This window comes from Avibacterium gallinarum (assembly GCF_002921135.1).
Taxonomy (GTDB): domain Bacteria; phylum Pseudomonadota; class Gammaproteobacteria; order Enterobacterales; family Pasteurellaceae; genus Avibacterium; species Avibacterium gallinarum.
This window is the reverse complement of record NZ_PQVJ01000011.1, coordinates 230,687-346,029: the sequence shown is the minus strand read 5'-3', so window position 1 is coordinate 346,029 and position 115,343 is coordinate 230,687. Positions and strand designations below refer to the sequence as shown.

Genomic DNA, 115,343 nt, shown 5'->3' with positions numbered 1-115,343 from the left:
AAAGTGCGGTAGTTTTTTATCGCATTTTCTTTTTCTAGCACAGAAACCACCACTGGTGCGGAAGTCATATATTTCACCAAATCATCAAAAAATGGCTTTCCTTGATGTTCCGCATAGAACCCTTCTGCTTGTGTTTGCGTTAAATGCACCATTTTCATTGCGATGATGTGAAACCCTTCACTTTCTAAGCGGCTGAGAATTTTGCCAATTAAATTACGCTCTACCGCATCAGGTTTAATAATGGATAATGTCCGTTCCACGCGTTCCTCCTATGAATTTGCTTGGTTGAGTAAAAGATGCGCCAAGGTCTGCACGCCAATGCCTGTTGCGCCTGTTGCCCATAAATCACTGGCTGATTTGCGATAAGTTGCAGAGCAATCAATGTGCAGCCAATGGCGTTGGTAATTTTTCACAAAGTAAGATAAAAATGCTGTTGCGGTACTTGCGCCCGCGCCCACTGGCACGGTGCCGATATTGGCGATTTGGGCAAATTGAGAGCTGATCTGTGCGCGGTGAAATTCTTCAAAAGGCAAACGCCAGAAAGGCTCGTTAGCCATTTGTGCAGCGTTAAATAGGCTTGCAACGAGTTCGTTATCCATTGAAAGCACGCTGTGATAATCATTGCCCACCGCCATTTTTGCTGCGCCCGTTAAGGTTGCACAATCAATAATAAATGTTGGATTTTGCTTATCCGCTTCAATTAAGCCATCAGCCAGCACTAAACGCCCTTCTGCATCGGTATTCAACACTTCCGCGGTTACGCCATTACGATAAGTGATAATATCGCCCAACTTCATTGCTTCGGCGCTTACCATATTTTCCGCGCAGCAAAGATAAAGCTTCACTCGCTGGTTTAAACCGCCTGCAATGGCCATACCTAATGCACCGGTAACTAAGGCTGCGCCCCCCATATCAGTGCGCATTGTGGACATTGAATCACTTGGCTTTAAGCTATAACCACCACTGTCAAAGGTGATCCCTTTACCTACTAAACAAGCTAAAACAGGGGCGTTTGGATCTTGGCTTGGATTGAAGTCTAATTGCAACATTGCTGGCTTATGGTTGGAGGCTTTGCCCACATTCCAAATGCCTTGATAATTTTTCTCTAATAAGGCTTCGCCAGAAATAATCTCAAAATTCACCGCACTTTCATTGGCGTATTCTGCCGCAAGCTCCGCAATAAATTGCGCCGCGCGTTCAGCTAATTTTTGTGGTGTGATAACATCGGAAGGTAAATTAATGATTTCTCTAACAAAATCACCGCACTGAATACGGGCAAATAGCTCTGCTTGCGGTTCGTCATCTAAATGAGGAAACTCAATGGCATAATCCTGTTTTGCAGAATAAAAACCTTGATAAAACGCCCAACAGTTTTCTAAATCCCAATTTTCGCCCACTAATTCCACCTCTTTAATGCCTTGATTACGCAATTTACGCGCGGCTTTTTGAATTAAAGTGCGGTCGGAATTTGTGGAATTTTGTTTAAGGTGAACCGTGCCTTCGTCATTTGCAAAACTCAATAATGCATTTTCGCCCCAAACTGGGCTGGCAGGTTGTGTTGAAAGGTGAATTAACATAATGCTCTTCCTTATTTAGATTAGGTTTAGTTATCCTAATACAAGAGTGAGAAAAATCAAAATGTTAAATCTCCCCTAGCCCATTTTTTCAGCTAGGGGAAAGATCAATGAAACTTAACCAATTGGCTTCGTTTTATAGAATGAGATCATTGCAATTGGTGCAATCACGGTGAACCAAATTGACCATTGCAACGGCATACCTAAATACACGCAGAGTACGCCAAGGAAAGTCGCTGCAATAGCAAGCACAAAACCGATCACGCTGTAATTGGTGTCTTTGTCTAAGTACCAACGCAAGAATGCTAAGGCAATGAGGTAAACCGCCGAGCAAATGCTTAACACGGTCATTGCAAATAAAGGCGAAACAGAATGTGCATTTGAACTTACGTGTTCCACCACTTCCGCCATTGTGCCAAATTCTTTCACGGAGTCCGCTAATAATTCTAAGCCTGAACCTAACGCAGTGAGCGCGATGAAAATCAATAAATGCCCGTAACCATAGACTAAGGCATTATTTAACGTGCGATCGCTGTGTAAAAATTCGCCCCACGGCATTTTGAAATAAAGCCACCAAAGAGAGAACATTAATGCTGAAATCCCTAAGCCTAATGGGAATGCTTCGGTGAGCATTGCTTCATTGCTGTGGAATAATGGGGTGATGGCGTTAGTTGCACCCAAAATGCCTTCGCCCAAAACGATAATCACTAATAAGCCGTAACGCTCAGAAATGTGATGTGGGTGCCAAGGGGTTTTGTTGGCGCTTTCCGCCCAGGCCGGCACAGAAAGCTCAAGCAAGGCTAAGAATGGGAATAAGGTGTTGAATAAATAAGGGAATTTTAATGCCACAATAGTCCAACAAATTTGTGCGAAAATAATTCCGAAGGCATAACGTAAGCAGGTGGTGCGGCGCTCTGGATCACCTTTTGCAGCACGAAACCATTGATATGCCATTGCCACACGCATTACGATGTAGCCGATCAAAATCATCACATAATCGTTGTGCTCAAATACATTATTAATGCCGATAGCTAAAATAATCGCGCCGAACATTTGCACCATTGTTACGATACGATAAGTAAAATCATCATTATCGTAAGCAGAGGCAAACCAAGTAAAGTTCATCCACGCCCACCACACGCAGAAAAATGAAGTGGCAAAATGGATTAAGCCTTCACTGAAATGATGCGCCGCAAGGGCGTGATGCAAACCGCTTGCAGTCGCTGCAATGGCGATCACGAAAACTAAATCAAAATAAAGCTCTAATGTGGTGGCAACACGATGGACTTCGTGGTGATCACGAGCTTTCATTAATTTATGAATCATTCAATACTCCGAATTAAAAAGAAGAATTAGGCTGGTTTAAAAATTCGATTTCTTCCGCGGTTGATGTGCGATTTAAAATTGCATTACGATGCGGATAACGATTAAATTTATCAATAATCGCTTTATGGCGCAGTTCAAAATCTAAGGTGTAATCATCATTGAGCGCGGTAAATAATTCCACCGCTTGCTGATGAATCAAGGCAGATTCACTGTGCATATAAGGCATAATCATAAATTTACGCCATACGGTCGGTAAGTTAGCAAAATTTGGCTGTTTAATGGCTTCCTGAGCCAGCACTAACGCCATTGAATCCTGTGCAAAAGCAGCTGGGGTGTTGCGATATAAATTGCGCGAGAATTGATCTAACACGATGATTTCCGCCAAGCGTCCTTCAATAGTTTCACGCCAGTTGGCGCATTCACCTTGCGCAGCGGCTTTTAAAGTGCGGTCAAATTTTTCGCGAATTTTGTCATCAAATTCATCGCTTTTCACAAACCAGAACGGCTGATTTTCTTCGCTAAACCAAAAATCTAGCACCGCTTGTGGGGTGGCAATATTCATAAATGTGTCCTTAATTGAAGATAAAAAATGAAGTGAATTTTACGGCGGCGGATTTTACCACAATTTATCAAAACTTGTGCATTAGACTAAATTTCTAGAAAAAACTTGGTGAATGCGATTGATAAGAGTATAATTCGCCCGTTTTTTGACTTATTTATTAACTAATATTAGAGGAATTAATGGCTAAAGAAGATTGCATTGAAATGCAAGGCACGATTTTAGAAACCTTGCCAAACACGATGTTCCGTGTGGAATTGGAAAATGGACACGTTGTAACCGCACATATTTCAGGGAAAATGCGTAAAAACTATATTCGTATTTTAACTGGCGATAAAGTAACCGTGGAAATGACTCCTTACGATTTAAGTAAAGGACGCATTATTTTCCGTAGCCGTTAATTATCGCATCATTTTTCTTCTTACCTATTCAAATTTTGCCCTAGCGTTGTCTAGGGCAAATTTTTATCTCTTTTTTTATGCGTTGTTGTTATCATAACGCCATTGTCTATTTGGCTAAATCAAGGTTGTAAAATGAGAAATATCAAACACTTCGCACAACGTTATGTGGATTGGGTGATTCGTCTTGGACGAGTTAAATTTTCCTTACTCGGCGTTTTAGTGCTTGCAATACTCGCCCTTTGTACCCAAATGCTGTTGAGCTTTATAGTGGTGGGAACGGTTTATTGGACGGACGTGGTGCGTTCCGTGGTGTTTGGCTTGATTTCCGCCCCCTTTGTAATCTATTTCTTCACTCTTTTGGTGGAAAAACTGGAAAAATCTCGCCTTGAATTAGCCAAATTAGTGGAAAATTTACGCCGTGAAGTATCGGAAAGAATGGTGGCAGAAAAAAAACTTTCTGTGGCATTAAATGATTTAGAGCAAAACAGCCGTAACAAAACCGCCTTGATGACCACCATTAGCCACGAATTACGCACGCCACTGAACGGCATTATTGGCTTAAGCCGTATTTTACTTGATGGCAAATTAAACCAAGAACAACGCAATTATCTGAAAACCATTAATATGAGCGCGGTGTCTTTAGGGCATATTTTTAGCGATATTATTGATTTGGAAAAAATTGATGCGCACAAAATTGAGTTAAACCGCAAAGAAACGGATTTTTATGCCTTTCTTAATGATATTGCCAATTTTGCCACCTTAATGGCGGAGCAAAATCAGCTAAAATTTGAACTGGAATACGAACCCGATTTACCGCAATGGCTGATGCTAGATAGTGCCAGATTAAGCCAAATTTTATGGAACTTAATTAATAATGCGGTGAAATTCACCCCAAAAGGCGTGATCAAGCTGAAAGTTAGCCGAACTGGCGAACAGCAATTTGCTTTCGCCATTTCCGATACGGGTATTGGCATTGCAGAAAGCGAGCTGGCGAATATTTTCGCAATGTATTACCGCGTGCAATCCAATCAATATCAGCACGCCGGCAGTGGCATTGGCTTGGCGGTTTCCAAGACTATTGCCAATTTAATGGGCGGTGATCTCTGTGTGGAAAGTGCGGTGGGAAAGGGCTCCGTTTTTACCTTAACTATTCAAGCCGAGTCTGTGAGCAAGCCGTTAGCCTATCATCAACATCTGCCAAGCCAACTGCGTATTTTGCTGATTGAAGATATTGAAGTAAATGTGATCGTGGCGAAATCCGTGCTGGAAAAATTAGGTTATGAAGTAGATGTAGCAATGACGGGACAACAAGCCATTGAAAAATTTGAACAAAATAGCTATGACTTGCTGCTCATTGACATTCAGCTGCCCGATATGTCGGGCTTTCAAATCGCCCAGTATTTACGCAAAAAATACGAAAATGATGAATATGATTATCTGCCACCACTCATTGCGCTCACTGCCAATGTAATGCACGATAAGCAAGCGTATTTACAGCAAGGAATGGACGATATTCTGCGTAAACCCCTTTCTTTAGAGGCACTGACGCAATGTCTTTATCAATATTTTACTGATGAGATTGCGCTACCACCAACGGAGCGTTCTTCCAAAGAAATGACAGAAGAAACAATAGCGCAAGATGACGCACTAGATTTCGCTACACTCAATGAATTTGTCGCTTTATTGGGAGTAAAAACAGTAAAAAATAACACCGCACTTTTCCAACAGCTAATGCCTGATTATATGGCGGAATTAATGGCGGCTTATCAAATTTATCAAACTCAACCCGCGCACAGAACTGAAGTCGGCAACATTGCCCATAAAATCAAAGGTGCGGCAGGTTCGGTGGGGTTAAAACGTATCCAACAAATCGCCGAACAAGCCCAGCATAGTGAAAACCCAAATTGGGAAAGTGAAATCCCCCATTATTTGGAACAGCTATCGCAAAATTGGCAGAAAGATTTGGATAAATTAATACACTGGCTAAATTCAGTTGATCATTAGCAAAGTTTTTGCACATTACACTAGCCACGCTTAAAGGTTTTAGCTAGAATCTGTGCAATTTTAATTCAACATCAACAAGAGGAGAAAACCGATGAATTTTCCAAATGTTGCCAAGCAGGTGATTGATAAACTGGGCGGCAAAGACAACATCAGCGCGCTTGCACATTGCGCAACTCGCTTACGCATTGTGGTGAAAGACGAAGGCAAAATTGACAAAGAGGCTATCGAAAATATTGATGGCGTAAAAGGTCAATTTGCAGTTTCTGGCCAGTATCAAATTATTTTTGGTTCAGGTACCGTAAATAAAGTACACGATGAAATGGCAAAACAGCTGAACATCGGCGATATGACCAAAAATGAAGTGGCAAAACAAGCTTCAGAAAATAACCAAGGGCTAATTATGCGCTTGGTGAAAGGCTTGGCGGATATTTTCGTGCCAATTATCCCTGCTATCGTGGCGGGCGGTTTGTTAATGGGTATCCACAGTATGCTTACCGCACAAGGTTTCTTCTGGGACGTACCACAAGCCTTGCGCGATTCTGGTCAGCCAATTACAGGTTATTCCGTAGTCGATCGTTTTAGCAATCTTTCCGATCTTGTTGATTTTATTAATACTATTGCCAACGCGCCATTCGTGTTCTTGCCGGTGTTGCTTGGTTTTTCTGCTACCCGTAAATTCGGCGGAAATCCGTTCTTAGGGGCTGCACTGGGAATGTTGTTGGTTCACCCTGCATTAGCAGACGGTTGGAACTATGCCCTTACCGCTGCGCAAGGCAAAATCACACACTGGAATGTGTTCGGTTTAGAAATCGAAAAAGTGGGCTACCAAGGCACAGTAGTTCCAACGTTAATTTCTGCTTGGGTACTAGCTACATTAGAAAAAACGTTCCGTAAATTTGTTCCATCTTACCTCGACAACTTGATCACCCCAATGTTCTCGCTCTTTATCGCGGGTTTACTTGCGTTCACCGTGATTGGGCCAATCGGACGTGAAGCAGGGGATTTGATCACTATCGGTTTAACTTGGTTATATGACAAACTCGGCTTTATCGGTGGCGGTATTTTCGGGACATTCTATGCACCAATCGTTATCACCGGTATGCACCAAACCTTTATCGCCGTAGAAACACAGCTGCTTTCTAATATGTCATTATCGGGCGGTACGTTCATCTTCCCAATCGCGGCAATGTCAAATATCGCACAGGGTGCGGCTTGTTTAGGCGTGGCATTTGCATTGAAAGATCCAAAAGTACGCGGTTTAGCCGTTCCTTCAGGTATTTCTGCTTTATTAGGGATCACTGAGCCTGCAATGTTCGGGGTGAACTTACGCTATCGCCAAGCTTTCTTAGCAGCAATGATCGGTTCAGGTTTATCCAGTGCCTTTATCGCATTCTTCAATGTGAAAGCGCAAGCACTTGGCGCAGCAGGGTTCTTAGGTATTCCGTCTATTAAACCAGACAGCCTTGCAATGTACAGCGTGGGTATGGTGATTTCTTTCGCCGTTGCGTTTACTCTTTCTGTTATTTTAGTAAAACGCGCGCAAGCTAAAGCGTAATTTTTATAAAATTTGCAAAAAAAGCACCGCACTTTGATCTGCACCTTAAACAGGAATACAATATTCTGCGTTTAAGGTGCAGATTTTTATTTTCAGCGAGGCAAAAAAATGAAAACGCAAATCGACAAGCTAGCTTGGCTATACATTAAAGATAAACAAGTATTAATGGCGCGCTCTAAAGGCAAAGAGAAATTTTATCTCCCTGGCGGAAAAAGAGAGCAAGGCGAAAATGATCAACAAGCCCTAACGCGCGAAATTAAAGAAGAATTGGGTATCGACTTAATTGAAAATAGCCTTCAACGAATCGGTGCATTTTCCGCTCAAGCAGACGGAAAAAATATGGATTGCGTTGTAACGCTCACCTGCTACAAAGGGGATTTCATCGGCGATTATCGCCCTGAAAGTGAAATTGCTGAATTGGCTTGGATTGGTTATCAAGACAAAGAAAAATGTTCCCACGCCACACAAAAAGTCTTGGAATATTTAAAACAGCAAGGGGAGCTGGAATAAAAGAACTAGAATAAACACAAAAAAACCGCACTTTTAAAGTGCGGTTTTATTTTTACCGTTTTTTATGATTAATTAGCGTTTGAACATATTGCCAAGACTACCTAGGCCGCTCATTCCCCCCATCATTCCTTTCATTCCGCGCATCATTTTTGCCATACCGCCTTTGCGCATTTTTTTCATCATACGTTGCATTTCGTCAAATTGCTTGAGCAATTTATTCACGTCTTGCACCTGTGTGCCTGAGCCAAGCGCAATGCGGCGGCGGCGTGAACCTTTGATAATCTCAGGTTTGGCGCGCTCTTTTAGGGTCATTGAATTGATGATAGCTTCCATTTTGATGAACATTTTGTCATCAACTTGGTTTTTAATATGCTCAGGCAGATTTTTTGCGCCCGGTAATTTTTCAAGCATTGTCATCATTCCGCCCATTTTTTTCATTTCAACGAGCTGATAACGGAAATCTTCCAAGGTGAAGTCATCGCCTTTTTGGAATTTTTTCGCCATTTTTTCCGCTTTTTCTTGATCCACAGAACGTTGTAGATCTTCGATGAGCGAAAGCACATCCCCCATTCCTAAAATGCGTGAAGCCACACGATCAGGGTGGAAAGGCTCAAGGGCGTCTGTTTTTTCCCCAACCCCTAGGAATTTAATCGGCTTGCCGGTGATTTGGCGAATAGAAAGTGCCGCACCGCCGCGCGCATCACCGTCCACTTTGGTCAGAATCACCCCAGTAAGCGGTAGCGCTTCATTAAAGGCTTTTGCAGTGTTGGCGGCGTCTTGACCCGTCATTGCGTCCACGGTAAAAAGAGTTTCCACAGGATTAAGTGCGGTGTGAATTTTTTGGATTTCTTCCATCATTTCGCCATCAACGTGCAAGCGACCAGCGGTATCCACAATCAATACATCATAGAATTTGAGCTTAGCTTCTGCTAGGGCAGCTTGCACAATCTCTACTGGATTTTGCTGACTGTTAGACGGGAAAAAATCCGCCCCAACGGCTTGCGCAAGGGTTTCAAGCTGTTTGATCGCTGCAGGGCGATACACGTCCGCCGACACCACCATCACTTTTTTCTTCTGACGTTCACGCAAGAATTTAGCTAATTTTCCCACACTGGTGGTTTTACCCGCCCCTTGCAAACCCGCCATTAGGATCACCGCAGGCGGCTGAGTGGCAAGATTTAGGCTTTCATTTGCTTCACCCATCGCTTTTTCAAGCTCGGATTGCACTATTTTGAGAAATTCTTGCCCCGGTGTTAAGCTGCGATTTACTTCTTCGCCGATAGCACGTTCTTTCACTTTATTGATAAATTCACGCACCACAGGCAGCGCAACGTCTGCTTCAAGCAATGCCATACGCACTTCGCGCAGGGTATCTTTAATATTATCTTCGGTTAAACGCCCTTTCCCTGTTATGTTACGCAGGGTTTTCGAGAGCCGATCAGAAAGGTTTTCAAACATCGTTTTTCCTAAATTTGAGTGGAATGAAATGAAATAAATTGTGCCAATTATACTGAAATCCCACAGATTTTCATCATTTGAAAGAAATTTATAGCGATTTTAGTGCGGCAAGGCTAGAATAAGAATAGTTCTTAATTTGGCATTAAAGCGAATAAAAAGGTGAATAAAAATGTGGTTTGCCGTTGTTTCAATTTTTTTATATTTAATTAGCATTCTTCTCATTACCCCGATGTTGTTGAAAGCCCATTCGGGCGAACAAACCAAAAAACCGAATAAAACATTGTTTTTTTGCACCGCACTTTTGGCGATTATTACCCACGGCATTAGCCTTGCGCCGTTGTTTTCCCATTGGGCGAATGAGCAAACTTTCACCTTAATGGACATCAGTTCTTTGCTAAGTGTGATCGTGGCAGCTTTAGCAACTTTTGCCATTGGTTTTCGGGTGAATACGCTATGGTTTTTGTTGCCGATCGTCTATTGCCTCGCCATTATCAATTTGATTTTACAAACATTTTTACCTTTTTCTATCGTGCAGCATTTGATCCACAATGTGGGTTTATTCTTGCATATTGGCTTGGCGCTGTTGGCTTATGCTGTCTGTTTTATTGCCACTTTATATGCTGTGCAGTTGTGGTGGATTGACCGCAATCTTAAAAGCAAAAAACTGGCTTTATCGCCAATTATTCCGCCATTAATGACCGTGGAACGCCATTTTTTCCGCTTAATGTTAAGTGGCGAAGTGTTGCTGACCTTAACGCTAATTTCTGGTGCGATTTATTTGCCTGATTTCTTCGGCGTACAAAATGTACAAAAAGCCATCTTTTCTTTCCTTGCGTGGCTGGTGCTAGGTGTCGCGTTAATCGGGCATTGGAAATGGCATTGGCGTGGAAAAAAGGTGATTATTTATAGCATTTCAGGTATGATTTTGCTTTCGATTGCCTATTTTGGCAGCCGAGTTGCATTTGGGCTAGGGCTTTAATTTTACCGCCCAAGAACGATGGCTTTATAAAAGGACTTGATTTTGGATAGTATTCCCCTTAGTACGTTATTTATCACTTTAATTATTTTACTTATTTTATCCGCCTATTTTTCCAGTTCAGAAACAGGCTTGCTTTCCGCCAACCGCTATCGTATGCGCTTTTTAGCCGAAAAAGGGCATAAAGGGGCGAAAAAAGCAGAAAAACTTTTGAAAAAAACAGATATTTTACTTAGTCTGATTCTTATCTGTAATAACCTTGTGAATATTTCTGCCTCTGCTATTGCTACTATTATTGGTATGCGTTTATATGGCGATATGGGCGTGGCGATTGCCACAGGAGCATTAACCTTCGCAATGTTGATCTTTGCGGAAATTTTCCCGAAAACCATTGCCGCACTTTATCCTGAAAAGGTAGCGTTTTTATCAAGCCATATTCTCACCCCATTGCTGAAAATTTTTAGCCCCATTGTGTTCTTAATGAACCTGATTATTCGTGGCTTGATGAAATTATTCCGAGTGAAAAACGAGCAAAAAACCAGTTCCTTAAGCACAGAAGAATTACGCGCCATTGTGAATCAATCGGGGCATTTCATTCCTTCTGCTCACCAAGAAATGTTGCTTTCTATTTTGGATTTAGAAAAAGTTACTGTGGACGACATTATGGTGCCGCGCAACGATATTGGCGGAATCGACATTGACGATGATTGGAAAGCCATTATGCGTCAGCTCAACCATTCGGCGCACAGTAAAGTGGTGCTGTACAAAGAGAGTATGGACGAAAATGTGCTAGGCATTTTGCGTGTGCGCGAAGCCTATCGCTTAATGCTAGATAAAAATGAATTCAGCAAAGAAACTTTGATCCGTGCGGTGGACGAAGCCTATTTTATCCCTGAAGGCACGCCACTTAATGCGCAATTATTGAATTTCCGCAGCAAAAAAGAGCGTATTGGCTTGGTGGTGGACGAATATGGCGATATCAAAGGCTTGGTCACCTTGGAAGATATTTTGGAAGAAATCGTGGGCGAATTTACCACCTCAACCGCCCCGTCCATTGATGAAGAAGTTACCCAGCAATCTGACGGCTCAATGATTATTGAAGGCTCTGCCAATATTCGTGATCTGAACAAATTGTTTGACTGGCATTTAGACACAGACGAAGCGCGCACTTTCAACGGATTGATTTTAGAGCATTTGGAAGAAATCCCCGAAGAAGGCACGGAATGTGAAATCAACGGTTTAAAAATCACCATTTTAGAAGTGGCGGATAATATGGTGAAACAAGCAAAAGTAGAAAAAATTTCACCAACAAAACAGCCAGAATAAAAGGTTTTTCCTATCCTAAAATCACAAAGACGAAAGGTGGCTTGCCTTTCGTCTTTTTCTTTTGTCTTTCATTTACTTTTCGTCTTTAAACATTATCTAATTTATTTCACGAAGTGCGGTGCTTTTTTACAAAATTTTTCTTAATTTTTAACGATCTTCTTCCTGTTTCAGAAATTTTTATTTTTTGAATTTTAAGTTATTGACTATAAATGCAAAAGCAAACAATAATAATTCTCAACAATTTGACAATATGAAATAAAGGAAGTTCATTATGAAAAAAGCAAAATTTGTTCTTTTACCTCTCGCTACGCTTGTTGCTACGGCGGTACAAGCGGAAAGCCTCGGCGTGATTGATGTCATCACAGAAAATACGGGTGCGAAGAGCAAAACTAATGTTGTTACCCTAAAACAAATGGAACGCAGCACCGAAACGGATTTGCGTGGTTTATTATTTGATGAGCCAGCCATCAATTTCGGTGGCGGAAATGGTGGGACATCACAATGGGTAACTATTCGTGGTATGGGACAAGATCAAATTGATTTCAAAGTGGATAATACGTATTCAGATACACAATCTTTCCATCACGAAGGGCGGTTTTTACTCGATCCCGCTTTGATTAAGCGTATTGATGTGCAAAAAGGGGCGGGATCAGCCAGTGCTGGGATTGGGGCGACCAGTGGTTCGATCATCGCCACCACTGTTGATGCGCAGGATCTCTTAAGAGAAGGGCAAAACTTTGGCTTTAAACTGACCGCAGGGGTTCGTAGCAATAAAGGTAACACCCAAGGTATGAGCGTTTATGGCAAAGTAGGCGCATTTGATGCTTTGCTTTCTGGTAACTGGAATCACAAAGAAAATTACAAAGGCGGTAAAGGCTATCAAAACCTTAACGGCTCAGACATTGTACAAAACAGTGCCTTAGGTGAGCGCGGTTTATTAGCCAAACTCGGTTGGGATATTACTGAAAATCAACGTGTGGTATTAAGCCATCGCCAAGAGCGCTATTACGGCGTAAGAGCATTGCGTGAAGAATTTGATTTTACCAATTCTTATATTTCTACATCACGCTTATCACCAGAGCAACGCAATAAGGGTTACAGCTTAAGTTCCGTTTATGCTGGGAAAGACAGACGCGGCAATGATTCTTACTATGTCCTTGATCAAAACGGTAACTATGTTGTGAATGAAGATAACAACAATCCACGTTACCGCACGACCACGCAAGATACCACCAATTTAGAGTGGACGGGTAAAAATATGGGCTTTATTACCGAAGCCAACGCCAATGTTTATCACACTAAACGTGTGCGTAAAGAACCTACAGGGCAAACCCGTATTCTTACCACTGGGGCAAACTTAAATTTAGACAGCGCTATTGGTGAAAATCACCTTGTGAAATACGGTGTAAACTATCGTAAACAAGTGGGAAAACCTAACCAACTGGCAGTGGGGGCTCATAATCAGCGTAAAGACGATTTAGGCTTTTATGTAGAGGGTATTTGGGGAATTGGTTCCGTTACACTCACTACGGGAGCCCGTTACGATTACTTTGAATTTAAAGCCTCCGATGGTAAAAAAGCCAGCCACGGGCATTTCAACCCAAGTGCGGGCTTAATTTGGCAAGTTTCTGATGATTTAAGCCTGAATACCAGCTTGAACTATGCAAGCCGCAGCCCTCGTTTATATGAAGTGGTTATTGCAGGTTCTGGCACGATTAGCGTGGATAGCAATATCCGTGCAGAACAAGCACGCAATGCAGAAATTGGCTTTAACTACGATCTGAACGACAGCTTCTCATTAAACGGTAGTTACTTCTGGCAAAAAGTGAAAGATGCGATGTCGTTAAAAAATAAGGTCATTTACAACGGCGCATTATTGCGTAATCAAGGTTATGAATTGGGGGCAACCTATAAACAAGCGGGCTGGAAGCTCCACCTTGGCGTTGCGGAAAGTAAGCCAGAAGTTTATGGCAATGTGGCGGATAATACCGTATTTGCCGTTGCTACTGGGCGAACTTGGACGACTGAGGTTTCCTATAAATTTGAGCAACCTAATCTTGAAATCGGTTGGAAAGGACGTTTTGTTGAAGGTGAAACGGGAACACCAAGCCGTGGTTCTGGTTCAGGCGACAGCGTGAAACAACCGGGTTACGGCGTCAATGATCTTTACGCAAGTTGGGAAGCAAACGAAAATCTCACCATTAATGTTGCGGTGGATAACGTGTTCAACAAGAACTACAAAAGCCACAGCCAACGTGCAGGGGTAAACAGCCTAACTGGCGCAGGGCGTGATTTCCGAATGAATGTGAGTTACACATTCTAAATGTGAAAAAACAAAGTGAGGTGATTTTTCACCGCATTTTTTGTTTGTGCTTTGACCGCAAATTTTTAATTTGCTACAATTTGCAACCTAATTGAAATTCATTCTCAATAACAATTAAGGGCAATTTGCCTCGTTTTATTTGAAGTCAGCGTTAAGGATTTCTCAATGCCGCAATTATTCGCATTTTTACAACATTATGTTGATTACATTATTTTAGGTTTACTCGGTTTAATGAGCTTTATTATGGTATGGTTCGTGATTGAACGCTTTATCTTTTTAAGCCGTGTGAATGTTTCGCACTACACCAATATCCACGAGTTAGACATTGATCTCAACCGTAACCTAACTATTATTTCCACCATTGGCTCAAATGCCCCTTATGTGGGTTTATTGGGTACAGTTATCGGGATTTTATTAACTTTCTATGAATTAGGAAATTCAGGTGGGGACATTGATGCCGCTGCCATTATGCTTAACCTTTCCCTCGCCTTAAAAGCCACGGCGGTGGGGATTTTAGTTGCCATTCCATCAATGGTGTTTTACAACGGCTTGCAACGCAAAGTGGAAGTCAATCGCCTAAAATGGAAAGCCTTAAACGGACAAAAAATCTAGGGGCATAATGTGAAAAAGTTTGATGAAATCAATATTATCCCTTTCATTGACATTATGTTAGTGTTGCTGGCGATTGTCTTAATCACCGCGTCTTTTATTTCGCAAGGCAAAATTCAAGTGAACGTGCCAAAAGCCAGCAGCACCGTAGCGTTTAAATCGGACGATTTAGCCAAATTATTAACCGTTACGGAAACAGGCGAAATCTTTTTTAACGATAAGCCGACAGATTTAGCGCAAATGGAAAAAGAAGTGGCAAGCTGGGCAAAAGATCAAAAAGTGACCCTGAAAGTGGACGCCAAAGCCACATTCCAAGATTTTGTTAGCCTGACAGATTTAATGGCGAAAAATAACATCAAAAATGTTGCCATTGTTACAATGAAAGAAAAAGGCAAATAAATGGCAAATAAACATCGTTCTTGGTTCGGCTTCTTCTTTTCTCTCCTATTTCACGCCACCGTGATCGGGGCGATTGTCTATGCTGTAAAAGCCGATAGCAGCGCCAATGGGTATCAAGCAGACGTGATCGACAACAGTATTTCAATGGAAATGCTAATGGGAATGACCGTTGAAGAACCTGAACCCGCGCCAGAACCTGTTGCAGAACCTGAGCCAGAGCCAGTGGCAAAAGAAACGGTGCCCGATCCCATTGTAAAACCTGAACCGCCAAAACCGGAAAAGCCAAAAGAAATTAAGAAAGAAAAACCGAAAGAGAAAAAGAAAGAAAAACCGAAAAAAGAGAAACCTCAACTCAAAGAGAAACCTTTGGCGAATAAGGCGCTTGAAAAAGGGGATCGCAATGTGAATTCTGAAGCGAAAATCACAGCGACAGCAACCAGCTTAGGCAAGGCAACGGTGAATAATCCAAACCTTGTTAGTAAAAGTGCTGGCTCTGATGTAAAGAATGCCTATATGGGCGCATTGCGCCGAGAAATAGAACGCCATAGACGCTACCCACAACGGGCTAAAATGATGCGTAAACAAGGGATAGCGACAGTGAGTTTTAATATTGCCGCTGATGGTTCGTTGAGTAATATTCAACTCGCAAAATCCTCTGGTAATAATGATTTAGATAAAGCCGCCTTAGAGGCTGTAAGCCGAACAAAATCTATCGGCGCAAGACCAGCAGGACTTTCACCTTCAATGACCGTGCCAATTCGGTTTAGTATTCAATAAAGTATAAAATATGAAGTGCGGTGGAAAAATATTGAGTTTTTCCACCGCACTTTTCTTTCCCCTAATTTTCCATCGGTTGGATTAATTTCCAGCTTTTATCTGGCTGAATTTGCAAATGCAATCTGTGATGCTTAAGTAAGGTGGAGCGATGTCCTACGCTGATTATGGTGGTATTTGGCAATTCGCTTTTTAATAACTGATACATTGCGTCTTCCAATCCTTCGTCCATACTTGCTGTTGCTTCGTCAAGAAATGCCACCTGTGGCTTGTGTAATAATAAGCGGGCAAAGGCAAGGCGTTGTTGTTCGCCGAGAGAAAGCACGCGCGTCCAATCTTGTTCTTGCTCGAGTTTATCGGTTAAATGTCCTAAATTAACTTGTTGCATAATTTGTTGGATTGCAGCGAGATCGCAATCTTCACTTGCCATTGCAGGATAATAAAGGGCATCAATTAAGCGACCTTGCGGCAAATAAGGTTTTTGCGAAAGAAATAGGGCGCTGTGTTGCGGGCAGATTACGGTGCCTTCGGAATATTGCCAAAGCCCTGCTGCGGTGCGTAATAGCGTGGTTTTTCCAACCCCAGATTGCCCTTGAATTAGTACCCTTGTGCCTAGGGGAAAGGTGAGGTTTAAGTTTTCAATCAGGCTTTTTCCATCAGGGCGTTTTATAGTGAGATTTTGGAATGCCACTTCGCCTTGGCTATCTTGAAGCTGGGTTTTAGACGGTTGATTAACTGCGTTGATCGCACTATGAAAACCTGTTAAACGATCAAGCACGGCACGGTAAGCAGCGAAATCATCATAAGAATTACGATAAAAAGAAAGGGCATCTTGCACTTTGCCAAAGGCTTGGGCGGTTTGCATTAAATCACCGAGTTTGATTTGTTCACTGAAGTAACGTCCCGCTTGAATGAGAAATGGGAAGATAACGGAGATCTGTGAAACAGTTAAGTTAAAGCCAGATAATTTCAGGGTGCGGTAAACCAGTTGCCAAATGTTGCCAATAATTTTATTGAATTGTTTGAACAACAAGCTTTGTTCCATTTTTTCACCACGGTAGAAGGCAATGCTTTCCGCATATTCTTTTAGGCGAATTAGGGAATAACGATAATTTGCGTTGAGCCTTTCATTAGCGAAATTGAGTTTAATTAATGGTCGTCCAATTCTAAAGGCAATCACACTGGTAATAAGCACATAAATAAACACTAAAAATACCATCATATGTGGGATTTTATAGCCCGCGATTTCCATTGGCCCTGATAAGTTCCACAAAATCGCGGTGAATGCGATGAGTGAAACTGTGGAGGAAATCACGCCTGTAGCAAAACTGAGCGAGCTGTTGATGTAAGATTCAATATCTTGCTGGATACGTTGATCGGGATTGTCTAGCTGATTGAGGCTATATAGGGTTTTATAATAGGCTTGGTTGGCTGTCCATTTTTCTACATAATGCCCATTGAGCCAAGTTCGCCATTGAATTTTGAAGCGTTGCGAAATGTAGTAGGTAAACAGCACATTCAACACGTGAACAGTGGCAAGCAAGGAAAATACGACCATTTGTTGCCAGAATACACTGACATTCATTTCCTGTAATGCGCTGTACATTGCGTTATACCAATTAGAAAATAGAATATCTAACCGCACAGCAACTAGATTAAAGAAGATGATCACCCAAAAATAGCAGAGTGGTTTGAGGCTCTGTTTGGGGGAAAGGTAATTTTTAGCTAAAAGCCAAAATTGATGCGCCCAGCGAGTTGTTTTGACTAAAAGCGCTAAGATAAGGGAGAAGACAATGCTCGTAATCACGAGGCTTTGGATTATCCATAAAAATGAACTTAGTAATTCGTCTGACCAATTCATAATATTTCCGAGTAATGAGTTGATAGAAAAGAAAATAGTTAATCGTGTTGTTTAGATAGCAGAATGAGAAATTTGTTCAAAGATTGTTAAAGAAATTAATGCGGTAAGCAAGAAAAATGTGATGTAGATTAAATTTTTGGACTTTAATTTATTCTTTCTATCTGGAGATTGCTATAATTTTTTTAGTTAAATTAAATTTTTGAGGTTGTTATGAGTGATATTGCAGTTACGATTAGCATTTTAGCCCTCGTTGCGGTGGTCGGATTATGGATCGGTCATTTTAAAATTCGTGGCGTAGGGCTCGGTATTGGGGGGGTATTGTTTGGGGGGATCATTGTTGCCCATTTTACCAACCAATATGGCGTGCATTTAGATGCACATACGCTACATTTTATTCAAGAATTTGGCTTGATCTTATTTGTTTATACGATTGGTATTCAAGTAGGGCCGGGTTTTTTTGCCTCATTACGAGAATCAGGCTTAAAACTCAATGGGTTAGCGGTACTCATCGTATTACTTGGGGCAGCCAGTGTGGTTGTGTTATATAAAGCCGCTGATGTGCCACTTGATATTATTCTTGGGGTTTATTCTGGGGCGGTAACTAATACTCCATCTTTAGGGGCAGGGCAACAAATTCTTGCTGAATTGGGAATGAGCCATACCACCAGTAATATGGGTATGGCTTATGCCGTAGCTTACCCTTTTGGGATTTGTGGGATTTTACTCACAATGTGGTTAGTGCGGTTGTTTTTTAAAATAAAAGTGGAAGAAGAGGACGCCAATTTCCAACGCGAAAGCGGTCAGGATAAGGAAAGTTTGCGTTCAATGAATGTGCGCGTAACCAACCCAAATCTTAACGGCTTGCCGCTAATTGAAATCCCGGGGTTTGAAAGCAAAGAGGTGGTTTGCTCTCGCTTAAAACGTGGTGATAACGTAAGCGTGCCGAATGCAGACACCGAAATTTTTCTTGATGATTTGCTCCATTTAGTAGGGGAAGCGCATACATTAAGAAAAATGAAACTCGTGATTGGTGAAGAAGTGGATGTGCCACGTTCAACGCTCACTGGTGATCTTCGTTCTGAGCGCATTGTGGTAACCAATGAAAAAGTCTTGGGAAAACGCATTAAATCTTTGGGTATTCATCAAAAATATGGTGTGGTGATTTCTCGGTTAAACCGTGCTGGGGTGGAACTTGTACCAAGTGCAAATACGAGCTTGCAATTTGGTGATGTGCTACACATTGTCGGACGCGCTGATATGATTGATAACGCCATTGCCTTAATTGGTAACGCACAGCAAAAATTGCAACAAGTGCAAATGCTCCCTGTTTTTATTGGGATTGGCTTAGGGGTGTTAGTCGGCTCAATTCCTTTTTATATTCCGGGCCTTTCTGTGGCGCTAAAACTGGGTTTAGCTGGTGGGCCGCTTGTTGTTGCGCTGATTTTGGCAAGAATAGGGAGCATTGGAAAACTTTACTGGTTTATGCCACCAAGTGCTAACTTAGCGTTACGCGAAATTGGCATTGTTTTATTCCTTGCGGTTGTAGGGCTAAAATCAGGCGGTAACTTTGTGGATACCCTAGTAAATGGTTCTGGGCTTGAATGGATGGGCTATGGCATTATCATCACCTTCTTCCCATTAATGGCGGTGGGGCTGTTTGCGCGTTTATACCTAAAACTTAACTACCTGTCTTTATGTGGTTTACTTGCAGGCTCAATGACAGATCCCCCTGCGCTTGCCTTTGCCAATGCGATTAAAGAAGACAGCGGAATTGCCGCACTTTCTTACGCCACCGTTTATCCATTGGTGATGTTCTTGCGGATACTCTCATCACAGTTATTAGCCATTTTATTGTGGTCTTTTTTCTAACTTTTCTCACATTTAGTAATTTATCAATGCCCGGCTTAGCTGGGCATTTTTTTATTCTTATTTTTGATATAACAGCTAAGTTTGCGATGAACTGGCTGCTTATTATCCCTTTGTTTTCTTTTTATATTTTTCAACTGGTCTGAACTCTGATTAGTTAGGCTAAATTTGTTTGCACTAGTGTAGTGCTTTCTTTATAATCCAGCAGCTTTTCTAATCAATTTTTATCAATTTAATCGAAAAAAGGTTACAAATGACTAAAACAACAATTTTTTCAAGAACATTACTTTCTTCTGCATTATTAGCTGTTGCAGGAGGTGCACAGGCAGCAGCATTCCAATTAGCAGAAGTTTCAAGCTCAGGTTTAGGCCGTGCCTATGCTGGTGAAGCAGCCATTGCTGATAACGCCTCTGTGGTGGCAACCAACCCAGCTTTAATGACTTTATTTAAAACCAACCAATTTAGCGTGGGTGGGGTTTATGTGGATTCTAAAATTCGTGTTGATGGTACGGTAACCGCGACAGCTGCTCTAAATACTACTTCTGCACAGGTTGCGCAAGGAAGCTTAGCTAATAACAATGTGGTTCCGGGGGCATTTGTACCAAATATGTATTTTGTTGCGCCAATAAACGATAAATTTGCGATTGGAGCCGGAATGAACGTTAATTTTGGTTTAAAAAGCGAATATAGCTCAGATTATAATGGCGGCATTTTTGGTGGAAAAACAGATCTAACGACCATTAATTTAAATTTAAGTGGTGCATATCGTGTAACACAAGGGTTAAGTTTCGGTGCAGGGCTAAATGCGGTTTATGCAAAAGCCAAACTTGAACGTAATGCTGGGGTTCTTGATGATGCCTTAGAAAAATATTCACAGATCTTAACTGCGGCACGTTCATCATTTGCTGCGGTGGTTACCGCACAAAGTAACGCGATGGCGAAAACCACATCAGTTGTTCGTTTACAAGATAAAAATGCCTGGGGGCTTGGTTGGAATGCGGGCTTAGTTTACGAATTTAACGAAGCTCATCGTCTTGGTTTTGCTTATCATTCTAAGGTTGATATTGATTTTAAAGATAGAGCCGCTATTGGTAATAGTCAAACGGGAGTGGGTGGACTGACTTTACATTTGCCTAGCTACTGGGAGTTCTCTGGCTTTCACCAATTCACGGATGATTTTGCATTGCATTATAGCTACAAACGCACTAAATGGAGCCGTTTACAAAGCTTACATGCAACATTTGATAATGGAAGCGAAGCGTTCCATAAGGATCTTAATTACCGCAATGCTTCACGCTTTGCATTAGGTGGTACTTATAAAGTGAATGAACAACTGCTCTTGCGTGCGGGTGTTGCTTATGACAAAGCAGCGGGCGAAGCAACGGCAGCTATTCCTGATACAAACAGAACTTGGTATAGCTTAGGAGCAACTTATGCATTTACACCAAATCTCTCGGTTGATTTTGGTTTTGCTCACTTACGCGGTAAAAAAGTTCACTTTACTGAAGATTATGTGAAAGGCACGATCAAAATTGAAGCGGATTATATCTCCAAATCCAGTGCCAACCTCTACGGTTTAAATCTAAATTACAGTTTCTAATTTGACTGACTAGGAATTTACCCTAATTTCACTATAATAAGCCTATCCTCTGTGATAGGCTTTTTTGTTCATGCCGATAATGGTGGAAATCATTTCATCTATTTAGATAAAGTGCGGTCGGTTTTTCATTAATTTTTTATGAGGGATATCAATGAGCGAGATCTATTATTGCTACTACTCATCACCAATCGGGCGGTTATTGATGATTAGCCAAGATAACAAATTAACCAATTTGGATTTAGAAGCGGAGCAAATTGCGCCAAATCCAAAATGGATTTTACAGGAAAATCACCCGCTCTTTGCGCAAGTTTCGGCGGCATTAACCCGTTATTTTAATGGTGAAAAAGAAGATTTTGCAGGGATTCCGCTGAATCCACAAGGCACGCCTTTTCAGCAAAGCATTTGGCAGCAGCTTTGCCAAATTGCTTATGGTGAAACCACAAGTTATGGCGAGTTAGCCAATCGCATTAACAAACCGAAAGCGGTGCGCGCCGTGGGTGGTGCGGTGGGGAGTAATCCAATTAGCATCATTATTCCTTGCCATCGCGTGTTAGGAAAAACACGTCAGCTAACGGGATTTGGCGGTGGATTGCCTGCCAAACGCCATTTGTTACAGTTAGAAAATATTGCTTATGTGGATAAAGGCGTGGAATACGTCAAACAGAAATTATTGAAAAAGTATCAACGCTAACAAAAACTTGATAAAAAAGCACCGCACTTTATGAATAGCCCAAATTCCGAACAAGCTCTACTCTCCCTTGCGCGATCGCTGGCGGGACTCACTTTTGGTGAAGTCGCCAAGGAGTTGAATATGTCTGTGCCGCCCAATTTGAAACGGGATAAAGGCTGGGTGGGAATGTTGCTGGAAACTGCCTTGGGTGCAACTGCTGGGAGCAAAGCGGAACAAGATTTTGCCCATCTTGGCATTGAGCTCAAAACCATTCCCATTAATCGTCAAGGAAAGCCCCTTGAAACCACCTTCGTCAGCCTTGCGCCGCTGATTCAAAATAGCGGAATCACTTGGCAATCTTCTCACGTTCGCCATAAATTATCCAAAGTGCTGTGGATTCCCATTGAGGGTGAACGCACCATTCCCCTTGCCGAACGTCATATTGGGCAGCCTATTTTATGGCAGCCCTCGCCCGAACAAGAGCAACGTTTGCAGCAAGATTGGGAAGAATTAATGGAATATATCGTATTTGGTCGGCTTGATGAAATTACCGCACGCCTTGGTGAAGTGCTACAACTTCGCCCTAAAGGCGCAAATAGTAAATCGCTAACCAAAGGCATTGGGCGAAATGGCGAGGTGATTGACACCTTACCGCTCGGCTTTTATTTATGCAAAAATTTCACCCACGAAATCCTGCAACAATTTCAGCAAAATGGCTGATTTTCCTTTCCATTAAAGCCAGAAATCTATATCATTGTTCGCTTTAGATTTAATCTATAAGGAACTTATTATGTTTGACTGGATCGCCAGCCCCGAAGCCTGGGTGGCTTTATTTACCCTAACCGCATTAGAAATTGTGTTGGGCATTGATAACATCATTTTTATCAGTATTTTAGTCGGGCGTTTGCCAGCCCAACAACGTCAATCAGGGCGAATTATCGGCTTAGGCTTGGCAATGGCTACGCGTATTTTATTGTTGCTTTCCCTTTCTTGGTTAATGAAACTCACTGAGCCGTTATTTGAGGTTTTCTCGCAACAAATTTCAGGACGTGATCTTATTTTAATCGTGGGCGGATTATTTTTGGTGGCGAAAAGCACCCACGAAATTCATCACGCAATGACGCCAGAAGAAGAGGGCGAAGACCAAAGTGCGGCAAAAAAAGTGAATTTTTTCAGCGTACTCATTCAAATTGCCATTTTAGATATTGTATTCTCGCTGGATTCCGTGATCACCGCTGTGGGAATGGCAAGCGAAATTGGCGTGATGATTTTGGCGATTGTGATTGCCGTCGGCGTAATGATGCTAGCAGCCAAACCGATTGGCGATTTTGTGGAATCGCACCCAACGCTGAAAGTACTTGCTCTTTCGTTCTTGATTTTAGTGGGCGTGGCATTAATTGGTGAAGGCTTAGATTTCCACATTCCAAAAGGCTACATTTACTTCGCAATGGGCTTCTCCGTGGTGGTAGAAATGATCAATATCAAAATGCGTAAGCGTTTGATTAAACGCCCATAATGCTAGAATAAAGAAGTGCGGTGCAAAAATTCTGAAAATTTGCACCACACTTTGTTTTTCTTCTTTTGACTTTTTCCAGCCCTAATTTTTTTATTTTACTTTTATTGCCTTACCATTTTCGATACATATTGGCGCACATCACTTGCCCTAACACATAAAGGGTGGAATTTTTTTGCAATTTTACCGTGTGTCGTTGTTGTTTGCGTAAGGCGGCGCGGATACCATCGCCCCAAAATTCACTGTAGTAATCCGTTCTAACTTGGGTAAGACGATAAGTATTACAGTTAAGAATTTTGTATTGACGCACGGAGCGCGCGTAAAGTTCTGGGCGCTCTTTATACACGAATAAGCCTTTATCCGAATTAATTACCACATCAAAATGAATTAAGTGCTTGTCTTCGTTATCCACCCAAACCGATTGGGTATCTACATAATATTCTGCATTCGGCGCTAATTTGAAATAGCCTGCTTTGGTTAAGGTTGGCAGAACGAGTTTGACTTCTGGGGGCGGTGAAGTAGGCGTAGTAGAACAAGCGGCAAGTAGCATTACGCTAAGCAATAAACCTAATTTTTTCATTTTGACCTCCTTACATTCTGAGGAAGAACGCTCGTTGATTAGGTTAGAATCATTCTGGCATATTTGAATGGGGATTTCTAACAAAAAAAGACGATTTTGTGAGCTGTTCCACAAAATCAGCTTTACATAAAGAGTGAAAATAAAGCGACGCGATAAAATTTATCGCAAACGATTGCGTAGGCGTGCTACAATACGCGCGATTTTCAGTAACTCAAGTCATATAGGAAAAAATCGTGAGCAAACAATCATTAAGTTACAAAGATGCGGGTGTGGATATTAACGCAGGCAACGCGTTAGTGGAAAAAATTGAAGCCGATGTTAAACGCACCACGCGTCCTGAAGTTATTGGTGGATTGGGCGGATTTGGCGCACTTTGTGCGTTGCCGAGCAAGTATAAAGAGCCAATTTTGGTATCTGGCACAGATGGTGTTGGCACAAAATTACGCCTTGCCATTGATTTAAATAAACACGATACCATCGGCATTGACTTGGTGGCGATGTGCGTTAATGATTTAGTGGTGCAAGGAGCAGAACCGCTATTTTTCCTAGATTATTATGCTACAGGCAAATTAGACGTAGATGTGGCAGCCAGCGTGATTAAAGGCATTGCCAACGGTTGTGAACAATCAGGTTGCGCCTTAGTGGGCGGTGAAACCGCAGAAATGCCGGGAATGTATCATCAAGGTGATTATGATTTAGCGGGTTTTTGCGTGGGCGTGGTCGAAAAATCAGAAATTATTGACGGCAGCCAAGTGAAAGTGGGTGATGCCTTGATCGCATTAGGCTCAAGTGGCGCACATTCCAATGGTTATTCCTTAATTCGCAAAGTGATCGAGCGTTCAGGTATCGATCCTGCTAGCGCAGAATTAGACGGCAAGCCTTTCGCCGATCAAGTGTTAGCGCCAACCAAAATTTATGTTAAATCCATTTTACAATTAATCAAACACGTGCCAGTTCACGCCATTTCTCACTTAACGGGCGGTGGCTTCTGGGAAAATATCCCGCGCGTGTTACCGCATAATGTGAAAGCGGTGATCGATGAATCAAGCTGGCAGTGGCCTGCTATTTTTAACTGGCTACAAGAACAGGGCAATATCGATCGCTATGAAATGTATCGCACCTTCAATTGCGGGGTGGGTATGATCATCGCCTTGCCACAGGATCAAGTGGAAACCGCGTTGGCATTATTGCAACAAGCAGGAGAAAAAGCGTGGCAGATTGGTCGCATTGAAAGTGCGAGCGAAGGCGAAGAGCAGGTTGTTATTCGTTAATGAAAAAGATCGTTGTACTGATTTCTGGTGAAGGGCAAACCTTGCAAAGCATTATTGATGCTTGCAAGGCGGGGGATATTCCTGCGCAAATTTGTGCTGTTATCGCCAATAAAGCAAACGCTTATGGCTTACAGCGCGCAAAAATGGCTGAAATTCCCACCGCACTTTTTGAGCGTAAAGATTACGCCGATAATCTAGCAATGGATCAGGCTATCGGTGATTATATTGCTGAGCTTGGTGCGGATTTAATTGTGCTAGCTGGCTATATGAAAATCCTAACTGCCGAATTTACCCAACGTTTTGCAGGCAAAATTCTCAACATTCACCCCTCATTGTTGCCGAAATATCCGGGCTTACACACTTATCAACGTGCGTTGGAAGCGGGCGATCAAGAACACGGTACAACGGTGCATTTTGTCAATGAAGAAGTGGACGGTGGCGCGATCGTGCTACAAGCCAAAGTGCCAATTTTTCCTGATGATGAAGTCAGTGATATTGAACAGCGCGTGAAATATCAAGAGCAGCAAATTTATCCTTTAGTGATTAAATGGTTTGTTACCGATCGTTTAACGCTTCAAAATGGCAGCGCCTATTTAGATGGCAAATGCCTGCCAAATGCAGGTTATGCAATGGATTAAGGATACAAAGCACAAACTTCAGTTTGTGCTTTTTCTTTATTCTGGCGGAGAAAGAATTTTATTAAGTGCGGTCATTTTTTTGTGAATTTTTGGTATAGTAGCGAAAACTCATCATAACTTAGTTACTCTTTAGGATTTATAAATGGCAGAAAAAATTCTGATTGATGAAGATCGATTTATGCGAACTATTTCTCGAATTTCGCACGAAATCATCGAAAAACATCAAAATCTCAATGACCTCATTATTGTCGGAATTAAGCGCCGTGGGGCGGAAATTGCAGAGTTAATCAAGCGTAAAATTAATGATTTAACAGGTAAAGAACTGCCTTCCCTTGATTTGGATATTACCTTTTATCGCGATGATTTGGAATATGTTGAGCCGCAAAGTCAATCGCCAGTATATAGCGGTGCATCAAATTATGTGAGTATTCAAAATAAAATTGTAATTTTGGTTGATGATGTGTTGTTCACAGGGCGCACCATTCGAGCGGCGTTAGATGCGTTAATTGATTTTGGGCGAGCAGCAAAAGTGGAATTAGTGATTTTTGTGGATCGCGGACACCGTGAATTGCCAATTCGTGCCGATTATGTCGGCAAAAATGTGCCAACCAGTCGTGCGGAAAAAGTGCAAGTTCGCACAATGAAGTTTGATCAATGTTATGAAGTGGCGCTGGTATCAAAATAAAAGTCGTGTAAAAAATGTTTTATCAAACTAAATCGATGAACCTTTTGGCAAATTGACACTCTAACGTAAAATAATTTGAACTTATAAATGGAAAATATGAAAGGATTTAATTTTAAAGCGATTTTAGTAGGTTTGGTGGGATTATTTGCGCTTTCGGCGAATGTCTTTGCTGTAGAACGCGTGGTTGCCACTGTGAATGGAAACCCTATTTTAGAAAGCCAAGTGCGTACTGCTTTAGGTAAAAAAGCTAATACAGAAGCAAATCGCGAGGTGGCATTAAATACGGTGATTGATGATATTTTAGTTAATCAAGCCATTAAAGATTCTGGCGTGAGTGTGAGTAGCGCACAAGTTGATCGCGTAATGGAAGATATTGCGGCACGCAATGGCTTGACATACGGACAGCTCCTTGATGTATTGGATTATCAAGGCATTAATTATCATCAATATCGCCAACAGATCGCAAATCAATTATTAATGTCGGAAGTGCGCAATCAGGCGATTGGTAAAAGTGTTGATGTAACCCGAGAAGAAGTGCAAGAACTTGGGCAAAAATTGCTTGATCAAGCGAAAGCACAGGGTAAAGAGAAAAAAGTAACTGGAACAGAATACCAAGTTCGCCATATTCTATTGAAATTAAACCCATTATTAAATGATGCGCAAGCGAAAGCGCAATTAACTCAAATTCGTGCGGATATTTTGGCGCATAAAACTACCTTTGCTGATGCCGCATTAAAATATTCTAAAGATTATTTATCTGGTGCGAATGGCGGCAGTTTAGGCTTTGCTTTCCCAGAAACCTATGTACCACCCTTTGCTAAAATGGTACAAACCACGAAGAAAGGCACCATTTCTGCCCCATTTAAAACAGAATTTGGCTGGCATATTTTAGAAGTTACTGACACTCGCCAAGGGGATCGTACTCGTGATGCTTATATGCAAAAAGCCTATGAGCAGTTAGTCAATCAACAACTGCGCGAAGCCTCACAAGATTGGGTGAAAGCCTTGCGTAAAACTGCAAATATTAAATATTTCAAGTAATTTGAAGCAATCACGAAATCCCAGCCCCAATGCTGGGATTTTTGTTTTATAATAGCGTGTCTTTTTTAACAGTGATAAATCATTATGAGTTCAAGAAAACATCTAGGTCATACCGCCCGTAAACGTTTTGGGCAGAACTTTTTATCAGACGATAATATTATTCAAAGCATTGTGGCAGCCATTTACCCACAGCCAGATCAATTCTTAGTAGAAATCGGCCCTGGTTTGGGGGCGTTAACAGAACCTGTGGCGGAGCGCGTTGAGCGTTTAACCGTTGTGGAGTTAGACCGAGATTTGGCTGAACGTTTGCGTCATCACCCATTTTTACATCAAAAGTTGAATGTGATTGAAACAGATGCGATGCAGTTTGATTTTGGGCAACTTTACCGTGATGAGCATTTAGCGGAAAAAAATCAGAAATTACGCATTTTCGGCAATCTTCCTTATAACATTTCAACGCCATTAATGTTCCATTTGTTCAACTATTGCGAGCAAATTCAGGATATGCACTTTATGCTACAAAAAGAGGTGGTAAAACGCCTTTGTGCTGCACCGAATAGCAAGGCTTACGGACGTTTAACCATTATGGCGCAATATTTTTGTCAAGTAATGCCGGTATTGGAAGTGCCGCCGACTGCATTCAAGCCTGCACCAAAAGTGGATTCCGCGGTAGTGCGTTTAATTCCACACAGCACGCTTCCGCACCCTGTGAAGGATTTATATTGGCTCAATCGTGTGTGTACGCAAGCCTTTAATCAACGCCGTAAAACCTTGCGTAATGCGCTTTCTACACTATTTTCTGCGGAAAATCTCACCGCACTTGGGATTGATTTAAATGCGCGGGCAGAAAATCTTTCCATTGCCGATTATGCAAGATTAGCAAACTGGCTATGTGATAACCCTGTGGTGGAAAACACACAGAGCGAAACGGAATAAAACAATGGCAACCTATTTAGTCGGCGATCTGCAAGGCTGTTATGACGAATTACACGCTTTGTTGGAAAAAGTAAACTTCGATCCGAGCCAAGATGTGCTTTATTTAGTGGGTGATCTGGTGGCGCGTGGGGATAAATCCCTTGAATGTTTACGTTTAGTCAAATCCCTTGGTAACGCGGCGCACACCGTGCTGGGCAATCACGATTTGCACTTAATTTCCACCGCACTTGGCATTAAAAAAATCAAACCCAAAGATCGCGTGGACACCATTTTCAACGCCCCTGATTTTCACGAGTTGATTGATTGGCTACGTCAGCAGCCCTTGCTTATTCATAACCAACAGGCAGGATTTTTACTCACTCACGCGGGGATCTCGCCTGATTGGGATCTTGCCACGGCAAAAGCCTGCGCAGCCGAAGTGGAGCAAGTGCTACGCCACGGTGATTATTATGCAATGATCGAACAGATGTATGATAACCAGCCTGATTGCTGGTCGCCTGATTTACAAGGCATTGATCGCCTGCGTTATATTATCAACGTGTTCACACGAATGCGTTTTTGCTATTACGATCACCGCCTTGATTTCGCTTGCAAAGCCCCTGTGGATCAAGCCCCCTCTGAGCTAACCCCTTGGTTTAACTTGGATAATCCTTTATTCAAAACGGAAAATATCGTCTTTGGCCATTGGGCCAGTTTAGTGGATACGCCTACGCCAGCTAATATTTACGCTCTTGATACCGGCTGCGTGTGGGGTAACCGAATGACAATGTTACGCTGGGAAGATAAACAGTATTTTACTCAACCTGCAATGAAACAATACACTTAACCTATGAAAGAAAAACTGATTACTTCTGCCAGTTGCGAGCTGTTCAATCTTCCTTTTTTCCAGTTCGCCCAGATGAAAAAATTCTGCCCAGAGCAAATCCCACAAATTAAAGCGGATTACAAACGGGAATGGAACAACTGGAAAACAGCGATATTACAAGTGGCTCAGCGTCTTGGTACACCTTTTGCCGAGCCTCATATTGAAAAATGGTGTAACGGTTGGCAAGTGCGGTCGCATTTTTTCGCCTTTTTTAAATATGAGTTTAATCAAAATTCAGCGGCGATTTTATCTGTGATCTTAAACCGCCGCCGTTTACAAGTGAGCCTTGATTGGCACTGCTATCGCGCTGATCGCTCGCAAATCAATGTGCAACAATATAACCAATGGTTTGAACAACTGGATCAAACTCAGTATGCCGATTTTGATTTTTGGCGTGGTGATGAAAGTGAATACGCCGATTTCCGCAAAGTGCGGTCGCTTTCTGCGCAAGATTTTTGCCTCAACAATGATGAAGATTTTTTCTGCATAGGGAAAAATATTGAAAAAGCCGAGTTAGATCACATTGATGCGGTGGAATTTATCGCGCAAACCATTCGAGAGTTAGTGCCGTTGTATGAAAAGTGTCATTTATGAAAACCTGCCATAATTAAATTATAGCAGGTACAATTTTTATCTAGGTACGCCCCAAATAAATCCATCAGCTTCCATACAACTATTAATCAATGTAATTTTTTCTGATGGTTCAACTTTATTCATTCCTACATCATAAGTGCATTTTGCATACTTGGCTTTGACTACCGAAGGCGAAGCTCCATCTTTATACCATCTTGGTGATGGTGGTCTGTCAATGGCACAACTCGCAAGACTAAGCACTGTGAGAATGATGAGTAATTTTTTCATTTTTAATTTCCTTAAATTGTGATTTATGCATTTTGGGTGAAATACTCTTTAGATGAGTATTTTTTAAAATATACAACATCAAAACAATCAACTCAAGCGTAAAAATATAAAAAAATATCATTCAAAGCGTAAATCGTTGAGGGCGAAAAGAGAATGAGCAAATTTATTGCCGCAGAAGTTGATATGGCGATTGGGAAAAAAATTCAACAACGGCGGAAAGAATTGGGTTTTACGGCTGAGAATCTTGCTGAGCAAATTGGGGTTTCTCAGCAACAATTTTCTCGTTATGAACGAGGAGTAACGAAAATCAATGTTTCGCACCTTGTCAATATTGCCGTTATTTTGAATACGCCGATTAGCTGGTTCTTTGCCGATGTCAAATCAGAAAATCTCACTTTTTCTTTACAAGATGAATACGTCCCTATTCGTAATGACGCCCTAAAAATGCGCTTAGATTATCATTGGGATCATTTGAGCAATGATCAAAAACGCAATTTAATCAATTTTCTGGATTCAATCCATAAAACCTAAGTGGTCGGGCTATTTAAAGTTCTATCAATTTTCCCCATTTTACGCTATCCTATACCACATTTTCTTATTCATCTATACCGACTAAAATCGCCGTAATAAATGGGCAAAGTGCGGTCAATTTTTTGATAATTTTTAAAGGTAATTTTATGCAAGAACATTATCGTCCCGATTTGATTGAGCCTGAAGTGCAGAAATATTGGGCTGAAAATAAAACGTTTAAAGCGGTGAAAGATCCCGCTAAAGAGAAATATTATTGTCTTTCAATGTTCCCTTACCCATCAGGTCGCCTGCATATGGGACATGTTCGTAATTACACCATTGGCGATGTGGTTTCGCGTTATCAACGAATGAACGGCAAAAATGTGTTACAGCCGATGGGTTGGGACGCATTTGGCTTGCCTGCGGAAGGTGCGGCGGTGAAAAATAAAACCGCGCCTGCAAAATGGACATACGAAAATATTGATTATATGAAAAATCAGCTCAAAATTTTGGGCTTTGGTTTTGACTGGGATCGTGAAATTGCCACTTGCAAACCTGAATATTACAAGTGGGAACAATGGTTCTTCACAGAGCTTTATCGCAAAGGTTTAGTGTATAAAAAAACCTCTAGCGTAAACTGGTGTCCGAATGATGAAACCGTGCTTGCCAATGAGCAAGTTCACGAAGGGTGTTGCTGGCGTTGTGATACGCCTGTGGAACAAAAAGAGATCCCACAATGGTTTATTAAAATCACCGAATATGCCGAGCAATTATTGGGCGGTTTAGATCATCTGCCAGAATGGCCAGATATGGTGAAAACAATGCAACGTAACTGGATTGGCCGTTCGGAAGGGGTGGAAATAACCTTCAATATTGAAAATTCTGATGAAACCGTAACAGTTTATACCACACGTCCTGATACTTTCTATGGCGTGTCTTATCTTGCTGTGGCAGCTGCGCACCCATTAGCAGAAAAAGCAGCGAAAAATAACCCCGCACTTTCGCAATTTATCCAAGAATGCAAAAGTACCAAAGTGGCAGAAGCCGAGCTTGCCACAATGGAGAAAAAAGGAATGGCAACGGGCATTCACGCTATTCACCCGATTACAGGAAAATTAGTGCCAGTTTGGGTGGCGAATTTCGTGTTAATGCACTATGGAACAGGTGCGGTGATGGCAGTGCCAGCCCACGATGAGCGTGATTATGAGTTCGCTAAAAAATATGATTTACCGCTTTATCCAGTAATTACACCCGCAGACGGCAGCCCATTAGACTTATCACAGCAGGCCTACACCGAACACGGTATTTTGATCAATTCAGCAGAATTTGACGGCTTAGATTTTGACGCAGCATTCAAAGGCATTGCGGATAAATTGGAACAAATGGGCGTGGGCAAACGCCAAGTGAATTATCGTTTACGCGATTGGGGCGTATCTCGCCAACGTTATTGGGGCGCGCCAATTCCAATGCTAACACTGGAAAACGGTGAAGTTGTAGCTGCACCATTGGCTGATTTACCGATCGTGTTACCTGAAGATGTGGTAATGGACGGTGTGCGTAGCCCGATCAAAGCGGATCCAAATTGGGCAAAAACCACTTATAATGGACAGCCTGCCTTAAAAGAAACAGATACCTTTGATACCTTTATGGAATCTTCTTGGTATTACGCGCGTTACACTTGCCCTGATTTCCACCAAGCAATGCTGAACCCAGAAGAAGCCAATTACTGGTTGCCAGTTGATCAATATATTGGCGGGATCGAACACGCCACAATGCACTTGCTTTACTTCCGCTTCTTCCACAAATTATTGCGTGATGCGGGGCTAGTCAGCTCTGATGAGCCAGCGAATAAATTGTTGTGTCAAGGAATGGTGTTGGCAGATGCCTTCTATTACACCAGCGACACCAAGGAGCGTATTTGGGTTTCACCAACCAAAGTAACCCTCGAACGCGATGAAAAAGGGCGAATTGTGCGTGCCTTTGACGATGAGGGGCGTGAGCTGGTGCATAGCGGAATGACAAAAATGTCAAAATCGAAAAACAATGGTATTGACCCGCAAGAAATGGTGGAAAAATACGGTGCGGATACCGTGCGTTTGTTTATGATGTTTGCCTCCCCTGCGGAAATGACCTTGGAATGGCAAGAATCAGGCGTAGAAGGGGCAAATCGTTTCCTACGCCGTTTATGGAATTTAGTGTTTGAATACAGCAAAAATCCAGCAAAAACTGCGCTAAATCCAACCGCACTTTCAAGCAGCCAAAAAGCGCTTCGCCGTGATGTGCATAAAACCATTGCGAAAGTGAGCGATGATATTGGTCGCCGCCAAACCTTTAACACGGCGATTGCTGCGGTAATGGAATTAATGAACAAATTAACCAAAGCGCCATTGGACGATGAGCAAGATCGCGCAGTAATGGCAGAAGCCTTAAATGCAGTGGTAAGAATGCTTTACCCAATCACCCCACATATTTGTTTCCAATTATGGAAAGAGCTTGGCAACCAAGACGCCATTGACTTCGCCCCTTGGGTGAAAGCCGATGCGCAAGCAATGGTTGATGACGAAAAACTGGTGGTGGTGCAAGTAAACGGTAAGGTACGCGCAAAAATCACTGTGCCTGCGGATATGACAGAAGACGCCATTAAAGAAATCGCCCTTGCCGATCCAAATGTACAAAAATTCCTAGACGGTTTAACCATTGTGAAAACCATCTATGTACCCGGTAAGTTATTTAGCTTTGTCGCGAAATAATCCAACCGCTCCACTCAATGAGTGGAGCGAATTATTAAGAGAAAACACTATGTTGAATTTACTTAAAAAATTATGTCTTGTCGGTGCGTTGGCAACGCTCACGGCTTGTGGTTTCCATTTTGAAAATGGTGAATTAATTCCGCAAGAGATGAAAACATTGCGTTTGGAAAGTAGTGATCCTTATGATGCGATGACGATTGCTATGCGCAAGCAGTTGCGAGCCAATAACATTCAGCTTGTTGAACAAGGTGATGTGGTGGTGTTGCGCTTAAATAATGCTCGTGAGAATAGCGAAGTGGCGTCTATTTTCAAACAAGGGCGTGAGGCGGAAAAAGTGCTGGTGTTGCAAGTGGAAGCCAGCGTTCAGCTTAAAAATAAACAACGTTATCCAATTAACACCCAAGTTACACGCACCTTCTTTGATAACTCGCGCGCTGCCTTAGCGAAATCTGCCGAGAAAGACGTGATTTGGAACGATATGCGTGAACAAGCAGCGCGTCAGCTTATCACCAAAATGGTGGCGCTAAAACAGCAGGTGAAAAGCCAATAATGCAACGTCTGTTTGCTGATCAGCTGAGTGCCTTGCTAGAGAAAAAATTGGCATCAATTTATTGTTTGGTGGGGCAAGATCCCTTGCTTTTGCAAGAAAGCAAGGATCTCATCTGCGCTGTGGCAAAACAGCAAGGTTTCGATGAAAAAAATGAAATCACGCTGGATAACAGCACCGATTGGATCGCCTTAAACGAACAAGTGCAATCAATGGGCTTGTTTTTCAGCCGTCAAATTTTATTGCTAAATTCTCCTGAAAATCTCACCGCACCTTTACAAAAGCGTTTAGCCGAATTAATTGGCTTATTAAATCAAGACGTGTTGCTTATTCTACAAACAGCAAAGCTCACCAAACCAATGGAAAAACAAGATTGGTTTGTGCAAGCTAATCAGTTTGATGCGCAATTTTCTATCGTCAATTGTCAAACACCAAATATTGAACAGCTCCCCCGTTGGATTGTAGGGCGCAGCAAAGCCTTAGAGATTTTTGTTGAGCCAGAAGCAATCCAGCTTTTGTGTTACAGCTACGAAAATAATCTTCTTGCCTTAAAGCAAACCTTACAACTGCTCGCCTTGCTTTATCCCAAGGATAAAATCACCTTATCGCGTCTGCAAACCGTGGTGGAGCAATCTTCCGTGTTTACCGTGTTCCAATGGGTCGATGCTTTGCTTGAGGGCAAAAGCCAGCGTGCCAGACGGATTCTAGCAGGCTTGCGCGGTGAAGAAATCCAGCCTGTGATTTTATTGCGTACCTTACAACGCGAGCTAATCACCCTGCTGACACTGACTCAACCACAACAAGGAATGAGTAATATTGATCAACCGCTTTCTACCGCAAAATTGCGTGAGCAGTTTGATCAACTCAAAATTTGGCAATCACGCCGCCCGCTTTTTCTGCAAGCAATCCAACGCTTAACTTATCGTAAATTGTATAAAATCATTCAACAGCTCGCTGAATTAGAACGCTTGGTAAAACTTGAATTTAGTGATGATGTGTGGGAAAAACTGGTTGATTTATCTGTGCAGATTTGTCATTAAATTTTTGGCTTTAGTCAGTGTTTTTAAGAATGTGTTGCTATCTTAAAATCTGATGAATTTTTACTTAATTAGCTGATTTTTCTAGTTTATTCCTATATTGGTTAGAATTTGTTGTAGGCGCTCAACAAAACCTTGCGGATTTTCTTGATGGGCATTATGCCCAGCATTTGGGATTAAATGTAAGTTCAGCTGGTTTTCTACGGCCATTTGGCGGAATTTGCTATCGTTTTCGCCGCACAGATAAAAAATTGGCAAGGAATTTGACCGCACTTGTGGGCGAAAATTAGGTTGTTTGGCAAGGGAGGTGGCTTTGAGCATTTGAGCGATATTGTCACCACAATTAGCTTGGCGAAGTTGAATTAAGGCTTGCCGTTGCTCGGCAGTTAAGTGAGCAAACACGCGTTGTTGATACCAATCTTCTAACACTTGATGCGCAGGCTGAGTGGCAAAGCGTTCCGCCCAATCACAATCATTTTGCCAGCGCTGTTGGCGTTCTTGCTCACAGGTTAGCCCTAAATTCGTACCTTCTAAAATCAGCCCTTGCAAATCGCCTTTTTTCACTTCTGCTTGCAAGGCATAGTAAAGGGCAAGTCGTCCGCCGAGGGAATAACCGATTAAAAAATAAGGCTGATTTTGCACCGCACTTTGAATTTGCGCACTTAAGATTTCAGCACTTTGAGCAAAATCTTTAGCGGCAAGCTGTTTATTTTCGCCGTGAAAAGGAAGATCAAGGGCAACGCAAGGAAAGTGCGGTAGTTTTTCGATGATTTTTTGCCAATCGGCTTTTGTGCCAAGTAATCCGTGCAGAAAAACCAGATGCGGACGTTGCATTGCCATTTTGTTATTGAGAAGTTATGCGCCAATCACCGCGTGGCTAATTTGTTCAATCAGGCGTTTATAAATATTGCTGCCATCACTGTTGTTTACCTTAATTTCAATCAAGGTGGCTTCACGGCGGAAATAAGCCTGTTTCAGCACCGAGCTTAAATCAGCCCAAGTGTAAGGGCGCGCATATTTGAGATCAAACATTGATGCTGCGTGAGAAAATTCTAAATTATGTGGCATACGATAGAATTTATCTTTCATTTCTGCATCCACAGGCAGCATATCGAAAATTGCACCGCCGTTATTGTTGATAACAAAAATAATGGTTGGCTGGTTTACTTTTTTAAGCAATGCTAAGGAATTGAGATCGTATAGGGCAGAAGTATCCCCTAACATCGCAACCACAGGCTGATTTGAGCCTAAACTTAACCCTGCAGTGGTGGCGAGCAAGCCGTCAATGCCACTTGCGCCACGGTTGGTGTAAACAGGGTAGCCTTCAGGCAGCTTGGTGAGCGCATCAACCAAGCGCACAAATAGGCTGTTGCCTAAAAAGAGCAGTCCATTGTTTGGCAATAAACGCTCTAAATGATGGGCTAAAGAGGCTTCATTCAAATTGCCCCCCACTTGCTGTTCTACAAAGCTTGCGCAGAACTTGGCAAGGGCGATTGGCTCGAGTAGCCAAGGTTTTTGGCGCAACGGTGGGTGAGCGCGTAACCAATGGTGAATTTTGCCATTAAAACGGGTGTGCGCGTGATGGTTTGGATCAACTGAATTATCTGACGGCTCAACGATCCAATACTCCCCTTTAAACGCCGCCATAAATTGATTAATGCGCTTGCTGATAAAATGCGAACCAAATTGCAACACAATATCTGCTTCCAGCAATTTTTGCTTAACAGTTTGATTTGCCAGCCAAATATCGGCATAAGGTAGGGTTGGCTCAACGCCTGATTGAATATCGGTGAGCATAATCCAACCTTGGGTTTCAGCCCAAGTGCGAATGCCCATCGATTGCTCTGGTGGCAGTTTGCCGACCAAGATGATCCCACGTTTTGTGCGCCAATGATCCCAATGTTCGTGCATTACCACTTCTCGTTGTGGCGCCTGATGATTATGCCACGGCTTATTTTGGCTTAACCAACGCTGAATCGGCGCAAGCCAAGAATGTTGATCAATCTGATCTGCATTGGCTTCATACAATGGCTCCGCAAATGGCACATTAATATGCACCACGCCAGCGTGCTGACTTTGGCGATAACAAGCCTGTTCCACAATTGAAATCAACCAATTTGGCGTGTAATCTTGGCTAGGGCGCGGTAAGTCCACCGTTGCCACAGGATAATCGGCAAAAATATTGTGCTGTAAAATCGCTTGATTTGCACCGCACTCTAATAATTCTGGTGGGCGATCAGCGCTTAATACAATGAGATTAACCCCACTTTGGCGCGCTTCAATCACCGCAGGATAAAGATTTGCCACCGCGGTGCCAGAAGTAACAATAATCGCCACGGGGTTTTTATGCGCTTTGGCTAAGCCAAGGGCGAGAAAGCCCAAACCACGCTCATCAAAATGAGTATGGCATTTGGCTTTGCCACCTTGTTCAAGGCGTGCCACTTCTAACGTGAGTGGAGTAGAACGAGAACCGGGGGCAATGCAAAAATGGCTGACACCTTGGCGCACAAGGGTTTCCAAGATCACTTTTGACCAACAACGATTAAATACACTCACTGACATAGGGTTCTCCGTTTATTTTGTCCGTTCTTTTTTATTCTTGTAATAAAGAAATTAATCCTAAGGCTTTACGCTCAATTTCTTGCCATTCTAACAAGGGAATAGAGCCTTCAACAATCCCTGCACCGGCAAAAACGCGAATTTGTTCTTGCTCAATGAATGCAGAGCGAATGGCAACGCAAAATTCAGCCCATTCTTTTTGCATTACGCCTAATGTCCCTGCGTACCAACGGCGGTCAAAGGTTTCCGTTTGGCGTAAAAAGGCAAGCGCCTCGTTGCGTCCTAAGCCTGCCACAGCCGCGGTGGGGTGAATGGCGTTCAAGAAAATATCATCACCATATTCAGGGGAAATTTGCGCTGAAATTTGGCGTCTTAAATGCTGTACCTGACGTAAGGTTTTCAAGCCCAAAGGGGACACCGTAATGTGCTGGCTATAAGGAGCAAGATGTTGTTTAATATCATCAACAACTAATTGATTTTCATAAATATTCTTTTCATCTTGCAACAACCATTGCGCTTGTTGTTCAGTTTCTTGCGCATTTTCACCCACTAACGCCGTGCCAGCTAAGGCCTCAGTTTGCAGCTGTGAACCTTGCCGTTGATACAGGCGTTCAGGGCTGGAGCCAATAAAAATACATTCTTCCGCTTCGGCAAAAAGAAAATGATAGCAACCGAAATTATAGCGTTCACTTTCGCCCAAAAAATCATAGGCGTTCAGTTTGCCTTCTGATTGGAAAAGGGTTTCATTGGCCAACACAATCTTATTTAGCACGCCTTGTTTAATGTGCTGTAAACCTTTTTCCACCCATTCGCACCATTCGCGTTGTTCTGCCCGTTTTTTTTCAAAATGAATGGATTGTTGAATTGGGCAAAGTGCGGTGCTTTTTTCAAAGGTTTTTAATGCGTTTAAACAGGCTTGGTGTTCTTGCTCAATATCTTTTGTTTGATCGATAAATAACTGAATGTTTAACTTATTTTCTTGCTGTTGCAAATACAGACGCGGCAAGACAAATTGGCTTTCGCCATAAAATTGCACGCCACCTACCAAAGGATAGCCACTTTGCTGCATAAAGGCTTGCGCCTGATTTAATTGCGAAAAGTCGCGCACTTGTCCGATAGCCGCCACAACTTGGGTGCTATCGCGCAAATTCAAGTAAAACTGCGGATAGGTTTTTTGCCCTTTTAACCAGCTTAACAAATTGAGATCGGTTTCAATTTCTGCCTGCACGCAAGCGATCCCTTGTTGCGTAGGCAGCGTAGGGGAAATTCTCTCGATCAGCTGTTGTTTAATTGATTGCAAATTATCCATTTAAAAAGCGTTGTTTTTGGCAAAAAAATCAGTTAAAAATAAGGGCTAATTCTACCGCACTTTGGCAGAATTTTTTATAAAATCTTTTCATCTTTGCAAAATAAGCGTAAAGTGCGGTGAGAAATACGCCGATTTTTATCGGCAATTTTTTACCCCAATGATAACAGCACGCAACATTATTTTTGGTAACCAAAAGGATAATAACAATGACAAAATTTCCTAAATCAAGCAAGTTAGAACACGTTTGTTACGATATTCGTGGGCCAGTGCATAAAGAAGCACTGCGTTTGGAAGAAGACGGGCATAAAATCTTAAAATTAAATATCGGCAATCCCGCGCCTTTTGGTTTTGAAGCACCAGATGAAATTTTGGTGGATATTTTGCGTAATCTCCCTGCGGCACAGGGGTATTGCGATTCCAAAGGGTTATATTCTGCGCGCAAAGCCATTGTGCAGTATTACCAGTCAAAAGGCATTCACGGCGCCAATGTGAATGATGTGTATATCGGCAATGGTGTGTCTGAGCTGATAATGATGTCAATGCAAGCCTTGCTGAATAATGATGATGAAGTATTGATCCCAATGCCAGATTATCCATTATGGACGGCCGCAGCCACCCTTGCTGGCGGAAAAGCAGTGCATTATTTATGTGATGAACAGGCAGATTGGTTTCCTGATTTAGAGGATATTAAAAGCAAAATCACTTCGCGCACCAAAGCTATTGTGATTATCAACCCGAATAACCCAACAGGCGCAGTGTATAGCAAAGATTTATTGCAAGGCATTGTGGGTATTGCTCGTGAGCATAATTTAATTATTTTTGCCGATGAAATTTACGACAAAATTTTGTATGACAATGCGGTTCATCATCATATTGCTGCCCTTGCACCGGATTTATTAACTATTACCTTTAATGGTTTGTCAAAATCTTATCGCGTGGCAGGTTTCCGTCAAGGCTGGATGATTTTAAACGGCCCGAAACATCAGGCAAAAGGCTATATTGAAGGCTTGGATATGCTGGCTTCAATGCGTTTATGCGCCAACCACCCAATGCAACACGCCATTCAAACCGCATTAGGTGGCTATCAAAGCATTAATGAATTTATTCTGCCGGGTGGACGCTTATTAGAACAGCGCAACAAAGCCTATGAACTGATTAATCAAATCCCTGGGGTAAGTTGTGTTAAGCCAATGGGCGCGCTTTATATGTTCCCGAAAATTGATGTGAAAAAATTCAATATTTATGATGATGAAAAAATGGTGCTGGATTTATTACGTCAAGAGAAAGTGTTATTAGTACACGGACGCGGTTTTAACTGGCATTCCCCTGATCACTTCCGCATTGTAACCTTGCCTTATGTGAATCAAATTGAAGATGCACTTTCTAAGTTAGGGCGTTTTTTAGCTAATTATCGTCAGTAATATATGAACTTTAACGCCAGTGAGTACTGGCGTTTTTTATGTTTTTGCTGTTTAAATTTTCCTTCCAATATTTTTAAATTTCTCTACAAAAGCAGCAATCCTTTTAAAGACAGCTTGTTTTTTCGTTCTATATTGAGGATTTAAAGGACTAAGTTTTGGCAATGCTTCATTTAATGCTGTACCATTTTCACTTGCATAGCCACGTTTTAAAGAGGTTGAAATATAGCGTTTTGCAGCTTCTTCATTAAGTTTTTCATTCTTAATGAGTTCATTCGCTTCTTTTTCTTGCTCTAATTGGGCAAATTTATAAAAGGACTCTATAACTTCAACTCTATCAGGAATGCTATTAAGATCAGTTTGCTGAATAAAGTCAATAATTAAACTTTCTTTGGCTCGATGTCCTACACTGGAACGAATAATTCTGCGTGCTTCTTTAATTAAATCAGGTTTATTATCGGTTTTCTTATTTTCATTAAAAATTAATTCTAAAATATAATCTAAATTAATTTCTTGTGATTTTAATAGATCAACCTCGAAAACTACATCACTCCAATCAATATCTAATCTTTCTTGACCATTCCCATCAGTTTGTTGGCGCTGCCAATCACGAATATCATTATAAGTAGAAAGATAGTCTTGGCGGATTTTCTCAGGCAGAACAATAGGATATGTTACATATTCACCATTTTCCTCATTAATTTGATTTCCAGAATTACTGCTATCTGTGATTGCATTATATTCATCATAATTTCTTAGAATATTATCAATACGCAAATACTCACCAAATAATTTTGCAAAGGCTTTCTTATCTGATTCTTTTTCTATAGCAGTTGGATCAGGAAATCTCGTTTGCAACTCTTTAACAATTTCTTTATATCCTCGAACTCGCTCACCCGCATCATTCACATAACCATTCATATAATCCTGATAACTACGTTCTAGCACCACATTTGCGGTATTAGTATTAGCATTGCCAAAAAGAGTAATGGCATCAATAGTGGCTTGTTCTAAATCACGGAAAGTCCCAATATTGCCAAAGGTTTTAGTGCGGTTAAAAATGCGGTTGGTGCGTGAATAGGCTTGAATCAGCCCGTGATAACGCAGGTTTTTATCTACAAATAGGGTATTTAAGGTTGGCGCATCAAAACCCGTTAAAAACATGCTCACTACAATCAGCAGATCAATTTCTTGATTTTTGACCCGTTTGGCAAGGTCACGGTAATAGTTTTGAAATTCCTTGCTGTCTACACCGTAATTGGTTTGGAACATAGCGTTATAGTCGCCAATGGCTGCCTGCAAAAATTCTTTAGCAGAGCTGTTCATCGCCGTGGGTTCAAAGTTTTCATCTTCAATATCGCCAATGGCATCTTGCGCTTCATTGGGCGCGAAAGAAAAAATGGTAGCAATTTTTAGCGGATTTTCTACCGCACTTTGTAATTGTTTAAAAATCTCATAATAATGCTTAGCGGCTTCCACACTGCTTACGACAAACATCGCATTAAAGCCCTTGCCTGAGGCATTGAGGCGGTGGGTTTTTTGTTTGAAGTGTTTCAAGACATAACTGGCAATTTCGTTTAAGCGCTCAGGGTGCAGAAGGGCTTGTTTGTTTTCAAGAGCGGAGAGTTCTTTAAGATCTTGCTCTTGCTCCACAGCTCTAAATTTAGGGCGGACATCGTTATAATCCACTTTAAATTTCAGCACTTTCTCATCACGAATGGCATCGGTGATGACATAAGAATGCAATTTACTACCAAAAACGCTTTGCGTGCTTTCTGCACCTAAGGCATTTCCTTTTTTTACTAATACACCGTTGTCATATTCATCAGGAAAAATCGGCGTACCGGTGAAACCAAACTGGCAGAATTTTTTAAATTTCTTTTTAAGATTTTTCTGTGCTTCACCAAACTGCGAGCGGTGGCATTCATCAAAAATAAACACCACAGGCTGCCCGTAAATCGGCAAGTTGTCTTCTGATTTCATCAGATTGTTGAGTTTTTGAATGGTGGTGACGATAATTTTATTATCATCTTTTTCAATATTGCGTTTTAAGCCAACGGTGCTGTCGGAACCATTGACGCTATCGGGCGAAAAACGCTGATATTCCTTCATGGTTTGATAGTCCAAATCTTTTCTATCCACCACAAAGAAAACTTTGCTAATAAAATCCAATTCCGTGGCACGGCGTGCCGCTTTAAAACTGGTGAGGGTTTTGCCTGAACCTGTAGTGTGCCAAATAAAACCGCCACTTTCAGGCTTGCTCCAATTGTTATTGAGATGGGTGCTGCGGATTTTCCAAAGAATGCGTTCGGTGGCAGCAATCTGATAAGGTCGCATAATCAGCAGCGTGTTGCTGACATCAAAAACGGAATAATGCAGCAACACATTAAGCAGGGTATTTTTTTGGAAAAAAGTAGCGGTAAAATCTTTGAGATCTTTGATTGGCATGTTGTCCGATCTTGCCCAATTCATGGTGAAATCAAAGCTGTTTTTATCGCGCTTGGTGGTGTTGGCAAAATAGCGTGTATCCGTGCCGTTGGAAATGACGAAAATCTGCAAATATTTAAACAGGGAGTTTTCTGCATTAAAGCTCTCTTTTGTGTAACGATGCACTTGGTTGAACGCCTCACGAATCGCCACCCCGCGTTTTTTTAGCTCAATTTGCACCAGTGGCAAGCCATTCACCAGCACCGTTACATCATAGCGGTTGGCGTGCGTGCCTGTTTGCTCAAACTGCGAAATCACCTGCAAGCGATTGCGCTGAATGTTCTTTTTATCGACAAGATAAATGTTCTGGATTCGCCCATCATCAAACACGAAATCATAAATATAATCGTGGTGAATTTTTCGGGTTTTATCAATAAGGGTTTCCGCAGGCGGATCGAGATACTCCGCCACAAAACGCGCCCACTCTCCATCACTAAAACGCACTTCATTTAGCCGCTCCAGCTGTTCACGCACATTCGCCAAAAGTTTGTCATTGGTGGTGAGATCTTGGCGAAACTCATAGCCTTGCTGGACTAAGTCGGCGATGAATTCGCGTTCTAAATCCTCCTCACTTTGGTAGTGGCTGGGCTGTTCGATTTTTTCGTATTCATCCAGAATGATGAATTGCGGGGTTTCGGCGATGGGGTGGTTTCTGTTTGCATAATTTAATGTTTCCAGTATTGTTCAAAATGTTTTAAGGAATGATTTTTCTTAAAACATTCTTTCATTAATATTAAGATATCTTCTTTTGTTTTTCCATTTAACTCTGCTTCAAGATCGTCTATAGCATGTGAGTTCACATCAAATAGTTTTTTTGCTCCAGAGATATCTGAATAGAATTCAGTCAAGCTAAATCCGTTAAATTTAGTATAAGTCTCAATAATTCTTCTGATTGGGTTTAATATCATGGTTTCTTTAATATCATCGTTTAGAAATAACACTTCCAACTCCAACCAAAGAGATTCATAATTAGTTTTAAAATCATCTTGCTTACTTTCTATATGCTTAATTTGTACTTTTCTATCTAATTTTTCTAGCCTAATAAAGTTATTTTTAGAGTAACTTTCCCTTTTATTATCAAATCCATATTTTACATTTAAGTAAAAATGAGCGTTATGTGTTAGTATAATTAATTTATTTTCTCCATTGAGTTTTTGGGCTAACCTTTGTAAGGTCTCAATAATTACATACTGAAATGTATCGTCATTAGAGTTCATTGGGTCGTCAAAAATAATACATTTTTTGTTATCAGCTTCTGCTAATTTCTCAATAAAGTAAAGAAAAGCAAGGATATTTTTCTCTCCAGTAGAAAGTTCATCAACATTGCGTTCTTGATTAGTCAGTAGACATTTGATCTTATATTCATTGCCATCTTCTTGATAAACAAGTTCAAAAGAAGCATGTGAAGCCAGTTTTTTATTAACTTTCCTAACTAAAATTTTTTCATTGCGAGTGCTAGCTTGAAGAGCAGCAATTTTTTTCTTAAATACTTCAATATTTTCTTGTAGCTTTCTTATTTTATCCTTTTCTTTTTCAAAATCTTGTTTTACTTTATCAAAGTTTTTTTGTCTATTTTCAAACTCATTACATTCAACTTCATAATGAAAATCATCAAGATGCTCTTTTACTGCATGATAACGTAGTTTTTTTCTAGCTTCCTCTTGTTCCTCTTGTAGGTTATTGTTATTATTTTTATTGACCAATTCATTATATTCTTGAATGCAATGATTAATATCATTAGGAATCGCTAAGGATAATTCATTGCTTGGAGAGAATAAACTATCCTTCTTTTTAGTCAATTCTAATATTAAGCTATCTATAAATCTCAGAGTATCTGTTTTGAGTTTATTAATTTTATTAGATACTATCTCTACCTTATTTGAGTGCAAGGAATAGAATTCATTTGTATTTATTTTGATATTATCATATGCTGATTTTACTTGTTCTAAGTATTTTATTTTTCTTTGAATAGTATCTTGAATCTCTTTGAATTTGTTTACAGAAAAGTATGTATCAAGCTCTTGCCATATATCTTCTTGAACTATCCCATTACAAAAAGCACAGTGATCACCTGCTTTATGTATTTTTAATCCTTGCTCTGCAAAAAATTTTTTTGAATCAGTGTCCAGTCTATGTATGATTTTTGCTTCTTTTATTTTGCTTGACAAAATACTATTAACGTCTGACAAAATTTTTTCTAAATCACAACATGGTGCTTCAATTTTTTTGCTTTTTTAAGTTCTGACCTAAGTAGTGCGTTAAGTTCTTGGATTTCATCGGTGGACAAGGACTTAGCATTTTGAATATCTAATTTAAAGCTATTAATATCGTAAGTTGTTGGAGCAATTCTTCTAATATCATCTTTAATCGTTTTGGCTGAGTTTCTGCAAAAATTATCAATTTTCCCCCGCTGTTCTTTTACTTTATTTTCTTTCTCATTGTATTGAGAGCATAGGTTTTCAGGCTGCTTTTCTGATTTAGTAATATTTTCATTAATCTCTTCAATCTGTTCTTCTATCTTTTTAATTTCAAGCTCATTTTCTTTAATTTCTTTATCAATATTGGCATTTTCTTCACCGAGAATAACGGTTTCTAGTCTCTTATTTTCACTAACAACCCCTTCAAATCCATCAAATATTCTTACATCGTACCCTGAGTCATGTTGTTCTTTGATTAGTGAAGCAATGGTTGATTTACCACATCCATTTTTCCCAAAGACAAAATTAATTTTTTTATCAAATTGGATCTCTTCATCTTCAAAAAATGCTTTTGAAGTTAAGTTTATTTTCATAATGACACCTGTATAATATTAATTATCAAATCCAAGCAACAAATCCCGATAATAGGCATACTGCTTCTGCCGTAGGGCGATTTCTTTGGGCAAACCCTCCGAAAGCGAATGCGCCAGCGTATGGAATTTATCTAAAATGCCCGCAATACGCTTTTGTTCCTCTATCGGGGGGATGGGAATTAAATTAATTGCTTTTAAACTTAATGTTTTTTGATTTCCTCCTCCGACATTTTTTTCAATAAATTCTTGGGCAGACTTAGAGGTCAAAAAATAATACATAAATTTAGAATTGATATGTGAGTGTATTACAACGGTATTTTGCCCCATACATACTGCATCATCGAGTGGAACAATACTAACATTACCATAAGACCCAACTCTTGACATAACTAAATCATATTTTTTAGGCGTGTATCTTTTAGTAAATTCCGCAAATACTTCTTCACTTACCTTAAAAGTCTCCTCAAGGTTTAAGAATCCTCCCTTAATATCTGTTACACGGCACATGCTTAAACCTTTATCGGCATAAACAGGCGTTTTATGTAAAGAATCTATTACGTCCGCCACCTCCCCCAGAACTATAAACAGCGTTATCAAAGTCTTCTATTGCCACTGCGGAAAATCCAATTTCATCAATTATCTCTGACGACGGAGTTATAAAAACATCTCCTGCTTTTATATCACAATCTTTAATTTTTTGCTCACTCGCTGTTACAACCATTGTAGGGGTTTCATTGGAAATATATTGATTATTGAAAACATCAACAAAGTTAAGAAGCCTTACTTCTCTCTCATTTTCTTTTTTCTTTTTATCTACGCCCACATTGGCTATTTCACACATCTCCCCGAGGGTTTTCCATTCTACGGGGGCGCCTTGTAGTAGTTTTTCTAAGTAGTTCATAGCTGTTTCTTCTTCGTCTTTTGGGTTAATGTGTTAATGGCTTTCAGGTAGTCTTCTTCTACGGAGCTAAGGGTTTTTGCCTTGTATTTACGCAGTTCGGCTTTGGCTTTTTCTTGCGCTTGGGCAGAAGAGATTTTGCCAGCATTTTCCAGCACTTTTCTGCCGGTGGAGGACAAAATTGTATCCAGTTCGCGCAAGAAATCTTCCATACGCATTTCGTGCTCTTCTAGGGTGTTGAGTTCGGCTAGGTCAAAGTAGGCGGCAACGAGGTTGTTGAGGATTCTGAGTTCTTTTTCTTCCAAGAAGTTTTTGGCGATCATGGCTTCTGCCTGTGTGGGCTGCGCACCTTTAAAGTGGGTTAGGCCGGCAAAAGGTTTGTCGCTGTCTACACGGTAGTAGATGACTTCGCTGGCGGTATGTCCATGAGCAGCGTAGTGCAGTTTGTTTTGTACTGTTTGGAAAAACTGCTTGCTGATGTCGCTTTGCGGGTCGTAATCGGTGGCAGTGGCATAGAGATCCAGCACTTGGCGATACATCACTTTTTCGCTAGAGCGGATGTCTTTGATGCGTGCTAAAAGTTCTTTCCAATAGCTACCACCACCGAGGTTTTTCAGCCGTTCATCGTCCATAGTAAAGCCTTTGATGAGATATTCTTTAAGCCGCGTGGTAGCCCATTGGCGGAAGCGAGTTCCCTGCAAGGATTTCACCCGATAGCCTACGGAGATGATGACATCAAGGTTGTAGTAATTCACTTCATAATTTTTGCCATCGGCGGCAGTTGTTCGGAATTTCCGAACAACTGAATCTTTTTCTAACTCATTCTCTGCAAAAATATTTTTAATATGTTCGCTAATGGTAGATTTAGCTTTGCCAAAAAGCTGTGCCATTTGGTCTAGGGTCAGCCAGACGGTTTCATCTTCTAGGGTTACTTTGATTTGTATACCGCCATCGGCCGCGGTGTATAAAATCATCTCGCTCATGCTTCTATCTCTTTGATGATTTGAGTAATCTCTCCACGTAGCTGGCTGATTTTGGCAACGGTGTCATCAATCTCAGCATTGAGCTGGTTGATGTCAATCACCTCGCGCGTGTCTTTCGCTTCCACATAGGTGCTAACGGAAAGGTTGTAATCATTTTGCGCGATGGTGCTGTTGTCTACCATGGCAGAGAGATGCGGTACATCTTCTTTTTTGTCAAAAAGTTCGATGATGTGGGCGATATGATCATCGGTCAGCGCATTGTTGTTGGTTTCTTTTTTGAAAAATTCCTCACCGCTGGCGTTGATAAACTGGGTTTTAGTATCAGGTTTGTGCTTGGAAAGTACCAAAATATTCACCGCGATGGAAGTGCCAAAAAATAGGTTGGGCGGCAGCGCAATAATGGTTTCTACAAAGTTATTGTCTACCAAATATTGGCGGATTTTTTGCTCAGCACCGCCGCGGTAAAAAATCCCTGGGAAGCAAACAATGGCGGCACGGCCTCTAGCTGAAAGATAGTGCAAGGCGTGCAGCACAAAGGCAAAGTCAGCTTTGGATTTTGGCGTAAGCACGCCAGAGGGAGCAAAACGCTCGTCGTTAATCAAGGTGGGATCATCTGAACTAATCCAATTCACTGAATAGGGCGGATTGGAAACAATGGCATCAAAGGGTTTTTCATCGCCATATTTCGGGGCAAGAAGGGTATCACCCAACGAAATGTCAAATTTGTCGTAATTGATATTGTGCAGGAACATATTCATACGCGCCAAGTTGTAGGTGGTATGGTTGATTTCCTGCCCAAAAAATCCCTCTTGAATCAGGTGCTCGTCAAATTGCTTTTTAGCCTGTAAGAGCAAAGAACCCGAACCACAAGCAGGGTCATAAATTTTATTCACTTCTGTCTGTCCGTGCATCGCCAGCTGTGCAATGAGTTTAGAAACATTCTGCGGGGTGAAAAACTCACCGCCCGATTTGCCTGCATTGGCGGCGTAGTTGGAAATCAAAAATTCATAAGCATCGCCAAAGAGGTCAATATGATTATCCTCAAAATGGCCAAAATCCAAATCTGCCACGCCTTTAATCACGGCAGCAAGGCGTTTATTTTTATCTTCTACCGTGTTGCCCAGTCGGGAGCTGGTGACATCAAAATCAGCAAAAAGTCCTTTAATATCCCGCTCGGAATCGTACCCGTTAGCAGAGCTTTCAATGGCGTCAAAGATTTTTTTCAAATCCATATTTAGTTCAGAGTTGATGTGAGCATTTTTAGCGATATTGGTAAAAAGCTGTGAGGGATAGATGAAATAGCCTTTGGTTTTAATTGCATCATCTTTAATTTCTGGGGTGATGGCATCATCAGGAAAGCTGGCGTAATTTACATCAGGATCGCCACCTTCAATATAATGAGTAAAATTTTCGCTGATGAAACGGTAAAACAGTGTGCCTAAAACAAATTGTTTAAAATCCCAGCCATCTACGGCGCCACGGACTTCATTGGCGATTTGCCAGATTCTACGTTGTAATTCTGCACGTTGCTGAGTACTTGTCATTTGTGTTCTCCCAAGATTTGATGATATTTCTTCTAATTATGTTTTACTTACTGATTGTTTGTTAATAAATCTGTTACTCCCCAAAATCCGCCGGTAAATGATGCAACATCGCTTTCCAAATGCTACTGCTGCGTTCGCGGTTTTCTGCTAGGCATTGAATGGCAAGTTCAACATTGCCTTGTTCGCAGCTTTGGCGTAGGGTTTGGTAAAATTGCATAGTGAATTGGCGTGATTTGGCTTCAGAAAAGAACAATGATGCCACTTGGTGATAGAGATCTTTAAAGCTGTTTAGAATTAAGCCATAGACGGGTTTGTTCGCCACAAAGGTAAAAGAGCGGTATAAATTATAGTCAAATTCTGCGTAGGCTTGTGGGGTGTCGGCCAAGTGCGGTAGGTTTTCAAATAATTTTAATGAAGCGGTAGGATCAGTTTGAATGGCTTCTGGGATATAATGTTCACCCATTCGAGTACGCAAAGACACCACATTGGTGATGATCACAGGAATGGTGGATTTATCAAGCTGAATCAGCGTGCTGATAATGTTCGGCCCGGCGGTTTCCCATACATTATTCACGCGGGTTGGCTTGCCGTGTTGAATGCTTAACCAGCCATCACGGGCAAGGCGTTGCAACACTTCTCGCAATGTCGTTCTGGTTACCCCGATTTTTTCTGCTAATTCCCGTTCTGCTGGTAGATCAGACCCCGGCGGAAAATGGTTATTCCAAATGCTTTTTACAATATATTCCTCAGCTAATCCCGCTGGGCTTTGGGCTTTAAGAAGCGACTGATGATTATTCATACTTTTGCGCAATTATTTGTTGAAAAATTTGTGATATAGATAACAAAATAGAGATTTGTTATTATCCTTGAAAGGTGGATATATTACAATTAGCACAGTTATATTTTTTCGTTTTAAAGTAAAGGTCGTAATATGAACTATTCTCAAGCATTTCTGAAAAATTTTCTTGGTTCAAGTCCTGATTGGTACAAACTGGCAATAGTCGGATTTTTAGTTTTAAATCCGATTTTGTTTTTTTGTGTTAGCCCTTTTGTTGCGGGTTGGGTGTTAGTTGCGGAGTTTATTTTAACTCTTGCAATGGCGTTGAAATGTTATCCATTACAACCCGGCGGGCTGCTAGCCATTGAAGCTGTGATGATTGGAATGACTCACCCCGAACACGTTAAAGAAGAAATTATGGCAAATTTTGAAGTGATTTTGCTGTTAATGTTTATGGTGGCGGGCATTTATTTTATGAAACAGCTGCTCCTTTTCATTTTTACTAAGCTGTTACTCAACATTCGTTCCAAATTGGTGTTATCCCTTTCATTTAGCTTAAGTGCGGCATTTCTTTCCGCATTTTTAGATGCCTTAACCGTGGTGGCGGTGATTATTAGCGTGGGAATGGGATTTTACGGCGTGTATCATAAAGTGGCATCGGGCAAACAATTCGATGATTCTGATGATATTAATGATGACAAACACATTGGCAATAGCCGTGAAACCTTGGAAGAATTTCGTGCCTTTTTGCGTAGCTTAATGATGCACGCAGCCGTGGGGACGGCATTAGGTGGCGTGATGACAATGGTCGGTGAGCCGCAAAATCTGATCATTGCAGAACAAGCAAAATGGGGCTTTGGCGAATTCTTTTTCCGTATGACACCAGTTACCGTGCCAATTTTAATTTGTGGCGCATTAACTTGCCTTGTGGTGGAAAAATTCCGTTTATTTGGTTATGGTGCGAAACTTCCGCGTAAAGTGTGGGGCGTATTGGCTAAATTTGACCGTAATCGCCAGCTCAAAATGAACAATCAAGAACGTGTAAAATTAGTGATCCAAGCCTTAGTGGGCGTATGGTTAGTGGTTGGCTTAGCTTTCCATTTGGCCGCAGTCGGGCTAATTGGGCTAAGTGTCATTATTTTATGTACATCGGCTTGCGGTATCACCAGCGAACACGCGCTCGGTAAAGCCTTTGAAGAATCTTTGCCATTCACCGCATTGTTGGTGGTGTTCTTCTCAGTGGTGGCGGTGATTGTGGATCAGCACCTGTTTGCGCCTATCATTGATCTTGTGCTTTCTGCTTCAGAAGATGTGCAATTAATGCTGTTCTATGTTTTCAATGGGGTGTTATCCGCAATTTCTGATAATGTATTTGTGGCAACGGTTTATATTAACGAAGCAAAAGCTGCATTAGAACAACAGATTATTTCGCCACATCAATTTGAATTAATTGCTGTCGCGATCAACACAGGGACAAACTTACCATCGGTGGCAACGCCAAATGGGCAAGCGGCATTTTTATTCTTGCTGACTTCTTCACTTGCGCCGTTAATTCGTTTGTCTTACGGAAGAATGGTTTATATGGCGCTACCTTATACAATTGTGTTATCTTTAGTGGGGTTATTTGCGGTAGAATTTTTATTGCCAGCAATGACACAATTTTTAGCACAAATTGGATTAATTACGCCAGTATAAGAAGGATTCCCAATGCTGAAATATTTCAAACAGTTATCACTCAATCGTGGTGGTTGGTTGCTTTTATTGATTTCAACAATTGCGTTAGAAAGCACCGCACTTTATTTTCAACACGGAATGGGGTTGGCCCCTTGCGTAATGTGTATTTACGAACGAGTCGCCTTGTTTGGCATTACATTTTCAGCATTAATTGGCTTGCTTTATCCGCGCGCATTAATTTTGCGTTTATTGGCATTATTGCTGGGCTTGGGCAGCGCGGTGAAAGGCTTATTGCTAGCCATTAAACACGTTGATTATCAGCTCAATCCTGCACCTTGGAATCAATGTTCTTATATGGCTGAATTTCCACAAACCTTGCCATTAGATCGCTGGTTGCCTTATGTATTTAATCCAACGGGATCTTGCTCGGAGATTAGCTGGTCTTTCCTAGGCTTTTCAATGGCACAATGGATTGTGGTGATTTTCGCCTTTTATAGTTTACTGTTGGCGGTTTTATTAATTAGCCAATTTAAACGGGTAGAGCAAAATCGTAATATTTTTAGGTAATTGGATTATAACTGATGATCTTATATAAACATTGAATGATTGTAGTAAATAAGGGCCTGTACTAGATAACTAGAGCAAACTTTCCTTAACGAATTGCTTTAAAGTTGAAATTTGAGATTTTATGTTACTATTGAAAACGCCATTCGTATTCCCTAAAATACAGTTCAAAATGCTCTTTGGAATGCAATTAAACTTGTATAAATGACGTTTTGCTTGGTTCCAAAAATTCTCAATTCTGTTTATATGGTTATGATTTTCAGCAAAATGTGTGCTGTGATTGAGGCGAGGACAGCTAACTTGACTTACATCAAGTACATCATAGCTAAGGTAGGTATCCGTGTAAATAATGCTATCTCGCGGATTGGTAATAATGTTGCTGGTTGAGTATTTTAGGTACAATAACGGTATAAACCTTGCCATTTCTCTTGAGAAGTCCAAAAAATACCGAGACTCTTTCTGTAGCACGACCTTGTTTGCTTTTGCGAGCACCGCCGAAATAGCTTTTATCGACTTTGATCTGCCCCTCAAACATTTCCAAATGTAGATTGGTTTGATCGATGAGTAAGCGTGACCGGTGAAAGTAATAATCGGCTACATTTTTGTTTACATTGACTAACTCACTTGCTGTTCTCGTTGTAACACTCGCAACAAACAGTTCAATGAGTTTGTTTATGCTGACTGGGCGACTTTTTCTCATTGACCTATTCTAACATAAATGGAATTTTAGTTGTTATCTAGTACAGTCCCTTATATTTTTTAGTTATGTCAGAAACTTATTCTTCATTACGTTTACTTAATATACAAATCCTTCGCTGGTTACGCCATTATTTGCAACTTGCGGAGCAATATTTTCAACGTACTTTCCCAATGCCGACAGTGAGTTATCAACTGCGTGGGGTGAAAGCAGGCGTGGCATATTTGCAGAAAAATGAAATCCGTTTTAACCGCACTTTATTGTTGGAAAATCCTGACTATTTTTTGCAACAAATTGTTCCACACGAATTAGCTCATTTAATTGTTTATCAAATGTTTGGGCGAGTTGCGCCGCACGGCAAAGAATGGAAAGCGGTGATGGAAAACATTTTCCAGCAACCTGCGGAAATTTACCACAATTTAGATGTTAAAAGTGTGCAGGGGAAAACCTTTACTTACCGCTGCGGTTGCCGCACTCACGATCTTAGCGTACGCCGCCACAACAAAGTACAAAAGAAAAGTGCGGTGTATTTTTGTAAAGAATGTGAACAAGCGTTGAACTATTTACCGTTAGTTAAAAACTATGCTAGAATTAATCAATTTTTATAACCTTTATTGGAGAATACTATGAAGAAATTATTAGCAGTCGTAATTGGTGCTTTAGCTGTTTCAGCAACAGCCAATGCAAATTGGTATGTACAAGGGGATTTAGGTTACTCAAAAACTAAATTTACTGGAGGTTTCAATGATCTTAATATGGGCAAAGTAGCTCCAAGTGTGGCTGTTGGATATAAAGTCAATGAACTACGTTTTGCATTAGATTACACTTATTATGGTAAGAAAAACTATTCTTATCATATTCAAGAAAATGCTACAGATTATGAAAAAGGCAATGGTTCAATTAAAGCTCAAGGTTTTGGTTTTTCTGCCCTTTATGATTTTAATTTAGATATTCCACTTAAGCCTTACATTGGTGCTCGTTTATCCTTAAATAAGGTAAAGCTTAATGACACTTCGGTAGAAGTTAACTCTAATGGGCATTTTACGGGTTCTGATAATGAGTCACACACTAAATTCGGTTATGGTGTATTAGCAGGAGCTTCTTATCAACTTACGGATAATTTAGCTTTAGATGCAGGTGTCCAATTGCAACGTTTAGCTTCTTTTGAAAATACCAAAGTAAACCAATATGGTGTAAAAGTAGGTCTTCGTTACGAATTCTAATCATCAACTTTTATAGATTTTCATTGTCAGTGCGGTGGTTTTCCACCGCATTTTTTATGCTGAAATATTTTGCTTTATTTGATGAACCTTTGCTAAATGTTTACAATACAACAATTTCCTTAAGCTATGATTACATTATGAAACGGCATCAACTTCTGTTACAAGAAATGGGGCTTTCCCAATGGCAACTAGTGCGCCCTGAAAGTTTGCAAGGCGTGGTAAATATTCCTATTGATGAGCAGGTGCGGCTGGTGATCATTAGCGAAACCGAAAATCCCCCTATGCCGTTATTACAAGATATTTTGCGCAGCTTATATCTAAAGCAAAATGAATATTTAGCGATCCATTTTGATTTTATCCCCCATTTGCACGTCAGCCACGAAGTGCATTATTGGCTATTAAGTGAAAATCCCGAAAAAATCCACCGCACTTTACCTTATTGTCAAAAAGCGTTGAGCCAATGGCACTCGCCAGACTGGCAAACCTTTATGGCAAGCCCACAAGAAAAACGTAAATTATGGCAACAAATTCAAGGAATTAACCCATAATGATAAAAATCTCCCCCATTCAATCTCAAGATTTTGATCGATTATTTGAGCTCGAACAGCAAGCACATCTTGTACCTTGGTCATTAGGCACATTGAAAAATAACCAAGGCGAGCGCTATTTCAATTTAAAATTGGAGAAAGATCAACGTATTATCGGCTTTGCTATTTGCCAAAAAGTGCTTGATGAAGCGACCCTGTTCAACCTCGCCATTGATCCTGCTTATCAAGGGCAAGGCTTAGGAAAGCAATTATTGCATTCGTTAATCGATGAATTGCGTGGGCAGGGCATTTTGACCTTATGGTTAGAAGTGCGTCAATCCAATGAAGTTGCGCAAAAACTTTATCTGCAATGCGGTTTTAATGAAGTAGATATTCGCAAAAATTATTATCCAACCTTAGACGGTGGACGAGAAAACGCCGTGGTTATGGCGTGCTATTTATAAGGAACAACAATGTTAGAACGTTATCGTGGGGAAATTATCCTTTTATTTGTTACCATTTCGGCTGCCATTGGCTGGTTCTTTTCAAAATATGCCATTGATGCTTTGCCCTCGGTAGGATTTATCGGCTTGCGATTTTTTCTTGCCGCATTGGTTTTTCTGCCCTTTGCTTACGTTCACTTACGTCGTTTAAGCCGCCAGCAAGTGATAAGTGCGGTGCTAATTGGTGGTGTTTTTGCGGTTTTTCTTGGCGTTTGGATTTTAGCCATCACCAATAATACCAATTTCGGTGAAGGCGCGTTTCTTACTAGTTTATCAATGTTGATCGCACCGTTGCTCGCTTGGATCGTGTTTAAACAAAAGCCGCAATCGAGCTTTTGGCTCTGTTTACCCATTGCGGTTTTAGGCTTGTACTTTCTTGCCTTAGGCAACAATGGTTTTGATCTTTCTTCCGATAACAGCCTGTATTTGCTCACTTCATTATTGGCGGCTAGCTATTTTGTGCTTAATCATCATTATGCGCGCCACATTCCCGTGTTGCCACTTACCACCATTCAGCTTGCTATGGTTGGGATTTTATGTGGTTTGTATTCAATGTTTATGGAAACTTGGCCTGTAAATGTTCCTAATGAAACTTGGGGTTGGTTGGCTGCTAGCGTGTTGATCGCCACCAATTTCCGCTTTTTGCTGCAAACGCTCGGGCAGAAATATTCCAGTGTCGGTAATGCTGCATTAATTATGCTGCTTGAGCCAGTATGGACGCTGTTTTTGAGTATGCTAATTTTCCACGAGCCGCTCACTCCCCATAAGGCACTAGGCTGCGGCTTAATTTTTATTGCCTTAATTTTCTACCGTTTGCCGAAAGAAAAAGTGAAACAGTTTTTGCGTAGAAAAAATGCTAAAAAATGACCGCACTTTCTGTACGGAGAGTTATATCCAGCGTCTAACTTGCTGGCAATATTGTTGATAGGCTTTGCCGAAAAGCCGTAATAGAACTTGTTCTTCTTGCTTAATTTGAAACTGGTTCATAATGAGAACAAAGAAAATCAGCCCCAAAATTGTCAGCCCATTGCCCAGCCATAAAAACCAGCTGAGTAAAATCAACCATAAACTAAGATACATTGGATTGCGGCTAAACCCATAAATGCCTGTTGTGATAAGCTGTGAGGTTTTTTCTACCGCTAGCGGACTGATCGTGGTTTTAGCTTGATGAAATTGCCATAGACTACAAATAGCGATAAGGCTTGCCAGTAACAATATCGGTAAAATAAGAAGCGTAGAAAGGTGAAATAATCCAAAGGGCGGAAGCAAATACATTCCGCCCGCACAAGCAAGGAAAACGAGGGGAGGGGGAAGGATAATCTTCTCCATTAATAACTCACCTTATGCCCATAGCTTTCAAGGATTTGCTTGATATGCTCAAGGGATTCTTTTGTTGGTGGTTTAACATCTTCCAGCTCATATTTTTCCCCCATCGCTTCCCATTTATGCGCGCCAAGGCGGTGGTAGGGGAGTAGTTCAACTTTTTCAATATTGTGCATATCTTGAATGAACTGCCCAAGCAAATGCACGTCTTCATCGCTGTCCGTCCAGCCTGGCACAACCACATAGCGAATCCATACAGGCTGGTTGCGTTTTTGTAAATATCGAGCAAATTCTAAGGTGCGTTTATTGGGCACACCGATCAAATTTTGGTGAACGCGATCATTGAGCTCTTTCAGATCGAGCAACACTAAATCGGTAACATCAAGCAGTTCATCAATAATATGATCATAATGACGAACAAATCCGTTGGTGTCTAAGCAAGTGTGAATACCTTCCTTTTTACAAGCACGAAACCAATCGCGCACAAACTCTGCTTGTAACACGGCTTCACCGCCAGAGGCAGTAACGCCACCGCCAGAAGCATTCATAAAATGGCGATAAGTAACCACTTCTTTCATTAGATCTTCTACGGAAATTTCTTTTCCGCCGTGTAGATCCCAAGTATCGCGGTTGTGGCAGTATTTACAACGCATTAAGCAGCCTTGCAAAAACAGGATAAAACGGATTCCCGGGCCATCAACCGTGCCGCAAGATTCATAAGAATGGTAGCGAGCTAAAACAGACATAATGTTCCTTTGTTAGAGAGAATGTAAAATCGTTAATTTCTATTTAAGGCTTTCAAAAAAAGCATTAAATGGAAATCAATCTGCCTAACAGCAAGGCAGATTGTGTATTATAGCGTAATCTTGGCGAAAAAACTTATTTTCCGCTCCACGCTTTGATGGCATCGTGGCGAATTTTGACACGGCTTTGATCATCGCCTTTGTAATAATCTTTGGCTAAACCGCCTTCCCAATCGCCATAGTTTGGATTTGGTAACATAATGAATTTTTTACCAAATTGCTTGCTATTTTGTTGAACGAAAGCACGGCGTTCTGCGTTAGATTTTTTATAGGTGGCATCACCAAAATCGTTAAGGTTATCACCAACATAAAGGACGATGTCGTAGCCCAGTTTTTCAATTTCAGCAAAGCGAGGGGATTTATTTGATTTGTCTTTTTTCAAATAAAGCACGTCTTCACTTGCGCCGATAAAGCCAAGGGTTTTTAGATCATCAAGGGTTGCGGCTTTTTCTGTGGCATCTTTACGGTTAGAAACGTAGAACACTTTACCGTTGTGGGTATTAACATAATTATTAAATTCCACCGCCCCCGGCACTGCTGCGGTTTCACGCGCATTGACCCAGCGAGTCCAATCTTCACCATTAAAGCCTGTGCCTGTTTGCACTCGCCAGCCTGCATAAGCGCTGTTATCCATCATTGTTTCATCAAGATCAACCACGACCGCTTTCTTTTTACCTTTAGCCGCTTTCGCTTGGTCGAATGCTACTTTTGCCAAATTAAAGGCTTGGTAAGTTAAGGCTTGGTATTCCCCTGATTGTTGCACCCAGTTTAAGCCTAATACCGTTTGCTCTTGTAATTGTTGTTCCGCATTTTGCTGGCTTGAAGTGCAAGCTGTGAGCACAAAAAGGGAAGAAAGGGTGAGTACAGCTAGTTTGAATTTTGTGTTTTTCATCGCTTCTCCTGTAGAAAAGTAAGTTGTAGGAAAGTCATTAAAAAATTCGGTAAAAAACTACCGCACTTATTATAGCAGATAAAATTTCTAGAATAATAATATTCTAGTTAAACCCTCTATCACATTTAGCACTAGTAAATACATAAGAAGTGTATTCATTATCTTCTTCATTTTTATATATTACTGTTACTGGTATTGCAATAGATAAGGTGCTATTATCAATTACGGAAATCTTTATTTCTTCAATGTTATGGACTATGGATTTAATTATTTCGTTCTCCTTGTTTTTTATATGTTCTATTCGTTCTTTAGCTCTACGTTTAATTGTTTCTTTGTTATTATTGCAAAAACTATTTAGCTTAGATTGCTCATAAAAACTTGTGTTTATTAAGGTGTGTTTAATTGATTCTTGATGATTTATACTGTTTTTACTTATAAACAAAGGGATGGATATTACGTTTACACACATCATTAAATAATAAAATGATTTTAGATGTTCTTTTGTTGAAAAAGACTTTATTTCATAAAATAATGCCAGTATCATTAATGTGAGTGGTACGTAAAGAATTAATAAAAGTATTATATTTATTAATAGTATTAGTATAGTGCTTGATAGTGGAAAGAAGTTAATTGTATAGCCTGTAATACCTAAAATTTCTTCTGGCGAAATATATGAGCAATAAGTTAAATACAAAGAAAATAATATGATTAATAAATATTTTAATATATAGTTTTCTTTTGTTTTGTTAAAGTATTTTCTAGAATTTTTACTATGTTCTAATATTACAAATATACAAATTGGAATATATATATAGGTATGTATGTTGTCACTGTGATAGGAGTTGGAAGTTTAAAAAATGAGTAAAAAATCATGCAATAAGCTAGATAGATCAGGATAAATATTTTTATTTGATAAGAATATTTGGTAAGAATAAATGAAAGTTCCTTAGGAAGCTCTTTTGATGCTTTAAGCATTTCCTCAATTAGAGGTATGGCGTATTCCAAAGTCTTTGTTAATGCCTTTAATACTCTTATTAAAGGTTTTAAAGTGGTTTTTAAGAAATACACTAAGACAGTATATAATATATATGCAATAATGTATAAGATTAATAATGTTTTTCTCATTTTTTTCTATATTATTAGGTAGTAATTTTTTATTTTTAGCATTTTCTAGAAAAATGTCAAAAAATAAAAAATCGGCTTTATATCATAAAGCCGATTTTAAAAACCAATACAAGAAATAAATTATTACATTGCTTGCGTGAAAGTACGCGTAATTACGTCTTGTTGTTGCTCTTTAGTTAAAGAGTTAAAACGCACGGCGTAACCAGAAACACGAATGGTTAATTGTGGATATTTTTCTGGGTTTTCCATTGCATCTAACAACATTTCACGGTTCATTACGTTCACGTTTAAGTGTTGTCCGCCTTCAACGGTCGCTTCGTGGTGGAAGTAACCGTCCATTAAGCCTGCAAGGTTACGTTTTTGCGCTTCGTAATCTTTACCTAATGCGTTTGGTACGATTGAGAAGGTGTAAGAAATACCGTCTTTCGCATAAGCAAATGGTAATTTCGCCACAGAAGTTAATGAAGCTACTGCACCTTTTTGATCGCGTCCGTGCATTGGGTTTGCACCTGGCCCGAATGGCGCACCAGCACGGCGACCATCTGGGGTGTTACCTGTTTTCTTACCATAAACCACGTTAGATGTAATAGTAAGTACAGATTGTGTTGGGGTTGCGTTGCGATAAGTGTTGTGCGTTTGAATTTTCTTCATAAAGCGTTCAACTAAATCTACCGCTAGATCATCAACACGGCTGTCGTTGTTACCGAATTGTGGATATTCACCTTCGATTTCAAAGTCGATCGCCACGTTAGATGCCACTACGTTGCCATCTTTATCTTTGATGTCGCCACGAATTGGTTTCACTTTCGCGTATTTGATTGCAGCTAATGAGTCTGCTGCCACAGAAAGCCCTGCGATACCGCAAGCCATTGTACGGAATACATCACGATCGTGGAATGCCATTAATGCCGCTTCATAGGCATATTTATCGTGCATAAAGTGAATGATGTTTAATGCAGTAACGTATTGGGTCGCAAGCCAATCCATAAAGCTGTCCATACGTTCCATTACTGTATCAAAGTCTAACACTTCATCAGTAATTGGTGCTGATTTAGGTCCTACTTGCATACCTGATTTTTCATCGATACCGCCATTGATTGCGTATAACAAGGTTTTTGCAAGGTTCGCACGCGCACCGAAGAATTGCATTTGTTTACCCACAACCATCGGGCTTACACAACAAGCGATCGCATAGTCATCACTGTTGAAGTCTGGACGCATTAAGTCATCGTTTTCATACTGTACAGATGAAGTATCAATAGACACTTTCGCACAATAACGTTTGAATGCTTCTGGTAACTGCTCAGACCAAAGAATCGTTAAGTTTGGCTCTGGTGAAGGCCCCATTGTGTAAAGGGTGTGTAAGATACGGAAGCTGTTTTTGGTAACTAATGTACGACCGTCTAAGCCCATACCAGCTAAGGTTTCGGTTGCCCACATTGGGTCGCCAGAGAATAATTGATCGTATTCTGGAGTACGCAAGAAACGCACCATACGTAATTTCATTACAAGGTGGTCGATTAATTCTTGTGCTTCTTGTTCAGTGATTTTGCCCGCTTTAAGATCGCGTTCAATGTAAATATCTAAGAAAGTAGAAACACGACCGAAAGACATCGCCGCACCATTTTGTGATTTCACCGCTGCAAGATAAGCGAAATAAGTCCATTGCACCGCTTCTTGTGCGTTAGTTGCTGGGTTAGAAACATCAAAGCCGTAAGAGGCAGCCATTTCTTTAATTTTACCCAATGCACGGTGCTGTTCAGCAATTTCTTCGCGTAATTGAATTGTTGCTTGAATATCTTCACCACGCTCTAATTTTTCTTGTAATGAATTAAATTGGTTGAATTTATCTTTCATTAAGAAATCCGCACCGTAAAGGGCTAAACGGCGATAATCCCCGATGATACGACCACGGCCATAAGCATCTGGTAAACCAGTGATTACGCCTGATTTACGGCAACGTAAAATATCTGGGGTGTAAACATCAAATACCCCTTGGTTATGGGTTTTACGATATTCTGTAAAGATATGTTCAATTTCAGGTTTTAATTCGCGACGATAAACTTGGCACGAACCTTTCACCATTTTGATCCCACCGTAAGGCATAATGGCACGTTTTAATGGTGCATCAGTTTGTAAGCCCACGATTTTTTCCAAATCTTTTTCAATGTAACCTGGTTTGTGAGAAGTAATGGTTGATGGCGTATCTGTATCAATATCATAAGGTTCGTGAGTTTTGTTCTCAACCTTAATTTTTTCCATTACGTCATTCCATAATTTCGTGGTCGCTTCTGTTGCGCCAGCAAGGAATGATTCATCACCTTCATAAGGGGTGTAGTTTTTTTGAATAAAATCGCGTACGTTTACTTCGGTTTGCCAGTCACCTGGAGTAAAACCTTCCCACGCTTTTTTTGCGCTTCTGTTAGTTGAGTCATTACTATTTTCCTTTAACGTAAATAAAATTTTAACTATGTAAAAACGGCGAAAAAAACAACCGCTCTTACGCCAAACTAATGTGAATGTGGTTTGTTAGTAAACCACTGCATTAATGCAATACATACCCCGCCACCAACAATATTACCAAGGGTAACAGGAATAAGATTTTTTACGACAAAATGATAAACATCTAAATCAGCAAATTGCGCTGCATTCAGCCCAAGAGATTGCCAAAATTCCGCAGAACTGCAATGGGCAGTGATGATCCCAAGGGGAATCATAAACATATTCGCCACACTATGCTCGAAGCCAGAAGAAACAAACAAACCAATCGGTAAAATCATAATCAATGCTTTGTCTGTTAAGGTTTTTCCTGCATAGCTCATCCACACCGCAATGCACACCATAATGTTACATAAAATGCCTAAGCTAAAGGCTTCAAACCAGCTATGATGAATCTTATGTTGGGCTGTTTTCAAAATCGTCAAGCCCCATTGTCCATTGGCTGCCATTGTTTGTCCTGCGAACCAAATTAAGCCTGCGATGATGATTGCCCCCACGAAATTGCCTGCATAAACGGCAACCCAGTTGCGTAACATTTGAATGGTATTGATGCGTTGCCCTGCGCGTGCCACCAACGTCATTGTTGATGAAGTGAATAATTCAGATCCACAGACAACCACCATAATCACGCCCACAGAGAACACTAAACCGCCAACCAGTTTAGCCAATCCCCAAGACACATTGGCTAGCCCTGTTTGCGTAGTGGTATAAAAGACGAAAGCAAGCGCAATAAATGCCCCTGCTGAAATTGCGGAAAGAAAAGAATAGAATTGATTTTTAGTGGCTTTATAAACCCCAATATCTTCAGCGAGCTGAGCCATTTCCGTTGGCGTTGCCATAAAACTCACGGCGTTTTCTTTTTTCATTCTACCCCCTAAAAGTTATGTGCTAATTCTAAGGGATATGTCCTGAACTTTAAACTAAAAAAGATTTTATTTTTTATAAAATTTATTGTAAATCAATTTTTACAACATTGATTTAACATATCGCAACATTATAAAACTAAAATTTAACAAAATAATAACAAAAGTAATCCAGATTGCTATTTTTGAACTTTTCTGATAAAAATACCCGCACTTATCTATACTGTTTACAAGCAATAATATCCCTTTAAAACACAAGGATTTTCCTATGGCAGAAGAAACCATTTTCAGCAAAATTATTCGTAAAGAAATCCCAGCGAATATCGTTTATCAAGATGAATTAGTCACCGCATTTCGTGATATTTCACCGCAAGCGGCAACCCATATTTTGATTATTCCGAATAAACTGATCCCAACCGTGAATGAAGTTACCGAGCAAGATGAGGTGGCGTTAGGGCGTTTATTTACTGTGGCGGCTAAGCTGGCTGAGCAAGAGGGCATTGCGCAAAATGGCTATCGCTTAATCGTTAATTGCAACAAACACGGTGGACAAGAAGTGTATCATTTACATATGCACTTACTTGGTGGTGAACCTTTAGGAAAAATGTTGGCAAAATAATGAAAAAACTGTTTTTTCTGTGCGGATTAAGCCTATTGCTTGCGGCTTGTAGCTCCATACCTTCTCAAAATATTGTGAGCGAAAATGAGCCTATTTTAAATGTAGAAGCCAATCTCGCGCCATTGATTGAAACAAAATTACGCCACAACAATGTTTGGCTGAAAAACAAAAGTCAGCAGCAGCTTGATGTGGCTTATTATTTCTTTTGGTATGACAAAAATGGCGTAACCCAAGGGGAAGAGCCGAATTTAAACGCGCCCTCAAGTTTGTTGCTGCAACCAAGCCAACAAACCAACTTAACGCCTGTTCCGCCAACAGAGCAAAGCGTCAATTACCGTTTATACCTTCGTTTGAATAAATTGCAATAAGGATTTCAATGTCAGCGTTACTTATCGATCTTACTGGACAAGAAGTTAGCCAAGAAGAATTAGAATTGCTTGCGCACCCCTTAGTCGCTGGCGTGATTTTATTTACCCGCAACTTTTATGATCGTGAGCAAATTCAACATCTTGTTGCTACCTTACGGCAGAAAGTAAAGAAACCCTTATTGATTACCGTCGATCAAGAAGGTGGGCGTGTACAACGTTTTCGTGCAGGCTTTACTCAACTGCCCGCAATGCAAAGTTTCGCTAGCCTAATCGCTGATCCGCAACAGCAACAAGCAATGGCATTGCAAGCGGGCTGGCAAATGGCGGCAGAAATGATCGCACTGGATATTGACTTGAGTTTCGCGCCCGTGCTGGATTTAGGCCATCAATGCCGTGCCATTGGTGATCGTAGTTTTCACGATGAAGCCGCACAAACTCTTGATCTCGCACGCCAATTTATTATTGGAATGAAGCAAGCAGGAATGGCTAGCACAGGCAAGCATTTCCCCGGACACGGCCACGTTCTGGCTGATTCTCACCTTGAAACGCCTTATGATGAACGCCTAAAAGCAGAGATTTTTAATCAGGATATTATGCCATTTCAACAACTGATTGCGGAAAATTATCTTGATGCCGTGATGCCAGCACACGTGATTTATACCCAATGCGATCCGCAACCTGCTAGCGGCTCCGCTTACTGGTTACAACAGGTACTCCGCCAACAGCTTGGCTTTAAAGGGGCGATTTTCTCTGATGATTTAGGAATGAAAGGCGCAGGCTTTATGGGGGATTTTGTGGCGCGTTGTCAGCAATCACTCAATGCAGGGTGCGACTTACTATTGCTATGTAACGAACGTGAAGGCGTGATCCAAGTATTGGATCATTTCCAACCGCAAGAAACTGCCGCGCAATATGCCCTGCGCCAACAACGTTTGCAAGGTTTGTTTAAACGTAGTCAGTTAGATTGGAAAACTTTAGAAAAATCATCACGTTGGCAAGAAAATCAGCAAAAATTGACCGCACTTCAACAAACTTGGTTAGCGAGCGCCTAAATGTCAGCAATGCCAGTTTGTCCGCATTTTATGGAAAGGCAATGCCGTTCTTGCCAATGGCTTGAAATGCCTTATACCAAACAGCTTGATGAGAAGAAAGCCCATTTAGTTCAACAACTTAATGGGATTGATCAATCACAGCTTGAATGGTTGCCACCTTATACTTCTGCGCAACAAGGTTTTCGTAACAAAGCCAAAATGGTGGTGAGCGGTTCGGTGGAACGTCCGATTTTAGGCATTTTGACCGCTCCCAATGATCCACAAAGTGCGGTGGATTTATCCGATTGTTTACTCTACCCTGCGCATTTCGCAGAGATTTTCGCGCAATTAAAAACCTTTATAGGGCGCGCGGGCTTAGTGCCTTATAATATCGCAAAACGCAAAGGTGAACTGAAATATATTTTACTCACCGAAAGCCAAAGTAACGGCACATTAATGTTACGTTTTGTGTTGCGATCTACCGCCAAACTGGCACTTATTCAACGAGAACTACCACAATTATTGGCAAACTTACCACAAATAAAGGTGGTGAGCCTCAATATTCAACCGAAACACGCGGCGATTTTAGAAGGGGAAGAAGAAATTTTTCTCACGGAACAAAAACAGCTCGTTGAAAGTTTTAACCAAATTCCGTTATTTATTCGTCCACAAGGCTTTTTCCAAACCAATCCAAAGGTGGCAGAAGGCTTATACGGCACGGCACATCAATGGATTAAAGTTCTTCCTATTAGCAAAATCTGGGATCTGTTTTGCGGCGTAGGGGGCTTTGGCTTGCATTGTGCAGCGATCTTGCAACAAAAAGGTGTAAACGTGCAATTAACAGGCATTGAAATTTCCCCTTCTGCCATTGCTAGTGCTAGCTTATCCGCAGAAAAATTAGGCTTAGCACAGGTGAAGTTTCAATCTTTAGATGCAGCAAATTTCGCCTTAGCACAAGATGAAAAACCAGATTTGCTGATTGTCAATCCGCCACGCCGTGGCATTGGCAAAGAGTTGGCTCAATTTCTCAATAAATTACAACCGCACTTTATTTTGTATTCCAGCTGCAATGCGGTTTCAATGGGCAAAGATTTGCAAGAATTAGCCAACTACCAAGCACAAAAAATCCAACTTTTTGATATGTTTCCTAATACAGCGCATTATGAGGTGTTGGTGTTGTTAGAACGCTCAGGGGGATGATGAGCGTTCTTTCTCAAGTCCTTAGTGAGATTGAAGGCTTGTCGTGTTTTTACGATGTCTAATCAGCTGAATAACATTGATGATAACGATAAAACCGTCTAACAGCACCACCGGCAAGGCATTTGTGTAGATCGCATAAATGGTAACGAAAAAAGCACCTGTGGCATTTAACAAACGTAATTTTAATAGTGAGTTGGTCATAAATGAAAGCACCACTAATACCGTGCCAAAATAGCCGAGAATATTCATTAATAAATCCATAAAATTTCCTTAAAAAGAATGGGAAAGAAAAAGGGGCGTATCTTAGCACAATGACGCAAAAAATACGGTGAAAAATCACCGCACTTTTTATTTTTAGCAAATCTCTGCGTTAGCAAAAATGCTTAATCAATTTGCTCAACAGTTCGTGAGTGGGTTTGATAAATTCGGCGGAGAGATATTCATCGGGTTGGTGGGCTTGTTCAATTGAACCGGGGCCTAGCACCAATGTTGGGCAAAGTTGTTGAATAAAAGGGGCTTCGGTGCAGTAGTTCACTGCTTCGCATTTTTCGCCAAGCAATTTTTCCACCACTTGGACAACTTGGGCGGAGTGTTCGCATTCATAACCAGGGGTAGGTTCGTGTAAGGCTTTCAGTGAAATGAGATCGCCCCATTTTTCAAACATTGGACGCAGTTTTTCTTGTAGCATTTCATTGAGATCTTCTAAGCGTATTTGTGGCAACGGACGAATGTCAAAATGCAGTTCGCAGCACGCACAAATACGGTTTACCGCATCGCCGCCGTGGATTGCGCCAAAATTCATTGTCGGATAAGGAATGGCAAAGGCGGAATGATGATATTTTTCCTTTAACTCATTACGCATTTCCATTAAATAACCCGTGGCTTCGTGCATTAATTCAATGGCGTTGATGCCTTTCTCAGGATCACTGGAATGTCCTGTTTTCCCCATAATTCGCACCGCTTGCCCGATATGCCCTTTATGCGCGCGCACGGGTTTTAAGGAAGTTGGCTCGCCGATAATGGCACAATCTGGGCGAATATAGCTGTGCTGGCTGAAGGTTCTCGCGCCCAAAAGCGTGGTTTCTTCATCGGCGGTAGCAAGAATCCGCAACGGTTTGCTTAATTTGCTCAGATCAATATGACGTAAGGTTTCTAGCACAAACGCAAAGAACCCTTTCATATCCGCAGTGCCTAAGCCGTAAAATTTGCCCTCTTTTTCCGTGAGTTTGAAAGGATCAAAATGCCAGCGCCCTTCATCAAAAGGCACGGTGTCCGTATGCCCTGCGAGCAATAATCCCCCTTCCCCTTCGCCATAGGTGGCTAATAAATTGAATTTGTTTCGGCTGCCTTCCACGGGAATAATGTTGGTTTTAAAGCCTAAACCGCCAAGCCAAGTGGCAAGCAATTCAATTAAGGCTTTATTCGATTGATCAAATTCTGCTTCTACGCTACTAATGGTGGGTAATGCGATAAGCTGAGAATACATTTCAAGGAAAGGCGGCAATTTTTTCATTAAGTTTATCCTGTATTAAATTAAAGGTTGATTTATGATTAATTATGCACAATAATAGCATAATTAATCAAGTGTTATATTTTTATCTACAAGGTGTTCTATGCAAAAAGTCATTATTATTGGGGCAAGTGGTTATACAGGGGCTGAACTAGCTCGTATTCTAACCTTGCACCCGGCATTTCAGCTCAATGGATTATATGTTTCAGCGCAAAGCCAAGATGCGCATAAAGCCATTTCTGATATTTATCCGCAACTGAAGCAGATTGTTGATTTACCATTGCAACCTTTGGACGAAAATTTAACCGCACTTGCACAACAAAACGATCTGGTCTTTTTGGCCACCGCACACGAAGTTAGTCACGATCTTGCGCCAGTTTTCTTACAAAATCAATGTAAAGTGTTTGATTTATCTGGCGCATTTCGGGTGAATAATGCAGAATTTTATCCACAATATTATGGTTTTGAACATCGCTATCCTGAATTATTAGAAAAAGCGGTTTATGGTTTAGCGGAATGGAATGACAGTGCCATTGCGCAAACGGATTTAGTGGCGGTGGCAGGTTGCTATCCAACGGTGTCGCAACTGAGTTTAAAACCATTAATTGAAAACAATTTATTAGATCTCAATCAGTTACCTATTATTAATGCAGTCAGTGGGGTAAGCGGCGCAGGACGCAAAGCCTCGCTCACGAATAGTTTTTGCGAGGTCAGCCTGAATGCTTATGGCGTATTTAACCATCGTCATCAGCCTGAAATTGCTACTCATTTAGGCACAGAAGTGATTTTTACCCCGCACTTAGGCAATTTTAAACGGGGCATTTTAGCTACTATTACTGCCAAATTGAAAGATGGCGTGGGCGAACAGCAAATTCGTGAAGCCTATCAGCAATATTATGCGCATCGTCCTCTTGTTCGTATTTATGAACAAGGCTTGCCAAGCATTAAAGCGGTGGAATTTACGCCTTATTGCGACATCGGTTTTGCAGTGAAAAATGGCTACATTATCATTGTTGGCGCAGAAGATAATCTGCTTAAAGGCGCGGCAGCACAAGCGGTGCAATGTGCCAATATTCGTTATGGTTTTGCGGAAACCTTGGGATTAATTTAGTGGAAGAAAAGAATGAAACCTTTAGTAATTAAATTAGGCGGTGTGCTATTAGATACCCCGCAAGCAATGGAAAATCTGTTTACCGCACTGGCAAATTATCAGCAAAATTTCGACCGCCCTTTGCTTATCGTACACGGCGGTGGTTGCGTGGTGGACGAATTAATGCAGCGCCTTGCATTGCCTGTACAAAAGAAAAACGGCTTAAGAGTAACGCCAGCAGATCAAATTGATATTATCGTCGGTGCGCTGGCAGGCATTGCCAATAAAACCTTGGTGGCACAAGCTGCGAAATTTAATCTCAACCCCGTGGGGCTTTGTTTGGCAGATGGCAAACTCACCAGTGCCCAAGCTTTTGATGAAGAACTTGGCCACGTTGCCAATGTGAAGCCAAATAATCCCACCCTTTTGAATACCTTGCTAAGCGAAGCTTTTCTACCCATTATTAGCTCCATTGCGGTAGACGATCAAGGGCGTTTAATGAACGTCAATGCAGATCAAGCGGCAACGGCAATTGCCGCATTAATTGGCGGCGATCTGGTGATGCTTTCTGATGTTGATGGCGTTTTAGATACCAATAAACAGCGCCTGCCACAGCTTAATAGCGAACAAATTCAACAACTTATTCAGCAAGGTGTGATTACAGATGGAATGATCGTGAAGGTTAATGCTGCCTTAGATGCAGCAAAAATGCTTAACACAGGCGTGGATATTGCTAACTGGAGATATCCAGAAAAATTGACCGCACTTTTTGCAGGTGAGATAATCGGCACCAGAATTTTACCTTAAACGTAAAGCAATTTGGTATGGGCGAACATTTGGGTTCGCCTCTACATTTTTTAATCATAAAAATCAAAAAAATAAGGATAAACTATGGCACTTTGGGGTGGACGTTTCACACAAGCAGCAGATAAACGTTTTAAAGATTTTAACGATTCACTACGCTTTGACTATCGCCTTGCAGAACAGGATATTGAAGGCTCAATCGGCTGGTCTAAAGCCTTGGTTAGCGTTGGCGTGTTAAGCGCGCAAGAACAACAACAATTAGAGCAAGCCTTAAACGAACTGCTGATTGAAGTGCGGTCGAATTTGCAAGGTATTTTGCAAGATGACGCTGAAGATATTCACAGCTGGGTAGAAAGTAAGCTCATCAACAAAGTGGGAAATCTGGGTAAAAAATTGCACACAGGGCGTAGCCGTAACGACCAAGTGGCGTTAGACATCAAAATGTGGTGCAAACAGCGTGTAACCGAGTTGCAATATTCCATTCGTGCCTTGCAGACCAAATTGGTGGAAACCGCAGAAAACAACCAACACGCCGTAATGCCGGGTTATACCCATTTGCAACGTGCGCAACCCATCACGTTCGCCCATTGGTGTATGGCTTATGTGGAAATGCTTGAACGTGATTATTCTCGCCTCACGGACGCTTATCATCGAATGAATACTTGTCCTTTGGGAAGCGGTGCGTTAGCTGGCACGGCGTATGCGATTGATCGTGAGCAATTAGCGCAGGATCTCGGCTTTGCAATGGCAACCCGTAACAGCTTAGACAGCGTTTCCGACCGTGATCACATTATCGAATTGCTTTCCACCGCTTCGTTAAGTATGGCTCACCTTTCACGTTTTGCAGAAGATATGATTATCTTCAACAGCGGTGAAGCAGATTTTGTGGAGCTTTCTGACCGCGTTACTTCAGGTTCTTCCTTAATGCCACAGAAAAAAAATCCTGATGCTTGCGAACTCATTCGTGGTAAAGCTGGCCGTGTAATGGGCGCGCTAACTGGAATGTTGATGACCGTAAAAGGCTTGCCACTGGCCTATAACAAAGATATGCAAGAAGACAAAGAAGGCATTTTTGATGCTTTGGATACTTGGCAAGACTGTTTGGATATGGCGACTTTCGTGTTAGATGATATTAAAGTGAACGTTGAGCGCACCCGTGAAGCGGCACTAAAAGGTTACTCAAATGCAACCGAACTAGCCGATTATTTAGTGGCAAAAGGCGTACCATTCCGCGATTCTCACCATATTGTGGGCGAAACCGTGGTATATGCCATCAGCGTACACAAAGGCTTAGAAGATCTGAGCTTAGAAGAGTTCCGCCAATTTAGTGATGTGATCAGCGATGATGTGTATGAGATCCTATCGCTACAATCCTGCTTAGATAAACGCTGCGCCAAAGGTGGGGTGTCTCCACTGCGTGTGGCAGAAGCCATTGCTGAAGCAAAAGAGCGGTTGAAATAATTTGAGTTTTTGAAATGAAGGGCAAAGGAAAGGTTGCCCTTTCTTTTTGCTTATGATGAAGTAAGTGCTGTTCTGCGACTTAAATAAAACTCCGCCAACGCTAAATCTTCAGGGCGGGTGATTTTGAGATTATCACTTTTGCCTGCCACGAGATGAGGGTGAAAGCCCATTAACTCCATTGCAGAGGCTTCATCTGTGATGGTGAAATCGTTGGCTAAGGCTTGCTGTAAGGCGTGTTTTAGTGTTTGAGCGGGGAAAAATTGGGGCGTTTGAGCAAGCCAAAGTTGTGAGCGATCTTCTGTTTGTTGAATTTGTAAGCTTGAATTTGTGCGTTTTATGGTATCCACGGCTGGAATGGCTAAAATTGCCCCATTGATGTCGTTGATTTGTAATAATTTATCGAGATCTTGATGAGTCAGGCAAGGGCGTGCGGCATCGTGTACCATAACCCAAGTGTTCGCGTTGTTTTTAATTTGTTGTAAGCCATTTAGCACGGATTCCGCTCGTGTTTTTCCCCCTTCAACAAGCTGAATTTTTGAATGATTGAGTAAGTTGATTTCTGCTAAATAAGGATCGCTGGAGGTTACCGCCACAATAATTTGGCTAATGGCAGGGTAGTGAATTAGCACTTCAAGGGTATGCTCAAGAATGGTTTTTCCCTGAATTTTTAAATATTGTTTCGGTTTATCCGCTTGCATACGGCTACCAATACCCGCTGCTGGGACAACGGCAATAATTTCACGGGGCGAATGTTTCATTATTGATGCTCTTTACTTATGCTCTTTCACTATGCGATAAAAAGTTTCGTTATTTTTTACCATTTCGTGTTGTAATCTGGCGCGCTCTTCAATGGCGTCCACCCCTTCTTTGAGATCTTTAATTTCTGCCGCAATCACTTGATTACGCTGGGAAAGTTTTTCATTTTCTTGTTGGCGAAGGGTGATTTCTTTTTCGGTGTTTTTGTAATCTAAATAACCGTTTTTGCCGAACCAAAAATTGTATTGAAAAAGTAAGGCAAAACCCGCCAAAATAAAAATTAATAAACGCATAAATTTTCTCGTCAATTGAACGTAGCGATAGTTTACCTTGAAATGAGTAACATTTGTAGTATAGTCGTTTGATTTCAAAATAATACTGTGTTACTTCGCCTTGCCGTACTAGTTGTACTGTCTGCGGCTTGTTGCCTTGTCTTATTTTGAACTTAAATGACTATAAATGGATATTTTTAAGTGCGGTGTAATTTTGGCGAATTTTATGAAAAAAGCCTCGTTAGACGAGGCTTTAGATTATGTTTATCGGTATGTTTTATTCAACAACCAGTTTTTTTCCGTCATAACTCATTGTTTGAACTGAGGTGAGCGCTTTTCCTCCTTGACCTTCACCACCGATTAATAGCACTTTGTTATCATAGCTGACACTTACCCCATAACCAATCGGCTCTGGTAAGTTACCAATGATTTTCCAAGTGCCTTTTTTGGCATTGAGTGCATAAACATCACTATGCCAAGTTTTTTTCAACCCACCAGTGCGATGTGCATCGGTGATACCATTTTGATAATTTGCTCGCGCGCCCGGGAAGTTTGCCCCACCGGTTACGATATAGTTACCGTAGGTGTAGCCCCCCATTGCACCTGCAATACCTTCTTGTTGTTTTTGCCCTTTCGGTGTTGGTAAATCACCTAATTTTTTCCAAGTAACTCCATTTTTACCGATTGTACCAAGTTCCGTGGTTTGGGTTCGCAATCCTGCTTTTACTTCTCCGTTTACAACAAGAAGTTTGTTATCCTTAATTGCTACAGCTGCCCCTGCTCGTCCTGAGTATGGGAAAATGCCTTCGTTACGCCACGTGTTGGTGGCTGGCTCGTAGCTGACAATTTCTGGTGAGAAGAAGAAATCCTGTACGCGTAAATTGAAATAAGGATCAAAAATGGCTTTTTCTTTGTCTTTATCGCCACCTGCGGCTGCGATGTCTTGGAAAAGTCCGTTCCAAATTTCTTGGTTAATTCCGCCTACAAAATAAATTTTACCGTTCGTTTCTGCCACACTTGCGCCCACAGCTGAACGTGGTGAGCGAGTTTGCAATTTTGTCCAAGAGTTTGTTTCTGGATCATAGCGATAAGCATCATTAATCACTTGATTTTTCGCCACATCAGTATCTTGGAAACCGCCAAACACATAGAGCTTACCATCTACGCCAGCAGAAACTGGTTGATTACGTTTTCCACCTGGGAAAGCAGGCAATTCTTGCCATTTAGCATCTTTCTCTTTTAAATTAAGAGAATAGAATTTATCTCCACCCGTTCCTAAACCTACATAAACGGTATCGCCAATTAATGCCCCTGTTCCGCTTTTAATCCCTACAGGCAAATCAGGGTATTGGCTTGCTTGTGCAGCAAAGGCTGTCATTGCAATGGCAGCAAATAATGCACTGTGTAATGCTGTTTTTTTCATATTGACCTCTTGTCGTTAAGGTGATTGCTTAATAGATTGAGTAAGCAAACCGCTTATTTAGCTAACTCAGAGATTTCTTCTACAGCTTGTTTTCCAACTTCACCATTCTTTTTCAAGTATTCATCGTAGTATGGTTGTAATGCCGCTTTGAACGGTGCAAGATCTGGTTTTGTTACGGTTACGCCTTTTTCTTGGAAGAAAGCGATTAACTCATTTTCACCGTCCACAAATAATTTTGTGTGATAATCTGCAGCTTTAAGTGCGGCTTCTTTCACCACAGTTTTCAAATCATCAGGTAACTCATCAAGGGTTTCATTACTGATAACGTAAAGTTGGTCATTTAAAATGTGGTTGGTTAACGCTAAGTATTTTTGCACTTCATAGAATTTTTGCGCTTGAATGGTTGGTAATGGGTTTTCTTGGCCATCTACCGCATTGGTTTGTAACGCAAGATACACTTCAGAGAACGCCATTGGTGTTGGGGTTGCACCGACATATTTCGCGAAAGCAAGGTTAGTCGCCGCATTTGGCACACGAAGTTTCAAGCCTTTCATATCCGCAATGCTGTTAATTGGGCGGTTTGAGGTGGTTTGGCGAGTCCCGTTATAACCGATAGAAAGCACGCTCACGCCTAACTCTTTATTGATTTTAGCGAATAAGTTTTTACCAAAGTTGGTTTCTAACACGGCTTTTTTCGCCACATCAAAATCTTTTAACATATAAGGCAGTGCAAACACTTCCGCTTCAGGATAGAAAATTTGGAAACGGGCAGATTCAGCAAGGGTGAAGTCTAATGCGCCGTCTTTAAGTTGCTTTAACATTACGCGGTCATCACCAAGTTGAGCGCTTGGGAAAATTGCAACTTCAATTTTACCTTGAGATTTATCTTTCACTTCTTTTGCGAAGAACTCAACGGCTTTGTATTCATTGGAGCTTGTACCAGCAACCATACCAAATTTTAAGTTATAGTCTGCGGCAAACACCGAGCTAGATAGACCTAAACATAATGTAGCAAGAGCAAGTTTGTTTAATTTCATTGCAATTCTCCTTTCATTGATTTGCAGAGTGAACAGAACATTTCAATCTAAATGGTTAGGGCATATTTCTCTTTGGGGATACGACAACGCCAAACAACGGAGGAAATGTCCTAATGGCTATATAATAAATGAAGTAATATTTCATTACTGAGAGCTGTATCACAAAATTGAAAAAAGATTGAAAAAACTTTTAAACGCATTTTTTCTTGAAATCACTTGGTTTTAAACGCATTAAGTATTTTTTGATGTGAAATGATACTCCATTTTTTGCAAAAAGGATTTTTCTAAGAATCAAAGTGCGGTGCTTTTTTTCGGAATTTTTAGTGATAAATTGGCGATAAAAAAGCGGGTGAATTTTCACCCGCACTTTGTTTTTGCCTTTCTCTTATGGCATTAAGAGATTTGGTATAAAGGTAATAATTTGTGGGAAGATGGTGATAAGCACCAAGGTAGTAAACACAGGGATTAAGAACGGTAGCACCCCTTTAGTTACCGTACTCACTGGCATATTCCCCACACGGGCTACCACGAACAATGCCATTCCCATTGGCGGTGTTAAAATGCCCACCATCATATTTAATGTGGTCATCACGCCAAAGAAGACTAGATCAATGCCGAAATGCACCGCAATAGGAATTAACATTGGTAGCACTAAGAATTGTAGCGCAAGGGCATCAATAAACATTCCTAGGAATAAGAGCAGCAAGTTGATCATAATAAGCACCATTGTTGGTGTATCAGCTACTGCCATAAAGAGATCGGCAATGCGCATTGCCACTTGCTCACGAGCGATCATATCGCCGAAGAAGGTTACCGTCATCACCATTAGGGCGGTTACCCCGGTGATTGCCATCGCTTCCACACAGCTTTTGAATACCATTTTTAGCGTGAGTTCGCGGTACACAAACATTCCAATAATAATGGAGTAGGCAGCGGCGATCACAGCAGCTTCTGTTGGGGTGAACAAGCCAGAGAAAATGCCGCCAATAATTAAAATTGGGGTGAGGATTGCCCAAATGGCTTTTTTGAATGCTTCACAACGTTGTTGTAATGAGGCTTTTGGCGTTCTTGGATAATGACGTTTTTTCGCAATGGCATAGTTCATCGCCATTAATGCGATTGTGAGTAAAACCCCGGGTACAAAGCCTGCGACAAAGAGTTTGGCGATAGATTCATTGGCGATCACACCATAAATAATCATCGCAATACTTGGTGGTACAAGGGGGCCAATAATACAAGATGCCGCCGTGATCCCTCCACAAATATCATCATCATAACCGGCATCACGCATCGCTTTAATTTCAAGCTGACCTAAGCCACCAGCGTCTGCTAGTGCTGAACCTGACATTCCAGAGAAAATCAAACTTGCGCCGATATTAACGTGTCCCATACCGCCAGAATAATGCCCTAACAAGGCTTTGGCAAAGTTGAAAATCCGTTCGGTTATGCCACCTGTGTTCATCAAAATTCCCGTTAGGATAAAGAACGGCACGGAAAGCAATGGGAAGCTGTTTAGGCTATCAACTAATTTTGATGAGGCAGAATTGACCACATTCCAGCGAGTCATTGCGAAATATAAAATGGTAACAATAAATAGCGACCAGCCCACAGGTGTGCCAAGGAACATAATCACAAGCCACACAATTAAGCAGACATACACCGCATTGCTGCCAAGTTTGATGTAGTTGCTAATGCGTAAGGCTTTGAACCATTCTGGGTGAGTCATCAAAATTGCAAACAGAAGCAACGCGAAAATAATGTAGAAAGTGGCTGGCAAATAGCTCAATTGATTTTTGTAATTTTCACTTTGCGCTTGCAGAAAGCGAATAAACACTAAAATTGAAATGAATGGTAGAGGCGCATAAAGCCATTTTTCCGAAATCTGCAAGGATACAATTTCAAAACTGGCATCTAAAAAGACTTTGAAACCTAAATAGATAAACAAGAAAATACAAGCAAAGATAATCAGTTGAACAAAAGAGTTGATGGCTTTTCGCACCTTCTCAGGCATTAAATTGGTGAGAAAGTCGATGTAAACGTGTTGTTGCGAACGCGTTGCCATACTAATGCCAAACATAGCGACATAAACAAAGAGTAAGCGAGCCAGCTCTTCACTCCAGATAAACGGAGAATCAAAAACTTGGCGAGCGATGATTTGGGCAAGAAGAATGATAAAAATGACGAGGAATAAAACGCCACCCACCCATTCTTCTAATTTATTGAAATATTTCATAGGAACTCCAAAGATGTTCAACTAAATAGTGCGATATTTATCTATAATGAAATGCGAAACAGATTTGCCTTATAATGCTTTCATTCTCAAATTTTAATGAAGTAATATTTCAAGAAAATCCTAATTTTGGTTTGAGAGGAGAGAAACAGCATTTTCAGCAAAAAACGTATTTCCCTTTTAAAATACAAGGCGAGTGGAGTTTTTTCAAATTGTTTTATGAAATTTTACTCCAATTTATGATCTAGATCTCACTTTTAAACTATTTTTCTTGTATTTTATTTTCAGAGGTCTATCCTAGCACCCAGCGAAAATTAACTTCCTTTCTTAAAAATATCTTGGAGTTTATATGTCAAAATTATCACATCAAGATGTGCTAAACCAGATTCGCTACGGGCTTATTGCCTCTTGCCAACCAGTTGATGACGGCCCTATGGATAAGCCTGAGATTGTGGCGGCAATGGCACAAGCTTCAGTGCAAGGAGGCGCAGCTGGATTGCGAATTGAAGGAGTCGAAAACTTAAAAGCCACGCGCCCTGTGGTGGATAAGCCCATTATTGGGATTGTAAAACGTGATTTGCCAGATAGCCCTGTGCGTATTACCCCGTTTTTGCAGGATATTGAAGATTTAGCAGCGGCGGGCGCAGACATTATTGCCGTGGACGGCACGCTGCGCACACGCCCTGTTTCCCTTGAAAGTGCGGTGAAAAAAATCAAAGAATTAGGCTGTTTGGCGATGGCAGACTGCTCAAATTTGGAAGAAGGGCTATATTGCCAAAAACTTGGCTTTGATATTGTGGGCAGCACAATGTCGGGCTACACCGGCGGCGAAGTGCCTGATGAGCCTGATTATCAGCTAGTGAAAGATCTCAAAGCCGCAGGCTGTTATGTGATGGCGGAAGGGCGTTACAACACGCCAGAACTGGCGAAAAAAGCCATTGAAATTGGCGCAGATGTGGTTACCGTGGGATCGGCGCTCACTCGCTTAGAACATATTGTGAGCTGGTTTGCCAGTGCGGTGAAATCAGCAAAATCATAACCAACACAAGGACGGCGTATGCGTTGTTTAGCATTAGATATTGGTGGCACAAAAATTGCTGCCGCATTGGTGGAAAATGGCGTGATTTCACAACGCCAACAAATTAGTACCCCGCAAGATCAGTCTGCACAAGGAATGGAGCAGGCGTTAGAAACTTTAGTTACAGGCTATGCAGGGCAGTTTGATGCGGTGGCTGTGGCGTCCACAGGGATTATTAATCGTGGCGTGCTAACCGCATTAAATCCGAAAAATTTGGGCGGCCTTGCCAATTTTCCACTGAAAGCGTGCATTGCGCGTTACACCGATAAGCCCATTGGCTTACTCAATGACGTGCAAGCTGCGGTCTGTGCGGAATATCAATTACAAGCACAAGATCAAAGTGCGGTGCAAAATTTCTTATTTATTACCGTATCCACAGGCGTGGGCGGTGGGATCATTTTAAATGGCGAATTAACCACAGGCGAAAACGGCATTGCTGGGCATATTGGCCATACCCTTGCTGATCCCAATGGGCCAATGTGTGGTTGTGGGCGTAAAGGTTGTGTGGAAGCCATTGCATCAGGACGCGCCATTGAGGCGGTGTCTTCACAGTGGGAAGAACCTTGTTCACCAAAAGAAGTATTTGAACGCTTTAGAAAAAATGACGAAAAAGCCACTGTACTTGTGCAACGTTCTGCGCAAGCCATTGCCAATTTAATTGCCGATATGGTGATTAGCTTAGATATTCAAAAAGTGGTGTTAGGCGGTAGTGTGGGCTTGGCGCGAGGATATTTACCTTTAGTACAACAATATTTACAGACAATGCCCAAGTTTTATCAATGCCCTGTTGAAGCCGCTCAATCTGGTGCTGATGCAGGCTTATTGGGGGCGGCTTATTGGCTAGAGCAACAAGTAGCAAAACAATAAAAATCAAAGGAGTACGAAATGATTTTAGGCGATTTAACCCGTGATGATTTTTCCAGAGGTTTACCAATGGTACTGGCAGAAATTTGTCATCAATTAAGAAGAATGGATCTCACCAAATTAACCGTAGGACGCCACGATCTCACCGATCAAATTTATATGAATGTGATGGAGTTTGACACCGCACCAAGTGATAGCAAACAAGCTGAGCTTCACCATAAATACATTGATATTCAACTGCTTATTAGCGGCAATGAAGTGATTGAATATGGTGTAAATGAGCCTGATCTCAGCACCTATAATGAATACAACGAAGCAGATGATTATCAGCTCACGCCAGAGATTCCAAACAAAAGTGCGGTGTTTTTAACACCGAAAATGTTTGCCGTGTTTTTCCCTTATGAGCCTCATAAACCAGGTTGTGTGGCTGGGGAAAATCCTGAATTTATCAAAAAATTAGTGGTAAAAGTGCCAGTGGAGTTAGTGAGTTAAACAAGCACAGGGGGAAGTTTTATGGTTGCAACAAGCGGGAATATTCTGGATACCATTGGGGCGTTGTATAACAGCCTGACAAAAACGGAGAAGAAAATTGCGACTACGATCTTATCTTCTCCACATTTGTTAAGCCAATTTTCATTGGCAGAAATTTCACAGCAGTTTGATGTGGGGGAAGCGACTTTTATTCGCTTTTGCCGAACCCTCGGGTTCAAAGGGTTTACCGATTTCAAATTGCAGCTTTCCATTGAATTGGCAACCAAAGAAAAACAGCCAAATTCTTTGTTAGATAGCGATATTAGTAAATCGGACGATCCGCAAAGTATCGCAGAAAAATTGCATAATTCCATTAATAATGTGATTAAAGAAACCATTAATTTGCTTGATGTAAAACAGCTTGAACAAGTGGTGCTGGCAATGCGTCAGGCAAAACGCGTGTTTCTTTTTGGCGTGGGCTCATCAGGCATTACCGCAGAAGATACAAAACACAAATTAATGCGTATTGGGTTACAGGTGGACGCTATTAGCAACAACCATTTTATGTATATGCAAGCTGCGTTGATGAATAAAGATGACGTGGTGATTGGCATTAGCCACTCAGGTTATTCTAAAGAAACCACGCAATCTTTAAATATTGCCAAGAAAAACGGAGCAACAACGGTGGCATTAACCCACAATTTACGCTCGCCCATTACACAGGTTGCCGATTATGTTCTCATCAACGGACATAGACAGGGGCAACTACAAGGAGATTCTATCGGAACAAAAATTGCACAGCTCTTTGTGTTAGATTTAATTTATGCCTTGATCGTGCAAGCCGAAGAAGAAAATGCAACAGAAATGAAGCAAAAAACCGTGAATGTAATTTTAGAACAGCGGATCAAATAAATTAGTTTAGGAGAAACCAATGAAAAACTTAAAAGGCATTTTTAGCGCCTTGCTTGTATCTTACAACGAAGACGGCTCAATCAATGAAAAAGGCTTGCGTGAAATTATTCGCTACAACATTGATAAAATGAAAGTGGACGGCTTGTATGTGGGCGGCAGCACAGGGGAAAACTTTATGATTTCCACTGCGGAGAAAAAAGAAATTTTCCGCATTGCCAAAGACGAAGCAAAAGACCAAGTAGCATTGATTGCGCAAGTGGGTAGCGTAAATTTGCACGAAGCCGTGGAATTAGGGAAATACGCCACGGAACTTGGTTACGACAGCCTTTCTGCGGTAACCCCGTTCTACTACAAATTTAGCTTTGCAGAAATCAAACATTATTACGACACCATTATTGCCGAAACAGGCAATAATATGATCGTCTATTCCATTCCATTCTTAACTGGTGTGAATATTGGGGTAGAGCAATTCGGCGAGCTTTACAAAAACCCGAAAGTGTTAGGCGTAAAATTCACCGCAGGCGATTTCTATTTGTTAGAACGCTTGAAAAAAGCTTACCCAGATCATCTTGTGTGGGCAGGCTTTGATGAAATGATGCTACCAGCCGCTGCCCTTGGCGTGGACGGTGCGATTGGCAGTACGTTCAACGTTAATGGTATCCGTGCAAGACAAATTTTTGAACTTACCCAAGCCGGCAAACTTGCCGAAGCCCGCGAAATTCAACACGTTACCAATGATCTCATCGAAGGCATTTTGGCAAACGGCTTGTATCTCACCATTAAAGAATTGCTTAAACTTGAAGGCGTGGACGCTGGCTACTGCCGCGAACCAATGACCGCCAAAGCCACCGCACAACAAATTGCCGTGGCAAAAGAGCTAAAAGCGAAGTTTTTATCATAACAAGAAAAAAGAGCGGAAAATCTCCGCTCTTTCTTAGTCATCAATAATTTTTGGCTAGCGTGTCTAGCCTTTTTTCTTATGTGTTTTCCCTACTCGTACAAAACAAAGTGCGGTGCAAATTTTTGGACATGATAAACAAAAGTATTGGTAAAAAGATGTTTAGAGCCTTATAGTATAAGGCTTTAGGTCACTTTTTTGAAATATGAACCTAAAAAATGCATTTTTTGCTAAGTTCAAGCATTCAAAAAAAGGGCGAGAAAAATGGCGTTCGGTACTGTAATGTGCGCGTTATCATAAGAGCTTCTCTCTCTCCAAACGACCAAATTCTATTCAAATTTAATATGAATATACTGTTAAGAAGCCAAACATACCAACAACTTGCTGAGGTTCATCAATATTCTATTAGAACTATTCAAAGGCACATTGATAAAGTCCTAAAATCCACATTAAAACCTGTCATTTACTTATTGATACCATTTTTATCGGTGCTTACATTACTGGTATTTAGCATATAACACCTTTTTAGAGGAACGTTCTGAAAGACTATTATCCTTATAAACATCATTATGTTCGAGGTGTCTATGCAAGTTTGAAAGGCTATCAAAATTATCTTTTCATGTGTGAAAAATAGGTAGATTTAGACATTGAAAATTTCATTTTCTCAGGGTAAAAACTACTATTGAATCTGTGAATAAATATACTTTGGTAAGAGCCATTTAGCTATGCCATTTATTTTAGTTACTTGGACTTGATATGCTGGAACAGAACTTTGAATTGTAGGAGCATTTTTAAGATATAAAAAGATTGGCGGAACGGACGGGACTCGAACCCGCGACCCCCTGCGTGACAGGCAGGTATTCTAACCAGCTGAACTACCGCTCCGAATCTGAAAATGCTAAATTGGCGGAATGGACGGGACTCGAACCCGCGACCCCCTGCGTGACAGGCAGGTATTCTAACCAGCTGAACTACCACTCCGCATTAGCGAGAGGCATAATAATAGTGAACGAAAAGTTCGTCAAGCAATTTTTATACCCTGCTGTTTAACTGATTAATGAATGAGCGCTAATGTACGCTTTCATTCTCCGTTCGTTTTATCCATAAACAGTTTTCTTTGCTTTTGTTATTAATTAATTTTAAATAGTCTAAATGGGCTTGCTCTTCTTCTGCATCGGGTGTAATCACAGTAAAATCTTGTGAAAAAACCACCGCACTTTCAATTTGTACTTCTTCTTCAATCTGTTGTATTGGTTCTTCGGTTTCCGTATCATCAAACAAGCTTGTTTGACCACCTGTCATTGCTAAATAAACATCGCCTAGAATCTCCGCATCCAGCAATGCACCGTGTAGTGTTCGTTTACTATTATCGATATGTAAACGATCACAAAGCGCATCTAAGCTATTGCGCTTGCCGGGATATTGCTGGCGAGCCATTTGTAAGGTATCTGTAACGGTACAAATATCGCTAGTCTTCACATTGCACTTGTGTTTTTCAAATTCATAATCCATAAATCCCACATCGAAGGGCGCATTATGAATCAACAACTCAGCACCTTGAATAAACTCAATAAACTCTTGAGCCACTTCAGAGAAACTTGGTTTATCCGCTAACATATCATCAGTAATGCCGTGAACTTTAATTGCCTCAGGATCAACAGGACGATCAGGTTTAATGTACAAATGCAGCTTTCGTCCCGTATATTTGCGGTTAATCAATTCAACCGCACCGATCTCAATAATACAATGTCCCTCATAATGCGTACCAAATTGGTTCATACCAGTGGTTTCTGTATCTAGCACAATTTGACGTTCAGGGATAAGTGAAGTCGTCATAGTTTTCCTATCTCTTTATGAAATTTTGCGGTATTATCGCCCCATTTGAAAAAAAATTATAGCTAAAATTTATCTGAATTTATGTTGAAACATATTGAAATTTTCACTGATGGCTCCTGTCTAGGCAACCCCGGTGCGGGTGGCATAGGCGTTCTATTGCGTTACAAACAGCACGAAAAACAAATTTCAAAAGGTTATTTCCAAACAACAAACAACCGAATGGAGCTGAGAGCCGTTATTGAGGCTTTAGCTAGCTTAAAAGAACCTTGCCAAGTTACTCTACATAGCGATAGCCAATATATGAAAAATGGCATTACTAAGTGGATTTTTAATTGGAAAAAAAATAACTGGAAATCTAGCACAGGCAAGCCAGTGAAAAACCAAGATTTATGGTTATTGCTTGATAATGAAACACAAAGACACCAAATACATTGGCAATGGGTGAAAGGACACAGCGGGCATCGAGAAAACGAAATCTGCGATCAGCTCGCAAAACAAGGTGCAGAAAATCCAACGTTGGAAGATGTGGGGTATGAGCGTTCATAGCAGAAAGCGATGAAGTATCTTTCACCGCTTTTTGAATATTCTAAGTAAACTTTTTATTTTAGTTATCTTCGGTGGGCAATTTCGCAATCACCGCATACCCCTCTTCAATTCCTTCTATTAAATAGTCAGAATCTGCACTGATAAATGCCGATTGACCTTGTTTTAAAGAAAGTGCGGTGGAATTTTCGCTGATTTTTAGCTCGCCGCGCATTACCAATAAAATTTCGGCACTTTGTGCGTGTAAGCAGTGTTGTTCGTTTTGTTGATAGCTCACTTGGGTGAGGGCGAAATCTTTTGCTGGTGTTTGATAAGTGAATACTGGCTCATTTTTTGGTGCAACAGGGATAATTTGTGGCACGACTTCTCGGCAGTCTATCACTTTCAATAGTTCAGCAATATCAACGTGTTTTGGGGTTAAGCCGCCGCGGATAACGTTGTCAGAACAGGCCATTAATTCGATATTTTGTCCGCGTAAATAGGCATGTGGAATGCCCGCGTCTTGGAAAATGCCTTCGCCTTTTTTCACTTCCACAATGTTAAATAAGTAGAAACAGATCCGCCCCACATCAAGTTTTTCCGGGGAAATCTGCATTGCGTCCATTGTGTAAAGCACCCAATAATCAGGATTATCAAGGCTTAGCTGATTTTGTGCATAAGCGCTTTGATTGGTTTGAATAATTGGGTTGAGCCACGCCGCAAGGGCTTGCTGGTCGGCTTGCATAATGTCTGCATAAAAATCTGCTAAGGATTGTTGTGCAAGTTTTTCTGCAAGCGGGGCGAGAGAAGGGCGTGCTTGCAAGGTTTGCAGAATGGCTTGCTTGGTTTTGAATCCGTGCAATAACCAAAAATCAGACAAGGCAATCATCATTTCAGGTTTGTGATTGTTGTCTTTGTAAGTTCTTTTTGGATCGTTTAAGGCAATGCCTAGGGCATTTTCTCTTGCAAAGCCTGCTTCAGCTTGTGCTTTTGTTGGGTGAAGCTGAATGGAAAGGGGCAGTTTCACATCTAAAATTTTCAGCAAATAAGGCAAGTTATCACCAAATTGAGTTCGGCTTGCTTCCCCAAGTGCGGTGGGATTTTTCGCTAAAAATGCGTTTAGTGGCTCAGAGGTGCCATTTTCTTCAATGATTGATGGGGCAGAGCTGTGATCCCCTAGCCACCATTCGGCATAATATTGATTTTGTTCGGCTGGAATGCCCAGAAACTCAGGTAAAAATTGGTGTCCGCCCCAGACATAATGCTGGAGCTGACCATTTAATGGGTAAAGCATTGTTATTTTCCTTTTTTATTGGTTTTTTCGCTTTTATTCGTCGTGGATTTTTGTTTCGCTTGTTGCTTAGCTTGTTCTAGGGCATTTTGATCTTGCGAAATGCGGCCGCTATCTGTGAGATATTGTAGGATTTTTTCCACATCTTTAGGATTTTCAGCCACCAAAGGCACGGCTTTGCCGTTTTTTAGCACTAATTGCAAAAAGCCATTTTCACCGATATTGATGGTATTGATATAAGCATATTGCAAATAAAGATTATTTAAGAAAAAGCCTTCTTTTTTCAAAATAAACACAGGGTAGCGAATAAAGAAATGATAAATCATCAAAATACTGAACATTACTAATAAAAACATTGTGTAAGGTTCGATACCTTGTGGTAGCGCTTGATAAATCGCAACGCCAACCAGTGCGAGCATAATAATGCCTTCGATTTTCGATTTACGGCGTAAACGCACTTTTAAGATGGTTTCACCAAAGCGTTTTTCCATTATAAATTGATCGTAGAAAGCATATAAAAAATAAAGAATGATAAAAACTAATAAAGCGGTATTGATCATAGCAACGTCCGTATTCTGATTAGATAAAAAATAAACTCTCCGCGAAAGTTCGGGGAGAGTTTAATTTTAGCATTATTCTGCGTTTAAGTAACGATTAAGCAAGAATACCGGTTGCAGCACCGATAATACCGATGATGAAAATGCCCACGATAATCCATAACGCATTGACGCGGTTGCGTAATAACCACATACACGCAAAGGTAAATAGCAATGGCAATAAGCCCGGCATTAAGCTATCAAGGATAGATTGTACGGTGGTTACTTCAATCGTACCGTCTTGTTTTTCAATGGTGGAAACCACCAGTGGCACATTAATGCTTGTCCATTTTTGCACTAACGCTCCCATTATGAATAGACCGAGAATTGATGCCCCTTCAGTGAGTTTTTGCAATAAGCCCCCACTCATATCTTGCACCACATCAAGCCCTTTCTTATAGCCGTAAACTACGCCGTAATAACGAGTTGCTAAACGTACAAGGTTGAACAAAACGAAGAATAATAATGGGCCAAGGATACTTCCGCTTAATGCTAAGCCCGCACCAAGTGCCGCGAATACAGGACGAGCCGTTCCCCAGAAAATTGGATCACCTACACCTGCTAATGGCCCCATTAGACCCACTTTGATACCGTTGATTGCCGCATCATCAATTTCTTTCCCATTTGCGCGTTCTTCTTCCATTGCGATGGTTACACCAAGCACAGGTGCGGCCACGAAAGGTTGCGTGTTAAAGAATTCTAAATGGCGTTTGATTGCATCTTTGCGTTCTTGAGAATTTGGATCTGGGTATAAACGCTTGATAACAGGCACCATTGAGTAAGCAAAGCCAAGGGCTTGCATACGCTCAAAGTTCCAAGAACCTTGGAAAAGGTTAGAACGCATTACTACTTTATTTAAATCGCTTTGGGTTACTTTTTTCATTTCAGTTGTCATTTTTTCTTACCCCATTAATCTAATCTGTTATCAAGATCATTGTTGCCATTTGAAACCACTTGCACCACTTGTTTACTTTGGTTGTATTTCGGGTGAAGTTGGATATAAAGTGCTGCCATAATTGCACCTAGCACACCTAAGGCAACAAGGTTGAAATCAGTAAAGGCGGCAATCACGAAGCCTGCGTAGAAAAATGGCATTAAGTGGCCTGCACGCATCATATTGATCACCATTGCATAACCCACAACGGCGATAATTCCACCAGCAATTTTTAAGCCTGTTGTCACAACTGGCGGAATTGCATTTAACATTGCTTGCACTGCGTCTGTACCTGCGGTTAGAGCCACGATTAACGCTGGGATCGCAATACGCATTGCTTGTAAAATCAAGGCACTGCAGTGAATCCAGTCTAAGCGGTTCAAGTTACCATCTTCAATCGCACGGTCTGCTGCGTGTTGGAAACCTACGGTAATTGCACGCACCACATAGGTTAAAACCTGACCTGCTGCGGCAAGTGGAATAGCTAATGCGATCGCCGTAGTGATTTCTTGACCACCCACAATCACAAGAATGGTTGAAACCACAGAAGCTAATGCCGCATCAGGCGCAAGTGCCGCACCAATGTTCATCCAACCAAGAGCAAGTAATTCTAATGAACCACCCACAATAATCCCCGTTTTAATATCGCCTAACACTAAGCCCACAAGGGTACAAGCGATAAGTGGACGGTGAGTTTGAAATTCATCAAGAATCGATCCCATACCTGAAATACAGGCAACGATAAATACAAGAATAATTTGTAGCGTTGAAATTTCCATAATATTCATCCTTTACACAAGATTGTTTTTCTTCAATAAATCCATCATATATTGACGGCTATCATTTGATACTTTACGCACATCAAGCTCCACGCCCATTGCATCAATGGCTTTGAATGCGTCAATGTCTTTATCATCAACAGATACCGCACTGGTAATCATTTTCTTACCATCTTTATAAGCCATACCACCAATGTTGATGGATTTCATATCAACGCCAGCTTCTAGCAGTTTTAACACGTCTGTTGGATTGGTGAATAACAACATCATACGCTCGCCCGCATATTCAGGGTTGTTATAAACGCGGATCATTTTTTCCACACCCACAACGTGAGCGGTAACGCCCGGAGGGGCTACGCTTTTCAGCATTGTAGATCGTACGCTATCTTTTGCCACATCGTCATTGACTACCACAATGCGAGAAACCTTGCTTTCTTTTGTCCAGCGTGTTGCTACCTGACCGTGAATTAAGCGGTCATCAATACGCGCAAGCCCAACAACAAGATGACCTTCTTTATTTGGTGTAACCACTTCAGGTTGGCTTGGTGCAGGGGCTGCTTGAGCAACGGCTTGCGGCGCTTGCTCTGGCTCTTCTTCCACATATCTTAAAGCACGCACGCCAGTACGGCCTGTTTCTAAGGCAATCGCCACGAGTTCTTGCAAACTTGGGCCATCATCACGCGCCATAAAGGTTTCCACCAACATTGGCACGTTTACCCCAGTCACAATATCCATATTGTCTTTGCCTTCCGATACACGGTTTGCCGCATTAAACGGACTGCCGCCCCAAGTATCTACAAGGAATAAGACTTCATCACAATGTGATAGGGTTGTGCTGAGTTTTTCCTGATATTTCGCCATAATCGTTTCAGCGTTTTCGCCGGGAACAAAATCGATCGTGGCAACATTTTCTTGTTCACCAATCAACATTTCGGTCGTTTTGAGCAGTTGCTCTGCTGCCACGCCGTGCGTTGCTATGATGATCGCAATAGCCATAAGGACTCCTTATACAAGTGGTTATGGTTTAAGTACTATAAAATCAGGCGCGCATTCTAAACGAAAATACTCTAAAATAATGTGATGAAGATCACGGATTTTGCACTGCACTAAATAAAAATTGTGATTCATATCATATTTTTTATTATTTGATTAAAAAACATTCTTTTTTTGATGTGCTATATTGATTATTTTTGAAGTGAAATTTTATAAATTTTTATCTTATTGAATTTTCTCAACAAAAAATGCTTAAAAAGTAGCAGAGTATTTTTAACTTGTAAGGTGAACGTTTATTTTTGCGATCTTGATCGTAAAAATAAAGTGCGGTGGTTTTTTTGTGAGTTTTTTCAGCTAGGCTAGAGAAAGATAATCGTGATACATCAATGAATGAAGGAACAATGAAACTGTTTAATTGGCAAGCCACGAATTTTTTGCAACAAAAACAACAAGGTATGATTGTAGCAGAGAATATTGAAATAGCGCGGCAAGCCTTGTTTCAACGACAGTTGCAAAATATCAAGCTGCAACGCAACTGGCAATTTCCGCGTAAACCGAAAGCGAATGAATTGTATGAACTGATTAACCAGCTGGCGTTACTGCTGAAATCCGCCGTGCCAATTAAGCAAAGTTTGCAATTATTGCTGCAGAATTGCACAGTGATTTCTTTAAATCTCTGGCTTGGGCGATTGATAGAAGATCTTGAAAGCGGTTTAAGTTTTTCACAAGGAATTGAAAAACAAGGGAAATATTTTTCACAACAGGAACAACAGCTAATTCAAGTGGGCGAAATGACAGGCAAGCTCGCGCAAGTGTGTGAGCAAATTGCACAATATCGTCAGCAGTCGTTAATTCTGCAACGAAAAATCCAAAAAATCTTGCTTTATCCCATGTTGGTGCTAGGCATTTCCGTGCTTTTGACCTTGTTGTTGCTGATTTTTATCGTGCCACAATTTGCTGAAATGTACGGCAATAATAATGCTAGCTTACCTGCATTTACCGCATTTTTATTACATCTTTCCGAAGGATTGCAACAACATTTTTGGCAACTTGCTTTATTATTTATACTGGTTTTGCTGTTTATTCGCTTTCGTCTAAAGCGTTCGGCAAAGCTAATAAAGTGGAAAAATAGATGTATCAATAAAATGCCAGTTTTCGGTAAGATTACCCAGTTAGCCCGCCTAATTCGCTTTAGCCAAGCCCTTGCGTTAATGTTACGCTCAGGCGTGCCGTTAAATATGGCATTGCAATCTTTTTTACCAAAACAGCAAAGCTGGCAGGTGGAAAAAAGCTATGTGGCTGATCCCGTGCTAAATCAAGCGGTGGAAACGGCGTTATATTGGCTCAATCAAGGTTATCAATTTTCCGATAGCGTAGCCAGTGATTTCTTTCCAATGACAGCGCAGCAAATGCTAAAAATTGGTGAAGAAAGTGGGCAGGTAGCGCAAATGTTACAACATATTGCTGATAAATATCAGCAGGATCTCAATCATCAGGTGGATCTACTTTCTCAACTGCTTGAACCCTTGCTAATGGTGATTATTGGCGGCTTAATCGGTGCAGTGTTGCTAGGAATGTATTTACCCATTTTCAATATGGGATCGATGATCCAATGATAACGCTTGCAACATTTTTATTGGGTAGCTTCGTGGGGCTACTTATCTTTCTGTATATTGCTACTTTTGCTCAACGGCTAACTCAGAGTGTATGGCAAGATTATTGTGAACTTTTCCAGCCACAACAAAGAGAAAAGCCAATGCCGCATTCTATTTTGGAAAATAAAAAGTGCGGTGGTTTTTTGTGTTATATTTTTGCCTTTGCAGGATTGTTTGCCTTATGTAGCAAGCTTAATGCGGATCCTTATGTCGCATTATGGTGGGCGATTTGGCTGAGCTTGGTGATTTTAATCAGCATTATTGATTGGCTTTATCGATTGATTTCACCGTTATTATGCGTTTGGCTTTTCTTATGGACGCTGCTTGGCGTGCATTGGCACGTTATTCCGCTTTCGTTGGAGTGGGCTTTAGCAAGTGCGGTGGGAATTTTGTTAATTTTTTATAGTATTTGCTACATAAGCCAAATGATTTATCACAAAACAATGTTAGGCGAAGGGGATTGTTGGCTAGCGTTTGCACTTGGAGCAGGCATTTTCTGGCAAAAATTACCGCACTTTGTTTTTCTTGCTTGCTGTTATGCCATTGTTTTTTGTGGCATACAAAAATTGTGCAGGCGTGACGGACAACAAATTGCACAGCAAATTCCCTTTGCGCCGTTTTTAAGCCTTTCTGCCCTGAGCCTATTATTGCTTCGCTAAAAAAGACAGCGTATGATTTCTAGCAAAATAAATAAAGGTAGGAAAAATGAGTTATATCGTTGGCGTAACAGGCGGCATTGGCAGTGGAAAAAGCACCATTGTGGATTTATTTGCCGAGTTAGGGGCGGAAATTATTGATGCGGATATTGTGGCAAGAGAAGTGGTGGCGAAAGGAACGCCGTTGTTAGTGGAAATTGCAGCGCATTTTGGCGAAACTATTTTGCTAGATTCAGGCGAGTTAAATCGCCAAGCCTTGCGTCAAATTGTGTTTGAACGCCCTCAAGAAAAAGTGTGGTTAAATAATTTGCTTCACCCTGCCATTCGGCGTGAAATGTTACATCAGCTTGCGCAAAGCCAAGCGCCTTATGTGTTGTGGGTTGTACCGTTGTTGATCGAAAATGATCTGATGGAATTTTGTGATCGCGTGTTAGTAGTTGATGTGCTGCCAGAAACTCAGTTATTGCGCGCATCGAAGCGAGATCAAAACAAAATTACCTTGATTAAAAATATTATGGCATCGCAAGTTAGCCGAGAAAAACGCTTATCAGTCGCCGATGATGTGATGGATAACGAACCAGAATTAAGCCAAAATCTGCCTTATTTGCAGCAAAAAGTGTTAGAATTGCACCACCAATATTTACAACTTGCAAAGGAAAAAGAGAAAACCAATGGGTGAAGAAATTTTTGAAGTGCCTTGTCCTGTGTGTCAAAAAGCCGTGCCTTGGACGGCGGCAAGCCAGTATCGTCCTTTTTGTAGCAAGCGTTGCCAGCTAATTGATTTAGGTGAATGGGCAAATGAAGAAAAAGCCATTCCCTGTGAAACCGCAGATTTCGCCACGAATGAGCATTTTGGCGAAGATTGGCGTGGCTAGCTAAAAGAACGTTATTTAAGAAAGCAAGCAAAGGAAAAAATGAATATTCAACATCAACAAAATCCACAAGATGGCGAGTTTTTTGTCCTTGATGAACAAGGGCAAAAAGTGGCAAAACTCACTTATTATTTTATTGATGCACATAGCATTAATGCTAATCATACTTATGTTTCAGAGAGTTTACGCGGGCAAGGTGTGGCGGATAAACTTTATCAGGCCTTAGTGCAATTTGTGCGAGAACATCAATTAAATTTAGTGCCAAGTTGTAGCTATATTGCTAAAAAATTGCAGCGTGAAGCGCATTAATTCCCTTAAATAATTGATCGAAAAACCTATATTTTGTCTAGCAACGGTGGGCGATTAAAACGCCGTTGCAGCAATTGTCTGTCTGTTGCCTATCTATTTTCTTGTCCATTTTCTTAGACATTCCCCCGATTTTTTTAAAAGGATTGAGAAATTAAAATTATCTTGCTAAAATCCACCGCACTTTTTTACAAAAGTATGTTCGGATGAAGGTAGCTGGAGAGTAGGGAATTAACCCTGCACCGACGAGGTAAAATCTTTCAGGTGCTATTAAGTTAGCGAGGACTGTTACTGGACGAACCCTTGGAGAGATCCATTGCATTTGCAAAATGGACGCCGAAGGCGCAAAAGAGCGGTGAAATTTTCATCGTTTTTCAAACGCTCAGGCAAAAGGACAGGGGCAAGAGATTATTTCAGGTGATATAACGCGAGGCTTCGCGTTGTCTTTTTTCTATTCGCCAAACTCTTTTCGCCTCCTTGTAAACCGAGATTTTTTACGAGGAACATTCAATGTCAATCACTGAATTATTATCATCAGTTAATTCATTTATTTGGGGCCCGCCACTGTTAATTTTATTATCTGGCGTAGGGCTTTATTTCACCTTTCGTTTAGGTTTTATTCAAATTTTTCAATTGCCAAGAGCCTTAACTTATTTATTTAGAAAAGAAAAAGGCGCACAAAATGGCAAGGGCGATGTGTCTGCTTTCGCCGCCTTAAGCACTGCTTTGGCAGCCACCATTGGAACAGGAAATATTGTTGGGGTGGCAACCGCCGTACAAGCTGGCGGCCCGGGCGCAATTTTTTGGATGTGGCTAGTGGCGTTGTTTGGTATGGCGACCAAATATGCAGAATGTTTATTGGCGGTGAAATATCGCATTATTGATAAACGCGGATTTATTGCTGGCGGCCCGATGTACTACATTGAACGTGGGTTAGGCATCAAATGGCTAGCAAAAATGTTTGCCATTTGCGGGATTTTGGTGGCATTTTTCGGCATTGGTACATTTCCACAAGTGCAAGCTATCACGCACGCGATGCAAGATACTTTCCATATTCCTGTGGAAATAATGGCGCCGATCATCACGCTACTTGTTGCTTCAATTATTCTTGGTGGTATTAAGCGGATTTCTTCTGTCGCAGCGATTGTCGTGCCGTTTATGGCGATGCTTTATGTGCTGACTTCAATTGTGATCATCATCTTAAATTGGAAACACGTTCCTGTAGCGCTCAGTTTAATTGTGGAAAGTGCGTTTAATCCGCAATCAGCACTTGGCGGTGCATTAGGTTATACCGTAATGAAAGCCATTCAATCGGGCGTGGCGCGTGGTATTTTCTCTAATGAATCAGGTTTAGGTAGCGCGCCTATTGCAGCGGCTGCAGCACAAACTAAAGAGCCTGCACGTCAGGGCTTGATTTCAATGACAGGAACGTTTTTGGATACGCTTATTGTTTGTACGATGACTGGCGTTGTGATTGTGCTAACTGGGGCGTGGCAAGCGCCAGAAGCAGGGGCGGCGGTAACTAATCTTGCGTTCTCCAAAGGACTTGGTACAGCAGCGGGCGGAACGATTGTTACCCTTGGATTATTATTCTTCGCATTCACCACGATTTTAGGTTGGTGTTATTATGGCGAGCGCTGTTTTGTTTATTTAGCAGGGGTAAAAGGAGTAAAATTCTACCGTTTTATCTTTATTGTGCTAGTAGGCTGTGGCGCGTTTATTCACCTTGAAACTATTTGGATCTTGGCAGATATTGTCAACGGATTAATGGCATTCCCAAATCTTGTCGCCCTAATTGGTCTGCGCAAGGTGGTGTTCGAAGAAACTAGGAACTATTTTCAACGTTTAAGCATTGCTCATCGAGATGCTGATGATTAGGAAAAGTTAAATAGACATCGGCTATTTTAGGCACAGTAAAAATGATCATTTACTGTGCTTTTTTATCTAAAATAAAAAAGGAAGCGGATTGCACTTCAGTCAAATATTATGTAAAGAATGGAAAATTATTGCTTAAAAGGGAGGAGTTCAGAAACACTAACCCCTGAATGATAGCAACTTTTTCATAAAATAAAAGTATCTTTTTTCAAATCTTCTACTTAGATCATAAATTTGCATTTTTCTTTTTTATTCTTCAATAAAGCCCTTGAAAAGTTCGCCTAACAGAGCTATGTTGTAGCCATAAGGTTTCACACAAGTAGAAATACTTACAATCAAAAGAGAGGTAAATGCTATGACTCTAAATATCACAAGTAAACAAATGGACATCACCCCTGCAATCCGCGCTCACATTGAAGAAAAACTTGCTAAATTAGGAAAATGGCAAACTCAACTGATTAATCCTCATTTCATTTTAAATAAAGTACCAAAAGGCTTTGCGGTGGAGGCTTCTATCGGCACGCCATTTGGTGATTTGTTCGCAAGTAGCGAATCGGAGGATATGTATAAAGCAATTAATGAAGTAGAAGAAAAACTTGAACGCCAACTCAATAAATTGCAACATAAAAGTGAGTCTCGCCGTGCAGAGGAACGCTTAAAAGATTCATTTCATTAAAAACTTTTCCATTTTAGCCCGCACTTTTGCGGGCTTTTTCTTTGTCTAAGCCCGCCTTTATTGTACAATACCGCCCTTATTTCGTTGGCTGAATCAAATTCAGCTGTAACCGTGGTTCGCAACCCTCCCACGCAAAAAAACTAGGACATCTTATGACAACATTCAAAAATCACAATCGCAAAGCGGTTGTTATCTTTTCTGGTGGGCAAGATTCCACTACCTGCTTAATTCAAGCCATTGGCGATTATGGCGTAGAAAATGTGGAAACCGTAACCTTTCATTACGGTCAGCGCCACGCCATTGAATTAGAAAAAGCCAAATGGATCGCGCAAGATCTTGGGGTAAAACAAACTTTCATTGATACTTCTGTGATTAAAGCAATCACCTCAAATGCTCTAATGAACGAAAATGCAGAAATCAAGCAAGAAAAAGACGAGCTGCCAAACACCTTTGTGGACGGGCGTAACGCCTTATTTTTGCTTTACACCGCCATTTATGCCAAAGGGCAAGGTATTTCTGACATTATCACTGGCGTGTGCGAAACGGATTTCAGTGGCTACCCTGATTGCCGTGATGTGTTCATCAAATCAATGAACGTTACCCTGAATTTAGCGATGGATTACAATTTTAATCTTCGCACGCCGTTGATGTATCTCACCAAAGCGCAAACTTGGGCGTTGGCAGATAGCCTAGGTGCGCTGGATTATGTTCGCAATCATACGCACACTTGTTATCAGGGCGTGGACGGCGGTTGTGGCGAATGTCCAAGCTGCGTATTACGCAATAAAGGTTTAGACGAATATTTAAAACAAAAAAGTGCGGTGCAAAATGTTTAAAGTTTCTAAAGAATTCAGTTTTGATATGGCGCATTTGTTGGATGGACACGATGGCAAATGCCAAAACCTGCACGGCCACACTTATAAATTACAAGTGGAAGTGCAAGGGGAGCTGCACGCCAGCGGGGCAAAAAAAGGAATGGTGATGGATTTTTCTGATCTCAAACAGATCGTAAAAGAACAGATTCTCACCCCAATGGATCACGCCTTTATTTATGATGAAACCAGCGAGCGCGAAAGTAAAATTGCACGGCTATTGCAAGATCTCAATTCCAAAACCTTTGCAATGCCTACTCGCACCACCGCAGAAGAAATGGCACGTTTTATTTTTCAACGCTTAAGCGCACACTTGCCGATTAGCGCCATTCGCTTATGGGAAACGCCTACTTCATTTTGTGAATATCGGGAAAATTAATGGCAGGCAAATTAATGGCAGAATTGATTTCTAATCCAAGCTATCCCATTGTAGAAATTTTCCAAAGCCTGCAAGGGGAAGGGGCAAATACAGGCATGCCAAGCATTTTTATCCGCTTCGGCAAATGCAACTTGGCCTGTCCTTGGTGCGATACGCCTTACAATGATTTTGAACCGTGGTCATTACAGCAAATCTTAGCTAAAGTGCGGTCATTTTCGGCGAAAAATATTATCATCACGGGGGGCGAACCCACCATTCAGCCACAGCTGAGCTTATTACTTGATCAACTTAAGACAGAGGGCTATTTTCTTGCCATTGAAACCAATGGATTAAAACCCGTTCCTGCACAAATTGATTATATTGCCACCAGTCCAAAACGAGAGTATGCGCAAAAATATCGCCAACGCTGCATTACACAAGCCAATGAAGTACGCATTGTGGCAGATGCCGATGTACAAGAATTTTGTGCGTTAATCGAAAACCAGATTCAAGCGCAGCATTACTACCTTTCCCCTTGTGAAAACAACGGCGAAATGAATTTGCTCCACACCATCACGCAATTAGGCTTGCTAAACCAACGTCCAAATAAACCGAAATGGCAGTTGAGCATTCAAACGCACAAGCTGATTGGAATTGAATAAAATTTGATAAAAAAAGACCGCACTTTATAAAGTGCGGTTATTTTTTTGAAAAGTTTTAATTATTGTTGATTGTAATATTTATAGGCTTCATCAATAGAAGGGAAATCTAATAATTTGCCTTTTTCTAACACCTTAGCATTATCACAATACTCACGGATTGCCGAAGGGCTGTGAGAAACGAGAATAATAGAGCGATCTTTGCGTTTTTCAAAAAGTTCATAACGACATTTATCACTAAATCGCGAATCCCCTACGGCAATCACTTCATCAATAAGATAGCAGTCAAATTCTACAGATAAGGATAACGCAAAGGCTAAACGTGCTTTCATTCCCGAAGAATAGCTTTTCACTGGCTCATAAAGATAATTGCCTAATTCTGAAAACTCTTCGGTAAAGGCTTTTACATAGTCAATATCGGCATTATAAATACGACAAATAAAGCGCAAATTGTCCATTCCCGTTAAACTACCTTGGAATGCGCCACTAAAGGCGAGTGGCCAAGAGATGCTCATTTCACGGCGAATTGAGCCTGATGTTGGCGCTTCGACACCACTCATTAAACGAATTAGGGTTGATTTTCCTGCACCGTTGCGTCCCAAGATGCCAACTTTTTCCCCTTTCTCAAGTTTAAAATTAATATCATTTAAAACAGTTACTGGGCCTGTTCTTGTATGATATTTCTTATAAACATTTTCTACACTGATCATCTTGCGTTAATCCTATTACTAAAACTGCGTACCATTAATAATCCAATTAAAAGCATTATTAAATCACAGGTAAGAAGGTAGCCAGGGGATTCCATTGTTACAACGCTTGAACCAAAATAACCGTGCCTAAACATTTCTGTACCGTGAATCATTGGAAACCATAGCAGCATAGATTGCACATTACTAGGCAAACTGCTTACTAAAAAGAATGCGCCCGAAATAGGAAACATCAAGAATGTTAATGTTCCCCAGATCTTGCCAAAAAATTCTAAATAATAAGCTAGTGAGCAAATAATTAAACCTAGACCAATGGCAAACAGCGCCATTAAGAACCAAGCAAAAAGCATATATAGCACATCGCTTGGCATTTCAACCCAGCCGATTATCACAAGAAAGGCAAGCATTAAAATCTGTGCAACGGTCGCCCCCATAATTTCCAATGTCATTCTAGAAAAAAGCGTATCTAAAGGGCGAACATTACGGTGATATAACAACGCCATATTAGCATCAATTGCACCAATTGCTCTATTTGAGGCATTACGCCACATCATCAATAAGGGATAGCCTGTGATCGCAAAAGCAACAATATTTAGTGTAGAAAACCTATCTGCCCTAAAAAAGTGCCACATTAATACAATCACAAGGGTCATCATAAAGGGTTCGACAAATAGCCATAAGAACCCTAAATTTTTACGCCCATAACGAGTAATTATTTCGCGTAACAATAATGCTTTCAGCACTCGCCACTGAATTTGAAATGATTCTCGCAATGAAGTTTGTTCGCCATACTGCATTAGTTTTTATGCTCTCTCACACCTGCTAATAATAGTGTTAATACACCATAAAGCACCAAGCCAAGAATTAACGTTGCCAAAATATTGTATAAACGATGCGGCTCTAAGGCTAAATCTGGACGATTCGGCTTAGCAATAATTTCCAAATATAGCTGCTGTCTGCCTGCTTCTTCTTTTGCGCTTTGCAAAGCGGACATCGCTGCAGTTAATTGCTGTTTCGCTAAGGTATCATCTAAAATCAAACGTTGATACTCAGAAGATTGGGTGGTTAAAGATTTCTTCCCTTCAAACACCACATCTAATTGCTGTGATAACTCTTCTCGAATACTTTTTTGTCTTGCTCTTAACACTTTAACCTGAGGGTTATTTGGTGATAATGCTCTGACTTGATCAAGCTGAGTTTGAATGGAAATTAATTCATTTTGTAATTTCTGTACCAAAGTTAAAACTGATTCTGACTGGCTTGCCACATCAAAAATTTCATTTTTAACACGATATTGGCTTAACGCGACAGAAGTTTCAGTTAAATGATTCTCTGCTTCATTAACGGATTGTTCTGCAAATTTAATGGTATCCCTACGCGCTCGATCATTAAGCTGATTCACTAATTTCTCAGCGAGATTGAGCAAGGCATTATTAATTTCTTGCGCTGATGCCGCATCAAAAGTACGCACCCTTAATGTTGCAATACCCGATAATGAATCAATGCTAATTGATAGGTGATCGCGAAAATATTGATAGAACGCTTCTTGGGAGTCGAATAATCCTAGTGGATCAAAACGACTGAAAAAATCCCCTTCGTCATAATATTTTCTAAGCGGCAAATCAGTTTCTAAGGTGCTTAAGGCATTGCGAGAACGCATAAACTCTTGCACCGTGAAAGTATCATCTTGAGAACGTGCAAAGCCGATACTTTGCAATAATGCGCCCATTCCGCCTAAACTAGCCTGACTACGTGAAGAACGCACAATAAAGCTAGATTCAGAAATATAGACATCTGAAGCCCAGATCGAAAAATAAAAAATCGAACAGAAGGTAGGAATAATCACCGTTATCCACAATAGTGGATTAAGTTTCTTTAAATTCAATTTTTTCTTACGTCTTGCAATAGGCTGATCAATATTTTGTTCCATTTTTTATACACCTACATCTTATTAATACTATTTATGGTAGATAGTGCTGGATTTACTGTTCCAAAGATCATACGAATAAATTTTTGGTATTCAGCTAATGGTGCATTAGATACATAAACAATATCTTTATCTTTAATTGGAAATTGTTGAATCCAAAACATTGATTGAGGTTCAAGTAAATTCGCTTGATATACTGTCGGAATTTTCATTCCGTTGTGATACCCCTTGGCTTGCCATTCATTTTGTTTATTTAATGACATTTCTTCAAATGGAACGTAACGGAAGATAAATACGCCTCTTGGATCTGCGCGATCATCATTTAATCCACCTAAACGACCGATTGCTTCAGCTAAAGTTAAACCTTCTGCTGAAAAACGAATTTCTTTACTATTTCCTACCGCTCCCATTGCAGTAAAGGAAAGTGGATTATTTATTAAGCTTAGGACATCACCAGAACGCAAAAGAATATTCTCTTGCGGCTCGCGTGCTAATTTTGCTAAAGAAATGGTTTTTACTTGGTTATTTCGGGTAAGTTGCACGGCAATATCTTGTAACTCTCCACTTGTACCACCTGCTGCGGTTACAGCATCTAATACACGTTCACCGTAAGTTGTTAAAGGCATACGCACAGCTGATGATTTAGTTAGTACCGTTACATTTGCAGAATTATTTTTTACAACACGCACAATCGCCTGTGGTTGATTCGCAATAGATTGTAAACGATTGACAATATCAGTTTGAATTTGCTCTGGTGTTTTTCCTGCTACACGCAAAGAACCAACAAATGGAATGGTAACGCGTCCATTATTGCTGACCATTTGCTCCGGCAAGCGAGTGCTTTGACTAGATGAAACCCCACTTTCATCTAACACACTACCAAACAAAATCGCTGGTGGTGCTTCCCAAAGGGTAATATCAAGCAAATCACCAGAACTTACCACACCTTGGTAACGTTGCTTAGAAGAACCTAACTGTTTAAAAGATTGAACTTGAAAAGGCGTATCGCCTACAACCTTGTCATCTAACTTAATTAATTGAACAGTAGGGACATTAGTATTTTGCTGTTCCACTTTTTCAATGCTGCCTTTATCTGGGCCTGAATTGGGTAAGTTGGCGCAGGACACTAACAAACAGCAACTGACTGCAATAATATGTTTACGCATATGTTTTCCTTAGAGTCTTTATGTAAGATATTTATCACCACAAATCTCCTATAGTGAGGAGAAATAAAAATGGCCAGTCATATTAGTATAATACATAAATATAATTTATGGCGCATTTTTCTCATCTATCCAAAACAAAATCGTATTAGACGAGAGATTGAAGCTGTATCTTGACATTAACTAATATGAAGAACATTTTAACCATAAATAAATCTAATTTATAGAATTGATAAAATAATTCCATTACTATAAAATACAGGAATTTTGTTGGAAGAATAGCATGGGGAACCTTAATTACATGAAAGTATTAACAGTCTTTGGAACTAGGCCAGAAGCGATAAAAATGGCGCCATTGGTGCATGAGTTAAAGCGCCATTCAAATATCATTTCTAAAGTTTGTGTAACTGCACAGCATAGGGAAATGTTAGATCAAGTACTAAATTTATTTGATATCCAACCTGATTATGATCTGGATGTCATGCAGAAAAAGCAGACATTAGAACAAATCACAACATCTATTATTGAAGGTCTATCTCCAATATTAGATGATTTTAAGCCTGATTTTGTACTTGTTCATGGGGATACAACAACAACTTTTGCAACAAGTCTCGCGGCATTCTATAAAAGAATAAAGATCGGTCATGTTGAAGCAGGGCTAAGAACTGGCAATTTATACTCTCCTTGGCCAGAAGAAGCTAATCGCTGTTTGACCTCGGTATTATCCACTCTCCATTTTTCACCAACCGTTGGTTCCAAAAATAATCTTCTTAAGGAAAACATTGATGAAAATAAAATCTTTGTTACAGGTAATACTGTTATAGATGCATTACTGGAAGTTAGAGAAAAATTGAACGATGTAAACATCAAAGCACAAATGGAATCTTTGTTTCCGTTTGTTAATAAGAATGATGAACAATCTAAGCTGATTTTAATCACGGCTCATCGTCGTGAAAATCATGGTAATGGCATTAAAAATATAGCTAAAGCAATTCACCTACTAGCTGATAAATATCCACAACTACAATTCGTACTACCACTACACTTAAATCCTGCTGTACGTAATACCTTTGAGGAATTTTTATCAGATCATCCAAACATTCATCTTATTGAGCCTCAAGAATATTTACCTTTCACTTATCTAATGTCAAATGCTCATATTATTCTGAGTGACTCTGGTGGAATCCAAGAAGAAGCGCCTACATTAGGAAAACCAGTTTTAGTATTACGTGATACTACTGAACGTCCTGCGGCAGTAGAAGCTGGCACGGTAAGGCTTGTAGGAACAAATATTGATTCCATTGTTGAAGAATTCTCTAAGTTAATGGATAATCCTAAAGAATACCAAAGTATGTCAGAAGCAAAAAATCCATATGGTGATGGTACATCGGCAAAGCAGATTGTTAATACATTATTAAAATATTAAGGAAAAAAATATGAGTCAAAAAATTATTTCTGTTATTGGTTTAGGTTATATTGGACTACCTGCCGCTGCTATGTTTGCAACTAATGGTGCGAAAGTAATTGGGGTCGATGTTAATCAACATGCGGTTGATACAATTAACCAGGGGCAAATCCATATCGTGGAACCAGGACTGCAAGAGATTGTCTCCAAAGCAGTATCTAGTGGGCAACTATATGCAACTACTAAACCGGAACCTGCTGATGCGTTTGTTATTGCAGTACCAACTCCCTTTAAAGGTGATCATGAACCTGATCTAAGCTATATTGAAGCCGTTTCTAAAGCATTAGCTCCCGTCTTAAAGAAAGGAGATACTATTATTTTAGAATCAACTTCTCCAGTAGGTACAACTGAACAGCTAGTTAATTGGCTATCGGAAGCTCGACCTGAATTAAAATTCCCCCATGAATCAGATAATGATGAGCCTGATATCTATGTAGCTTACTGTCCTGAACGTGTATTACCGGGACAAGTGATTAAAGAGCTTGTAGAAAATGATCGAATCATTGGTGGAATTACAGACATTTGTTCAGAAAAAGCGATTGAAATTTACAAAATCTTTGTCCAAGGTGAATTAGTAAAAACTAATGCCAGAACCGCAGAAATGAGTAAATTAACAGAAAATGCCTTTCGCGATGTAAATATTGCCTTTGCAAATGAACTTTCTTTAATTTCAGACCGCTTAAATATCAATGTATGGGAACTAATTTCTTTAGCAAATCGCCACCCTAGAGTTAATATTTTACAGCCTGGTTGTGGAGTGGGCGGACATTGCATTGCTGTAGATCCTTGGTTTATTGTTGATAAAACACCAGATCTAGCAAAAATGGTGAAATCTGCTCGCGAAGTAAATGATAGTAAGCCTGAATGGGTGATTAATCAAGTGAAAGAGTCAGTAGAAAAAGTTGCAAGACGAACTGGTAGAGCTATTAATGATCTGTCTATCGTATGTTATGGATTAGCATTTAAACCTGATATTGATGATTTACGTGAAAGCCCAGCATTAATGATTACGGAAAAACTCATGGAGCTTTACCCTAATCAAGTTTTCGCCGTTGAGCCTAATTACCATGAGGGTACAGAGCATCATGGTGAAAAAGAAATTCATTTGATAGATTATAAAGATAGCCAGCAAGTAGCAGATGTTGCTGTGCTATTGGTTAACCATAAAGAATTTATGGAAGATAAACCACATTTTGCAGAGCATGTTACTATTGTTGATACAAAAGGAATTTGGTTGGTTTAATTTCAGATAAGCAACAAAATTAGATATGAGCAAAAGAAAAATCAGATATTCAATCAACCCAAAAGCTACGAAGAAGCATGCTAATGACCCGTATGCTTCTTCTCGTGGTGAGTTAGTGTCCATTCAGGGCAAAATCCATCATGGTTCAGACGGCCTGATTTCCTCACTAAAACATCAAATTTCATTATTAGATAAAAAAAACTTTCGCTTAGAAAATAAAAATGCTTTGTTAAGTGTTGAAAATAATAATTTAAAAGAGCAATTAAATTATTATAAAAAAGCTTATCAAGAAGCGGATCGAGAAAACAAAGTTTTGGCCGTAAAGGAACTTAAAGCTCAAGATAAGGTGCAAAGTTATGCCAATTCGATGTCTTTTCGTTTGGGCTATGCCATCATTTTCGCTTTTAAAGAAAAAGGTGGGGTGAAGCACTTACTAAAAACGATTGCTACCCTGATACATGAGAAGCGAAATAAAAAAATCAGGCAGAAATTGGTTTTCAATCACGCAGCAGACGCGGCGGCATCGCAGATGAGTTTATTGCAATGGAATCAGCGAAAGCTCATCTTTCAATGGTTGGATAACAAGCTGTTTGGTAAAGAGTTTCTCCCATCTTCCCAAGCACAAGCGTTGCCCTTAGATAGAAAAGGCATAGATTTTGCAATTCCAGTACATGGAATCAGCCAAGTGCTATTATCAATTGATGTATCAAGCCAAAGCCCAGCCCCCAAGCAAGCATTGGTTTCATTTACTTTTGAAGACAAAGAGAACAAAATACTGGAATCTGGCATTGATTATCCATTTAGCCAATCGCTCAATAGACATTACGCATATTTAAACACTGAGGAATCAAAAGTTGATCAAATTTTATTGGCGTTGCCGCATGATTGCGAAACCGTCAATATTAATGTGCAAACATGGGATAATCAAGAAGCAGCCATCAAATTAAATGCACCCATTGGTATTGAAAAATTAAGTGCAGGTGTTTCAGTTGTGATACCGACTTATCAAGGCTTACAAACCATTGGTAAATGCATTGAATCATTACTACATCAAACCTTGTCTCCCTTACTATATGAGTTGCTTGTGGTAATAAACGGCCCACAAGATGGTACGAAAAAACTTTTAGAGAAGATTAAGCGCAAAAATCCCGAAGTTAATATGCGTATATTTGTACTGGAAGAAGCAGGAGTGAGCAAAGCACGTAATTTAGCCATTCGAGAAGCCCAATATAATTACATTACATTTATTGATGATGATGATTTTGTTAGTGAAGATTATCTTGCATCGCTATATGCCCAAGCCAATTATCACTCATTGGTATTAACAGGTGTTGATGACGTAACTAATCATGGTGAAACGATTCCCACAGCCATCACGCAACAGCTTGCAAAAGCAGAAGATAAGGCAGTTATTCAATACAATGATGTTTCTTCATCGCTTACCATGAATGCTTGCAAATTAGTGCCTGCCCACATGGTGAAGGCCACTACATATCTTCCCGAATTACGAAGTGGCGAAGATGTTGTGTATTGGTCTGATTTGATTAGCCGCTTTCAACCAAATATTGCTTTGGTTCATGATCTGAGCAAAGCAGTATATAAGCGTGTATTAAGTGATAATTCTGTTTCACGGCAGAAAGAATCGTTTGATTTTAATGTAAAGCAGCGGCTTGATGTGATTTTGCACTTAATTTCCCTGCTTGAGAAAGCTCAAGTATCCTATACTGCAAATTTTATTCAAAGCAAAATCAATGCACAAGCTGGGTTTATCAAACGCTATCTAGATACATATCCACAAGAATATCCTGCTTTTCAGCAGCTTATTGAGCAAAATAAAGTTGATAATGCATTTATTCGTGATATTAATGCCAAGTTTTCAAAAATATTGGTCATTTCCTATTGCTATGCCCCTTATATTGACACATCAGGTGTGGTGATGAGTAAGCGAGTGCGGGAGATGAATCAGCCTGTTGATATTATTTATAACAGCATGGACAAGGTTCGATTGCAAGATAAAAACTTGCTAAAAATTTCTGCTCCTTTTGTGGGTAAAATGATTGAACTAAAAGCCTCTCAAACGTTTTCAAATTGGAAAGGAATTCAACAATTTGCAGAGCAAACCTTTATTGAGATGGGTAAGATTTTATCGCGTAGACCGCTTTATGAAAAGATTTATAGCCGTGCCATGTGGCCAGCATCACATTTTGCCGCAGCACTGATTAAAGCAAAATACCCCACAATAAAATGGGGGGCAGAATTTTCAGATCCCCTTTTGTTGGATGTAACAGGTAATATTAGGTATGAAGCGTTAGAGCTAGCGTGGTTGCGTATGCACCATTTGCTTCCCGAAAATAGCACACAAGCCAATGATAATCTCTTTTATTGGTGTGAAATGCTGCCTTATCTTTACGCCGATGAATTAATTTTTACTAATCAAAATCAACTGGATTATATGTTGTCGTATGCTGATGAAGAGATGCGTGAAGCGATTGCCAGTAAAGCAGTGATTATGCCACAGCCTACCTTGCCTCGCGATTTTTATCAACAATCATCAGCCCAATTGAAAAAAGAGAAAGATTATTTCTATATTGGTTATTTTGGCTCGTTTTATCCCAATCGAGGCTTTCAGCCATTTCTAGATGCTTGGGAGATGCTGCCTGATGAAATTCAATCAAAACTTCGTTTGATTGTTTATACGCAGCAACAACCTGAAGCTGTATTGGAAAATGTTTCAGAGAATATTAAAGAAAAAATTATTATTTATCCCTATGTGGAATACTTTGATTTCTTGAAGCTGTGTGATGATTTTGATGCCTTATTAGTAATGGATGCTATTACTAAAAAATTAAAAATAAATAATCCATATTTACCCTCAAAAATTAGCGACTATTTGGGAAGTAAAACTAAAATTATGGCTCTTATCGAAGAAAATAGCCCAACTAGTAAAATAAGCGATAATAAGATTATCTTTTCTAATCTGGAAGATAAGAATGATATATTGAAAAATATATTATATCTTTATTATGATAATAATATACAGTAACATATATTTCTTACTTACTTACTTACTTAAAAGCAAGTGAGAGTTAAGATAATTTAAAATATGGTAATAATGCACATTTTATTAAAATAGGGATCGTAAATGTGATAAGGGAGATAGAAAATTTATAACTTTGGCATCGTATCATATATTTCTACATTTTTTGGTAAAATCATGTTATTATGGTCTAAATTCTGCGCATAGTATAATGAAGTGTTGATAATAGGGAGATCGGCATTTTAGATTTGCATTCTAAGGTAAGATTTATTTAAACAATGAAATTTATATTTAATATAATATGCTAAAGTAATAATTAGCAAGATTGGTGTAGTCTCATTTTGTTGTTAACCGTAAAAAGGGTATTTTATGAGTAAATTAAGATTTATACCTTATTCAGATTCTAGGGTGGATTTTGTAATCACAACAAAGAATAATGAATATATTAAAAATACGTTAGTTGCTTTAGGAGCGAGCGAAATAAAAAAAATTGGTTATACTGCTTATGTATGGAATAATCAGTTAGGTGATCGCTTTTTGTCTGGGCTAGGCATATTGGATTCTGATTTCTATATTGGACCGAGGCGCATAAATTCTCTACCTAACAAGTATGGTGTTGGAAATTATGTGTTTGTTGACTTGTCAAGCCATACTGCTTTAGTTCAGCCAGATCCTTTTGGAATGGGAGTGACTTATTTTTCAGATTGTTTTATTTCTAATAGGCTGCATTTATTATTCCTATTGATTAATAAAGTAGATATTCCTTTGTCTTTGATTTCTACTTATAATAACGGTGGATTTTCTTACTCTCTGAATACATTTGACACTCCAATTCAGGGGGTTCGTTTATTACCAGCTGGAGCTGCAGTAAAGATTATAGGTGGTAAGATTCAAACAGAACAAGTTTATTTGAGAAGTGACTTTCAAGAGAAATCACCAGAAGAATACTGGCAACTTATCCGACAAGGTGCTCAGGAAATAATAGATAATGTAAATATTTTATTAGATAGTGGTTTCCCTGTAATAGCTGATCTAAGTGGGGGTAGAGATAGTAGAGTTGTTTTTGGTGCTTTAGTTGCCTCTGGTAGGATAAGAGATGTTGTATTTAACACAATAGCTAATCCAAGCACGCCTGGATTGACCACTGATTTAAATATAGCAAGTGGCCTCGTAAAACAATATGGAGGTAGTTATCAAAATAGACCTGTACCCATCGGGTATTCTGTATATACGCCAGATCAAAATATGGAAAGAAGGCGCTCTCAAGTATTTGGAACGTATCATTGGATAACCCCATCTGATATTCGTCCAATGTATTCTTTATCTAGAATACCCTGTATCCGAATGTTAGGTGGAGGAGGGGAATTATACAGAGAATATTGGAGAACTATGCTATTTAATACAGCTGATCCAACTGTACTAAGCACTGATAGTTACTTATCTAATCTTTTATATGAATTCAAAGATAAACGCTTCGGAAATGAATTTGTGCCAGGTTATATTAATTCATTATTGGAAACGTTTAATACTCTGCCTGGAAACACTATTGGACATAAATTGGATGCGCACTATTTGAATTTTAGGAATCGTTTTCATTTTGGCCAAAGACAATCTATACATGAATCTATGTATATTATTAATGTAGCAACTTCTCCATCATTATTAGAAGCTTCTCGTTCTCTTCCTTTAAGTGAACAAGTTACAGGTCGTGTTTTATTTGATGTTATACGTTGTTTCGATGATAAACTTGCGTATTTTGAATTTGATTCTCCAACTGATGAGAGAATTTTTAATTCAATCTATCATTTACCTCGCTCAAATCATGATATTATTAAAGTATCTCCAGCGATAGACATAGTACAGAATATTGAGGAGACAAGAGGATATCAGAGGCCAACGGTACCTAAAGTTTCAGAGTGGGATTTTGATAAGATCTTAGATAGAGAAATCTTAGATTCTATTGATATATTAAATTCTAGGAAGACAGAATTATCTTTAGTATTAAATGATGAGTTGAATGAATTGATTTTATGGGCTAAAAAACATAGCCCGCGTAACTTTTCTAGTTTAGCATCAAGACTCAGGTCTCTTGCAGATTATAGTCAAATTTAGTATTACTTATCCAATTTTAACTTTATATTATATTTAAGGAATGAAATGAAATTACCAAAAAGTAAATATTCAGAATATATTAGCTTGAGAAATTCTGATATTATTCCTAGTTGGAGTATTAAACCAGTTTCTACTAATGTTTATGAGGCGATCACCCCAAATAAGTTAAATATCCAGTTATCAAATAATATCAATGATACGTTTAGTTCCATTGATACCCCCCAATATCAAAGTACTATGCTTTGGTATCATTCTCTATCTTGGCTAAGAATAATTTTTAATAAATATTATGACTATGAATTTGTAAATAACTTTATTGATATTTATTATAATTTTCTTAATAGTCAGGAGAGTCAAATTATTTTTGATACCTTGACATCTAGAGACCACTTGGTTGCAGAACAAATAAGGAATCTAACTTATTTTTTGGTGCAAGAGGATAATAAATTTTTTAATAAAAAGAAAGCGAGAAGTATACTTTTAACATTAATTGACTGGGCTATACAACCTAGTAATATAGCTAATAATAATCATGGAATGATGCTTGCTTCATCCCTTTTGCATACTCCACTATTTCTAAATATCGATCCGTTATTGGAGAATAATATCATTAATTTAGCATCAAAAAGATTGATTGAAATTATCAAAAGCGCTTTTGATGCATATGGTCTATGTAATGAAAATACTCCAGCATATCAAAAATTTTATATTAAATTTTTAAAGCAGCAAATTTGTGAACTTTTGTTTCTTAAAGAATATGAACCACGCTATTCGGTAATTGCTGATGAACTAGATGATATTATGAAAATTGCCCAACATACTCTAGACTTAATAGCATTGCCTAATGGGACACTACCCCCTTTTGGAGATGGTAATTTGAGTTCTCAGACGATGGCTAATCAATTAGATTATGCAGAGTTTTATTCCTTAGATAGTGGATTTTATTCAATAAAGCATAAACGATTTAGAAGTAGATATTTTTCTATGAAATGTGGTTATTCATCTACGACTCATAAGCATTCGGATGATACTTCAATCTTCTATTGGTACGATGGAATACCCATTATTACAGATGCTGGTTTTTTAAACTATGATTGGAAGGATCCTTGTAATGTTTTAGTGAAATCTCAGCGAGGTCATTCAGGGGCATTTTATTATAAATATGATCATTTTTATCCTATTGCTTTATATCAAGATGGTTCTTCTGAAAAAAGTAGAATCTTATCTCATATGATTGTTAATAAAGAAGGTAATCTAACAATTATTAAAGGTAGTGTAACTATAGATCATGTTTATCATGTTGAAAGAACTGTTCAATTTTCTCATTTAAATAATATTTTGATTACAGATCGCTTCAGAGTAGAAGAGGATTCTAGGTATATAGAAAAATGTGCAAGATTTTTAATACCAAGTGAGCATAAAATAGAAAAACATGAAGGTTTCCTTTTAATTTCAAATGATAAATTTATTCTCAAACTAATCTATAAGTCAGGAAATGTCGTTATCAAAAAAGGAGTGATTAGAAATTCTATTCCTTATGGGGGATGGATTGTAAAGACACCATTTAAATCTCTCCAGGAATGTAATACGATCGAGATCTTTCTAGATAAAGATGAAAATTTTCTTGTGATCAATCTTTTACTTGAAGAACTTGAATAGGTCAATGTTTAGTTAAGGGTATTCTAGATAAAAAATGAAACTTATTTCATATTTAAGCTTATTGATTTATTTGTAACGGGTTCATTTGTTAAGATTGCTATGGAATGTTTAATTTTATGATTTGTTGTATAACATAGTAAATTTTATTTATGCATATTCAGCATATGGGGGGCTGTGTGCAGTTAAAAATTATTTTCGTGGGAGATCTTTTAACTACCCAATCATTAATCTGTGAAGATATCGATTTAATAATTTATCCTTGTAATTTTTGGAGCAGATTTTCTTTCAAATCTGCACAAATATTACTTGTTGAATCAGCTTGGCAAGGCTATAAAAATCGCTGGAAATATAAGATAGCCTCTTACCCTGATCACCCAAAACGCAATAATAATGCATTACGACGTTTAGTTGAAAAAGCGAAGGATAAAGGAATCCCCACTGTCTTCTGGAATAAAGAAGACAGTGTCCATTTTGATCGTTTTATTGATAGTGCAAAGCTGTTCGATCATGTTTTTACTGTGGATGAAAATTGTATTCCCAAATATAAGGCTATTATGGGTGAAAATGCTTCAGTGCATACATTAATGTTTGCTGTACAACCTAAGTTTCACTCATTTACTGGTTTTAATTTTAAATATAACCGAGCTAATTTTGTTGGAAGTTATAGCCATCATGTCCACCCCTTACGTAGAGAATGGCAAAACCAATTATTTCATTCAGCATCTGAAACTGGTCTTGGCTTAACTATATTTGATCGTAATTCCGATCGAAAATCACCTAACTATCGTTACCCTATATTACCTAATATGGATATTTTTCCTGCACTAGAATATCAACAAACAGCTCAAGTTTATAAAGATTATCTAGTATCGTTGAACGTAAATACAATTACTGACTCAGCTACTATGTTTTCTCGCAGATTAGTTGAAATTTTAGCTTGTGGGGGGATCGCTGTAACTACACCTGCTCTATCTGTGCAACGTCTCTTTTCCGATTATTGCCACATAGTAAATAATTCTGATGAAATGGAAGAACTATTTGCTCGCTTAAAATATGGACCAAATAAAGATGATCTGGAAAGAGCAAAAGCTGGCTCTGATTACGTTTTAGCAAACCATACTTGGGAACATAGAATCCAACAAATTTTAAATGTAATTGGATTGTCATAATATGAGCCTATTAATCCCTTCTTTTGCCATAAAGAAAATTCCGCAGCTATTTACTTTTTTAGAAAAGGAAAAGTATTTAACTGAAAAGAAATATATTATTGGTTGGGGATTAAAATTTTCTGGAAAAAGAGCTAAGTGGCTAGGAAATTTCTTTAATTATACATGTATATTAATTGAAGACGGCTTTCTTCGCTCTATCGGATTAGGGGTTGAAGGATATCCACCATTTTCTTTGGTTGTGGACGATGTGGGCATTTACTACGCAGCCGAAAAACCTTCACGACTGGAAAAGTTAATTGCTGGTTGCAGCTTAAATGATGAGCAAGCGCAACAATCTCATCAAGCAATGGCATTGATTCGTGAATGGCAATTATCCAAGTATAATCACGCACCTTGCGAGCCAGTAGCCGCAGAACATAAAAATCCAACTGTATTAGTTATTGATCAAACATTTGGTGATATGGCGGTGCAATATGGCTTGGCTGATGAAGATAGTTTTCGTCAGATGTTGCAAGCGGCATTGCAAGAAAATCCCGATGCTGAAATTTGGGTAAAAACACACCCTGATGTAATTGCAGGGAAGAAACGGGGATATCTAACGGATTTATTGGATCAACCGCGTGTGAGCATTATTAGCCAAGACATTAATCCACCAACCTTATTATCGCAGGTGGATAAAGTGTACTGCGTTACCTCACAAATGGGATTTGAAGCATTGCTACAAGGCAAAGAAGTAGTAACTTTTGGCGTACCTTGGTTTGCAGGCTGGGGCTTAACTGATGATCGCCATCCTTTTGTTGCTGAACTGATCACACAACAACGCCGCAAGCCACGATCGCTGAATGAAGTTTTCTATGTCGCTTATTTTCAGTATAGCCGCTACATTAATCCATTTACTGGTGAAACAGGTGATATTTTTGATGTCATTCATTATTTAAGCTGGATTAAGCATTGGCAATCTGTGTTAGTGGGCGATTTTTATTGCATTGGGCTTTCTTTGTGGAAAAAAACGGTGTTAAAACCTTTTTTTCATTTACCAAATTGCCGTTTACATTTTGTTTCTTCTCTTACCAAGTTTAAAAAAATTCAACTGCGTGAGAATCCGAAGTTATTGCTATGGGGGCAAGGCAAGCCTGAATTCATCGCTTATGCAGAACAAAATAATATTCCGATTTGGAGAATGGAAGATGGCTTTATTCGCTCTGTTGGATTAGGCTCAAACCTTGTTGCGCCACTTTCTTTAGTGGTTGATCCTTTGGGAATTTATTTTAATCCGCAGCAACCTTCGCAGCTAGAATCTATTTTGCAGAATACGGTTTTCTCAGAAAAAGATGAAGATTTAGCTCGAGAAATACAGCAACAGCTGATCCAAGCCAATATTGGTAAATATAATGTAGGATCTACTGGCTTTGCTCGCCCAAATACGGAGAAAAAAGTCCTTTTAGTGCCAGGGCAAGTGGAAGATGATGCCTCTATTCGCTTTGGTTCGCCACAGTGTCAATCTAATCTCACTTTGCTGCAGCAGGTTAGACAAACTCACCCTGATGCTTACATTATTTATAAACCACACCCAGATGTATTAAGTGGTAACCGAAAAGGTAACATAGCACAAGAGCAAGCATTAATTTATGCAGATCAAATTGTTACTGAGGCGAATATTTTAGATTGCATTCAAGCAGTCGATGAAGTACATACAATGACATCTTTAGCTGGCTTTGAAGCACTATTGCGGGGTAAAACCGTATATTGTTACGGTTCACCTTTTTATGCCCATTGGGGATTAACGATTGATGCCTATGCCTTACCACGTAGAAAAAGAAAATTAACATTAGCGCAGTTAATTGCAGGAACTCTGTTATACTATCCACTTTATCTTAACCCTAATACCATGCAATTAACCAATGCAAGCACCGCAGTTAAGATATTGTTGGAGCAAAAAAATCAATTGAAAGATACGGGCTTATATAAGAGTTGGTTAAGCAAAAAAATAGGGAAATATTGTTACTTTGTACGCACTTTTTGGCTGAAATAGCTATTTATATACCTAAGGGAACAAAATGATTGTTAATAATTTAAACGAGTTAGTAGCAAGTTCACAACGGATTTTATTATTACAAGGGCCTATTGGACATTTTTTCAAAGAGTTGGCGGATTGGTTATCTGAAACACAGCAAAAAACGGTTTATAAATTAAATTTTAACCCTGGTGATAAATTATTTTTTCCCTCAGCACTTCATAATCAATTTATTTTTGATTACAACAGCAAATTAGAATATTTCGATGTTTTCTTATTACAGTTTTGCAAAGATCATAACATTGATACAATAGTGTGCTTTGGCGATAATCGCCGTTACCATCGTATAGCAAAAGCAGTAACTAAAAAATTAGGGTGTGCCTTTTGGGTATTTGAAGAAGGCTATTTTCGTCCGCACTATGTTACCTTAGAAAAAGAAGGCGTAAATGCCTATTCACCGTTGCCAAGAGATAAGCAATTTTTTTTAAAGCAAGCTGAAGAACTTCCCCCTATTTCTCAGCCAATTCCAGTAGCAAACGGTTTTTTCCCAATGGCAAAACTTGCTACACAATATTATGTAATCTCCAGATACAAAGAAAAAGAATTCCCTTATTATAAACATCATCGAGTCTATAATCTAAATTATTATATAAAATTATGGCTTATTTCAGGAATGAAGCGTGTTTGTCATTGGATAAAAGAGCAATGTTTCATTCGTAAAATTAAGAAAAATAAATTAGGTGATTTTTATATTTTACCGCTGCAAGTTTATGATGATAGCCAAGTAAGGGTACATTGCGATTTCGATAGCGTAGAACAATTTTTGATCTATGTGTTAGATTCTTTTGTAAAAAATGCCCCGACTTCGCTAAAATTAATCGTAAAACATCACCCAATGGATCGAGGATTTATCAGCTATAAACAGGTTATTCAGCGTTATCTCTCAGAACACCCAGAACTGCAAGGGCGTTTGTTTTATGTCTATGACATATCAATGCCTGTGTTACTTCGCCACGGCAAGGGAATGGTAACGCTTAACAGCACCAGCGGCTTATCCGCATTAATCCATAATATGCCCGTGATTACACTAGGACGCGCGCATTACAACATTCCAGATATAACCCACCAAGGCTCATTAGAAGAATTTTGGCACAATCCACAACAACCCGATGCCGCTGCATTTAAGGCATATCATCTTTATCATTTGCATAAAACCCAAATCAATGGCAGTTTTTATAACAAGGTGATTTTGCCTAAGGAAAAAATTGATTAATTATTTTATTTAGGCATAAATTTAAAATATTTTTAATTACGCTATCGTTATTTGGCTAATTACTTTTCTTTGGAATAACTAACAGATTTCGCTCATTGTGCGACCTACTTTCTTTTGTTTGCTCAAAAGAAAGTAGGCAAAGAAAAAAGCCCCCGACTAAATTGCTAATCTTCATTTTTAACAAATTTTCTTCACGAAAAGTAAGCCTGATGTTCGCTTCGCTCTCGCTCGGCGTTACTTTTCTAAAAATTTGTTAAAAATAAAGGCAATTTACACGGGAATTTAATTTTTCCTTTCATAGATTAAAGGGGAGAAATTATGATACGCCTTCATATTTCATAGTACGCTTGTTTTTAAGCCAATCTTTAGTAAAGAGAAGTTGGGGAGATTTATTCTTAAAGTAATTTTCTTTGTCCTTCTTAAAATCTTCAAAAAATAACCGCACTTCAAAATTCAACCTAGCGTATTGAAATAGAAGCTAGCTATATTTTTCTGAATTAAAAGCGCGGGTGTTTTTTTACAAATTTTACCCCCTTGGGTGATACCTTTCGTGTAGGTGTTTTAGGCGTTCTTTGGCGACGTGGGTATAGATTTGGGTGGTGGAGAGATCGCTGTGCCCTAAGAGCATTTGTACCACGCGGAGATCTGCACCGTGATTGACTAGATGCGTGGCAAAGGCGTGTCGTAATACGTGAGGCGAGAGCGCTTCGCTGTCAATATCCGCTAAAATGGCGTAATGTTTAATCCGATGCCAAAAGGTTTGGCGAGTCATTTGAGTGCCGCGCCGACTGGGAAATAGCACATCAGAAGGCTGTCCGTCTAGCAATGCGGCTCGGCCATAAAGCATAAATTGTTTGATCCAATAGGCGGCTTCTTCGCCCATTGGCACAATGCGTTCTTTGTTGCCTTTGCCGATAACACGCACCACGCCTTGTTGCACACTGATGTTATCAAGGGCGAGTGAAACCAACTCGGTAACCCGTAAACCTGTGGCGTAAAGCAATTCCAACATTGCTTTATCACGTAATTCTAACGGCACTTCCACGCAGGGGGTGTTGAGCAAATCCGTAACCTGTTGTTCGGTGAGATATTTGGGTAATCGGCTCGGCAATTTTGGCGAAGTTAGCACCGCACTTGGGTCATCTGTGCGATATTTCTCCCGATATAAATATTGAAAGAATTTACGCAACGCGCTCAATAATCTTGCTGTGCTTGTCGCTTTGTAGCCCAAGTTCAATCGCTCACCAAGAAAGCTTTGCAAATCAATGGCATCTAAGGTTTCAAAGGTGAGATTTTGCGTTTCGAGCCAATTTGCTACCGCACTGAGATCCAAGCGGTAGGATTGAATGGTATTCTCCGAAAGCCCTTTTTCTAGCCATTGTTCATTGAGAAAAAGATCGATTAAGGCGCTGTCTTTCATTGTTTATCCTATTCAACGTCCTATTCTACTCGGCGTACTAAAAAGGCTTCCACTTTACGCGGAATAATCGGCAACGCGATCAAGGCAAAAATCATCATTGACGTAAATGCCATTTGTGGGGAAATTGGGTATAACACGCCAGCCAATGCGGTAAGTAAGGCGATCACCGCCGAACCTGAAATGCCGTTATACAAGCCTTGCAATTTCGCCATGGCATTTTGCGGTTGCGTGGTGATGTAACGCACCATGGCGTAATGACCAAGAGCAAAAGTCAAACTGTGCAATAATTGAACTAAGGCAATTAGCCAAAGGCTTGTCGCACTGCCTAACACGCCCCAACGCACTACACAGGCGATGGCGGCGCAGTAAAACAGGGTGCTGACCTTCCAGAAACGAAATAATTTGGTGGAAAAGAAAAAGAGCAAAATTTCCGCCACCACGCTTAATCCCCACAGTAAACTGGTTGTCTGCACAGAAATGCCGATGCTTTGCCAATACAGCACGCTATAAGCATAATAAGCGGCGTGCGAACCTTGAATAAGAGAAATGGCAATAATTAAACGTAACGTACATTTATTTTTTAATAACTGCAAAAATCCAACGGAATTTTCCACCGCACTTGTCTGCGTATCTTGTGGCAAAATCTTCGGCGTGGTCATTTGCATTATAGCATAAAGGGTTAACAATGAGGTTAAAATCCATACCGTATAATTCTCACCAATAAAGCCAATAATATTGCCAAACAGCGTAACGCCTACCACAAAG

The 115,343-nt window shown here is 40.2% G+C and carries 108 protein-coding genes, 2 tRNA genes, 2 pseudogenes and 2 riboswitches (2 of these 114 running past the window's edge); of the genes and pseudogenes, 65 read left to right on the top strand and 47 right to left on the bottom strand.

All coding sequences use genetic code 11. The features are described from left to right. The 4 genes from ndk to C3007_RS05160 form a co-directional block, all read right to left on the bottom strand. Positions 1 to 260 carry the 5' portion of a nucleoside-diphosphate kinase gene (ndk, locus tag C3007_RS05175; RefSeq protein WP_103853421.1) on the bottom strand. Its footprint begins 166 nt before the window's first position, so the window shows 260 of its 426 coding nt (coding positions 1-260); it begins with the start codon at positions 258 to 260; the stop codon falls past the left edge of the window. Between the two features lie 9 nt (positions 261 to 269). After that, positions 270 to 1,577, bottom strand: coding sequence for an aminopeptidase PepB (gene pepB / locus C3007_RS05170; protein ID WP_103853420.1), 1,308 nt, complete (start codon positions 1,575 to 1,577; stop codon positions 270 to 272). Between the two features lie 114 nt (positions 1,578 to 1,691). Further along, a complete protein-coding gene (locus C3007_RS05165) occupies positions 1,692 to 2,900 on the bottom strand; it encodes a low temperature requirement protein A (RefSeq protein ID WP_103853419.1) in 1,209 nt (402 codons plus the stop codon). A gap of 13 nt (positions 2,901 to 2,913) precedes the next feature. Next, complete coding sequence (locus C3007_RS05160; protein WP_103853418.1) at positions 2,914 to 3,462, bottom strand: DUF924 family protein; 549 nt, start codon at positions 3,460 to 3,462, stop codon at positions 2,914 to 2,916. 179 nt (positions 3,463 to 3,641) lie between these two features. Between C3007_RS05160 and infA the strand changes: the two genes are divergently transcribed. From infA to C3007_RS05140, 4 genes are all read left to right on the top strand, one after another. Then, on the top strand, positions 3,642 to 3,860 hold the full coding sequence (infA, locus tag C3007_RS05155; RefSeq protein WP_005627617.1) for a translation initiation factor IF-1: 219 nt from the start codon (positions 3,642 to 3,644) through the stop codon (positions 3,858 to 3,860). A 132-nt stretch (positions 3,861 to 3,992) separates the two neighbouring features. Further along, positions 3,993 to 5,864 carry an ATP-binding protein gene (locus C3007_RS05150; RefSeq protein ID WP_103853417.1) on the top strand — a complete coding sequence of 624 codons (1,872 nt, stop codon included), beginning with the start codon at positions 3,993 to 3,995 and terminating at the stop codon, positions 5,862 to 5,864. Positions 5,865 to 5,955: 91 nt separating this feature from the next. Further along, positions 5,956 to 7,419: a sucrose-specific PTS transporter subunit IIBC gene (locus C3007_RS05145; protein WP_103853416.1), complete on the top strand. Its 1,464-nt coding sequence runs from the start codon at positions 5,956 to 5,958 to the stop codon at positions 7,417 to 7,419. 108 nt (positions 7,420 to 7,527) lie between these two features. Then, positions 7,528 to 7,929 (top strand): NUDIX hydrolase, encoded by a 402-nt coding sequence (locus C3007_RS05140; protein ID WP_103853415.1) that lies wholly within the window; start codon positions 7,528 to 7,530, stop codon positions 7,927 to 7,929. Between the two features lie 72 nt (positions 7,930 to 8,001). Here C3007_RS05140 and ffh read toward each other — a convergent pair whose 3' ends face one another. Beyond that, positions 8,002 to 9,387: a signal recognition particle protein gene (gene ffh / locus C3007_RS05135; protein WP_103853414.1), complete on the bottom strand. Its 1,386-nt coding sequence runs from the start codon at positions 9,385 to 9,387 to the stop codon at positions 8,002 to 8,004. Between the two features lie 169 nt (positions 9,388 to 9,556). Between ffh and C3007_RS05130 the strand changes: the two genes are divergently transcribed. From C3007_RS05130 to tolA, 6 genes are all read left to right on the top strand, one after another. Next, entirely contained in the window at positions 9,557 to 10,366 is an 810-nt protein-coding gene (locus C3007_RS05130; protein WP_103853413.1) for a cytochrome C assembly family protein, read from the top strand. A gap of 42 nt (positions 10,367 to 10,408) precedes the next feature. Further along, positions 10,409 to 11,689 carry an HlyC/CorC family transporter gene (locus C3007_RS05125; protein WP_103853412.1) on the top strand — a complete coding sequence of 427 codons (1,281 nt, stop codon included), beginning with the start codon at positions 10,409 to 10,411 and terminating at the stop codon, positions 11,687 to 11,689. 271 nt (positions 11,690 to 11,960) lie between these two features. Next, the gene (locus tag C3007_RS05120) at positions 11,961 to 14,012 is read left to right on the top strand and encodes a TonB-dependent siderophore receptor (protein ID WP_103853411.1); all 2,052 of its coding nucleotides are present in this window, start codon (positions 11,961 to 11,963) and stop codon (positions 14,010 to 14,012) included. Between the two features lie 165 nt (positions 14,013 to 14,177). Beyond that, a complete protein-coding gene (exbB, locus tag C3007_RS05115; RefSeq protein WP_103853410.1) occupies positions 14,178 to 14,624 on the top strand; it encodes a TonB-system energizer ExbB in 447 nt (148 codons plus the stop codon). Between the two features lie 9 nt (positions 14,625 to 14,633). Beyond that, complete coding sequence (gene exbD / locus C3007_RS05110; protein WP_103853409.1) at positions 14,634 to 15,020, top strand: TonB system transport protein ExbD; 387 nt, start codon at positions 14,634 to 14,636, stop codon at positions 15,018 to 15,020. Continuing rightward, positions 15,021 to 15,797: a cell envelope integrity protein TolA gene (gene tolA / locus C3007_RS05105; protein WP_103853408.1), complete on the top strand. Its 777-nt coding sequence runs from the start codon at positions 15,021 to 15,023 to the stop codon at positions 15,795 to 15,797. A 61-nt stretch (positions 15,798 to 15,858) separates the two neighbouring features. Here the strand turns inward: tolA and C3007_RS05100 are convergent, their stop codons facing one another. After that, positions 15,859 to 17,655: an ABC transporter ATP-binding protein/permease gene (locus C3007_RS05100; protein ID WP_103853407.1), complete on the bottom strand. Its 1,797-nt coding sequence runs from the start codon at positions 17,653 to 17,655 to the stop codon at positions 15,859 to 15,861. Between the two features lie 210 nt (positions 17,656 to 17,865). Between C3007_RS05100 and C3007_RS05095 the strand changes: the two genes are divergently transcribed. From C3007_RS05095 to C3007_RS05075, 5 genes are all read left to right on the top strand, one after another. Beyond that, positions 17,866 to 19,524, top strand: coding sequence for a putative transporter (locus C3007_RS05095; protein ID WP_103853406.1), 1,659 nt, complete (start codon positions 17,866 to 17,868; stop codon positions 19,522 to 19,524). A 250-nt stretch (positions 19,525 to 19,774) separates the two neighbouring features. Next, positions 19,775 to 21,121 carry an outer membrane protein transport protein gene (locus tag C3007_RS05090; RefSeq protein WP_103853405.1) on the top strand — a complete coding sequence of 449 codons (1,347 nt, stop codon included), beginning with the start codon at positions 19,775 to 19,777 and terminating at the stop codon, positions 21,119 to 21,121. A gap of 151 nt (positions 21,122 to 21,272) precedes the next feature. Then, positions 21,273 to 21,812 (top strand): methylated-DNA--[protein]-cysteine S-methyltransferase, encoded by a 540-nt coding sequence (locus C3007_RS05085; protein WP_103853404.1) that lies wholly within the window; start codon positions 21,273 to 21,275, stop codon positions 21,810 to 21,812. Positions 21,813 to 21,842: 30 nt separating this feature from the next. Continuing rightward, positions 21,843 to 22,511 carry a DNA mismatch repair endonuclease MutH gene (gene mutH / locus C3007_RS05080; protein WP_103853403.1) on the top strand — a complete coding sequence of 223 codons (669 nt, stop codon included), beginning with the start codon at positions 21,843 to 21,845 and terminating at the stop codon, positions 22,509 to 22,511. 70 nt (positions 22,512 to 22,581) lie between these two features. Further along, positions 22,582 to 23,307: a TerC family protein gene (locus C3007_RS05075; RefSeq protein ID WP_103853402.1), complete on the top strand. Its 726-nt coding sequence runs from the start codon at positions 22,582 to 22,584 to the stop codon at positions 23,305 to 23,307. Between the two features lie 109 nt (positions 23,308 to 23,416). Here the strand turns inward: C3007_RS05075 and C3007_RS05070 are convergent, their stop codons facing one another. After that, positions 23,417 to 23,884: a surface-adhesin E family protein gene (locus tag C3007_RS05070; RefSeq protein ID WP_103853401.1), complete on the bottom strand. Its 468-nt coding sequence runs from the start codon at positions 23,882 to 23,884 to the stop codon at positions 23,417 to 23,419. 233 nt (positions 23,885 to 24,117) lie between these two features. Here C3007_RS05070 and purM point away from each other — a divergent pair, with 233 nt between their 5' ends. From purM to C3007_RS05035, 7 genes are all read left to right on the top strand, one after another. Further along, entirely contained in the window at positions 24,118 to 25,155 is a 1,038-nt protein-coding gene (gene purM, locus C3007_RS05065) for a phosphoribosylformylglycinamidine cyclo-ligase (RefSeq protein ID WP_103853400.1), read from the top strand. Further along, positions 25,155 to 25,793 carry a phosphoribosylglycinamide formyltransferase gene (gene purN / locus C3007_RS05060; protein ID WP_103853399.1) on the top strand — a complete coding sequence of 213 codons (639 nt, stop codon included), beginning with the start codon at positions 25,155 to 25,157 and terminating at the stop codon, positions 25,791 to 25,793. The genes purM and purN overlap by 1 nt, the downstream gene beginning before the upstream one ends. Positions 25,794 to 25,935: 142 nt before the next feature. Continuing rightward, positions 25,936 to 26,478 (top strand): bifunctional pyr operon transcriptional regulator/uracil phosphoribosyltransferase PyrR, encoded by a 543-nt coding sequence (pyrR, locus tag C3007_RS05055; RefSeq protein WP_103853398.1) that lies wholly within the window; start codon positions 25,936 to 25,938, stop codon positions 26,476 to 26,478. A gap of 96 nt (positions 26,479 to 26,574) precedes the next feature. Beyond that, complete coding sequence (locus tag C3007_RS05050) at positions 26,575 to 27,519, top strand: peptidylprolyl isomerase (RefSeq protein WP_103853397.1); 945 nt, start codon at positions 26,575 to 26,577, stop codon at positions 27,517 to 27,519. An 84-nt stretch (positions 27,520 to 27,603) separates the two neighbouring features. Then, the gene (rsmA, locus tag C3007_RS05045; protein ID WP_103853396.1) at positions 27,604 to 28,455 is read left to right on the top strand and encodes a 16S rRNA (adenine(1518)-N(6)/adenine(1519)-N(6))-dimethyltransferase RsmA; all 852 of its coding nucleotides are present in this window, start codon (positions 27,604 to 27,606) and stop codon (positions 28,453 to 28,455) included. A 4-nt stretch (positions 28,456 to 28,459) separates the two neighbouring features. Beyond that, complete coding sequence (gene apaH, locus C3007_RS05040; RefSeq protein ID WP_103853395.1) at positions 28,460 to 29,281, top strand: bis(5'-nucleosyl)-tetraphosphatase (symmetrical) ApaH; 822 nt, start codon at positions 28,460 to 28,462, stop codon at positions 29,279 to 29,281. A gap of 15 nt (positions 29,282 to 29,296) precedes the next feature. Then, positions 29,297 to 29,914, top strand: coding sequence for an HI_0552 family protein (locus C3007_RS05035; RefSeq protein ID WP_103853473.1), 618 nt, complete (start codon positions 29,297 to 29,299; stop codon positions 29,912 to 29,914). 36 nt (positions 29,915 to 29,950) lie between these two features. Here the strand turns inward: C3007_RS05035 and C3007_RS05030 are convergent, their stop codons facing one another. Continuing rightward, positions 29,951 to 30,181: a hypothetical protein gene (locus tag C3007_RS05030; RefSeq protein WP_103853394.1), complete on the bottom strand. Its 231-nt coding sequence runs from the start codon at positions 30,179 to 30,181 to the stop codon at positions 29,951 to 29,953. A gap of 153 nt (positions 30,182 to 30,334) precedes the next feature. On the opposite strand from C3007_RS05030, the gene C3007_RS05025 reads away from it, so the two are divergent. The 4 genes from C3007_RS05025 to holA all read left to right on the top strand — a co-directional run bounded on the left by C3007_RS05025 (position 30,335) and on the right by holA (position 35,028). Then, on the top strand, positions 30,335 to 30,712 hold the full coding sequence (locus C3007_RS05025) for a helix-turn-helix domain-containing protein (protein WP_103853393.1): 378 nt from the start codon (positions 30,335 to 30,337) through the stop codon (positions 30,710 to 30,712). A 146-nt stretch (positions 30,713 to 30,858) separates the two neighbouring features. Next, positions 30,859 to 33,441, top strand: a complete 2,583-nt coding sequence (gene leuS / locus C3007_RS05020; protein WP_103853392.1) for a leucine--tRNA ligase — start codon at positions 30,859 to 30,861, stop codon at positions 33,439 to 33,441. Between the two features lie 49 nt (positions 33,442 to 33,490). Further along, a complete protein-coding gene (locus C3007_RS05015; RefSeq protein ID WP_103853391.1) occupies positions 33,491 to 33,991 on the top strand; it encodes an LPS-assembly lipoprotein LptE in 501 nt (166 codons plus the stop codon). After that, entirely contained in the window at positions 33,991 to 35,028 is a 1,038-nt protein-coding gene (gene holA / locus C3007_RS05010) for a DNA polymerase III subunit delta (protein WP_103853390.1), read from the top strand. Before C3007_RS05015 ends, holA begins: the two co-directional genes overlap by 1 nt. An 81-nt stretch (positions 35,029 to 35,109) precedes the next feature. Here the strand turns inward: holA and menH are convergent, their stop codons facing one another. Genes menH through C3007_RS04995 form a run of 3 tightly spaced genes read right to left on the bottom strand, consistent with a single transcriptional unit; the run spans position 35,110 to position 38,893 of the window. Then, a complete protein-coding gene (menH, locus tag C3007_RS05005; RefSeq protein ID WP_103853472.1) occupies positions 35,110 to 35,859 on the bottom strand; it encodes a 2-succinyl-6-hydroxy-2,4-cyclohexadiene-1-carboxylate synthase in 750 nt (249 codons plus the stop codon). Positions 35,860 to 35,880: 21 nt separating this feature from the next. Then, entirely contained in the window at positions 35,881 to 37,587 is a 1,707-nt protein-coding gene (gene menD / locus C3007_RS05000; protein WP_103853389.1) for a 2-succinyl-5-enolpyruvyl-6-hydroxy-3-cyclohexene-1-carboxylic-acid synthase, read from the bottom strand. Positions 37,588 to 37,618: 31 nt separating this feature from the next. Next, positions 37,619 to 38,893 carry an isochorismate synthase gene (locus C3007_RS04995; protein WP_103853388.1) on the bottom strand — a complete coding sequence of 425 codons (1,275 nt, stop codon included), beginning with the start codon at positions 38,891 to 38,893 and terminating at the stop codon, positions 37,619 to 37,621. A 206-nt stretch (positions 38,894 to 39,099) separates the two neighbouring features. Between C3007_RS04995 and C3007_RS04990 the strand changes: the two genes are divergently transcribed. Continuing rightward, positions 39,100 to 40,314: a pyridoxal phosphate-dependent aminotransferase gene (locus C3007_RS04990; RefSeq protein WP_103853387.1), complete on the top strand. Its 1,215-nt coding sequence runs from the start codon at positions 39,100 to 39,102 to the stop codon at positions 40,312 to 40,314. A 51-nt stretch (positions 40,315 to 40,365) separates the two neighbouring features. Here C3007_RS04990 and C3007_RS04985 read toward each other — a convergent pair whose 3' ends face one another. The 8 genes from C3007_RS04985 to fadR form a co-directional block, all read right to left on the bottom strand. Further along, the gene (locus tag C3007_RS04985; protein WP_103853386.1) at positions 40,366 to 43,476 is read right to left on the bottom strand and encodes a type I restriction endonuclease subunit R; all 3,111 of its coding nucleotides are present in this window, start codon (positions 43,474 to 43,476) and stop codon (positions 40,366 to 40,368) included. Continuing rightward, a complete protein-coding gene (locus C3007_RS04980) occupies positions 43,464 to 44,987 on the bottom strand; it encodes an AAA family ATPase (RefSeq protein WP_165779956.1) in 1,524 nt (507 codons plus the stop codon). Before C3007_RS04980 ends, C3007_RS04985 begins: the two co-directional genes overlap by 13 nt. An 8-nt stretch (positions 44,988 to 44,995) precedes the next feature. Then, the gene (locus C3007_RS11790; RefSeq protein ID WP_103853384.1) at positions 44,996 to 45,589 is read right to left on the bottom strand and encodes an AAA family ATPase; all 594 of its coding nucleotides are present in this window, start codon (positions 45,587 to 45,589) and stop codon (positions 44,996 to 44,998) included. An 18-nt stretch (positions 45,590 to 45,607) separates the two neighbouring features. Then, positions 45,608 to 46,156 carry a restriction endonuclease subunit S gene (locus tag C3007_RS04970; RefSeq protein ID WP_243397665.1) on the bottom strand — a complete coding sequence of 183 codons (549 nt, stop codon included), beginning with the start codon at positions 46,154 to 46,156 and terminating at the stop codon, positions 45,608 to 45,610. After that, complete coding sequence (locus C3007_RS04965) at positions 46,128 to 46,490, bottom strand: restriction endonuclease subunit S domain-containing protein (RefSeq protein ID WP_103853382.1); 363 nt, start codon at positions 46,488 to 46,490, stop codon at positions 46,128 to 46,130. Before C3007_RS04965 ends, C3007_RS04970 begins: the two co-directional genes overlap by 29 nt. Then, positions 46,487 to 47,470, bottom strand: coding sequence for a virulence RhuM family protein (locus C3007_RS04960; protein WP_103853381.1), 984 nt, complete (start codon positions 47,468 to 47,470; stop codon positions 46,487 to 46,489). The genes C3007_RS04965 and C3007_RS04960 overlap by 4 nt, the downstream gene beginning before the upstream one ends. Further along, on the bottom strand, positions 47,467 to 49,014 hold the full coding sequence (locus C3007_RS04955) for a type I restriction-modification system subunit M (protein WP_103853380.1): 1,548 nt from the start codon (positions 49,012 to 49,014) through the stop codon (positions 47,467 to 47,469). The genes C3007_RS04960 and C3007_RS04955 overlap by 4 nt, the downstream gene beginning before the upstream one ends. Before the next feature lie 73 nt (positions 49,015 to 49,087). Continuing rightward, positions 49,088 to 49,813: a fatty acid metabolism transcriptional regulator FadR gene (gene fadR, locus C3007_RS04950; protein ID WP_103853379.1), complete on the bottom strand. Its 726-nt coding sequence runs from the start codon at positions 49,811 to 49,813 to the stop codon at positions 49,088 to 49,090. A 132-nt stretch (positions 49,814 to 49,945) separates the two neighbouring features. On the opposite strand from fadR, the gene nhaB reads away from it, so the two are divergent. Together nhaB and dsbB are read left to right on the top strand one after the other, a co-directional pair. Then, on the top strand, positions 49,946 to 51,487 hold the full coding sequence (nhaB, locus tag C3007_RS04945) for a Na(+)/H(+) antiporter NhaB (protein ID WP_103853378.1): 1,542 nt from the start codon (positions 49,946 to 49,948) through the stop codon (positions 51,485 to 51,487). 12 nt (positions 51,488 to 51,499) lie between these two features. Beyond that, positions 51,500 to 52,033, top strand: coding sequence for a disulfide bond formation protein DsbB (gene dsbB / locus C3007_RS04940; RefSeq protein ID WP_103853377.1), 534 nt, complete (start codon positions 51,500 to 51,502; stop codon positions 52,031 to 52,033). A 69-nt stretch (positions 52,034 to 52,102) separates the two neighbouring features. Here the strand turns inward: dsbB and C3007_RS04935 are convergent. Next, a pseudogene (locus C3007_RS04935) lies at positions 52,103 to 52,730 on the bottom strand (IS1595 family transposase). 65 nt (positions 52,731 to 52,795) lie between these two features. Here C3007_RS04935 and C3007_RS04930 point away from each other — a divergent pair. Genes C3007_RS04930 through C3007_RS04910 form a run of 5 tightly spaced genes read left to right on the top strand, consistent with a single transcriptional unit; the run spans position 52,796 to position 55,847 of the window. Then, entirely contained in the window at positions 52,796 to 53,335 is a 540-nt protein-coding gene (locus C3007_RS04930; protein ID WP_103853376.1) for a SprT family zinc-dependent metalloprotease, read from the top strand. Positions 53,336 to 53,353: 18 nt separating this feature from the next. After that, a complete protein-coding gene (locus tag C3007_RS04925; RefSeq protein ID WP_103853375.1) occupies positions 53,354 to 53,950 on the top strand; it encodes an opacity family porin in 597 nt (198 codons plus the stop codon). Between the two features lie 56 nt (positions 53,951 to 54,006). Continuing rightward, on the top strand, positions 54,007 to 54,498 hold the full coding sequence (locus tag C3007_RS04920; RefSeq protein WP_243397664.1) for a DNA polymerase III subunit psi: 492 nt from the start codon (positions 54,007 to 54,009) through the stop codon (positions 54,496 to 54,498). After that, the gene (gene rimI, locus C3007_RS04915; protein ID WP_103853374.1) at positions 54,498 to 54,941 is read left to right on the top strand and encodes a ribosomal protein S18-alanine N-acetyltransferase; all 444 of its coding nucleotides are present in this window, start codon (positions 54,498 to 54,500) and stop codon (positions 54,939 to 54,941) included. The genes C3007_RS04920 and rimI overlap by 1 nt, the downstream gene beginning before the upstream one ends. A gap of 9 nt (positions 54,942 to 54,950) precedes the next feature. Next, on the top strand, positions 54,951 to 55,847 hold the full coding sequence (locus C3007_RS04910) for a DMT family transporter (protein ID WP_103853373.1): 897 nt from the start codon (positions 54,951 to 54,953) through the stop codon (positions 55,845 to 55,847). 21 nt (positions 55,848 to 55,868) lie between these two features. Here the strand turns inward: C3007_RS04910 and C3007_RS04905 are convergent, their stop codons facing one another. The 6 genes and pseudogenes from C3007_RS04905 to focA all read right to left on the bottom strand — a co-directional run bounded on the left by C3007_RS04905 (position 55,869) and on the right by focA (position 62,488). Beyond that, positions 55,869 to 56,309 carry a methyltransferase family protein gene (locus C3007_RS04905; protein ID WP_103853372.1) on the bottom strand — a complete coding sequence of 147 codons (441 nt, stop codon included), beginning with the start codon at positions 56,307 to 56,309 and terminating at the stop codon, positions 55,869 to 55,871. Further along, complete coding sequence (gene pflA / locus C3007_RS04900) at positions 56,309 to 57,049, bottom strand: pyruvate formate lyase 1-activating protein (RefSeq protein WP_103853371.1); 741 nt, start codon at positions 57,047 to 57,049, stop codon at positions 56,309 to 56,311. The genes C3007_RS04905 and pflA overlap by 1 nt, the downstream gene beginning before the upstream one ends. 133 nt (positions 57,050 to 57,182) lie before the next feature. After that, positions 57,183 to 57,998, bottom strand: coding sequence for a 5'-nucleotidase, lipoprotein e(P4) family (locus C3007_RS04895; protein ID WP_103853370.1), 816 nt, complete (start codon positions 57,996 to 57,998; stop codon positions 57,183 to 57,185). 103 nt (positions 57,999 to 58,101) lie between these two features. Next, on the bottom strand, positions 58,102 to 58,542 hold the full coding sequence (locus C3007_RS11535) for a hypothetical protein (RefSeq protein WP_165779955.1): 441 nt from the start codon (positions 58,540 to 58,542) through the stop codon (positions 58,102 to 58,104). Positions 58,543 to 59,246: 704 nt separating this feature from the next. Next, positions 59,247 to 61,558: pseudogene (gene pflB, locus C3007_RS04880) on the bottom strand (formate C-acetyltransferase). Positions 61,559 to 61,633: 75 nt separating this feature from the next. Further along, positions 61,634 to 62,488 carry a formate transporter FocA gene (gene focA / locus C3007_RS04875; protein WP_103853366.1) on the bottom strand — a complete coding sequence of 285 codons (855 nt, stop codon included), beginning with the start codon at positions 62,486 to 62,488 and terminating at the stop codon, positions 61,634 to 61,636. Positions 62,489 to 62,753: 265 nt separating this feature from the next. Here focA and hinT point away from each other — a divergent pair, with 265 nt between their 5' ends. From hinT to rlmC, 4 genes are read left to right on the top strand one after another with little or no spacing between them, the layout of a single operon-like run. Next, the gene (gene hinT, locus C3007_RS04870) at positions 62,754 to 63,104 is read left to right on the top strand and encodes a purine nucleoside phosphoramidase (RefSeq protein ID WP_103853365.1); all 351 of its coding nucleotides are present in this window, start codon (positions 62,754 to 62,756) and stop codon (positions 63,102 to 63,104) included. Continuing rightward, positions 63,104 to 63,472, top strand: a complete 369-nt coding sequence (locus tag C3007_RS04865) for a YcfL family putative periplasmic lipoprotein (protein WP_103853364.1) — start codon at positions 63,104 to 63,106, stop codon at positions 63,470 to 63,472. The genes hinT and C3007_RS04865 overlap by 1 nt, the downstream gene beginning before the upstream one ends. An 8-nt stretch (positions 63,473 to 63,480) precedes the next feature. Beyond that, the gene (gene nagZ, locus C3007_RS04860) at positions 63,481 to 64,524 is read left to right on the top strand and encodes a beta-N-acetylhexosaminidase (RefSeq protein ID WP_103853363.1); all 1,044 of its coding nucleotides are present in this window, start codon (positions 63,481 to 63,483) and stop codon (positions 64,522 to 64,524) included. Between the two features lie 9 nt (positions 64,525 to 64,533). Continuing rightward, entirely contained in the window at positions 64,534 to 65,703 is a 1,170-nt protein-coding gene (rlmC, locus tag C3007_RS04855; protein WP_103853470.1) for a 23S rRNA (uracil(747)-C(5))-methyltransferase RlmC, read from the top strand. A 21-nt stretch (positions 65,704 to 65,724) separates the two neighbouring features. Here rlmC and C3007_RS04850 read toward each other — a convergent pair whose 3' ends face one another. Together C3007_RS04850 and argE are read right to left on the bottom strand one after the other, a co-directional pair. Continuing rightward, on the bottom strand, positions 65,725 to 65,964 hold the full coding sequence (locus C3007_RS04850; protein WP_103853362.1) for a CBU_0592 family membrane protein: 240 nt from the start codon (positions 65,962 to 65,964) through the stop codon (positions 65,725 to 65,727). Positions 65,965 to 66,073: 109 nt separating this feature from the next. Beyond that, positions 66,074 to 67,216, bottom strand: coding sequence for an acetylornithine deacetylase (gene argE, locus C3007_RS04845; protein WP_103853361.1), 1,143 nt, complete (start codon positions 67,214 to 67,216; stop codon positions 66,074 to 66,076). A 100-nt stretch (positions 67,217 to 67,316) separates the two neighbouring features. Here argE and argC point away from each other — a divergent pair, with 100 nt between their 5' ends. From argC to argH, 3 genes are all read left to right on the top strand, one after another. Continuing rightward, complete coding sequence (gene argC, locus C3007_RS04840; RefSeq protein WP_103853360.1) at positions 67,317 to 68,324, top strand: N-acetyl-gamma-glutamyl-phosphate reductase; 1,008 nt, start codon at positions 67,317 to 67,319, stop codon at positions 68,322 to 68,324. A 12-nt stretch (positions 68,325 to 68,336) separates the two neighbouring features. After that, positions 68,337 to 69,110, top strand: coding sequence for an acetylglutamate kinase (gene argB, locus C3007_RS04835; RefSeq protein ID WP_103853359.1), 774 nt, complete (start codon positions 68,337 to 68,339; stop codon positions 69,108 to 69,110). Between the two features lie 84 nt (positions 69,111 to 69,194). Next, positions 69,195 to 70,568: an argininosuccinate lyase gene (gene argH / locus C3007_RS04830; protein WP_103853358.1), complete on the top strand. Its 1,374-nt coding sequence runs from the start codon at positions 69,195 to 69,197 to the stop codon at positions 70,566 to 70,568. Positions 70,569 to 70,618: 50 nt separating this feature from the next. Here argH and ispD read toward each other — a convergent pair whose 3' ends face one another. The 5 genes from ispD to C3007_RS04805 all read right to left on the bottom strand — a co-directional run bounded on the left by ispD (position 70,619) and on the right by C3007_RS04805 (position 76,289). Further along, on the bottom strand, positions 70,619 to 71,326 hold the full coding sequence (ispD, locus tag C3007_RS04825; protein WP_103853357.1) for a 2-C-methyl-D-erythritol 4-phosphate cytidylyltransferase: 708 nt from the start codon (positions 71,324 to 71,326) through the stop codon (positions 70,619 to 70,621). A 12-nt stretch (positions 71,327 to 71,338) separates the two neighbouring features. After that, positions 71,339 to 71,617 carry a cell division protein FtsB gene (ftsB, locus tag C3007_RS04820; RefSeq protein WP_103853356.1) on the bottom strand — a complete coding sequence of 93 codons (279 nt, stop codon included), beginning with the start codon at positions 71,615 to 71,617 and terminating at the stop codon, positions 71,339 to 71,341. Between the two features lie 256 nt (positions 71,618 to 71,873). Beyond that, positions 71,874 to 73,019, bottom strand: a complete 1,146-nt coding sequence (locus C3007_RS04815) for an N-acetylneuraminate epimerase (RefSeq protein WP_103853355.1) — start codon at positions 73,017 to 73,019, stop codon at positions 71,874 to 71,876. A gap of 53 nt (positions 73,020 to 73,072) precedes the next feature. Beyond that, positions 73,073 to 74,056 carry a sialic acid TRAP transporter substrate-binding protein SiaP gene (locus C3007_RS04810; RefSeq protein WP_103853354.1) on the bottom strand — a complete coding sequence of 328 codons (984 nt, stop codon included), beginning with the start codon at positions 74,054 to 74,056 and terminating at the stop codon, positions 73,073 to 73,075. Positions 74,057 to 74,441: 385 nt separating this feature from the next. Continuing rightward, a complete protein-coding gene (locus tag C3007_RS04805; protein WP_103853353.1) occupies positions 74,442 to 76,289 on the bottom strand; it encodes a TRAP transporter large permease subunit in 1,848 nt (615 codons plus the stop codon). Between the two features lie 346 nt (positions 76,290 to 76,635). Between C3007_RS04805 and C3007_RS04800 the strand changes: the two genes are divergently transcribed. From C3007_RS04800 to nanA, 5 genes are read left to right on the top strand one after another with little or no spacing between them, the layout of a single operon-like run. Next, positions 76,636 to 77,325: an N-acetylmannosamine-6-phosphate 2-epimerase gene (locus C3007_RS04800; protein WP_103853352.1), complete on the top strand. Its 690-nt coding sequence runs from the start codon at positions 76,636 to 76,638 to the stop codon at positions 77,323 to 77,325. An 18-nt stretch (positions 77,326 to 77,343) separates the two neighbouring features. Then, positions 77,344 to 78,231: an N-acetylmannosamine kinase gene (locus C3007_RS04795; RefSeq protein WP_103853351.1), complete on the top strand. Its 888-nt coding sequence runs from the start codon at positions 77,344 to 77,346 to the stop codon at positions 78,229 to 78,231. Between the two features lie 18 nt (positions 78,232 to 78,249). Then, positions 78,250 to 78,720: an N-acetylneuraminate anomerase gene (gene nanQ, locus C3007_RS04790; RefSeq protein WP_103853350.1), complete on the top strand. Its 471-nt coding sequence runs from the start codon at positions 78,250 to 78,252 to the stop codon at positions 78,718 to 78,720. Between the two features lie 21 nt (positions 78,721 to 78,741). Further along, positions 78,742 to 79,611 (top strand): MurR/RpiR family transcriptional regulator, encoded by an 870-nt coding sequence (locus C3007_RS04785; protein WP_103853349.1) that lies wholly within the window; start codon positions 78,742 to 78,744, stop codon positions 79,609 to 79,611. Between the two features lie 19 nt (positions 79,612 to 79,630). Further along, complete coding sequence (gene nanA / locus C3007_RS04780; protein WP_103853348.1) at positions 79,631 to 80,512, top strand: N-acetylneuraminate lyase; 882 nt, start codon at positions 79,631 to 79,633, stop codon at positions 80,510 to 80,512. 805 nt (positions 80,513 to 81,317) lie between these two features. Here the strand turns inward: nanA and C3007_RS04775 are convergent. The 3 genes from C3007_RS04775 to dnaQ form a co-directional block, all read right to left on the bottom strand. Further along, positions 81,318 to 81,394 (bottom strand) — tRNA-Asp (locus tag C3007_RS04775). 19 nt (positions 81,395 to 81,413) lie between these two features. Next, a tRNA-Asp gene (locus C3007_RS04770) sits at positions 81,414 to 81,490 on the bottom strand. A gap of 87 nt (positions 81,491 to 81,577) precedes the next feature. Continuing rightward, on the bottom strand, positions 81,578 to 82,345 hold the full coding sequence (gene dnaQ / locus C3007_RS04765) for a DNA polymerase III subunit epsilon (RefSeq protein WP_103853347.1): 768 nt from the start codon (positions 82,343 to 82,345) through the stop codon (positions 81,578 to 81,580). An 81-nt stretch (positions 82,346 to 82,426) separates the two neighbouring features. Between dnaQ and rnhA the strand changes: the two genes are divergently transcribed. Further along, positions 82,427 to 82,891: a ribonuclease HI gene (gene rnhA, locus C3007_RS04760; RefSeq protein ID WP_103853346.1), complete on the top strand. Its 465-nt coding sequence runs from the start codon at positions 82,427 to 82,429 to the stop codon at positions 82,889 to 82,891. A gap of 58 nt (positions 82,892 to 82,949) precedes the next feature. Here rnhA and manA read toward each other — a convergent pair whose 3' ends face one another. The 5 genes from manA to manX all read right to left on the bottom strand — a co-directional run bounded on the left by manA (position 82,950) and on the right by manX (position 87,463). Beyond that, positions 82,950 to 84,161, bottom strand: a complete 1,212-nt coding sequence (gene manA, locus C3007_RS04755; RefSeq protein ID WP_172459843.1) for a mannose-6-phosphate isomerase, class I — start codon at positions 84,159 to 84,161, stop codon at positions 82,950 to 82,952. A gap of 2 nt (positions 84,162 to 84,163) precedes the next feature. After that, positions 84,164 to 84,718, bottom strand: coding sequence for a DUF986 family protein (locus tag C3007_RS04750; RefSeq protein ID WP_103853344.1), 555 nt, complete (start codon positions 84,716 to 84,718; stop codon positions 84,164 to 84,166). 94 nt (positions 84,719 to 84,812) lie between these two features. Then, complete coding sequence (locus C3007_RS04745) at positions 84,813 to 85,649, bottom strand: PTS mannose transporter subunit IID (RefSeq protein WP_017807081.1); 837 nt, start codon at positions 85,647 to 85,649, stop codon at positions 84,813 to 84,815. Between the two features lie 14 nt (positions 85,650 to 85,663). Then, on the bottom strand, positions 85,664 to 86,467 hold the full coding sequence (locus C3007_RS04740) for a PTS mannose/fructose/sorbose transporter subunit IIC (RefSeq protein WP_017807082.1): 804 nt from the start codon (positions 86,465 to 86,467) through the stop codon (positions 85,664 to 85,666). 12 nt (positions 86,468 to 86,479) lie between these two features. Next, on the bottom strand, positions 86,480 to 87,463 hold the full coding sequence (gene manX, locus C3007_RS04735; protein ID WP_103853343.1) for a PTS mannose transporter subunit IIAB: 984 nt from the start codon (positions 87,461 to 87,463) through the stop codon (positions 86,480 to 86,482). A gap of 398 nt (positions 87,464 to 87,861) precedes the next feature. Here manX and C3007_RS04730 point away from each other — a divergent pair, with 398 nt between their 5' ends. From C3007_RS04730 to C3007_RS04685, 10 genes are all read left to right on the top strand, one after another. Then, on the top strand, positions 87,862 to 89,076 hold the full coding sequence (locus C3007_RS04730; protein ID WP_103853342.1) for a type II secretion system F family protein: 1,215 nt from the start codon (positions 87,862 to 87,864) through the stop codon (positions 89,074 to 89,076). Beyond that, the gene (locus tag C3007_RS04725) at positions 89,073 to 89,774 is read left to right on the top strand and encodes a prepilin peptidase (protein WP_103853341.1); all 702 of its coding nucleotides are present in this window, start codon (positions 89,073 to 89,075) and stop codon (positions 89,772 to 89,774) included. The genes C3007_RS04730 and C3007_RS04725 overlap by 4 nt, the downstream gene beginning before the upstream one ends. Positions 89,775 to 89,820: 46 nt before the next feature. Then, the gene (gene coaE / locus C3007_RS04720) at positions 89,821 to 90,450 is read left to right on the top strand and encodes a dephospho-CoA kinase (protein WP_103853340.1); all 630 of its coding nucleotides are present in this window, start codon (positions 89,821 to 89,823) and stop codon (positions 90,448 to 90,450) included. Continuing rightward, the gene (gene yacG, locus C3007_RS04715; protein ID WP_103853339.1) at positions 90,443 to 90,646 is read left to right on the top strand and encodes a DNA gyrase inhibitor YacG; all 204 of its coding nucleotides are present in this window, start codon (positions 90,443 to 90,445) and stop codon (positions 90,644 to 90,646) included. Before coaE ends, yacG begins: the two co-directional genes overlap by 8 nt. A gap of 39 nt (positions 90,647 to 90,685) precedes the next feature. Next, the gene (locus C3007_RS04710) at positions 90,686 to 90,952 is read left to right on the top strand and encodes a GNAT family N-acetyltransferase (RefSeq protein WP_103853338.1); all 267 of its coding nucleotides are present in this window, start codon (positions 90,686 to 90,688) and stop codon (positions 90,950 to 90,952) included. Positions 90,953 to 91,242: 290 nt separating this feature from the next. Beyond that, positions 91,243 to 91,357, top strand: a riboswitch (glycine riboswitch). Positions 91,358 to 91,459: 102 nt separating this feature from the next. Next, on the top strand, positions 91,460 to 92,827 hold the full coding sequence (locus C3007_RS04705; protein WP_103853337.1) for an alanine/glycine:cation symporter family protein: 1,368 nt from the start codon (positions 91,460 to 91,462) through the stop codon (positions 92,825 to 92,827). 352 nt (positions 92,828 to 93,179) lie between these two features. Then, positions 93,180 to 93,500, top strand: coding sequence for a ribosome hibernation-promoting factor, HPF/YfiA family (gene hpf / locus C3007_RS04700; RefSeq protein ID WP_103853336.1), 321 nt, complete (start codon positions 93,180 to 93,182; stop codon positions 93,498 to 93,500). Between the two features lie 105 nt (positions 93,501 to 93,605). Then, positions 93,606 to 93,650: riboswitch (PreQ1 riboswitch) on the top strand. 2 nt (positions 93,651 to 93,652) lie between these two features. After that, entirely contained in the window at positions 93,653 to 94,336 is a 684-nt protein-coding gene (queC, locus tag C3007_RS04695; protein ID WP_103853335.1) for a 7-cyano-7-deazaguanine synthase QueC, read from the top strand. Further along, positions 94,329 to 94,751 (top strand): 6-carboxytetrahydropterin synthase QueD, encoded by a 423-nt coding sequence (gene queD / locus C3007_RS04690; RefSeq protein WP_103853334.1) that lies wholly within the window; start codon positions 94,329 to 94,331, stop codon positions 94,749 to 94,751. The genes queC and queD overlap by 8 nt, the downstream gene beginning before the upstream one ends. Positions 94,752 to 94,765: 14 nt before the next feature. Then, a complete protein-coding gene (locus tag C3007_RS04685; RefSeq protein ID WP_103853469.1) occupies positions 94,766 to 95,392 on the top strand; it encodes a 7-carboxy-7-deazaguanine synthase QueE in 627 nt (208 codons plus the stop codon). Positions 95,393 to 95,451: 59 nt separating this feature from the next. On the opposite strand, the gene C3007_RS04680 is transcribed toward C3007_RS04685, so the two are convergent. From C3007_RS04680 to C3007_RS04665, 4 genes are read right to left on the bottom strand one after another with little or no spacing between them, the layout of a single operon-like run. Next, positions 95,452 to 96,099, bottom strand: coding sequence for an ABC transporter ATP-binding protein (locus C3007_RS04680; protein ID WP_103853333.1), 648 nt, complete (start codon positions 96,097 to 96,099; stop codon positions 95,452 to 95,454). Beyond that, positions 96,096 to 96,893 (bottom strand): ABC transporter permease, encoded by a 798-nt coding sequence (locus C3007_RS04675; protein WP_103853332.1) that lies wholly within the window; start codon positions 96,891 to 96,893, stop codon positions 96,096 to 96,098. Before C3007_RS04675 ends, C3007_RS04680 begins: the two co-directional genes overlap by 4 nt. Beyond that, positions 96,893 to 98,026 (bottom strand): capsule biosynthesis protein, encoded by a 1,134-nt coding sequence (locus C3007_RS04670; RefSeq protein ID WP_103853331.1) that lies wholly within the window; start codon positions 98,024 to 98,026, stop codon positions 96,893 to 96,895. Before C3007_RS04670 ends, C3007_RS04675 begins: the two co-directional genes overlap by 1 nt. Positions 98,027 to 98,037: 11 nt before the next feature. Next, complete coding sequence (locus C3007_RS04665; RefSeq protein WP_103853330.1) at positions 98,038 to 99,189, bottom strand: polysaccharide biosynthesis/export family protein; 1,152 nt, start codon at positions 99,187 to 99,189, stop codon at positions 98,038 to 98,040. Between the two features lie 298 nt (positions 99,190 to 99,487). On the opposite strand from C3007_RS04665, the gene wecB reads away from it, so the two are divergent. The 8 genes from wecB (at position 99,488) to C3007_RS04625 (ending at position 113,158) form a co-directional block, all read left to right on the top strand. Next, entirely contained in the window at positions 99,488 to 100,612 is a 1,125-nt protein-coding gene (gene wecB / locus C3007_RS04660) for a non-hydrolyzing UDP-N-acetylglucosamine 2-epimerase (protein WP_103853468.1), read from the top strand. Between the two features lie 10 nt (positions 100,613 to 100,622). After that, complete coding sequence (gene wecC / locus C3007_RS04655; RefSeq protein WP_103853329.1) at positions 100,623 to 101,894, top strand: UDP-N-acetyl-D-mannosamine dehydrogenase; 1,272 nt, start codon at positions 100,623 to 100,625, stop codon at positions 101,892 to 101,894. Between the two features lie 25 nt (positions 101,895 to 101,919). After that, positions 101,920 to 104,937, top strand: coding sequence for a glycosyltransferase (locus C3007_RS04650; protein ID WP_103853328.1), 3,018 nt, complete (start codon positions 101,920 to 101,922; stop codon positions 104,935 to 104,937). 363 nt (positions 104,938 to 105,300) lie between these two features. Continuing rightward, positions 105,301 to 107,043, top strand: coding sequence for a hypothetical protein (locus C3007_RS04645; RefSeq protein WP_103853327.1), 1,743 nt, complete (start codon positions 105,301 to 105,303; stop codon positions 107,041 to 107,043). Positions 107,044 to 107,088: 45 nt separating this feature from the next. Further along, entirely contained in the window at positions 107,089 to 108,702 is a 1,614-nt protein-coding gene (locus tag C3007_RS04640) for a heparinase II/III family protein (RefSeq protein ID WP_103853326.1), read from the top strand. 176 nt (positions 108,703 to 108,878) lie between these two features. Then, positions 108,879 to 109,871, top strand: coding sequence for a CgeB family protein (locus C3007_RS04635; protein ID WP_243397663.1), 993 nt, complete (start codon positions 108,879 to 108,881; stop codon positions 109,869 to 109,871). 1 nt (position 109,872) lies between these two features. Next, positions 109,873 to 111,903, top strand: a complete 2,031-nt coding sequence (locus tag C3007_RS04630) for a capsular polysaccharide biosynthesis protein (RefSeq protein WP_103853325.1) — start codon at positions 109,873 to 109,875, stop codon at positions 111,901 to 111,903. A gap of 25 nt (positions 111,904 to 111,928) precedes the next feature. Then, complete coding sequence (locus C3007_RS04625; protein WP_103853324.1) at positions 111,929 to 113,158, top strand: capsule biosynthesis protein; 1,230 nt, start codon at positions 111,929 to 111,931, stop codon at positions 113,156 to 113,158. Between the two features lie 526 nt (positions 113,159 to 113,684). Here the strand turns inward: C3007_RS04625 and xerD are convergent. Then, positions 113,685 to 114,578, bottom strand: a complete 894-nt coding sequence (gene xerD, locus C3007_RS04620) for a site-specific tyrosine recombinase XerD (protein WP_103853323.1) — start codon at positions 114,576 to 114,578, stop codon at positions 113,685 to 113,687. Positions 114,579 to 114,598: 20 nt separating this feature from the next. Then, a protein-coding gene (locus C3007_RS04615) for a 3-phenylpropionate MFS transporter (protein WP_103853322.1) crosses the window boundary here: on the bottom strand, positions 114,599 to 115,343 show its 3' portion. It continues 419 nt past the right edge of the window; only the last 745 of its 1,164 coding nucleotides appear in the window; its start codon lies beyond the right edge, outside the window; it ends in the stop codon at positions 114,599 to 114,601.

Coding starts and splice junctions, on each gene's coding strand:
- pepB (WP_103853420.1), bottom strand. CDS start 1,577: ATGTTAATTCACCTTTCAACACAACCTGCCAGCCCAGTTTGGGGCGAA.
- C3007_RS05165 (WP_103853419.1), bottom strand. CDS start 2,900: ATGATTCATAAATTAATGAAAGCTCGTGATCACCACGAAGTCCATCGT.
- C3007_RS05160 (WP_103853418.1), bottom strand. CDS start 3,462: ATGAATATTGCCACCCCACAAGCGGTGCTAGATTTTTGGTTTAGCGAA.
- infA (WP_005627617.1), top strand. CDS start 3,642: ATGGCTAAAGAAGATTGCATTGAAATGCAAGGCACGATTTTAGAAACC.
- C3007_RS05150 (WP_103853417.1), top strand. CDS start 3,993: ATGAGAAATATCAAACACTTCGCACAACGTTATGTGGATTGGGTGATT.
- C3007_RS05145 (WP_103853416.1), top strand. CDS start 5,956: ATGAATTTTCCAAATGTTGCCAAGCAGGTGATTGATAAACTGGGCGGC.
- C3007_RS05140 (WP_103853415.1), top strand. CDS start 7,528: ATGAAAACGCAAATCGACAAGCTAGCTTGGCTATACATTAAAGATAAA.
- ffh (WP_103853414.1), bottom strand. CDS start 9,387: ATGTTTGAAAACCTTTCTGATCGGCTCTCGAAAACCCTGCGTAACATA.
- C3007_RS05130 (WP_103853413.1), top strand. CDS start 9,557: ATGTGGTTTGCCGTTGTTTCAATTTTTTTATATTTAATTAGCATTCTT.
- C3007_RS05120 (WP_103853411.1), top strand. CDS start 11,961: ATGAAAAAAGCAAAATTTGTTCTTTTACCTCTCGCTACGCTTGTTGCT.
- exbB (WP_103853410.1), top strand. CDS start 14,178: ATGCCGCAATTATTCGCATTTTTACAACATTATGTTGATTACATTATT.
- tolA (WP_103853408.1), top strand. CDS start 15,021: ATGGCAAATAAACATCGTTCTTGGTTCGGCTTCTTCTTTTCTCTCCTA.
- C3007_RS05100 (WP_103853407.1), bottom strand. CDS start 17,655: ATGAATTGGTCAGACGAATTACTAAGTTCATTTTTATGGATAATCCAA.
- C3007_RS05095 (WP_103853406.1), top strand. CDS start 17,866: ATGAGTGATATTGCAGTTACGATTAGCATTTTAGCCCTCGTTGCGGTG.
- C3007_RS05090 (WP_103853405.1), top strand. CDS start 19,775: ATGACTAAAACAACAATTTTTTCAAGAACATTACTTTCTTCTGCATTA.
- C3007_RS05085 (WP_103853404.1), top strand. CDS start 21,273: ATGAGCGAGATCTATTATTGCTACTACTCATCACCAATCGGGCGGTTA.
- mutH (WP_103853403.1), top strand. CDS start 21,843: ATGAATAGCCCAAATTCCGAACAAGCTCTACTCTCCCTTGCGCGATCG.
- C3007_RS05075 (WP_103853402.1), top strand. CDS start 22,582: ATGTTTGACTGGATCGCCAGCCCCGAAGCCTGGGTGGCTTTATTTACC.
- C3007_RS05070 (WP_103853401.1), bottom strand. CDS start 23,884: ATGAAAAAATTAGGTTTATTGCTTAGCGTAATGCTACTTGCCGCTTGT.
- purN (WP_103853399.1), top strand. CDS start 25,155: ATGAAAAAGATCGTTGTACTGATTTCTGGTGAAGGGCAAACCTTGCAA.
- pyrR (WP_103853398.1), top strand. CDS start 25,936: ATGGCAGAAAAAATTCTGATTGATGAAGATCGATTTATGCGAACTATT.
- C3007_RS05050 (WP_103853397.1), top strand. CDS start 26,575: ATGAAAGGATTTAATTTTAAAGCGATTTTAGTAGGTTTGGTGGGATTA.
- rsmA (WP_103853396.1), top strand. CDS start 27,604: ATGAGTTCAAGAAAACATCTAGGTCATACCGCCCGTAAACGTTTTGGG.
- apaH (WP_103853395.1), top strand. CDS start 28,460: ATGGCAACCTATTTAGTCGGCGATCTGCAAGGCTGTTATGACGAATTA.
- C3007_RS05030 (WP_103853394.1), bottom strand. CDS start 30,181: ATGAAAAAATTACTCATCATTCTCACAGTGCTTAGTCTTGCGAGTTGT.
- C3007_RS05025 (WP_103853393.1), top strand. CDS start 30,335: ATGAGCAAATTTATTGCCGCAGAAGTTGATATGGCGATTGGGAAAAAA.
- leuS (WP_103853392.1), top strand. CDS start 30,859: ATGCAAGAACATTATCGTCCCGATTTGATTGAGCCTGAAGTGCAGAAA.
- C3007_RS05015 (WP_103853391.1), top strand. CDS start 33,491: ATGTTGAATTTACTTAAAAAATTATGTCTTGTCGGTGCGTTGGCAACG.
- holA (WP_103853390.1), top strand. CDS start 33,991: ATGCAACGTCTGTTTGCTGATCAGCTGAGTGCCTTGCTAGAGAAAAAA.
- menH (WP_103853472.1), bottom strand. CDS start 35,859: ATGCAACGTCCGCATCTGGTTTTTCTGCACGGATTACTTGGCACAAAA.
- menD (WP_103853389.1), bottom strand. CDS start 37,587: ATGTCAGTGAGTGTATTTAATCGTTGTTGGTCAAAAGTGATCTTGGAA.
- C3007_RS04995 (WP_103853388.1), bottom strand. CDS start 38,893: ATGGATAATTTGCAATCAATTAAACAACAGCTGATCGAGAGAATTTCC.
- C3007_RS04990 (WP_103853387.1), top strand. CDS start 39,100: ATGACAAAATTTCCTAAATCAAGCAAGTTAGAACACGTTTGTTACGAT.
- C3007_RS11790 (WP_103853384.1), bottom strand. CDS start 45,589: ATGAAAATAAACTTAACTTCAAAAGCATTTTTTGAAGATGAAGAGATC.
- C3007_RS04965 (WP_103853382.1), bottom strand. CDS start 46,490: ATGAACTACTTAGAAAAACTACTACAAGGCGCCCCCGTAGAATGGAAA.
- C3007_RS04960 (WP_103853381.1), bottom strand. CDS start 47,470: ATGAGCGAGATGATTTTATACACCGCGGCCGATGGCGGTATACAAATC.
- C3007_RS04955 (WP_103853380.1), bottom strand. CDS start 49,014: ATGACAAGTACTCAGCAACGTGCAGAATTACAACGTAGAATCTGGCAA.
- fadR (WP_103853379.1), bottom strand. CDS start 49,813: ATGAATAATCATCAGTCGCTTCTTAAAGCCCAAAGCCCAGCGGGATTA.
- nhaB (WP_103853378.1), top strand. CDS start 49,946: ATGAACTATTCTCAAGCATTTCTGAAAAATTTTCTTGGTTCAAGTCCT.
- dsbB (WP_103853377.1), top strand. CDS start 51,500: ATGCTGAAATATTTCAAACAGTTATCACTCAATCGTGGTGGTTGGTTG.
- C3007_RS04930 (WP_103853376.1), top strand. CDS start 52,796: ATGTCAGAAACTTATTCTTCATTACGTTTACTTAATATACAAATCCTT.
- C3007_RS04925 (WP_103853375.1), top strand. CDS start 53,354: ATGAAGAAATTATTAGCAGTCGTAATTGGTGCTTTAGCTGTTTCAGCA.
- C3007_RS04920 (WP_243397664.1), top strand. CDS start 54,007: ATGCTGAAATATTTTGCTTTATTTGATGAACCTTTGCTAAATGTTTAC.
- rimI (WP_103853374.1), top strand. CDS start 54,498: ATGATAAAAATCTCCCCCATTCAATCTCAAGATTTTGATCGATTATTT.
- C3007_RS04910 (WP_103853373.1), top strand. CDS start 54,951: ATGTTAGAACGTTATCGTGGGGAAATTATCCTTTTATTTGTTACCATT.
- C3007_RS04905 (WP_103853372.1), bottom strand. CDS start 56,309: ATGGAGAAGATTATCCTTCCCCCTCCCCTCGTTTTCCTTGCTTGTGCG.
- pflA (WP_103853371.1), bottom strand. CDS start 57,049: ATGTCTGTTTTAGCTCGCTACCATTCTTATGAATCTTGCGGCACGGTT.
- C3007_RS04895 (WP_103853370.1), bottom strand. CDS start 57,998: ATGAAAAACACAAAATTCAAACTAGCTGTACTCACCCTTTCTTCCCTT.
- C3007_RS11535 (WP_165779955.1), bottom strand. CDS start 58,542: ATGATACTGGCATTATTTTATGAAATAAAGTCTTTTTCAACAAAAGAA.
- focA (WP_103853366.1), bottom strand. CDS start 62,488: ATGAAAAAAGAAAACGCCGTGAGTTTTATGGCAACGCCAACGGAAATG.
- hinT (WP_103853365.1), top strand. CDS start 62,754: ATGGCAGAAGAAACCATTTTCAGCAAAATTATTCGTAAAGAAATCCCA.
- C3007_RS04865 (WP_103853364.1), top strand. CDS start 63,104: ATGAAAAAACTGTTTTTTCTGTGCGGATTAAGCCTATTGCTTGCGGCT.
- nagZ (WP_103853363.1), top strand. CDS start 63,481: ATGTCAGCGTTACTTATCGATCTTACTGGACAAGAAGTTAGCCAAGAA.
- rlmC (WP_103853470.1), top strand. CDS start 64,534: ATGCCAGTTTGTCCGCATTTTATGGAAAGGCAATGCCGTTCTTGCCAA.
- C3007_RS04850 (WP_103853362.1), bottom strand. CDS start 65,964: ATGGATTTATTAATGAATATTCTCGGCTATTTTGGCACGGTATTAGTG.
- argE (WP_103853361.1), bottom strand. CDS start 67,216: ATGAAAAAATTGCCGCCTTTCCTTGAAATGTATTCTCAGCTTATCGCA.
- argC (WP_103853360.1), top strand. CDS start 67,317: ATGCAAAAAGTCATTATTATTGGGGCAAGTGGTTATACAGGGGCTGAA.
- argB (WP_103853359.1), top strand. CDS start 68,337: ATGAAACCTTTAGTAATTAAATTAGGCGGTGTGCTATTAGATACCCCG.
- argH (WP_103853358.1), top strand. CDS start 69,195: ATGGCACTTTGGGGTGGACGTTTCACACAAGCAGCAGATAAACGTTTT.
- ispD (WP_103853357.1), bottom strand. CDS start 71,326: ATGAAACATTCGCCCCGTGAAATTATTGCCGTTGTCCCAGCAGCGGGT.
- ftsB (WP_103853356.1), bottom strand. CDS start 71,617: ATGCGTTTATTAATTTTTATTTTGGCGGGTTTTGCCTTACTTTTTCAA.
- C3007_RS04815 (WP_103853355.1), bottom strand. CDS start 73,019: ATGAAAAAAACAGCATTACACAGTGCATTATTTGCTGCCATTGCAATG.
- C3007_RS04810 (WP_103853354.1), bottom strand. CDS start 74,056: ATGAAATTAAACAAACTTGCTCTTGCTACATTATGTTTAGGTCTATCT.
- C3007_RS04805 (WP_103853353.1), bottom strand. CDS start 76,289: ATGAAATATTTCAATAAATTAGAAGAATGGGTGGGTGGCGTTTTATTC.
- C3007_RS04800 (WP_103853352.1), top strand. CDS start 76,636: ATGTCAAAATTATCACATCAAGATGTGCTAAACCAGATTCGCTACGGG.
- C3007_RS04795 (WP_103853351.1), top strand. CDS start 77,344: ATGCGTTGTTTAGCATTAGATATTGGTGGCACAAAAATTGCTGCCGCA.
- nanQ (WP_103853350.1), top strand. CDS start 78,250: ATGATTTTAGGCGATTTAACCCGTGATGATTTTTCCAGAGGTTTACCA.
- C3007_RS04785 (WP_103853349.1), top strand. CDS start 78,742: ATGGTTGCAACAAGCGGGAATATTCTGGATACCATTGGGGCGTTGTAT.
- nanA (WP_103853348.1), top strand. CDS start 79,631: ATGAAAAACTTAAAAGGCATTTTTAGCGCCTTGCTTGTATCTTACAAC.
- dnaQ (WP_103853347.1), bottom strand. CDS start 82,345: ATGACGACTTCACTTATCCCTGAACGTCAAATTGTGCTAGATACAGAA.
- rnhA (WP_103853346.1), top strand. CDS start 82,427: ATGTTGAAACATATTGAAATTTTCACTGATGGCTCCTGTCTAGGCAAC.
- manA (WP_172459843.1), bottom strand. CDS start 84,161: ATGCTTTACCCATTAAATGGTCAGCTCCAGCATTATGTCTGGGGCGGA.
- C3007_RS04750 (WP_103853344.1), bottom strand. CDS start 84,718: ATGATCAATACCGCTTTATTAGTTTTTATCATTCTTTATTTTTTATAT.
- C3007_RS04745 (WP_017807081.1), bottom strand. CDS start 85,649: ATGACAACTGAAATGAAAAAAGTAACCCAAAGCGATTTAAATAAAGTA.
- C3007_RS04740 (WP_017807082.1), bottom strand. CDS start 86,467: ATGGAAATTTCAACGCTACAAATTATTCTTGTATTTATCGTTGCCTGT.
- manX (WP_103853343.1), bottom strand. CDS start 87,463: ATGGCTATTGCGATCATCATAGCAACGCACGGCGTGGCAGCAGAGCAA.
- C3007_RS04730 (WP_103853342.1), top strand. CDS start 87,862: ATGAAACTGTTTAATTGGCAAGCCACGAATTTTTTGCAACAAAAACAA.
- C3007_RS04725 (WP_103853341.1), top strand. CDS start 89,073: ATGATAACGCTTGCAACATTTTTATTGGGTAGCTTCGTGGGGCTACTT.
- coaE (WP_103853340.1), top strand. CDS start 89,821: ATGAGTTATATCGTTGGCGTAACAGGCGGCATTGGCAGTGGAAAAAGC.
- yacG (WP_103853339.1), top strand. CDS start 90,443: ATGGGTGAAGAAATTTTTGAAGTGCCTTGTCCTGTGTGTCAAAAAGCC.
- C3007_RS04710 (WP_103853338.1), top strand. CDS start 90,686: ATGAATATTCAACATCAACAAAATCCACAAGATGGCGAGTTTTTTGTC.
- C3007_RS04705 (WP_103853337.1), top strand. CDS start 91,460: ATGTCAATCACTGAATTATTATCATCAGTTAATTCATTTATTTGGGGC.
- hpf (WP_103853336.1), top strand. CDS start 93,180: ATGACTCTAAATATCACAAGTAAACAAATGGACATCACCCCTGCAATC.
- queC (WP_103853335.1), top strand. CDS start 93,653: ATGACAACATTCAAAAATCACAATCGCAAAGCGGTTGTTATCTTTTCT.
- queD (WP_103853334.1), top strand. CDS start 94,329: ATGTTTAAAGTTTCTAAAGAATTCAGTTTTGATATGGCGCATTTGTTG.
- C3007_RS04685 (WP_103853469.1), top strand. CDS start 94,766: ATGGCAGAATTGATTTCTAATCCAAGCTATCCCATTGTAGAAATTTTC.
- C3007_RS04680 (WP_103853333.1), bottom strand. CDS start 96,099: ATGATCAGTGTAGAAAATGTTTATAAGAAATATCATACAAGAACAGGC.
- C3007_RS04675 (WP_103853332.1), bottom strand. CDS start 96,893: ATGCAGTATGGCGAACAAACTTCATTGCGAGAATCATTTCAAATTCAG.
- C3007_RS04670 (WP_103853331.1), bottom strand. CDS start 98,026: ATGGAACAAAATATTGATCAGCCTATTGCAAGACGTAAGAAAAAATTG.
- C3007_RS04665 (WP_103853330.1), bottom strand. CDS start 99,189: ATGCGTAAACATATTATTGCAGTCAGTTGCTGTTTGTTAGTGTCCTGC.
- wecB (WP_103853468.1), top strand. CDS start 99,488: ATGAAAGTATTAACAGTCTTTGGAACTAGGCCAGAAGCGATAAAAATG.
- wecC (WP_103853329.1), top strand. CDS start 100,623: ATGAGTCAAAAAATTATTTCTGTTATTGGTTTAGGTTATATTGGACTA.
- C3007_RS04650 (WP_103853328.1), top strand. CDS start 101,920: ATGAGCAAAAGAAAAATCAGATATTCAATCAACCCAAAAGCTACGAAG.
- C3007_RS04645 (WP_103853327.1), top strand. CDS start 105,301: ATGAGTAAATTAAGATTTATACCTTATTCAGATTCTAGGGTGGATTTT.
- C3007_RS04640 (WP_103853326.1), top strand. CDS start 107,089: ATGAAATTACCAAAAAGTAAATATTCAGAATATATTAGCTTGAGAAAT.
- C3007_RS04630 (WP_103853325.1), top strand. CDS start 109,873: ATGAGCCTATTAATCCCTTCTTTTGCCATAAAGAAAATTCCGCAGCTA.
- C3007_RS04625 (WP_103853324.1), top strand. CDS start 111,929: ATGATTGTTAATAATTTAAACGAGTTAGTAGCAAGTTCACAACGGATT.
- xerD (WP_103853323.1), bottom strand. CDS start 114,578: ATGAAAGACAGCGCCTTAATCGATCTTTTTCTCAATGAACAATGGCTA.